At 43.8% G+C, this 85,882-nt stretch carries 66 protein-coding genes and 3 tRNA genes; 37 read left to right on the top strand and 32 right to left on the bottom strand.

All coding sequences use genetic code 11. From position 1 onward, the window contains the following. Positions 1 to 293: 293 nt before the first annotated feature. Complete coding sequence (locus tag AAEY72_RS12900) at positions 294 to 1,658, top strand: hypothetical protein (RefSeq protein ID WP_352310783.1); 1,365 nt, start codon at positions 294 to 296, stop codon at positions 1,656 to 1,658. Between the two features lie 133 nt (positions 1,659 to 1,791). Here AAEY72_RS12900 and AAEY72_RS12895 read toward each other — a convergent pair whose 3' ends face one another. Continuing rightward, on the bottom strand, positions 1,792 to 2,052 hold the full coding sequence (locus tag AAEY72_RS12895; protein ID WP_352310781.1) for a DUF1289 domain-containing protein: 261 nt from the start codon (positions 2,050 to 2,052) through the stop codon (positions 1,792 to 1,794). Between the two features lie 187 nt (positions 2,053 to 2,239). Between AAEY72_RS12895 and AAEY72_RS12890 the strand changes: the two genes are divergently transcribed. The 3 genes from AAEY72_RS12890 to AAEY72_RS12880 all read left to right on the top strand — a co-directional run bounded on the left by AAEY72_RS12890 (position 2,240) and on the right by AAEY72_RS12880 (position 5,712). Beyond that, a complete protein-coding gene (locus AAEY72_RS12890; RefSeq protein WP_352310779.1) occupies positions 2,240 to 2,872 on the top strand; it encodes a YqiA/YcfP family alpha/beta fold hydrolase in 633 nt (210 codons plus the stop codon). Positions 2,873 to 2,982: 110 nt separating this feature from the next. After that, positions 2,983 to 4,869, top strand: coding sequence for a DNA topoisomerase IV subunit B (parE, locus tag AAEY72_RS12885; protein ID WP_352310777.1), 1,887 nt, complete (start codon positions 2,983 to 2,985; stop codon positions 4,867 to 4,869). Between the two features lie 144 nt (positions 4,870 to 5,013). Further along, positions 5,014 to 5,712, top strand: coding sequence for a lysophospholipid acyltransferase family protein (locus tag AAEY72_RS12880; RefSeq protein ID WP_352310775.1), 699 nt, complete (start codon positions 5,014 to 5,016; stop codon positions 5,710 to 5,712). Between the two features lie 82 nt (positions 5,713 to 5,794). Here AAEY72_RS12880 and budC read toward each other — a convergent pair whose 3' ends face one another. Continuing rightward, positions 5,795 to 6,577 carry a meso-2,3-butanediol dehydrogenase gene (budC, locus tag AAEY72_RS12875; RefSeq protein ID WP_194620984.1) on the bottom strand — a complete coding sequence of 261 codons (783 nt, stop codon included), beginning with the start codon at positions 6,575 to 6,577 and terminating at the stop codon, positions 5,795 to 5,797. A gap of 285 nt (positions 6,578 to 6,862) precedes the next feature. Here budC and AAEY72_RS12870 point away from each other — a divergent pair, with 285 nt between their 5' ends. After that, entirely contained in the window at positions 6,863 to 8,362 is a 1,500-nt protein-coding gene (locus AAEY72_RS12870) for a hypothetical protein (RefSeq protein WP_352310773.1), read from the top strand. A gap of 256 nt (positions 8,363 to 8,618) precedes the next feature. Here AAEY72_RS12870 and AAEY72_RS12865 read toward each other — a convergent pair whose 3' ends face one another. Further along, positions 8,619 to 10,313 (bottom strand): mechanosensitive ion channel, encoded by a 1,695-nt coding sequence (locus AAEY72_RS12865; protein WP_352310771.1) that lies wholly within the window; start codon positions 10,311 to 10,313, stop codon positions 8,619 to 8,621. Between the two features lie 499 nt (positions 10,314 to 10,812). Here AAEY72_RS12865 and bamJ point away from each other — a divergent pair, with 499 nt between their 5' ends. After that, a complete protein-coding gene (gene bamJ, locus AAEY72_RS12860; RefSeq protein WP_010201297.1) occupies positions 10,813 to 11,544 on the top strand; it encodes a BamJ family beta-barrel-assembly machinery protein in 732 nt (243 codons plus the stop codon). Between the two features lie 122 nt (positions 11,545 to 11,666). Here bamJ and argA read toward each other — a convergent pair whose 3' ends face one another. Next, positions 11,667 to 12,989: an amino-acid N-acetyltransferase gene (gene argA, locus AAEY72_RS12855; protein WP_189586965.1), complete on the bottom strand. Its 1,323-nt coding sequence runs from the start codon at positions 12,987 to 12,989 to the stop codon at positions 11,667 to 11,669. A 469-nt stretch (positions 12,990 to 13,458) separates the two neighbouring features. Between argA and AAEY72_RS12850 the strand changes: the two genes are divergently transcribed. Next, positions 13,459 to 14,058, top strand: a complete 600-nt coding sequence (locus AAEY72_RS12850) for a hypothetical protein (protein WP_010201301.1) — start codon at positions 13,459 to 13,461, stop codon at positions 14,056 to 14,058. A 226-nt stretch (positions 14,059 to 14,284) separates the two neighbouring features. Here AAEY72_RS12850 and AAEY72_RS12845 read toward each other — a convergent pair whose 3' ends face one another. After that, positions 14,285 to 15,283, bottom strand: a complete 999-nt coding sequence (locus AAEY72_RS12845; RefSeq protein ID WP_352310768.1) for a patatin-like phospholipase family protein — start codon at positions 15,281 to 15,283, stop codon at positions 14,285 to 14,287. A gap of 382 nt (positions 15,284 to 15,665) precedes the next feature. On the opposite strand from AAEY72_RS12845, the gene recG reads away from it, so the two are divergent. The 6 genes from recG to AAEY72_RS12815 all read left to right on the top strand — a co-directional run bounded on the left by recG (position 15,666) and on the right by AAEY72_RS12815 (position 27,420). Beyond that, entirely contained in the window at positions 15,666 to 18,032 is a 2,367-nt protein-coding gene (gene recG / locus AAEY72_RS12840; RefSeq protein ID WP_227670026.1) for an ATP-dependent DNA helicase RecG, read from the top strand. Between the two features lie 510 nt (positions 18,033 to 18,542). Then, positions 18,543 to 19,841, top strand: a complete 1,299-nt coding sequence (locus tag AAEY72_RS12835; RefSeq protein WP_194620980.1) for an efflux RND transporter periplasmic adaptor subunit — start codon at positions 18,543 to 18,545, stop codon at positions 19,839 to 19,841. Then, complete coding sequence (locus AAEY72_RS12830) at positions 19,838 to 22,939, top strand: efflux RND transporter permease subunit (RefSeq protein ID WP_352310766.1); 3,102 nt, start codon at positions 19,838 to 19,840, stop codon at positions 22,937 to 22,939. The genes AAEY72_RS12835 and AAEY72_RS12830 overlap by 4 nt, the downstream gene beginning before the upstream one ends. A 469-nt stretch (positions 22,940 to 23,408) precedes the next feature. Next, complete coding sequence (ahr, locus tag AAEY72_RS12825) at positions 23,409 to 24,416, top strand: NADPH-dependent aldehyde reductase Ahr (protein WP_189586973.1); 1,008 nt, start codon at positions 23,409 to 23,411, stop codon at positions 24,414 to 24,416. Positions 24,417 to 24,925: 509 nt separating this feature from the next. Continuing rightward, entirely contained in the window at positions 24,926 to 26,218 is a 1,293-nt protein-coding gene (locus AAEY72_RS12820) for an ATP-binding protein (RefSeq protein ID WP_352310764.1), read from the top strand. A 209-nt stretch (positions 26,219 to 26,427) separates the two neighbouring features. After that, the gene (locus tag AAEY72_RS12815; protein WP_352310762.1) at positions 26,428 to 27,420 is read left to right on the top strand and encodes a GNAT family N-acetyltransferase; all 993 of its coding nucleotides are present in this window, start codon (positions 26,428 to 26,430) and stop codon (positions 27,418 to 27,420) included. Between the two features lie 288 nt (positions 27,421 to 27,708). On the opposite strand, the gene glmS is transcribed toward AAEY72_RS12815, so the two are convergent. The 7 genes from glmS to hisF all read right to left on the bottom strand — a co-directional run bounded on the left by glmS (position 27,709) and on the right by hisF (position 36,007). Continuing rightward, the gene (glmS, locus tag AAEY72_RS12810; protein ID WP_352310760.1) at positions 27,709 to 29,553 is read right to left on the bottom strand and encodes a glutamine--fructose-6-phosphate transaminase (isomerizing); all 1,845 of its coding nucleotides are present in this window, start codon (positions 29,551 to 29,553) and stop codon (positions 27,709 to 27,711) included. Positions 29,554 to 29,785: 232 nt separating this feature from the next. Further along, positions 29,786 to 31,162 (bottom strand): bifunctional UDP-N-acetylglucosamine diphosphorylase/glucosamine-1-phosphate N-acetyltransferase GlmU, encoded by a 1,377-nt coding sequence (gene glmU, locus AAEY72_RS12805; RefSeq protein ID WP_352310758.1) that lies wholly within the window; start codon positions 31,160 to 31,162, stop codon positions 29,786 to 29,788. A gap of 255 nt (positions 31,163 to 31,417) precedes the next feature. Further along, on the bottom strand, positions 31,418 to 31,999 hold the full coding sequence (locus AAEY72_RS12800) for a phosphatidylglycerophosphatase A family protein (RefSeq protein ID WP_352310756.1): 582 nt from the start codon (positions 31,997 to 31,999) through the stop codon (positions 31,418 to 31,420). A 3-nt stretch (positions 32,000 to 32,002) separates the two neighbouring features. Continuing rightward, positions 32,003 to 33,028: a thiamine-phosphate kinase gene (gene thiL / locus AAEY72_RS12795; protein WP_352310754.1), complete on the bottom strand. Its 1,026-nt coding sequence runs from the start codon at positions 33,026 to 33,028 to the stop codon at positions 32,003 to 32,005. Positions 33,029 to 33,030: 2 nt separating this feature from the next. Continuing rightward, the gene (nusB, locus tag AAEY72_RS12790) at positions 33,031 to 34,143 is read right to left on the bottom strand and encodes a transcription antitermination factor NusB (RefSeq protein WP_352310752.1); all 1,113 of its coding nucleotides are present in this window, start codon (positions 34,141 to 34,143) and stop codon (positions 33,031 to 33,033) included. Between the two features lie 261 nt (positions 34,144 to 34,404). Beyond that, complete coding sequence (gene ribH, locus AAEY72_RS12785; protein WP_010200525.1) at positions 34,405 to 34,926, bottom strand: 6,7-dimethyl-8-ribityllumazine synthase; 522 nt, start codon at positions 34,924 to 34,926, stop codon at positions 34,405 to 34,407. 298 nt (positions 34,927 to 35,224) lie between these two features. After that, a complete protein-coding gene (hisF, locus tag AAEY72_RS12780; protein WP_189586995.1) occupies positions 35,225 to 36,007 on the bottom strand; it encodes an imidazole glycerol phosphate synthase subunit HisF in 783 nt (260 codons plus the stop codon). A gap of 188 nt (positions 36,008 to 36,195) precedes the next feature. Between hisF and AAEY72_RS12775 the strand changes: the two genes are divergently transcribed. The 5 genes from AAEY72_RS12775 to AAEY72_RS12755 are packed head-to-tail and all read left to right on the top strand — an operon-like array spanning position 36,196 to position 40,373. Continuing rightward, a complete protein-coding gene (locus tag AAEY72_RS12775; protein ID WP_352310750.1) occupies positions 36,196 to 37,389 on the top strand; it encodes a homoserine kinase in 1,194 nt (397 codons plus the stop codon). A gap of 60 nt (positions 37,390 to 37,449) precedes the next feature. Next, complete coding sequence (locus AAEY72_RS12770; RefSeq protein WP_352310748.1) at positions 37,450 to 37,782, top strand: hypothetical protein; 333 nt, start codon at positions 37,450 to 37,452, stop codon at positions 37,780 to 37,782. Next, positions 37,783 to 38,706 carry a class II glutamine amidotransferase gene (locus tag AAEY72_RS12765; RefSeq protein ID WP_189586999.1) on the top strand — a complete coding sequence of 308 codons (924 nt, stop codon included), beginning with the start codon at positions 37,783 to 37,785 and terminating at the stop codon, positions 38,704 to 38,706. It begins immediately after the preceding gene. 8 nt (positions 38,707 to 38,714) lie between these two features. Beyond that, a complete protein-coding gene (locus AAEY72_RS12760) occupies positions 38,715 to 39,701 on the top strand; it encodes an ATP-binding protein (protein WP_352310747.1) in 987 nt (328 codons plus the stop codon). Positions 39,702 to 39,725: 24 nt separating this feature from the next. Then, the gene (locus AAEY72_RS12755) at positions 39,726 to 40,373 is read left to right on the top strand and encodes a hypothetical protein (RefSeq protein ID WP_502945378.1); all 648 of its coding nucleotides are present in this window, start codon (positions 39,726 to 39,728) and stop codon (positions 40,371 to 40,373) included. A 163-nt stretch (positions 40,374 to 40,536) separates the two neighbouring features. Here the strand turns inward: AAEY72_RS12755 and AAEY72_RS12750 are convergent, their stop codons facing one another. Then, positions 40,537 to 41,091, bottom strand: coding sequence for a YchJ family protein (locus tag AAEY72_RS12750; protein WP_352310746.1), 555 nt, complete (start codon positions 41,089 to 41,091; stop codon positions 40,537 to 40,539). 44 nt (positions 41,092 to 41,135) lie between these two features. Next, positions 41,136 to 41,852, bottom strand: coding sequence for a metal-dependent hydrolase (locus AAEY72_RS12745; RefSeq protein WP_189585836.1), 717 nt, complete (start codon positions 41,850 to 41,852; stop codon positions 41,136 to 41,138). Between the two features lie 113 nt (positions 41,853 to 41,965). Here AAEY72_RS12745 and AAEY72_RS12740 point away from each other — a divergent pair, with 113 nt between their 5' ends. Together AAEY72_RS12740 and acnA are read left to right on the top strand one after the other, a co-directional pair. Further along, positions 41,966 to 43,024 (top strand): DUF3025 domain-containing protein, encoded by a 1,059-nt coding sequence (locus tag AAEY72_RS12740; protein ID WP_352310745.1) that lies wholly within the window; start codon positions 41,966 to 41,968, stop codon positions 43,022 to 43,024. Between the two features lie 288 nt (positions 43,025 to 43,312). Next, on the top strand, positions 43,313 to 46,141 hold the full coding sequence (gene acnA / locus AAEY72_RS12735) for an aconitate hydratase AcnA (RefSeq protein ID WP_352310744.1): 2,829 nt from the start codon (positions 43,313 to 43,315) through the stop codon (positions 46,139 to 46,141). Between the two features lie 247 nt (positions 46,142 to 46,388). Here the strand turns inward: acnA and AAEY72_RS12730 are convergent, their stop codons facing one another. Beyond that, positions 46,389 to 46,847, bottom strand: coding sequence for a hypothetical protein (locus AAEY72_RS12730; RefSeq protein WP_194620959.1), 459 nt, complete (start codon positions 46,845 to 46,847; stop codon positions 46,389 to 46,391). Positions 46,848 to 46,879: 32 nt separating this feature from the next. Then, entirely contained in the window at positions 46,880 to 47,533 is a 654-nt protein-coding gene (locus AAEY72_RS12725) for a LysE family translocator (RefSeq protein WP_352310743.1), read from the bottom strand. Between the two features lie 508 nt (positions 47,534 to 48,041). Between AAEY72_RS12725 and AAEY72_RS12720 the strand changes: the two genes are divergently transcribed. Next, entirely contained in the window at positions 48,042 to 48,950 is a 909-nt protein-coding gene (locus AAEY72_RS12720) for a DMT family transporter (RefSeq protein WP_352310742.1), read from the top strand. A 211-nt stretch (positions 48,951 to 49,161) separates the two neighbouring features. Here AAEY72_RS12720 and AAEY72_RS12715 read toward each other — a convergent pair. The 4 genes from AAEY72_RS12715 to gltX form a co-directional block, all read right to left on the bottom strand. Continuing rightward, positions 49,162 to 49,237: transfer RNA gene (locus AAEY72_RS12715), tRNA-Glu, on the bottom strand. Between the two features lie 157 nt (positions 49,238 to 49,394). Then, a tRNA-Ala gene (locus tag AAEY72_RS12710) sits at positions 49,395 to 49,470 on the bottom strand. Between the two features lie 122 nt (positions 49,471 to 49,592). Next, positions 49,593 to 49,958 carry a hypothetical protein gene (locus AAEY72_RS12705; RefSeq protein ID WP_352310741.1) on the bottom strand — a complete coding sequence of 122 codons (366 nt, stop codon included), beginning with the start codon at positions 49,956 to 49,958 and terminating at the stop codon, positions 49,593 to 49,595. Between the two features lie 128 nt (positions 49,959 to 50,086). Next, positions 50,087 to 51,616, bottom strand: a complete 1,530-nt coding sequence (gene gltX, locus AAEY72_RS12700; RefSeq protein ID WP_352310740.1) for a glutamate--tRNA ligase — start codon at positions 51,614 to 51,616, stop codon at positions 50,087 to 50,089. A gap of 394 nt (positions 51,617 to 52,010) precedes the next feature. Between gltX and rsmH the strand changes: the two genes are divergently transcribed. The 7 genes from rsmH to AAEY72_RS12665 all read left to right on the top strand — a co-directional run bounded on the left by rsmH (position 52,011) and on the right by AAEY72_RS12665 (position 61,703). Continuing rightward, complete coding sequence (gene rsmH, locus AAEY72_RS12695; RefSeq protein ID WP_502945379.1) at positions 52,011 to 53,069, top strand: 16S rRNA (cytosine(1402)-N(4))-methyltransferase RsmH; 1,059 nt, start codon at positions 52,011 to 52,013, stop codon at positions 53,067 to 53,069. Positions 53,070 to 53,404: 335 nt separating this feature from the next. Next, positions 53,405 to 53,902, top strand: a complete 498-nt coding sequence (locus tag AAEY72_RS12690) for a cell division protein FtsL (protein ID WP_201589821.1) — start codon at positions 53,405 to 53,407, stop codon at positions 53,900 to 53,902. Further along, a complete protein-coding gene (locus AAEY72_RS12685) occupies positions 53,899 to 55,989 on the top strand; it encodes a peptidoglycan D,D-transpeptidase FtsI family protein (protein ID WP_352310738.1) in 2,091 nt (696 codons plus the stop codon). Before AAEY72_RS12690 ends, AAEY72_RS12685 begins: the two co-directional genes overlap by 4 nt. A gap of 70 nt (positions 55,990 to 56,059) precedes the next feature. After that, the gene (locus tag AAEY72_RS12680) at positions 56,060 to 57,799 is read left to right on the top strand and encodes a UDP-N-acetylmuramoyl-L-alanyl-D-glutamate--2,6-diaminopimelate ligase (RefSeq protein ID WP_352310737.1); all 1,740 of its coding nucleotides are present in this window, start codon (positions 56,060 to 56,062) and stop codon (positions 57,797 to 57,799) included. 188 nt (positions 57,800 to 57,987) lie between these two features. Continuing rightward, entirely contained in the window at positions 57,988 to 59,439 is a 1,452-nt protein-coding gene (locus tag AAEY72_RS12675; RefSeq protein WP_352310736.1) for a UDP-N-acetylmuramoyl-tripeptide--D-alanyl-D-alanine ligase, read from the top strand. Between the two features lie 3 nt (positions 59,440 to 59,442). After that, positions 59,443 to 60,561: a phospho-N-acetylmuramoyl-pentapeptide-transferase gene (gene mraY, locus AAEY72_RS12670; protein ID WP_010198007.1), complete on the top strand. Its 1,119-nt coding sequence runs from the start codon at positions 59,443 to 59,445 to the stop codon at positions 60,559 to 60,561. 179 nt (positions 60,562 to 60,740) lie between these two features. Continuing rightward, on the top strand, positions 60,741 to 61,703 hold the full coding sequence (locus AAEY72_RS12665; RefSeq protein WP_352310735.1) for a putative RNA methyltransferase: 963 nt from the start codon (positions 60,741 to 60,743) through the stop codon (positions 61,701 to 61,703). 30 nt (positions 61,704 to 61,733) lie between these two features. On the opposite strand, the gene cls is transcribed toward AAEY72_RS12665, so the two are convergent. Further along, a complete protein-coding gene (gene cls / locus AAEY72_RS12660; RefSeq protein ID WP_352310734.1) occupies positions 61,734 to 63,185 on the bottom strand; it encodes a cardiolipin synthase in 1,452 nt (483 codons plus the stop codon). Positions 63,186 to 63,495: 310 nt separating this feature from the next. On the opposite strand from cls, the gene AAEY72_RS12655 reads away from it, so the two are divergent. The 3 genes from AAEY72_RS12655 (at position 63,496) to AAEY72_RS12645 (ending at position 66,649) form a co-directional block, all read left to right on the top strand. Next, the gene (locus AAEY72_RS12655; protein ID WP_352310733.1) at positions 63,496 to 65,256 is read left to right on the top strand and encodes a TrkH family potassium uptake protein; all 1,761 of its coding nucleotides are present in this window, start codon (positions 63,496 to 63,498) and stop codon (positions 65,254 to 65,256) included. A gap of 51 nt (positions 65,257 to 65,307) precedes the next feature. Further along, entirely contained in the window at positions 65,308 to 66,009 is a 702-nt protein-coding gene (locus tag AAEY72_RS12650; RefSeq protein WP_189585879.1) for a potassium channel family protein, read from the top strand. A gap of 97 nt (positions 66,010 to 66,106) precedes the next feature. Next, positions 66,107 to 66,649 carry a DUF3124 domain-containing protein gene (locus AAEY72_RS12645; RefSeq protein ID WP_352310732.1) on the top strand — a complete coding sequence of 181 codons (543 nt, stop codon included), beginning with the start codon at positions 66,107 to 66,109 and terminating at the stop codon, positions 66,647 to 66,649. A 50-nt stretch (positions 66,650 to 66,699) separates the two neighbouring features. Here the strand turns inward: AAEY72_RS12645 and AAEY72_RS12640 are convergent, their stop codons facing one another. The 4 genes from AAEY72_RS12640 to AAEY72_RS12625 form a co-directional block, all read right to left on the bottom strand. Further along, on the bottom strand, positions 66,700 to 67,380 hold the full coding sequence (locus tag AAEY72_RS12640; protein ID WP_352310731.1) for a cupin domain-containing protein: 681 nt from the start codon (positions 67,378 to 67,380) through the stop codon (positions 66,700 to 66,702). Between the two features lie 73 nt (positions 67,381 to 67,453). Continuing rightward, positions 67,454 to 68,167: a hypothetical protein gene (locus AAEY72_RS12635; protein WP_352310730.1), complete on the bottom strand. Its 714-nt coding sequence runs from the start codon at positions 68,165 to 68,167 to the stop codon at positions 67,454 to 67,456. Between the two features lie 311 nt (positions 68,168 to 68,478). Next, the gene (locus tag AAEY72_RS12630; RefSeq protein ID WP_194620943.1) at positions 68,479 to 69,378 is read right to left on the bottom strand and encodes an SMP-30/gluconolactonase/LRE family protein; all 900 of its coding nucleotides are present in this window, start codon (positions 69,376 to 69,378) and stop codon (positions 68,479 to 68,481) included. Between the two features lie 71 nt (positions 69,379 to 69,449). After that, positions 69,450 to 70,613 (bottom strand): iron-containing alcohol dehydrogenase, encoded by a 1,164-nt coding sequence (locus AAEY72_RS12625; protein ID WP_352310729.1) that lies wholly within the window; start codon positions 70,611 to 70,613, stop codon positions 69,450 to 69,452. A 915-nt stretch (positions 70,614 to 71,528) separates the two neighbouring features. On the opposite strand from AAEY72_RS12625, the gene AAEY72_RS12620 reads away from it, so the two are divergent. After that, a complete protein-coding gene (locus tag AAEY72_RS12620; protein WP_352310728.1) occupies positions 71,529 to 72,899 on the top strand; it encodes an MBL fold metallo-hydrolase in 1,371 nt (456 codons plus the stop codon). Between the two features lie 557 nt (positions 72,900 to 73,456). Here the strand turns inward: AAEY72_RS12620 and AAEY72_RS12615 are convergent. Both AAEY72_RS12615 and AAEY72_RS12610 read right to left on the bottom strand, forming a co-directional pair. Continuing rightward, complete coding sequence (locus tag AAEY72_RS12615) at positions 73,457 to 73,609, bottom strand: Arm DNA-binding domain-containing protein (RefSeq protein ID WP_352310727.1); 153 nt, start codon at positions 73,607 to 73,609, stop codon at positions 73,457 to 73,459. Between the two features lie 295 nt (positions 73,610 to 73,904). Continuing rightward, positions 73,905 to 73,995: transfer RNA gene (locus AAEY72_RS12610), tRNA-Ser, on the bottom strand. 247 nt (positions 73,996 to 74,242) lie between these two features. Between AAEY72_RS12610 and AAEY72_RS12605 the strand changes: the two genes are divergently transcribed. From AAEY72_RS12605 to AAEY72_RS12595, 3 genes are all read left to right on the top strand, one after another. Next, positions 74,243 to 75,073, top strand: a complete 831-nt coding sequence (locus AAEY72_RS12605; protein WP_352310726.1) for a DNA/RNA non-specific endonuclease — start codon at positions 74,243 to 74,245, stop codon at positions 75,071 to 75,073. 128 nt (positions 75,074 to 75,201) lie between these two features. Further along, positions 75,202 to 75,465, top strand: a complete 264-nt coding sequence (locus AAEY72_RS12600; RefSeq protein WP_352310725.1) for a hypothetical protein — start codon at positions 75,202 to 75,204, stop codon at positions 75,463 to 75,465. A gap of 259 nt (positions 75,466 to 75,724) precedes the next feature. Continuing rightward, complete coding sequence (locus AAEY72_RS12595; protein WP_352310724.1) at positions 75,725 to 76,108, top strand: DUF2147 domain-containing protein; 384 nt, start codon at positions 75,725 to 75,727, stop codon at positions 76,106 to 76,108. 144 nt (positions 76,109 to 76,252) lie between these two features. On the opposite strand, the gene AAEY72_RS12590 is transcribed toward AAEY72_RS12595, so the two are convergent. The 4 genes from AAEY72_RS12590 to AAEY72_RS12575 form a co-directional block, all read right to left on the bottom strand. Then, positions 76,253 to 77,515 carry an ammonium transporter AmtB gene (locus tag AAEY72_RS12590; protein ID WP_352310723.1) on the bottom strand — a complete coding sequence of 421 codons (1,263 nt, stop codon included), beginning with the start codon at positions 77,513 to 77,515 and terminating at the stop codon, positions 76,253 to 76,255. A gap of 77 nt (positions 77,516 to 77,592) precedes the next feature. Next, positions 77,593 to 77,931, bottom strand: a complete 339-nt coding sequence (locus AAEY72_RS12585) for a P-II family nitrogen regulator (RefSeq protein ID WP_010197981.1) — start codon at positions 77,929 to 77,931, stop codon at positions 77,593 to 77,595. Positions 77,932 to 78,330: 399 nt separating this feature from the next. Further along, complete coding sequence (locus tag AAEY72_RS12580; protein ID WP_010197979.1) at positions 78,331 to 79,185, bottom strand: universal stress protein; 855 nt, start codon at positions 79,183 to 79,185, stop codon at positions 78,331 to 78,333. A gap of 162 nt (positions 79,186 to 79,347) precedes the next feature. Further along, the gene (locus AAEY72_RS12575; protein WP_189585982.1) at positions 79,348 to 80,847 is read right to left on the bottom strand and encodes a SulP family inorganic anion transporter; all 1,500 of its coding nucleotides are present in this window, start codon (positions 80,845 to 80,847) and stop codon (positions 79,348 to 79,350) included. A 657-nt stretch (positions 80,848 to 81,504) separates the two neighbouring features. Here AAEY72_RS12575 and murD point away from each other — a divergent pair. After that, positions 81,505 to 82,920 (top strand): UDP-N-acetylmuramoyl-L-alanine--D-glutamate ligase, encoded by a 1,416-nt coding sequence (murD, locus tag AAEY72_RS12570; RefSeq protein WP_352310722.1) that lies wholly within the window; start codon positions 81,505 to 81,507, stop codon positions 82,918 to 82,920. 316 nt (positions 82,921 to 83,236) lie between these two features. After that, on the top strand, positions 83,237 to 84,433 hold the full coding sequence (ftsW, locus tag AAEY72_RS12565) for a putative lipid II flippase FtsW (RefSeq protein WP_189585987.1): 1,197 nt from the start codon (positions 83,237 to 83,239) through the stop codon (positions 84,431 to 84,433). A gap of 50 nt (positions 84,434 to 84,483) precedes the next feature. Here ftsW and gluQRS read toward each other — a convergent pair whose 3' ends face one another. Further along, entirely contained in the window at positions 84,484 to 85,488 is a 1,005-nt protein-coding gene (gene gluQRS, locus AAEY72_RS12560) for a tRNA glutamyl-Q(34) synthetase GluQRS (protein WP_352310784.1), read from the bottom strand. Positions 85,489 to 85,882 lie beyond the last annotated feature (394 nt).

The following is an 85,882-nucleotide window of genomic DNA, read 5'->3' as shown; positions in this document are numbered from 1 at the left end:
ATGTGAGAGTAGGTCATCGTCAGCTCTCTATTCAAAAGCTAAACCCCCCTTTGCGAAAGCAGAGGGGGGTTTTGTTTGTCTGGGGTTTTATTACTATAAAAATTTTTAGATTAATACAATATTCATTATGCTATAGTTTTATTGAAATTGAAGAAGATGTGTCTTTATAGAAAATCAATTATGAGTATCTTTAATACTACGAGCCATGCAAATATTCCAACTAGTTTGTTAAAGTTATAATTCTTTTAAGATTCAGTCCTTCACTTAAATTATAAATCAAATGATGAGATATTATGCTATTTGAAAAACTAAAATCTTCAAGTTCACGCCTCAATATTTTATCGCAGTGCGATATTCTAGGCAGCTATGATTTCTTCACAACAATAGTTAGTTTTGAATCATTAAGTATTCAAGATTTTAGAAACATGCAAAAATATACAGATTCTTTGCGAAATACTTATTCTAAAAACTCGAACATGGAACATGGTGCTTATGAGGTGTTATCAAAAACGTTACCTTTGGTAACTCATGAATACACGCACTTTTACGATTGCTCTTCTACAGTATGGGGATCAAAATATCTAAGCATTATGTCACAAGCTTATATAGCAGATAATTTGACCTATAAGGCTACCGAGAAAGACTTTCATTATGCAAAAAAGTTTCATGATCTAATCAGATTCTCTCGTTTACCAGAGTACTATACTGATAAAACAGACGTTATGGATAATAGTCGCCCTTGGAAACATCATCAGTCTATAGGGAATAGGTTTTTAAGCTCTGGAGAAATAAGTGACCACCCAATAATATTTACATGGTTTGGAAATAGTCATGGAGAGCAACTAGTACGATCTCCCATATCTACGATTTCAATTTTAGAATGTTCTGCTATGGCGCAGGAAATCATTGCAAATCTCAGTTTAATAAACCTTTTGGAAGAGAGTCAAAGGATCGTTGAACTCAATTTGTATACTAAAAAAATTCTTGACTATGTTTACAATAAAGATATTACAGAGTATTCGGTTTGTGCTCATCTTATGTCAAACAAGTTTAATGAACCAGATATATTATTGACTTATACAGCATCTGCTTTACTTTGCCGTCTGGTATTGAATACTCCATCTAAAGTGTATATGAAAATATTTGAAGAGTGTGATTTTGAAAATATATTTGGCTCTGATCAAAATACAGATGAAATAGTAGATAAAATTAAAATGGGTCTTAAATATTTGGAACCAGGATTTTTATATTATCTCATATGTTACGCTATGCCATATGGAAAATTAGATGAATCAGATTATGGTTTTTCATTGATTTGTGCTGGTCTTCAAAAACTTGGAATAAACTATGCAGATATAGAAAGTGAGTCAAGGGAAGAGTTCTTGAAATACTCTGATATAGCTGTCAATTCAAAAATTAATAGTATTTCTATATTAGCAAAAGCTGGTCAAGAAAATTACAAACTAACTGACTGGAGTAAACCTATGATTAAATTTGATAGCTTAAGTTTACCACCCGCTCTTCTCGGAGATTCGACCGAAATAAATATATTTTCAGGAGATAATAATTCTCTTAAGGCCTTGAGCTTAGATAGTATTTATGATGAACTTATAGTAGGGCAGATTTGGGTTGAAAGATTTGTAGAGGCCTGCGCTTAAGTTTTTTAAAAAGCTACTAAGTCTATAATTTTATGTCTTAACTAAAAGAAGTGAAGTGATTGATTTTTATTAATAGGTTATTTAGCAAACTAAGTAACCTTGATTCAAGAGACATCTATCTATCTTAAACATTCTAAAACAATTCCCCAACCTCAACCACTTCCTCAAAATCAAAGCCCAATTGCTGGCCTTTAAGTAGTCGCATCTGCTCTATACGCTGCTTACGTCCTACGATCAATCTAAGCACCTCACGGCGCTGCTCGTTAGTCATGTTCAGCCATAGCTGACGCTCAGGACGACTGCGTAGGCAACCAAAGCAATAGCCTTTTTTATTGCTCGTGCACACACCAATACACGGATTGGCAATCTCGAACAGCTGAAACTGTTGATTCATGGCGGCTCCATCGCGCTTATCATTATTCCTTTAACTTGCCTCATCTTATTTTAAAACATTATTATGTCGTAAATAACGAATAATAGTGTGCCGCTTTATTGTTACTGTTTTTGGCGAGGCAATGCTATGCTTAGCTTTTATAGCATATATAAAGTCATCATAACAAAATTAATAAGTGAGATTGTACGTGAACATTATTTATATTCATGGATTGGATAGTGATGCCAACTCGACCAAAGGCATATTATTAGAAAGCTATTGCCAGCAGCATCATGCTGATATTAACGTGTATCGCCCAGACCTTAATAGCGCACCTACGCAAGTCTTTGAGCAATTAGTTAAATTGGTAACCGAACTCAATACAGAAGACAAAACTGTACTGATTGGCAGCTCGTTAGGTGGCTATTTTTCTACCTTGGTGAGCAATCATACAGGCTGTCCGGCTTTACCATTAAATCCTAGTACTCAGCCACACGTGACATTACAGCGTTTTTCTGACACCTCAGTATCAAATAAAGAAAGCAGTGACGAGTTATCTCATAGTAACGTCCTGCATACGACCGCTGGCGGTTGGGAAATAACCCCTGCGGATTTACAATGGTTTGCGGATCATCAATTGGTATCCATTAATTATCCGCATAAAATTGCTGTCTTACTCAAAGAAAATGACGAGCTACTAAATTCTGAACTATCAAAAGACTTTTATCAAACGCAGGGAGCGACGGTAACTATGCAAGCGGGTGGTGACCATAGATTTACGGATTTTGGTGAACAGCTACCGATGGTGATAGATATGCTACAGCGTTTGTTATCGACTTAAAGAGACGACATTATCTGACGTGAGCGACTGACAATTAGCGTTACCGTCGTTATTTTTGGTTATAATGGTTCAATAGAATAAATGATCTGTGAATATTAAGGGAAGCATTTGTGAGTGAATATAATGCGCAATCGTTAGAAGTTTTAGAAGGACTTGAGCCGGTACGTCGTCGGCCGGGCATGTATACGGACACCACCCGTCCGAACCACTTGGCACAAGAGGTGATTGATAACTCCGTCGATGAGGCGTTGGCTGGTTATGCTAAGACCATCAAAGTTCAATTGCATAGTGATGGCTCGCTGTCAGTTGAGGATGACGGGCGCGGTATGCCGACCGATATCCATCCTGAGTTTAAACAGTCAGGGATTGAGCTGATTTTGACCCGCTTACATGCTGGCGGTAAGTTTTCTACCTCTAATTATGAAGTTTCGGGTGGTCTGCATGGTGTCGGTATTTCGGTCGTCAATGCACTATCAACCCGCGTTGAAGTCACCGTATGGCGTGATAGTACACAGTTTGAAATGGCGTTTGAAAATGGTGCGCCAGTTACGCCTTTGACGGAAACGATCAGCTCAAACAAGCGCAAACGCGGTACGAAAGTACATTTTTGGGCGGATGGTAGCTTCTTCGATACGCCCAAGTTTAATGTTAAACAACTCAAGCATAATCTGAAAGCCAAAGCAGTGTTGGCCGCGGGTTTGACGATTGAGTTCGTCGATGATATTAATAATGAAAAAATCGTTTGGCAGTTTGCCGATGGGGTTGTTGAATATTTAAACGAACAGTTAGATGGTTTAGAGACCTTACCTGAAGCACCTTTCTACTATAATTACGATGCGAAAGCGGGCGAACGTGCAGCCATTACCTTTGCCTTGTCTTGGTTGCCAGATGGCGGTACGCCCATTCAAGAAAGCTATGTCAACCTTATCCCGACTGCTCAAGGCGGCACGCACGTTAATGGTCTGCGCACTGGTATTCTAGAAGCCTTACGCGAGTTTTGTGATATTCATAACTTATTGCCGCGCAGTGTGAAGTTGACGGCAGAAGATGTATGGGATGGGGTCAATTATATCCTGTCGCTTAAGTTTTCTGAGCCACAATTTTCAGGGCAAACCAAAGAGCGTTTATCGAGTCGAGAAGCTGCGGGTGCAGTACAAACGCTAGCAAAAGATGCCTTTAGCCTGTGGTTAAATCAGCATGCCGATATGGGTGCTCAAATTGCCGATTTAGCGATTAATAAAGCGGGACGTCGCCTAAAATCTGCCAAAAAAGTCGCGCGTAAAAAGATTACTCAAGGTCCTGCATTACCTGGTAAATTGGCTGATTGCCGTGGTGATTTGCGCGATGGCGCAGAGTTGTTTTTGGTGGAAGGAGATTCGGCGGGTGGTAGTGCCAAACAGGCACGAGATCGTCATTATCAGGCCATATTGCCACTGCGCGGTAAGATTCTAAATACATGGGAAGTATCCTCAGATACCGTGCTGTCGAGCCAAGAAATCCATGATATCGCCATCGCTATCGGTGTCGATCCGGCGTCAGACGATTTGTCCGAACTACGTTATGACAAAGTATGTATTTTAGCGGATGCGGATTCTGATGGTCTGCATATTGCCACCTTGATTTGCGCGTTATTCGTTAAGCATTTTCCAGCGTTAGTCGATGCAGGACATTTATTTGTCGCCATGCCGCCGTTATATCGTGTGGATGTCGGTAAAGACGTGCACTACGCGTTGGATGAGCCTGAGCTTGCCCATATCTTGGCCAATGTACCGGGTAATAAAAAAGCGCAAATTACGCGCTTTAAAGGGCTGGGTGAGATGAGTGCAGAGCAGCTGCGTGAGACAACCATGAATCGTGATACTCGTCGTTTGGTGCAGTTAGATATGGACAATATGGTGCTCACCAATAGCGTCATGGATATGCTGCTCGCCAAAAAACGCTCTGCTGACCGTAAGACTTGGCTTGAGGATAAAGGCAACTTGGCTGATATTTCATAAAGTATCGTAATAATGAATACTAGATAGGCTGATTGCTCACTGTAGAGTCGAGTAAGAGATAGCGCAATAAAAGCCTGTAAAAGGCAATTTAGTGGCATAAACTTAATGGTATTATGTAGCTATCTTTTATAATCTGGTGCCGTTATGACATCGAAGTTTACCCATCGCTCTAAGCTGCCAATTACTGCTAATTCTGCACGCTCTAAAATATTGCCAAAGCTTAGCAAAAAGGATTTAGGGCATTTAATTCCCAAACGGGGCGGCACAATTGCTCCAGTGATAGCCTCTTTCCTATTAAAAACCTCAGGATGGCGAATCGTTGGTGAAATTCCAGATATCTCGCAAGCGGTGGTATTGGCATTGCCGCACACGTCAAACGTTGATGGCGTCTATGCATTACCCAGCTTGTTTGCCTTAGATTTAAAAATCAGCATTATGGGCAAACATACATTATTCAAAGTCCCAGTATTGGCGCAACTATTACGTTGGATGGGTATTATTCCCATCGATCGTGGTAATAAAGGCTCTGTGCTACAAGCGAGTATTGATAAGTTTAAAACCGGTGAGCCACTGTTTTTGGGATTATCTCCAGAAGGAACGCGGGAATATACCAAAGACTGGAAGACAGGATTTTATTACCTAGCAGTGGGTGCTGGTATCCCTATTTTGCCAGTGGCGTTAGATTATAATACCAAAGAAGTGCGTTTTTTATCTGCTGTGTATCCTACTGGAGATATCGAGGCTGACTTGCCAAAAATCTATGCTCAATATAAAGGGGTGATACCAAGACATCCTGAGCGCTTATCGCAGCCACTACAGGATGTTAATAATTCAGCCGATTAGGTCTATCTTGCGAATATGAGCGTTCGAACCTCTTATGAATGGTTAGTAAAACGCTCATATTCAAATACAAAGATAGCAATGTTTAGAATTGAGGCTGACCGTTAGAAGCATTAACTCCACCATCTACCGGTAAATTAACACCGGTAATCATCGACGCATCATCACTCGCTAAAAAAGTAATCGCGGCGGCAATATCCTCTGGCGTGGCCAGACGACCAAGTGGACAACGATCTAAGAATTTATCAGTCTTGGCATCATTATTCTGAATGGCACTGGTCATGTTTGTCTTAGTCACGCTTGGATTAACCGCGTTGACTCGCACTCCATCAGGACCATGATCTAAGGCGAGGGTACGCGTTAGATTGCTAACGCCAGCTTTGGCAGCATTGTAAGCGGCCATATTCCAATCACCACCGACCCCTGATAATGAGGAGACATTGACGATATTACCTTTGGTCGCTATCAAATGTGGCATGGCTGCCTGACAGACATAAAAAGTACCGTTTAAATTCACATCAATCGCTGATTTCCAGTCTTCAGCCGTTAGCTCAGTAATTTTACCTTGGGTGGCTTTACCTGCATTGTTCACCAAAATATCAATTTTTTCAAACTGATCAATGGCTCTTTTAATCATTTCTTGCACTTGGCTCTGCACACTAATGTCGCAAGTGATGGTCATATAATTATCGGTATGAATCCACGTACGGTCTTGTGGGAATTCTTTGGCTGTTTCTGCCAACGTATCGGCAGTCCGTCCCACTAAAACGACACTAGCACCTTCCTGAGCAAAGCGAATGGCCGTCGCACGACCAATACCTGAGCCTGCTCCTGTTACGATAACTGTTTTTTCTTTAAAACGTTTCATAGTATTCAGTCCTTGTTTTTATATGCAAATAATAATAGTCACTACACAAAAAATGAATGAGCAGACCCTAACGTAATGGCTGCACTATAAATCAATGCGTCAGCTGTGCTACTTTTATGTCATCATAACAAGTCATTGCTTGGAAAGCGACTTTGTATAATTGCACTTATGTAGTTTACTTTTTCTTTATTGAATTATGCCTATCATCTTCACAAAAATGGCATGATCTTTGTAAGTTGCCGGTTAGGGTACGTTGTATTTCATTGATAATAAAAGGTTGAGACTGTGTTCAATTCGATTACTGGCACATCTGATGGGGGTTATCTGGCCAATGAGTTGGCCTGCTACCTACAGACAGATGCTTTAGACATTGCTTTACCTAACATGCAAACCATAGAGATTCGTTATGAGGCTCATTATACAGCTCGACAGTATCACTATCATTTGCCACTAGGTAAGCTTCAACTATTAGCGCTCACCTTATATCTGCCTTCTGAGACCAGCTTGGTTAATATCGAAACAGTACGTATGGCAGCGGTCAAAGCGGTGCTAGCATGGCAAAAGACTAACTGTTCTCAAGATAAAGACAACCAGGCGCTCGTCTATGACGTATTGGTCGTCGACATCCAATTCAGTGAGCACGCTAATAGTAGCAACAATAATGACAATAACAGTGACAATAATATTGAACACAATAATGACAACAATAATAATGAACATAACCGTCAGCGCAATCAGTTACCGAAGCGCTTAAAGCACGAATTTGCAGCGCGCTATTTTATGGAAAATTTGGTCGTCGACATGAGTGACCACGCACAGCGACTGCAAGTATTTAGCTGGCATGATTGGGGTTCGATAACGCTCGCATTACAGACGCCATGCGAGCTGTGGCGATTCTTAGGGTATCATCTTGACCAGCTCCAGCGCTCGGTCGCCAGCCATGTCGCGAGTTTTGAATCTGAAGACATGCTTGTCACGCAGTTTTTAAGCAGTGCGCTCTTATTTGACCATGCTATTACGATCGATAATGCCCTTATCAAATATGGTATTCAGCAAGCACCAAATTCTGCCTTGGTAGCCATGACCTTAGCTCAAGAAAATAAGAGCCAAACTGCCCAGATGTATCAACAACATAGGCAACAAGCAGCAACACTCTGGTCTCAACTTAGTACACAGATGATCGACACGGTCAGTGCAGAGTTGACAGCTCAAGCAGACACCGAGTCTCTAAAGCCACAGTTCTCTCTTTGGCAGCAGCAATTATTAGACGAATCCGCGTTTTCGCGACATGAACTGATTCGCACTTTATATAGACACCCAAAACAAGAGCTGGCGTTGCAAAAAACTGGCTATGTGGTACATCAGCATTCGTATGAAAATCTCGGTCGGCATTATGTGCTGATATTTTATGGGCAAGATTTGGCGGGGCAGAACAGTAAAGCGGCTATTCAGCCAAACTTACAGCAAATTGCGCAAGATGTCGCTACGCGTCTGCCGATGACTGAGCTACACCATGTCATCATACTTGGTATAGATTTTATCTCTGATGCCGGCGAGACTTTCATGGACATCGATCTGTGGATTCAACCCGTGAATAATATGACTCAGCGCGAGCGTCAACTTACCAAGCAAATACAACGTCTCAAACAGCAAGGTGCTGAGAAGCAAGATATTCAGCAGCCAGTGGCTAAGAAGCAAGCGGCTAAGAAGCCAAACAAGCCAGTAAATGATTTGCCTCAGATCCGTCTCAACCTTTCTATTCCAGCCCGTAAAGATAAGCTATAAATCGATACTACAGTCAGTGAAAAGTAATATCGATACATCATGCACTGCTGATATCAATTTTTCTTGCTTGCTGTGCCTGTGCAGACAGAGGCTACAAAAAATTGATATCTGCAGTATCGTAGCGTTTTCGGGGTATTTTGACTATGGATAAATTTGTCGTCGTTCAACTTAAAGAAATCATCCATAATACAAACACCCATAAAAAAAGACAGCCTAAGCTGTCTTTTTTTGTTCGAAATTATACTTTCACAAAGATTTATTTATTGGTGTCGTCGATAAGACCGCTACCAGGTAATAAATCGTTATTAGTCGTAGTTCCAGTAGTTCCAACATCAGTAGTATCTACAGGATCAGTACCAAGTTTTGTGGTATCGACCGTATCTGTACGTAAGTTGGTAGTCGAGGTAGTTGGTGCACTCGGCGTATTCTCACGAACTGAATCAGCAACTTTGTCTTGCGTTGATGAATTAGGCGTCAAAACAGACTTCGCTTTTGCTTCAGTACGCTCTTTGTCCATTTTGTCCTGCATCTTGCGTAGGAAACGTGCTGCTGCTTCTTGACCGCCAAGACCGAATGATAGAGCAAAGGCAACCGCAACGGCACCTAACGTTAGACCAAATGCTAAGTTAACGATAGAGTCAGCAATACCCATCGCTTTTAGACCCATGGCTAGTACCAAGCCCATGATTAATACACGTACGATGTTTGCTAAGAACTGTGAGCCTTGCTCAGAGCGCTCAACGACACCAGCAATGATATTGGCAAGCCAGAAACCGATGAATAGAATGATCGCGCCCAAAATGATGTTGGCACCGAACGCGATAAACATCGTGATAATAGCTGAGATAGGCTCAAAACCTAATAAATCAGCGGCTGCGATAGCAGCAAACAGCATGGCAAAAAAGATGATCGCATAACCAACAAGGTCAGAGACTCTTTTATCACCCATGGTTTCTTGTAAGCCAACTTTCGCAGGCAACTGGTTGATCTGAGTGTTTTCGATCAAGCCTTTAATAATATTAGCGACCATACGTACCACGTAGAAAGTCACTACTAGGATAGCCACTGCCATAAAGATGTTTGGCAAAGCTTCCATGATTTTGTTCAGCATATTCGTAGCAGGACGAGCAATCACTTCGATTTTTAGCGCGTTTAATGCGGCAATAATCGTTGGGATAATCACAACTAAAAATGCTAACGAACCTGCGATATTAGGTAGGCTGTTTTGCTCGTTCAAACCTGCTTTTGACGCCAACTCTTGCACGTTAAAAGTAGAAACAAGGTTGGTCACAATGCCGCGTACAACTTTAGCAATGATATAACCAACGACAAACACCACACCAGCAATTAGGATGTTAGGAATAAAGCTGAAGATTTTGTCTACCATATTAGTCAATGGGGCAAATAAACCGTCAAGCTCTAATTGACCCAATACCATGGTTAGAACAACCAATAAGATGAACCAGTAAACCATATCAGCAATCGTGCTACTCATTGGTTTTACGCCAGCTTTAGCGCTTAAACGCTCATCCATTGATGTTTTGGCCAGTGCAGCGTTGATCGCTGTGCGGGCAACAGTTGCCACAACCCAACCAATCACACCAAGAGCAATGGCACCGATCAGATTAGGAATAAACGCCAACACTTGGTTAACCATATTTGCAAACGGTGCTGAGATAGAATTCAAGTTCAACTGACTAAGCGCCCCTGAAATGGCAATGATAAAGATAAACCAAAAAACAATCTTAGAGATAATACCCTCTAGATCATAGGTTTTGCCAGTAGAAGAGTTCATGCGTTGATTAAGATTCACTTTAGACAGCACACCGCGTACCAGTGCCGCGATGCCTAGGGCTACGAGCCAGCCAATAATAAATATTAAGATAGCACCGATAATGGAGCCGATCGGCCCACCAAGATAACCATTAAAAGATGTGAATGTTGGGTTCATCTTATCCTCCTTGAATCATCATATATGAGCCGTGAAATAACAAAGGTAACCATTACAAATATTAGATAATCAGCACCTTAGTTATTGAGCAAAACCATATAGATGGTAATTATAAATAGTGTTTTTAATTTAAGTTATACAGGGACATTATAGTGACTGGAAAAGTAATACTACTATAGGAAAATATGGATCTGCGATGACCATTCGTCTCTATTACGTACTATGGCTACCGATATCCCAATATATACTAGTAAAACTGACGTCCAGTTACTTATCACCTTAACTAATTTAGCTTAGCTGATGTATTGATAGATTTAAAGACAGAAAGCTTAACCTGTTACTATATTTGTGTGATAACTTGTTATTTTTATGAGAAATGTTAACACAGACTGTACATTGGCCCGATAATTTCACCCTAAACATGGCTCCTAAAACTAAGATTTGTTATTATAGAAATATGTGACATCTCGCCACTATACTTACAATTTGAGAGTACTCTATGAAAAAAATCACTACTTTAAGCGTTAGTGCACTTGTTAGTGCTATGTTATTAGTTACTGGTTGTAGTACTAATAATGGTAATCAAGAAACCTCTAGTCAAAGCGTTTCAGTGACTGAAAAAAGCCCAGCCAATGAAAAAGTGGGTTATAGCCTGGGCTATATGATGGCAGAAGGTAATAAAGAAGCGGTCGGTGATCTCAACCTTGATACCTTTGAAAAAGGCTTTCGTGATGGTTATGAAGGCAATGATTCCGCACTGACACAAGAGCAAATGCAAGAAGTATTGATGACCTATCAAAAAGAGCAAGAAGAGAAGTTTGTCAAAGATATGGAAAGCAAAGCGACTGACAACAAAGCCGCTGGTGAAGCATTCTTAGTTGCAAATGCGAAAAAAGAAGGCGTAAAAGAGACGGCCTCTGGTCTACAATATAAAGTAATTGCTCCAGGTACTGGTAAATCACCAAAAGCGACTGACGTGGTTGAAGTAAACTACGAAGGTAAATTAATCGATGGTACGGTATTTGACAGCTCTTATGAGCGTGGTGAGCCGATTGAATTCCCACTAAATCAAGTTATCGCTGGCTGGACGGAAGGTCTACAGTTGATGAAAGAGGGCGGCAAATATGAGTTTTATATCCCATCAGACATCGCTTATGGCGAGGCAGGTAACTCAGGTATCGAGCCTAATAGCACTTTAATCTTTACCGTTGAGCTGTTAAAAGTAAAATAATTCTGAAATAAAATCTAATACTCTATCTCGTCCTAAAACAGAAAAAGCCCTCATAAATATTATGAGGGCTTTTTGTTTGGATGTGGTTTAGTTCACTATTTACTCATCAATTGAGTCACTCGTTAAAGTGTCTTTTGGAAGACTTTAGAGTTACGTCCGTTATGATACTTTTCTTGTCGCGCTTCTGGTAAGGCGCTTGCTTCAACTTCAGCAAAGCCTTGTTCGACGAACCAATGGGCAGTACGAGTCGTCAACACAAACAATTTGTGCAAACCATGGCTGCGCGCTTGCTGCTCTAAAAACGCTAGCAAGTCCGCACCTCGGCTGCCGCTACGATATTCGGGATGAACCGCGACACAAGCGACTTCTGCCGCATCTGCATCTAATGGATAAAGCGCTGCACAGCCCAGAATCATACCATCACGCTCAATCACACTATAGTGATCAATCTCTTGCTCCAAGCATTCGCGCGAACGACTGACCAAAATGCCTTGTTCTTCTAACGGTAATAACAGTTCAATAAGTCCCACGACATCGTCGATATCTGCTCGGCGAATCTCTTCATAAGGGTCGTGGCTAATGAGCGTACCAGAGCCATCACGAGTGAATAGCTCTTCTAATAATGCACCATCTTTGGCATAAGAGATAATATGGGTGCGATGAACGCCTTGACGGCAAGCATTACTGGCGCAGTTTAAAAAGTAATTAATCTCACAATTTAGATCACGGCCACGTAAGAAACGATCGACTTCATTTGGAATCATTTCGCGTAGCAAGCGATCATCGTCATTGATACCCGTTTCTTCACCTAAGAATATCAGCTTATCCGCGCCAAGTGCGACGGCAGCACTCAATGCCACATCTTCAGCGAGTAGGTTGAAAACTTCACCAGTCGCTGAATAACCCATCGAGCCTAAAATCACGATATGATCGTGGAGTAGGTTGTTTTTGATGGCCTCAACGTCGATAGAGCGCACTTCACCCGTCATTTGATAATCGACACCATTACGAATGCCATAAGGGCGGGCGGTGACAAAATTGCCTGACACGGCATCGATGCGCGAGCCGTACATGGGTGAATTGGCCAGTCCCATCGATAGCTGTGCTTCAATCTGTAAGCGAATGGCACCAACGGCTTGCAAGATAGACGGCATCGCTACACGCGGCGTCACTCGAATGTCTTCATGCAACGGCGAGGTGATATCAGTGCCTTGCAGGTTGTTTTCGATTTGCGGTCGGGCCCCATGTACCAATACCAGCTTGATGCCCAAGCTATGTAACAAGGCGAAGTCATGAATAAGCGTACTAAAATTCGGGTGATTGACCGCTTCACCGCCAAACATGATCACAAAAGTCTTACCGCGATGGGTATTAATGTAGGGGGCAGAATTACGGAACCAATGAACGTATTCGGGATTAATCTGTGGCATGGCGCTAGTAGTCATAATGGGAGCAGTAGTAGTCAGAATAAGAAAAAAGGACGTGACAAAAAATGCCAGTCGCTAAAGAATTACCATAGCAAAAAACGCCGTTGTGAGCTATCTTTTATTTCAGTAGCGTTCATCAATCTTTGTAGTAAATTGACAATATACACAACCTCAACACGTGGTTAATGTACCTACAAACGCTTTTTGCTATGCTAAGCGCTATTGCTTTATAGACAGCTAACGCAGATAATCAATAAAAATGAACGTTACTAGCATGGAGCGTATATGATGATAGCCTACTCATAATCTGAGATGTCGTCATTAAGTGTATTGCTCATATAAAGTCTCGTCTATCCAAACCGCGAGAAACTTAAAAAGTTAAAGCGATAAGTGTCAGAGTTTAAAAGGCATTGAAAATGCATTAACCAGACAGTCAGGTTTTGCCAGCTGCGTTTTACCGATATATTAACTAGGGATAATGAAAGTCATGAAAAAAAGTAACCATTTTGCCAATCCTTTTAGCGCTTTTAGCGGACACCGTCTGTTTCACGTGATCGCTGGTACGCTCGTCGGCGTCATGGCTGTGACCCAAGCCTCAGCGATGCTGCCGACCCCAGAGCAAGCAGTTGATAATTTAGCTACCATGCAGTCAAGTACCAATCAAGCAAGCACCCGTAGCGGTAATTCTAGTGTGCAAGCCGTTAATACCAAAATTACTGCCTCGTTGATCAGTGTTGATGCCAATGGTCAGGAGGTCTTGGTACCTGTTAATGCCAACACGCGCTTGCAAGCAGGCAACGTCTTAGAGTATCAAGGGTATTTTACCAATACCAATGCTGATCGAGTACGCAAAATGACGGTCACCATGAGTATCCCTGAGCAAGTAGAATTATTGCGCGCGGTCTCGCCTGACTTCCCATATGGCAGCACCGATGGTGATACTTTCGCCCGTATGCCGCTACGTGGCAAGGTGGACAATCAATTACAAGAAATCCCATTCAAATACTACAAAGCAGTACGCTGGGATATCGAAGGTGTTGGCCTCAATGACACCGTAGCAGTGAAATACCGCGCCCGCGTTAAATAGATTTGCTTATTAATTGATACAGTCTGTTTGAGCAGAATTGATTTAGCTAACGGCAAAAAGCACCACAATTTATGACTGCGGTGCTTTTTTAATGGCTGAGATTCTAATTTTGAGGTTAGCTTGTCGAGGATTTACTATATATAGTCAGTGAAAAGTAATATCGATACATCACGCACTGCTGATATCAGCAATACCGTCGCATTTTTAAGATATTTTGACTATATCGTTATAAAGTTGCATATTTACTCTGTGATTTTTCTTTAATTAATTGTTTAATCGCATTGATTTGTGGTGTGGTGGCTTGCGTGCCAGCAGCAATAAGGGCGCTACGTTGACTGGTATCTATGGAGCTGATATGACCGACATCAGGGGTAATCACAATATCAGCACGCGCGCGTTCATTGCGCATTGATGCGCTATGCTTGGTATTTGAATGAGCAGTGTTGGCGGTTAAATTGTTTTCAAGTAAGCCCCAAAAGCTACTCAATGAGGTGATAGCGGGTAAGAGATTGCTTGTTATATTCTTTTTATTCGAAGTAGGCACCGTCACATCGATGGCGATGATGATATCTGCCCCCAAATCACGAGCGCTATCGACAGGCACTAAGCTGACCACACCGCCATCGATATATTTTTTGCCGACTTTTTCAGGAATACGCGGGGCAATAAAAATATTAGGTACGCTACAAGATGCTTGAACGGCAAGCCCAGCATCTCCGGTGGTAAAGATAGCCTTTTTTAGCGTGTGCTTTTCAGCCGCGACGGCAGCGAAGTGAATGGGAAATGACTCTATAGGGCGACCACCAACTTTTGCATTAATAAAGTTTTTGAGTTTGATACCTTCTATAAATCCTTGGTTGGATAAAGTGAAGTCCGTCAATTCGCTGTCAGTGGTGGTCAATGCCAAGCGCTCAAGCTGTGCTGGCGTGTAGCCGCTAGCGTATAGACTACCAACCAAGCTGCCGATGCTCGTACCAACGACCAAGGTTGGTTTGATACCGTTTGCCTCTAGAGCCTTAATCACGCCAACATGCGCAAAACCTTTGGCACCGCCGCCGCCCAACACTAACGTAACTCTGAGTTCATCTGCTATAGGCGTTAATGGTGCCGGTGCTGGTGTCAGTGTGCTACAAGCGTTAGTGCCTAGAGCCAATACAGCAAGCACACTGATACGCAGGAGTATTAAATGATGATAAAATTGAGGCAATAGAGCAGGAGCAAACATAAAAAAGACCTTATAAAATCATCGTAAATTAGGGCGTGTTATCAATTAGCACATTTATATATTTAGTGGTCTTAAAATGGCTAAATTTTGCTAAACATCGTCAGAAATTTTGCCAAATCGACAAAGCTACTTATCGACAAAGCTACTTATCCATAAAATAGACTGGATGTATTTCTCTGCAAAGTGTCTAAACGCAGTATTACTAAATAGCTTAGCATAATCAATCATGTTGTCAGTTATAATGAGACTGATTCAGTATTTTGATAGCTGGTTGATTGCTATCACCTTTGCAGCTCGTTACTAGCAGTAGAATGCTTAGGGCGTGTCCTAATAAGACATTTTGCGCTTACGGAATTTAAAACCAATATCGTTAGGATTTTTGATGCCCATGTCGGTCAGTCACGCTTCAGCTCCTTCCTCAGCCCAGTCAACCGCTCATGGGATATCTGAGCAACCTCTATCGGCACTCGATATGCCAGTGACGGCGTTGGCAGGCGTCGGCTCCAAAGTTGCTGAGCAACTCGCGCAGTTGGGTATCGTACGAATCTTTGATTTGCTGCTGCATCTGCCACGAGATTATGAAGACCGTAGCCGACTGGTATCGATAGCAGACGTGGGGCATGGACAAGCCGCATTAATCACTGGGCGTGTGGTACACGTCGATGTCAAGCGTAGTGGCATGACGGTGATTGTAGACGATGACACCGATACGATATCATTGCGATTTTTTAAGGTCTATCGTGGTCTGGCGCAGACCATGAGTTTGGGTACACAATTGCAATTGTTTGGCGAAGTAAAAGTCAGCCGTTATGGCAAGCAGATGCACCATCCCGAATATCAAATTATCACTGATAGCAGTGCGATGACCAATACTGGGTTGCAGCCCATTTATCCCAGTGTCAAAGGCTTGCATCAGAATAAATTGCGTACTTTGATTAAGTTGGCACTACAAACGGTGCGTAGTCAGGGTCTACCGATGACGCTGTTTACCAATGAAGATTTTGCCGTCGTTGCGGATTTACCATTGGTACCTTTTGAACCACCAAAAAAATCGGTAATAGAGGCGTATGAGTCTGAAGATATTTTTTCGACGCTCGCCCGTAGTGTGCCCGACAATGCTACCAGTAATAGTGTCAATAAAGCCCAGCCCGCTATTTATGATGCAACGTATGACGCGATGAATCATAATCTCGATACGATGGCCGCTAATAATGTCTATACCCTGACGATATTTGAAGCCTTGGTACTATTGCACACTCCACCAACTTATACCGATGCTGGGCGGCAGTATCAGCTATTGACCCAACTAAGTGCTCGCACCCATGCTGCTTGTCAGCGCTTGATCATTGAAGAGTTGACCGCGCATCAACTCAGTCTATTGTATCGTCGTCAGCAATTGCATCAGCATAAAGCCCCTAAATGTGCCACTAAAAGCCCATTGGCTGATCAATTATTTGCCGCGTTGCCGTTTGATTTAACAGGCGCGCAGCAACGAGTGATGAAAGACATCACGGCCGATATGGCGACTTCTATTCCGATGCTACGACTGGTACAAGGGGACGTGGGCGCTGGCAAAACGTTGGTGGCGGCAGGTGCCGCAGGATATGCGCTTGATAGTGGCTGGCAAGTGGCTGTTATGGCACCCACAGAGATTTTAGCAGAGCAGCATTTGGTTAATTTTAAACAATGGTTTGAGCCCTTAGGTGTTGGGGTCGGTTGGCTGGCGGGTAAACAAACCGCAAAGCAGCGCCGCGAAGCGTTGGTAGCTGTGGCTGAAAACACCGTGCAAGTGGTCGTCGGCACCCATGCGTTATTTCAAGAGCAAGTACAGTTTGCTAAATTGGGCTTGGTTATTATCGATGAGCAGCACCGTTTCGGTGTCGAGCAGCGCATGGCTTTGACCAGTAAAGGCGTAGCCAATAGCACACCACATCAGCTAATAATGACGGCAACACCTATTCCGCGTACGCTAGCGATGAGTGTCTACGGCGATATGGATACCTCCATCATTGATGAGCTGCCACCGGGTCGCACGCCAATTACGACGGTGACGATTGATCGTAACCGCCGTGATGAGGTGATCGAACGTATTGCGATTAATTGTGAGGCGGGCAGGCAAGCGTATTGGGTTTGCTCGCTGGTGGAAGAGTCTAGCGTGCTGGATGCACAAGCCGCTGAAGCCACTTACGAGGACTTAAATGAGCGCTTAAATATTCGTATTGGTCTTGTCCATGGCAAGATGAAATCCGTTGATAAACAAGCCATCATGCAAGCATTCAAATCCGGAAGTCTTGATTTGTTAATTGCCACAACGGTCATCGAGGTTGGCGTCGACGTGCCGAATGCTTCGCTAATGGTTATCGAGAACGCCGAGCGTTTGGGTCTATCGCAACTACATCAGTTGCGCGGACGAGTCGGGCGTGGTTCGACCAAAAGCTTCTGCGTTCTACTATACCAAAAGCCATTGTCGGAGACGGGCACTGAACGTCTAAATGTATTGCGCGACAGCACCGATGGCTTTGTTATTGCCCAAAAAGATTTGGAACTGCGCGGGCCAGGTGAGCTGTTAGGCAAACGTCAAACGGGCAATGTTGGTTATTATTTGGCGGATTTGATTCGTGATGAGCAATTATTTGCGATTGCCCAGCGTCTCGCCAAACACTTAATTGCAGATCCTGCACGTAAAGCAGATGTCAGCCAGCTGATCCATCGCTGGATGCCAGAAGCCAGCCGTTACACCAATGCATAGCAGAGTTTTTCTCTCTGCATTCTTACCGAATAATTCGGGATGCTATTTATCCTTGTTAGTCATGCTCATTATTTGATGTCAAATTATGAATATAAAGAGCGAGCGAAATCAATGATTTATGCATCATTTTTTCTGCCATCGCTTTAGTTCATGAAAATAGCTCTTTGGTAGTTTTTATTTATTAATACTAACTCATGTGTTCGCTGATTGTCATTGATATGCATCGAGTAGTGTGGCAATTTATGAGGTTGCATCATTATCGTGTTATTTGTACCACTACTTTTCAACTGTCTGAATATTTATACAAGGATGTATTATGAAACAGACGTCTACGCCTGCTTGTGCCACTGTTATCCCATTTTCATTTAGTCAATCTGCCTTTGCTCTTTTACTACTGACCCCATCGTTAGTGGGATAGGCTCGGTATTGCCAGAGTGTGCGATCAAAAAACACATTCCAATGACCGACTATCTTAATTTTTATTATTGCCCGTATTTATAGAGACCTATCATGAGCGATCTTGAAGAAACCAATCCTAAACCATCTTCTCAATCTGAGTTGCCACCATATCGTCAACCTGACACGCTGGCTAATGCTAATAAGTCTTCGTCGAAATTGCCGCTATGGTTGTTGCCAGTATTGGGCATTGTGCTGGTCATGGGTGTTCTGCTTGGAAAATACTGGGGTGCTAGTGATAAAGCGATGAATGACGGGGCGCTAGCATCTGCCAGTACACAAAATGATGGCCCCCTTACTAGCGACGCTAGTACAGAACAATCTGTATTATCGGTAGAAACGGTGATGCCAAGCCAAGATACGATTGGCAATACGTTGAGTGCTGACGGCACCATCAATGCCAAGGATGTGGCTAATGTCAGCGCTAAAGTCAATGGTGTGGCTATTGAGCGTGTACTGGTTGAGGAAGGTGAGCGGGTCAAAGCAGGTCAAGTATTGGCGATATTTGATACTGATGCCATGGAGCAGCAAGTTTTGCAAGCAGAGGCCGATGTGGCAGAAGCTGAAGCAACGCTTGCCAATGCCAGCGCTGATGCCGCACGTGTCTTGCCATTGGTAGATATTGATGCCATTAGCAAACAAGAGGCCGATCGCTATCGTACCTCTGAGATGCGTGCTAGAGCGTCTTTGCAGGCCTCCAAAGCCCGTTTAAATAATCAGCGCTTGACGATAGACAATTCAAAGGTTGTGGCGCCTGTCAGCGGTATTATCAGTGAAAAAATGGTGGAAGTTGGGATGGTGGCTGGCGGTGAGCCACTGTTCACGATTATCAAAGGTGGTGTTTTGGAGTGGCGGGCAGATATAGATCCTAAACTTATCGGTGACATCAATGTCGGCACATCGGTGCGAGTAGGATTGCCAAATGGTGATTCAGTGATGGGACAAGTGAGCCGTATCGCACCGACGGCGGAAAATAACCGCCAGATCACTATTTATGCGAGTCTAGCGGCCAACTCAAAAGTACGCGCAGGCATGTATCAGACTGGCGAATTTCTACTAGGGAGTGCCAGCACCCAAACGATTCCTAATAGCGCCATCGTTAGCAATGACGGTTATGATTATGTGATGCTAGTGACCAGTCTTACAAACCAAGACGGTAAGTCCATGGGTCGTATCAAGCAACAACGAGTGACTTTGGGCGCGCGACTTGGTGAGAACGTAGCAGTGCTAGAGCCTCTGCCAAGCGATAGTCGTATCGTAAAACAGGGCGGTAGTTTTTTGAACGATGGCGACCTAGTGCGTATAGTTAATGGCGTGAGCCAAACGAGTACAGCAACGCAGGCACAATCATGAGCTTAAACGTCTCCGCTTACTCGATCAAAAACCCACTCGTGGCTATTCTGCTATTTGTGCTCCTAACCTTAGGGGGCATCTATGGCTTTATGAAAATGAAGGTACAGCAGTTTCCGGATATAGACTTGCCAGCGGTGGTCGTCACGGTGACCCTACCTGGGGCTGCGCCTTCGCAGCTCGAAAACGATATCGCAAAGAAAATTGAAAACAAACTGACCAGTATCGAAGGTGTGAGTCATATTCGTACCACCCTACAGACGGGTGCGGCGACCATTGCCACCGAGTTTACGTTAGAAAAAGACATTCAAGAAGCGGTCGACGATGTACGTTCGGCAGTTGGCGAAGTACGTGGTGATCTGCCAGCCGCCGCCAACGACCCAATCATTACCAAGGTATCTACCGCAGGATTTCCGGTCGTTACTTACTCTGTCGCTGCTAACAATATGAGTGTAGAGGATCTGTCATGGTTCGTAGATGACACGATCACCAAACGGCTCTCTGATATACCAGGTGTCAGTACAGTCGGTCGTATCGGCGGGCTTCAGCGTGAGATTACGGTCGCAGCTGATCCTATCACTTTGAGTGGTTTGAAGTTTTCGATTACCCAGCTGTCACAGCAAATAGCAGGTATTCAACAAGACAGCTCAGGGGGTGAAGCAGAAGTGGGTAAAACCACCCAAACCATTCGCGTTTTGGGCGCGGTCGAGCGTGCAGGCGAGCTTAATGACCTACAAGTGGCTGTCCCTACAGGCGGTACTCAAGCGCTTGGGCGTATGGCGCAAATCACTGATGGTGCGGCTGATCCCAGCTCTATCGCTAAGCTCGACGGTCAAACGGTGGTTGCATTTAATATCACTCGCTCGCGTGGTGCCAGTGAAGTTGAGGTAATGGAACTGGTCGATGACGAGCTTGCCAAGTTGACTGCCGATGTGGGCAATATCAGTATCGAAAAGGTCTACGATCGAGCGACGCCTATTGCGGAAGATTACCAAGCTTCATTACGCATGCTGATCGAAGGTGGCCTGCTTGCCGTGGTGGTGGTATTTCTGTTTTTACGCAATATTCGGGCGACCATTGTTGCCGCTGTGGCGTTGCCGCTGTCAGTAATTCCTACCTTTTTAGGCATGTACTTATTTGGCTTTAGTCTCAATATTATCTCACTACTGGCATTGTCCTTGGTCATTGGGGTACTGGTCGATGATGCAATCGTCGAGGTCGAAAACATCATCAGGCATTTAAGGATGGGCAAGACGCCTTATGAAGCGGCGATGGAAGCCGCTGATGAGATTGGTTTGGCTGTTGTCGCCACTACCTTTACCTTGATTGCTGTGTTTTTACCGACGGCCTTTATGGGTGGTATTGTTGGGCAGTTTTTCCGTCAATTCGGTTGGACGGCTGCGTTATCGATTTTTGCATCGCTTATGGTGGCGCGTCTGATCACACCTATGATGGCTGCATACATCTTACGACCCGAGAAAAAGCATGTCGAAAAGCAAAGTGCATTGATGACGTGGTATCTCAAAATTGTCTCGTGGACGCTTCATCATCGTTGGCTGACTATGGGTGCAACGTTGGTGTTGTTCGTGGCCTCGTTGGCATTAGTGAAACTACTACCGACTTCTTTTATTCCAGACAACGATATTGACCAAACCCGTGTGGCTATTGAGCTAACCCCTGATGTGTCGCTCGCAGATACGGAGCGCGTGTCAGCGCTTGCCAGTGCGCGCATTTTAGCCATGCCTGAAGTGACTAACATCTTTACGTCAGTGGGAGAAGCACAAGCATCCATGAGCTCAGAGTCTGGTGGTAGCAAAGCGGAGAATATTGCCAGTTTGGATATTGTGCTTGCACCGCGTGCAGAGCGGGGCACTAAGCAAGAAATAGAACGCAAAATCAGTAAGTTGATGACAGAAGTACCGGGGGCTCGCTTTACCGTTGGACTATCAAGTGGTGGTGAGAGTGGCTATAATTTTTCGTTAACCAGTACCAGTCCACAGCTGCTTGAGCAGACTGTTCAGCAGATCATGACTGAAATTCGAGGTTTGCCAAGCGTAGGTGCTGTGACCAGTGATCGCAGTTTGCCACGTCAAGAGCTCACCGTCACGCCTGATAGACTGGCGATGGCTGATAAAGGCGTGACCACGCAAGATATCGCTACGACTTTACGTGTCGCGACTGTCGGCGACTACGAACAGCGCTTATCCAAGCTCAATCTGGATACGCGTCAGATTCCTATTGTGGTGCGTCTGCCAGATGTTGCCAAACAAAATGTCAGTCAGTTAGAGGGCTTATACGTACCAAACTCACTACCAGCAGGTCAAGGGGTGCGTGTGGGCGAAGTCGCTGCGTTAGATTTTGGCACAGGTCCTGCTCAGATAAGTAGGTTGGATCGAGAGCGCGCTATTAGCATTACGGTGCAGCCGGCAGATGGCGAGCTAGGCGATTTGGTACAAGCGGTCAAGTCAGTGCCGACCATGCAACAATTGCCGCCTTCGATTACCATCATCGATCAAGGCCAAGCCGAAAATATGGCAGATCTCTTTAGTGGCTTTATCATTGCGATGTCAGTGGGTGTGGTTTGTATATTAGGCGTGCTTATCTTACTATTTGGTCGTTTGTTGCAGCCATTTACCATTTTGATGGCATTGCCTCTATCGATAGGCGGTGCGTTCGTCGGCTTGGTTATTACCAACAGTAGCCTGTCGATGCCCTCGATGATTGGTTTTATTATGCTCATGGGCATTGCGACCAAAAACTCGATTCTGTTGGTTGATTATGCCTTGATTGCCCAGCGCCGCGGGCTGGCACGTTTTGAGGCGATTATTGATGCCTGTCATAAGCGCGCACGTCCTATCATCATGACCACCATTGCAATGGGGGCGGGCATGTTGCCATTGGTATTTGGTTGGGGTGATGCTGACCCTACTTTTAGGCGACCGATGGCAGCAGCGGTATTGGGCGGTCTAGTGACTTCAACGCTGTTGAGTTTGGTGGTCATCCCAGTCGTCTATACGTTGATGGATGATCTGTCAGGATGGTTTGCTAAATGGCTTGTGCCAAGTGGCAAAGAGCCGACAACGACGGACAGTAAAATATGATTTAACGTCTTTATTTGATCGTATACATGACCTAGCATTAGCAGTAATAATGCTAGGTCTAACACAGACAAGCCCATACTTATTGATTAAGTATGGGCTTGTTGTCATTTTATAAGCACATAAGCACATAAGCACATAAGCACGAAGGATATAATTGCCCTGCTAGTTACTATCGCAAAGCCATGCATGTCATTATGAATCCAATGTCTCTCTCGACAATCATGCTGAACATTCAGATTACAGCGGCAAAGCGATAGTGTTGGTGATTCGTCGCCTTTCAAGTACGAGGCTTTGTATTATGATAGTCTTACAACTATTGACTTGGATGGTATAAATTAACCAATCTTTGGTCAGGCCAGTTCAACTTATCGACAACCCTTTTTGAATGGGAAAAATTTGAATCGTTAGAAACGACTGGCTCATTTGTTATGAGCGCTCCTCCATAAATACTATTAAATAAGGAATAATGATGATTAATGCATACGCAGCAAAAGAGAAAGGCGGCGAGTTTGTCCCTTATCAATATGATCCTGGCACCTTGGGCGATCACGAAGTAGAAATCGAAGTGCATAGCTGCGGTGTCTGCCACAGTGATCTTTCTATGTGGCAAAACGAATGGGGTATGACCGAATATCCGTTTGTCGGTGGGCATGAAGTTGCAGGTAAAGTCCTTGCAAAAGGCAAGCACGTAAAGCATCTTGAGCTTGGCGATAAAGTCGGTCTTGGCTGGCATAAAGGCTACTGCAACATTTGTGACCTATGTATCGGCGGTGACCATAACCTCTGTGCTAAGCAGGAAGGAACCATCATTGGTAACCATGGCGGCTTTGCAGATAAAGTACGCGCAAAAGATACCAGCGTTATCAAAATTCCTGAAGGGCTTGATTTCAACGCGGTAGGGCCACTGCTGTGTGGTGGTGTCACGGTATTTAACCCGCTAATGCAATACGATATCAAACCAACCTCTAGAGTAGCGGTTATCGGTATCGGTGGTCTGGGTCATCTTGCGCTTCAGTTTGCTAATGCGTGGGGCTGTGAAGTGACAGCATTTACCAGCGAATCAAAGATGGAAGAAGCAAAAGAATTGGGTGCTCATCACTCTTTAAACTCAAGAGATGAGAACGAAATCAAAAAAGCAGCAGGCTCTTTTGATTTAATCATATCAACAGTGAACGTTGATATGAATTGGGATGTCGTTATTAAGACGTTGAGACCAAAAGGTAAACTGCATTTTGTTGGTCTATTAGAAGCGCCGTTAGAGATAGTGGCTGCGCCAATGATCATGGCTCAAAACAGCCTATCAGGCTCACCAGTCGGATCACCGTCGACCCTGCGAAAAATGCTGGATTTTGCCGCTAGACATAATATTCAGCCAGTGACTGAAACCTATAAAATGTCTGAGATAAATGAAGCATTTGAGAGACTAGAGAGTGGTAACGCTCGCTATCGAGTGGTATTAGAAAGAGATCAAAAGTAACTAGAACCAACTAGGGCGTGTCATCATTTAGATTGTGAGGCTTAAAATGAGGAAAATTGCAGCCAAACAAGGAAGAAATTTCCGTAAATATGAACATATTGACAAGATTACTGACGATGTTTGGCAAAATTTAGCCATTTTAAGACCACTAAATGTATTAATGTACTAATTGATGAGATGCCCTAGATGTAATCATAGTAGCGATACTCTATTTTATTAATAGGGTATCGCTACTTTTTTTTATGTATGATTTAAATTTACGATGCAATCAAGGAGACTTTCCTAAAAATTGTGTAACTGCTTATAAGTCACTAACTGGAAAATAAACAATGACTACTCAGTATGACATTAAACTACTGGTTCCCTTGAGGTATAGTCAAAAAACTCTGAAAGTTAATAATAAGATTGTACGTCATCAATAAGCAATTCTTTGCTAGATTCACGTGCTTCAATTTTAAGGAATATCAAAAATCTTAATCTATAAAATTGTCTCAAACAAGCATCTGCGTATGGCACTGCTGTTTTTGCTGATTCAGCAAATTATTGTAGCGTCATCAACGTACTTTATTGCTCGCCTTGCACAAAGTCTGACTCAAGACACTATTTCAATTTTGTATATGGTGCTATTTGCCGTCTCTTTAGTAGCGGTTTATGTGCCTGCATATTTTTGTGTCACCAATACGGAGCGTGCTAAGTACGACGCTCATAAACTGTACAACGACACTTTTCACACTGTTTTCTTAGGCAAGACACATTTGTTATCTAGCGACGAGTTACAGAGTACGGCAACGACAACACTCGCTCAAGAAAGCAACTACACTCTTGAGGCAGTCATTGATAGTGTTTTTGATATTTCAGCGTTGGTACTCAATGTCTTATTTAACGTGTTGGTCATTGCTTGGTTTTTGGATGGCACCTTATTGCTTGGTTATGCAGTAGGTATTATTTTTGCTTCTGCGTTTGTGCATTATAGACGACATGCTTTAAAAACGGCTGCCAAAATAGATCAGCAATCACGGTTGAATTTAACCGCTAAACTTTTTGACAGCTGGGATAATGTCGTTATTTTCAATAAGCATAATTTCAAGATTTATAACAATATTGTTCAAAAAAGCTTTGCGACAGCCAAGAATAATAGCGTTAAATCTACATCGATTCAGCACATCAATTCAAGCTTAGGTATGATCATATTGATGCTGCCTGTCTTTGTGGTTACTGCTTTTATTTTTAATAAAAATTGGCACGATGCTGCGACGATGGCGGTACTAATTGCTACGCTGCCAAGACAAATTCAGCTATTGCAAATGTGCTATGCATTGGTTGGATACCATACTAGTATTGGTGTTATCAAAACGATGCTAGATGGTATTTTAGATGTCTTACGACCTACCGCCGTCAATTTAGATACCTACATTCAGGCAGACCAAATACGTGTGAAGCAAACAGGAGAAGTTTTTGATTCAACACAGTTGCCCAAGCAAGGTAGGGTAACGCTGATTGGTAATAATGGTGTTGGTAAATCTTGTATGTTGCTTAAGCTAAAAGACCACTACCAAGAGCAGGCTTACTACTTACCCGCCAAGCACAATTTGTATTTCAATTACAAAACAGACAAAGCCCATGAGGGTTCAACAGGACAACAACTCATCAAACAAATTCAAGAAATTAGAGAGGACGACCAAAGTACAATTGTCATGCTTGATGAATGGGATGCACATTTGGATAAAGAAAATACTCAAATCATAGATCAGTATCTTGATGAGCTTGCCCAAACAAGGCTTGTAGTGGATGTTAGACATTGATTTAGAAAGTTCTTAATCTGCTCAGTAAGTACACTGTGAAGTACACCGCCGTTATCTCAATAACTCAAACTATTGATACCATTAACCTATAGCTTAAGATTCAAGCCCTCACTAGGGAACCGAACCAGTGAAAGCACCTGATTGGATTAAGCTATGCTGTCAAAAATCATATCTATACTCTATATATTTTTTTATAAATCAGGCCGAACATGACAAAAATAACTGAATCGTTAATACAAGCAAAAGCTGTTCAAGCATCGCCACTATTGAAAAGAATATATACTAAAACAGATCTGTATAAGCAATGTGCTTATGAGCTTCAAGAAGATATAGAAAGACTGGAAAGTGATCACTTAGCATTATTATTCGCCAAATACGCGTCCATTACTGGTCGGTATCCATCAGAATATAAAACCCGTTTAATTAACTGCGACAATGGCAATATTGCATTATGTGGTATTCGCTTTCGTGGTATGGATATCTCCCAACCATTTGTCACTGTGACGACTACGCTAAAACCACTCAGTATAAATAGCATCAATGTATTGGTAGATAATATTTCAAAGATATTTGAGGCCTTTAAGCCCCAATATGTTCAATTCTATATTCCAAGCTATTTAGATATTGAGCCTGCAAACTTTCCCTCAGCCCATTGGGACAATCGTATACTAGCAAATTCCTTAGACACGCTAACTAAAAACGCCGCACAAGATATAGCCTGTCCTTCTCATACCAAATGTGAGCTATTATCTGCGAGCTCTCTTACATTTTATGAGCAATATGAAATGGCATATAACAAGTTGCTTGATGACTTCCCCCAACATGCTCTGATGATGGAATTAAAGCCCATAGAGGATATGAGAACTTGGGTGGCTCAGCGCTTTGTTCATTTATTATATGTTAACGATGAATTAGCAGGTGTGATAATAGTAGAGCCTGATAATAACTTAGGAATGACTGGCTTTTATATTATTGAAAATATTATATTTTCTGAATATAGAGGACAGGGTTTAGGGAAATGGATGCAACTAGCTTTGATATATCAGTTGGTCAATGATCAAAGTAGACAATCAAGAAGACAGAAAACTGATATGTTGTTTGGAACGATCCATTTTGATAATACCTCAGCTTTTCAATGTGCAAAAAGCGTCGGGCGTGATGATATTGGGGGGTATTTGTGGGTGGCAGCAGGTATCAAGTAGGATAATGACAGGCTTTTTTTATATTTAACGGTTCTTATGTCCAAAGGTTCGGTGAGAACGTCCTGTTGAAGATATGTCAGAGATTTTTATCCAAGGTTTGTAATCGGCAAGCTCACTTTGACCTCTGCCTTCTCTAAGCCACTTCTGTTGTTTTTTTGAGCGCATAAAAAACCCCTGCTATTGAATCGAAAATAGCAGGGGTAAATATCTAAGCAAGAGGATGATACTTTATTACTCAGTATGATAAATGATTACTCAATGACAATTTTTACTATCTAAACGTAAAAATTATTCAACCGTAACACTTTTTGCAAGATTACGCGGCTGATCGACGTCGGTTCCGCGCATGACTGCCACATGATACGACAGCAGCTGTACTGGCACGCTATAAACGATAGGGGCAAGCGTCTCGCAAACATCGGGTACATATACTACATGCAAACGATCTTCTGCGACCATTTGACTGGCTTCACTGGCGAATACGAATAGCTCACCGTGACGCGCATGAACTTCTTGCATATTGGCTTTAAGCTTATCGAACATACTGTCTTTGGGTGCAAGCACCACGATAGGCATATCCTTATCAACCAAAGCTAATGGACCATGTTTAAGCTCACCAGCGGCATAACCTTCCGCATGAATATAAGAGATTTCTTTGAGTTTTAACGCGCCTTCCAAGGCGATTGGGAATTGAAGACCACGACCTAGGAACAGGCAGCTTTTCTTATCTTCAAAGCTTTCACTCATGGTTTTGATAGGCGCATCTAGGTTTAAGCTGGCATGCAGCTGACCAGGTAGCTGTTGTAACTCACCGAGCAATGTGCTCAATCGCTCGCCAGTCATACGTTGCTGAACCACACCAACCTTTAATACCAATAGCATTAATGCCACCAACTGCGTGGTAAAGGCTTTAGTAGACGCCACACCAATCTCAGGTCCCGCGAGGGTCGGTAAGAAAATATCGGTTTCACGTACTAACGATGAGGTCGGTACATTACATAAGGCTAAGCTAACTAGCCCTGCTGGGGTTTGTTTTTGGGTATCACGTAGCGCTGATAAGGTATCAGCCGTCTCACCAGATTGAGAAATACAAATGACCAGTGTGTTGTCGACGACGACAGGGTTACGATAACGGAACTCACTGGCTACTTCGACTGAGCAGGGCACCCGTATCAGACTTTCAAACCAGTATTTGGCTACCATGCCCGCATGATAACTGGTACCACAAGCGAGGATTTGCACATGGCGAATATCTGCTAGTAGCACTTCATGACGCTGCAAAAAGTCGTCGCGTAATTTAGAGGTTTCACTATTATTTATGGCCATCTCGATAGTACGTGCTACTGCGTCCGGCTGCTCATAAATTTCTTTGAGCATATAATGCTTAAACTCACCTTTATCCGCATTATGTTGGGCGGCATCAATCTCATGTATCTGGCGTTGCACTTCAACACCATCTGCATAGACCTTAATGCTATTGCGAGTCAGCTTTGCAATGTCACCTTCTTCTAGATACATAAAGCGGTTGGTAACGGGTAATAGCGCCAACTGATCGGAGGCGATAAAGTTTTCACCGATACCCAGACCAATGACGAGAGGTGAGCCTAAACGTACGGTAATGAGCTCATCTGGGCAATCGATATGCACAATACCAAGCGCAAATGCACCATGGAGTAATGGAATAACCGCACGAACCGCTTCTAATAAATCAGGCGTGTTTTTATAAATATCATGAATTAGATGCGCAACGACTTCGGTATCAGTTTGCGAGGTGAATTCATAGCCCTTAGCCATTAATTCTTCTTTTAGCTCGGCATAGTTCTCAACGATACCGTTATGCACCACGGCAATCTTGCCTGATACGTGCGGATGGGCGTTACGTTGTGCAGGTTCGCCATGCGTGGCCCAGCGTGTATGCGCAATACCAATATGACCATCAAAAGCGTCTGGATTAACCGCGACAGCATCGACCAATGCTTGTACTTTGCCGACTTGGCGCTCGCGGTGTAGCTCACCATCACGAATGACTGTCAAACCAGCTGAGTCATAGCCGCGATATTCTAAACGTTTAAGACCTTCAAGCAAGATATTGGCGATATTACGCTCAGCGACTGCCCCAACTATTCCGCACATAAGTATTCCTTAAGTTTCAATGTTTCGATGCTTCAATGCTTTATATTGTGATAATTTCGCATGGCGAATTTATACTGTCTCAAAGTAGCTTTATTTAGCCCCTGCCAGTTCCACATTTGAATGTTCAACAGACCCTAACCATTCAAAATTATTAAGCAGTACCACAAAGATTGCCGCACTGCTTAGTTTTGCTCAAGCCTGACTGTGATTGACCTAGATACCGACGAGTCCGTTATTTTTTGATTGGACGCTGAAAGTCATTTTTTTGCACTTGACGCGCGCGACCAAAGGCTAATGCTTTACTATCAACATTTTTAGTAATCACAGAGCCTGCCGCAACCGTTGCGGTATCTCCAATGGTGACTGGCGCAACTAGGCTGGCGTTAGAGCCGATAAAGGCATTGTCTTCGATGATAGTCTGTGATTTATTGACACCATCATAATTACAGGTAATGACACCAGCGCCGATATTGACGCCTGTACCGACAGTTGCATCACCGATATAGCTCAAATGATTCACTTTACTGCCTTGACCGATGGTCGATTTCTTAATTTCTACAAAATTACCGACCTTACTGTTATCAGACAATACGGTCTCAGGACGCAAATGGGCAAAAGGTCCTACATCAACACCTGCACCAACCTCGGCGCGATCAATCACACAATACGGTTTGATATGACAGGCGTTACCAATTTGGGCATTTTTGATGACACAGCCTGCTTCGATATAAACGTTATCACCCAAAGTACAGTCGCCTTCGAACACCACACCGACATCGACGAATACGTCTTGACCGGCTGTCAAGGTGCCACGAATATCAACGCGGCTCGGATCAGCAAACTGTACACCAGCTTCTTGCAAATCGGCAACCAGCTTACCCTGCCATGTGCGCTCTAAGCTGGCAAGCTGTTGACGGTTATTGACGCCTTCAATCTCAAACGTATGCTCAGGCTCAATCGCGGCAATCGTAATACCATCAGCGACGGCCATCTTAACGATATCAGTTAGATAATACTCTTGTTGTGCATTATCGTTAGAGAGCTTTGGCAGATATTTATGCAATAGGGCATTGTCGACGCAATAAATACCGCTATTAATCTCTTGGATGCTTTGCTCATCGGTGCTGGCGTCTTTTTGCTCGACGATGGCTTCGATATTGCCTGCTTGGTCACGCTTGATGCGACCCAATCCAAACGGATTGTCGACAGTAAGTGTCAGCATCGACATACCGTCAGTATTAGCCACCTTTAATGCCGCTAGCGTCTGGCAGCTTACCAATGGCACATCACCATATAGAATGAGGCTTTGCCCTGATTTTGGCAAATCGGACAAGGTCACTTTAACGGCATGTCCTGTCCCTAACTGTTCAGTCTGGGCAACCCACGTGATTGAGGATTGGGTGTATTGGTTAGCAATTTCTGATTTTACTTGCTCGCCACCAAAACCATGAACGATGATAGTTGCGTCAACAGTCAGCTGGTGACAGGTATCTAATACGTGACTTAATAAAGACTTACCGGCCAGTGTCTGTAGCACTTTTGGCTTGGCCGATTGCATGCGCGTGCCTTTACCAGCAGCTAGGATAATTACAGAAAGAGGAGAGGTCATAGTAGCTCGTTAAATGTAACAAAATATAATTTATGATTATAGCGCAAACGCCACTGCAAAAAAACGCAATGCCGTGCAAGCTTTGTAACTTAAGGTTATACAAAGGGTTATATAGTCAGTCATACAAAAAAGCCGAATCGCGTATCTGCTTATGTAATCGGTTCAATATAATTTAGATACAAAGAAGGCGAGTGAAAGTACTAAAAATAGTGGGCTAAGCGAGCCTGACACCGTATTTGATCTATAAAGTATTGACTACAACAGCATACCGAGCATGACAATCATCCATACCGCTGCCGCCATTACGCCAGCAATAATATCATCAAGCATAATACCGAGACCACCGGCGACTTTTTTGTCTGCCCAACCGATCGGTGGTGGCTTAATAATGTCAAAAAAGCGAAAAAGTACAAAAGCGATGATAATCGCAATGATAGATAAATTTTGTGAAATGTCTTGCCAAAAACTGGCAGTAGACACCCCCATGTAAGAAAACGGTAGTAAAGTAATCCAAATGCCTGCCCATTCATCCCAAACAATATGCGGATCGTCATGACCTTGCATGAGCTCTGAGGTACGACCACATATCCAAATACCAATGAGGCAGGACAAGATGGTAATAATCAAAAATGGCACAAAGCCTAAGCTCATTAGAGGTATGGCGACGATTAAGCCACCAACTGACCCCCAAGTGCCGGGAGCACGGCGAGGCAAGCCACTACCTAAACCGATACCGAGCCAATAAACCACACGATCAAGCAGGCTAGCATTTACGGGCAATGGAGGGCAGTCATTGGCTTTGCTAATGTCAGGCTTAGATAGGTCGTGATCAGTCATGGATTAGCCTGTGAAGTGTTGGTAGCCGGTAAGGGTGGGCCATGTAGAAAACGGCGCGGGGTGAGTCGGTGTGACTGGCGTTCCTTGATAAAATAACTCAGGACGTAAAGCGGTCGATGTGTCTGTGTCTTTATGATTTGTCATCGCAGTCACCTCACCGATACAGGTGACTAGCGTGTTGCCTGTAGGTGGTTCAATATGCGCAGGCAAAGTAAAAGCCAACTCATAATCATCGCCACCCGCCAGCTGACACAATAAGCGCTCATACAAATCTACGCTTGCCAATGGTTTGCTAGTAGGTAGCTGCTCCAGATTAAGCCGCATACTAACGCTGCTTTGTTGGCAGATATGGCCAAGATCTTGATAAAGACCATCAGAGATATCTATCATCGCGGTTGCACCAATTTTTGCCAGTGCTGCCCCTAAGGCAATACGTGGAGTCGGCATATGCAAACGATGGGCAAGCTCTACGCCTTGAGCACTGTCAGGATGTTGCAGGGCATAGCTGGCATCGCCGAGTGACCCTGATACGTAGACTTTATCACCAACTTGCGCACCTGAGCGGTAGACAGCTGGCGTGTCTGCGGCAAGTAATCCTTGCGCGCTGACGCTGAGTACTAAGCGCTCGCTGCGTGTAGTGTCACCGCCAATAAGGGTAACCTTGAATAAGTGACAGGCATGAAACAAGCCTTTGGCAAATTCAGTCAGCCATTGCTCGTTCGCTAAACGTTCAGGCAATGCTAATGCTAGCAGAATACTATGCGGTGTTGCGCCCATAGCGGCAATATCTGAGACATTAACCGCCACGGCTTTATAACCAATCGCAAACGCCAATTCGTCAATGTGTTGCCAGTCGGCATGAAAGTGACGACCCTGAACCAGCGTATCAATACAGCTGACCAAGCGCGAGCCTGCAGGCAATGCTATGACAGCTGCATCATCGCCGATACCCTTTTCGATACCGATTAATGGTGCATGTGCCGCTTGCATCTGTGAAAATATGCGCTCGATCAGCTCAAATTCATTCATGGTTAGTCTTGGCTTTTCGTATCAGTATCGTCTGTTGCAGTAACATCTGACACATTAGTATCTGATGTGGTCTCTTCTGAGTCAACATTGAGAATATTAGAGTCCGTTAGACCAGTATCCGCTGTGGTATTTTCTTCGTTGCTGTCGTCATTGATAGCATCAGCAGCTACATTTTCTTCAATAGGCTGTTCATCAACGACGACATCTTTTTCAACAATGCTTTCTTCTACAATATTCTCTTCTACAATGGGTTCTACTGCAGTAACTGTCTCAACACTGTCGTTTTCAACCGTGTTTTCGGCAGCATCTTTCTTACTCGCCTTAAAGTCACTAATATTTGCACTGGCTTTACTAACGCTACTACGTTTGACGGTAGCATTATTGGCGCTGATACGTGGTTTGTTTGAAGCAGTGAGTGTTTCTTCCATAGCATGGGTATCGGCACTGTTATCTGTATCAGCTTCTACTACCGGTTTAGCGGCCGCTTTTTGTGAGGTGCGTAGATTGGCTTTACTATCTGCTTCTACTTCAGTAGCGCGCAGCTCAACTGCCATTTTATCAAGGACGGCATTAATCAGTTTATGGGCGTCAGTGGCACCAAAGTGATTATTAAGCTTCATCGCTTCGTCAAGCACGACTTTATAAGGGATTTCTAAACGGTTTTGCAGCTCGTAAGAACCAATCAAAAGAATAGCGTGTTCAACGGTATCGAGTTTATCAATTTCACGATCGAGATACTGACTAATAAGCGCATCTAGCGCCTCAATCTGCTCAGGAATATCACGCATCATTTCATGATAATAGCCGATATGTACGGTATGCATGGCATTGGTCGCGCGTGTACGAGCAGCGATATCATGCGGTGCATTGGCCTTCCAGCCAAGCTTACCGTCTACATCAAAGCGACGATCAGTGACGAGCCATTCGTATAGACCTTGCATCGCAAAGCGGCGCGCCTTACGGATAGCGGTGTGACTGGTCTTGTAAGAAGACTCACTCATATCGAAGGTTTGATCACCCGCACTGCTGCTCGCAATACGCGTGGCTTCAGCTTGACTATCATTGGTTTGGGCGGTTTTCGCAGCGTTAATAGCGCGCTTGAGTTGGTCAGTCATAGAGGGTCTATACCTAGTTTTAAGATAAGAAGTTTTAAAATAAAATGTTAAATAGTAGTCGGCTGGCAAATTTACCAGACAGTTTTAGATACTGCTGTTGAACATTTAAATGACATACTTAGGGCTATCGCAGTAACCATAGCCCTAACAGATTTAATCAACAATAATACTTATCAATAACAATGCTACTTATCAATAAAGAATGGTGCTGAATCGCGACTCAAAAACATTCAAATGCTAATGAATGAGCAACGCATTCAATTAAGCGTCATCACTATCGTCATCGATGTCTAGCTGTGATAGTACCGCAATCATCTCTAGCACGACCATAGCTGCTTCAGAGCCTTTGTTACCAGCTTTCGTGCCAGAACGCTCAATCGCTTGCTCGATGCTGTCGGTCGTCAATACACCGTTGGCAACAGGAATATTATAATCAATCGCAACGCTGCTTAGGCCTTTGGCTGATTCACTCGCCACAAAGTCGAAATGCGGCGTGCTACCACGGATAATCGCGCCTAACGCAATGATGGCATCAAAACGGTCTGATTCAGCAGCGCGCTGAGCAACCAATGGCAATTCGAAAGCACCAGGAACGCGAATAACGGTAATGTTGCTACCCAAAACACCATGACGAAGTAGGGCGTCGATAGCACCATCTACCAATGATTCAACGACAAAACCGTTAAAACGACCAACCACGATACCAATACGGGCATCTTCATTCTGATGTAAGTTACCATCAATATGAGTCACGTCATTGCGTTGCTGTTGTAAATTCGACATAAAAATATCCTTCGCCTAATGGGCTTTTAATTAAAATGTAGGAGTAGCTAAATATAATGATAGATTCAAATAATACCAAACCCAAAAAGTACGATTAGCTGTGTCAAACTTGTTTAGTCTACAATGTGTAGTACTTACACTCGTTTTCCTTGCTACTCTAATTTTTGTGAATGGTATAACTTATTTGATTGGTTATCACGTAAACGAATTGACCGTTAAATGAACGAAAACCAAATGATAATAAGCAGTTAGCGCTATGATAACATTTTTTCTAATTTATTTGCATTTTACAAACGTATTACAGGCGCATCTGTATCCCTTGCGCTGCCATATATTCTTTGGCTTCCTGCACGGTGTACTCACCGAAGTGAAAAATGCTGGCGGCAAGCACCGCATCGACGCCGCCCTCTAACACGCCTTCTGCTAAATGCTGTAGGTTGCCGACGCCACCTGAGGCAATAACAGGTACGTTAACGCGGCTGGTAATTTGTTGCATCAAGGCCAAATCATAGCCTTTTTTGGTGCCATCACCGTCCATCGAGGTGACTAGTAATTCGCCAGCGCCAAGCTCAGCCATTTTACTTGCCCAAGCAACCGCATCAATGCCCGTTGGCTTGCGACCACCATGGGTGAAAATCTCCCAACGCGGCAGGATGATGCCATCAACTTCAATATCCGCGACACGTTTGGCATCGATAGCGACAACGATACATTGATTACCGAATTTTTGCGCCGCTTCACCGACGAATTCAGGCGTAAATACGGCAGCTGAGTTGATCGCGACTTTATCCGCGCCAGCATTGAGCAAGTTGCGGATATCAGCGATTTTACGCACACCGCCACCGACGGTTAATGGCACAAATACCGTTTCTGCCATACGCTCAACCGTATGATAAGTGGTATCGCGCTCGTCGTTGGTGGCAGTAATGTCCAAAAAAGTAATCTCATCTGCGCCTTGTTCGTTGTAGCGTTTGGCGACTTCAACAGGATCGCCTGCGTCTTTGATATCGACAAATTGCACACCTTTGACCACACGGCCATTATCAACGTCCAAGCAAGGAATGATACGCTTTGCTAACATAGGGTCTTTCACCTTATAATCAATTCTCTCAATGCGCTAGTCTAGCAAAATCACCGCCATATCAGGCAGATTTTCGCAAGATTATTACGCTTTTCGCTATCGTTTGCTCAGGCGCGTTACAATTGTCGCCATTGCTGTTTAAATCTATCCTATTTAACTTTTTATTTAATTGCCAAAAGTGAGATGTCATGTCCGTCTATACCCAGTTAACCAATGATCAGTTTGCCGCCTTTTGTCAACGCTTTGGCGTCTCGTTCGCGCGCGCCATTCCGATTACCCAAGGTATCAAAAACTCTAACTGGTTTATTCAGACAACTGATGATGTAGATGGTGCGCACTCTTATGTATTTACCTTATTCGAAGAGCGTCCACCAGAAGACATCGAAAAAATGGCGGTCATTTTAAATCAATTAGACGGTAAGTTGCCGGTCGCTGCGCCATTGGCATTGATTGATGATGAAGGATTAGACAGTGGTAAAAATAGTGGTGATAAACGCTATGTTATCCATTATGACGATAAAGCCATTACCCTAGTGCCGTGCTTATCGGGCGCGCATCCACAGCAAACCACGCAAGCGATGTGTCATGAAATCGGTGCCGCCTTAGCGATGCTGCACGAGACCTTGCAAGCGTTGCAACCTGCGGAAGAATACGGCGTACCTTTGTATCCATGGTCAGAAGTTCGTGACCGTGAAATGCAGTTTATGCCCAGTGACGAAGCTAAGCTCATGAGTGATATTTGGCAATCTTATACAGATTTGCCGCTTGCCACTTTGCCAAAAGGCTTGTGTCATTTAGACATGTTTGCTGATAATACCTTATGGAACTTATCGTTAAATAATAGCCAAAAAGGTGAAGAGCGCTTAACGGGGCTGTTAGACTTTACCGAAGTCAGCGTCGAGCATTATGTGATGGATATTGCCATTACGATTAATGATTTTTGCACTACGTGGGGTGATGCCGAGCAAGGCGAGTCAGTGAATTTTGACCGCAATAAAATGGCGGCATTTTTACAAGGCTATGAGTCAAAACGTCCACTTGGCAACGATGAAAAACGTGCGTTATCGGTTATGCTGGCAAAAGCGGCCGTTATTTTTTGGCTGTTACGTTTGAATGTTATCCATTACAACCGTACCGAAGGGCGTACGGGCGATAACATCATGGTTAAAAACCCTGACTTGATGAAACGCCTTGCTGCTTATCATTGGGCTCATGTAGAAAAACCGCAAAATAATACAGTATTTGTGCTTTGGGGGAATAAAGTAGACAATCAAGTAGTCGGTGTCTTTAGCAACATCACGCAAGCCGAGCAAGCACGTGAAAAATTGAGCAATAGCAGTGAGTTTGCAATCAAAGAATATACGCTAGATCAATTATCGTAAACATTGCCTACGCATTTATTCTAGTACCAATTTTAGTACCGAAACCTTAGAGGCGACCCCATGACCGATCAAGTTGATAACTGGCACAAACTGGCACGCTACGACACCAATATGCAAGGCGAGCTGCATGCCAATCTGCTGCGCAACAATGGCATTACCGTGTCCTTGCAACCGCTAAGTGCCATTCCCGGGATGAATTCTGGTGTCGTACTGTGGGTAGAAAACACGGATTTGGCACAAGCTCAACGTATCTTGGGTGGTGTTGAAAGCGACGACAATACGGGAGCGGATTTGTTGGCTAGCATGAGTGATATAGAACTTGGTATTGTGTCAGGTAGTCCGGTCAATCATGACGCAGCAGACAATCACTATAATAAAGGCGGTAACGCATAAATGTGTCAACTCCTAGGAATGAACTGTAATACCCCGACGGATATTGGTTTTAGCTTTGCTGGCTTTCGCAAGCGCGGCGGCATGACGGACAGTCATGAAGACGGCTTTGGCATTGCGTTTTTTGAGCGTAGCGAGTGTGCCAATGATGACAGCTCTAAGCGTGATGAGTCGGCAAATGCCTCAACGGGACTGCGCTTGTTCCATGACAACCGACCAAGCCATTTGTCACCAGTCGCTGATTTGGTCAATAACTATCCAATCAAAGCCATGAATGTCATTGCGCACATTCGTAAAGCGACTCAAGGGCAAAATTGCTTGGCGAATACTCATCCATTCGTCCGTGAAGTCTGGGGTGAGCAGTGGGTATTTGCGCATAATGGACAGATGAATAGTGAATTTATCAAACGCTGTCAGCGCTTGCAAGACAACGGTAACGCCTCACATTGCCAGCCAGTAGGCAATACTGACTCTGAAATGGCATTTTGCTATTTAGTTAATCGCCTAAAAAGTAGCTTTAAGTCGCGTCCCGATGATCAAACGCTGTTTAATTTTTTGACTACTCAATGTCGTTATTTATCCGCCAACGGTCTATTTAATTGTCTAATATCGAATGGTCGATGGCAATTGGCTTATGCCGGTAGCTTATTGTTTTATCTCACGCGCCAAGCACCTTTTGGGGAAGCCAAACTGTCAGATGATGACTTGGCAATTAACTTTGGTGATGTGACGACGGATCAGGATAAAGTCACTATTTTAGTGACCGTTCCACTCACTGAAAATGAAAAATGGCAACAGCTGGCGGTCAATGAATGTCTCATCTTCCAAGACGGCGAGATTCTGTTTAAAGACAGCCCAAGCCAGCGTAAGTTTTTGACGATTGAGGAAGGTATTGCGGTGGCACGAGCGGTTGGAGCGAGTGTTTAGGGGATGATATGAACCATGATGAGCTTTTAGAGTTACTCGATACTCTTATTGAATGTTGGGAAAATGAAGTTGTCGAATTTAAGCGCGGTAAAAAAGAGTTCTCTTTATCTGATATCGGGAAGTATTTCTCAGCTATATCTAACGAAGCTAATTTGCGAGGGCAAAGTTTTGGCTGGCTAGTATTTGGTATTGATGATAAAACCCGACAAGTCATTGGCACAGACTACAAGGCTAAGAGTTCTGAACGTATCCAAGCAGTGAGTCAGCAGATTTCTCAAGATACGCAACCAACAATCACCTTTAGAAATATTTTTGAATTGCAACATCCTAAAGGGGGTGTTGTTATGTTTCAAATTCCAGCAGCACCTAAAGGTTCGCCAATATCTTACAACGGGCATTACTACGCTAGAGCTGGTGAAAGTTTAGTAGCACTAGGATTGGACAAGTTAAATGAGATTAATCAACAAGAAAAATGGATAGATTGGTCGGCACAAATAGTATCAGAAGCGACTATAAATGACCTAGATCCGAATGCATTAAATAAAGCAAAGCAAGGTTTTGCTAGAAAAATGGATCAAAGGCTAGAAAGCCAAGCAGTGCTTGAGCTAGATGATTTAGATTTTCTAAACAGAGCTAGATTAACTGAAAATGGCAAAATTACTAGATCTACGCTTTTACTTCTTGGCAAACCAGAGTCAGCTAGATTTCTTTCACCTCACCCTGCGGCTATGGTATGGAGCTTAGAAGCGGAAGAAAGAGCTTACGAACACTTCTATCCACCTTTTTTATTAACATCAACACAGCTATACCAGAAGATACGTAATTTCCAAATACGAATTTTACCTGATGATGAGCTCATTCCTGTTGAAATCGATAAATATAATCAACGTGTCGTTTTAGAAGCTTTGCATAACTGTATAGCCCATCAGGACTACACTAAAAACTCTAGAATTATCGTGTCTGAAAAAATAGATCGTTTAATTTTTGAAAGTTAAGGAAGCTTTTTCGAAGGTAAACCTGTGGATTATGTAACAGAAGAGAGAAGACCAAAAAAGTATCGTAATTATAAGCTTGCCCAAGCTATGGTTCAATTGAATATGATTGACACAATGGGTTATGGAATCCATGAAATGTACGAGAAACAGGCGAAGCGCTATCTGCCGTTACCTGATTACGATTTGACAATGCCTCAGGCTGTTAAGTTAATTATATACGGTGATGTTGTAGACCCTGCATATAGCAAGTTATTAATTAAAAATACAGATTTATCAATAATGGAAATTATAGCTTTAGATAGAGTTCAAAAGGGTCAAAATATTTCTAAAAGTATGGCTAAGGAGTTACAACGGAAGAACCTTATAGAAGGACGAAGACCTAACTACTATGTATCATCATCAGTGGCAGAAGCCACTAATAAAAAAGCTAAATACATACGTAATAGGATTCAAGATGATACTTTTTATATGCAACTTATTTTAGACTATATAGACAAATACGAATGTGCTACAAGGCCTGATATCGATAGCTTGCTAATACCAACACTTAGTGAAGTTCTCGATGAAAAACAGAAAGTCACTAAAATAGGTCATTTATTGACGAAACTTAGAAAAACAGAAAAAATAGAAAACGTTGGAGTGGGTCGGTACTCTAAGTGGGTTATGAAGTGAGAGAAGCATTTTAATTGAGAGAGGTTTGAGAGAGAAAAAGCCTAAATGAGAGAGAGAAAGAGCGATAATTTTTTAAGGTATTGATATATATGGTTTTTATAAAATGAATAATTATAACTAAGCTAGTAATTTGAGAGAGAAACATTAAAAAATGAGAGAGAAACTAAACCAAATAAACACCACAACACCTCTTAAACTTCTCTCCAGAACCGCAAATACACGGCTGCTTTTGGCTGACAGTCATCTCGACCGTCGGGTCTAAAAAATACCAACGCTCATCATTATTGATTTTGTCTGTCACCTTCACAAAGGCAGACAACTCATGATGTGCTTGCAAATCCTCATTTGTCTTGAAATAAGCCTTAAACTCAACCTGCGCATGGCGTTTACCAAGTTTTGGTGTATGCGCTACGATTTCTAATCCTGCCCAATCTGTTTCTTTTGCCCAAGACTCAATCGCCTGAACATCTAGCAATTTTTGCTGCGCAGGCACTGTGGTCTTGACGATATATTCTGGCTTGACCAATACAAAGGCGCTATAACGCGACCGCATGAGACGCTCAGCAGAGTCCGCTTTTACGCCATCTGTCTTATCAGCTTCTTCGCTCAATAAACTGTCATGATAAGGCTGACAGCAATCTTTATAAAGTAGCGGTGAGCTTATAACGTTTGATGATGGGTTAACTTGGCAAGGGCAGGTTTGTAGGGAAATCGACATCATTTACTCGAGTTGTTATTCATTTTTTAACAGTTTTATAAATTTTAATTCAGCCAGTTTTTTATCAATTCTGGCCATAGACCGATTTTAAGTTTCGCCCAAGGTGCTGGGTCACGTAGTTGCTGCCAAAATTCATCGAAAGGTGGCGCAAAGTAGATCAAGAGCGCAAGGATGACATACAGCAGCAGATACCACCATTTATCTTTATGCTGGTAAAACTTCATCGCCGTACCCGATGAGCGCTTCATTTTCATATTTGATAAATTAACGCTATATAGCTCATCTAATGCCAAATGTACCATTGCGCCACTGAATAAAAACAAACCGTAAAACCAGCTGGCCGTCAGTGGAAGTTGTAGCACGCTGTAGCTTAGGTAGGTTAGCCCCAGACCCAGTATCGCCATATAGGGTACAGAATGCATGACGCCGCGATGTACGGTCATGGTGGTAAAGATATGAAAAACCACGTAACGCATAAAACCGTAGCCAGCTAGCCATAATGCTATTAGCGCCAATAAGCTCAGATCACTACGCCAATGCATCACCAGACCAAAGGCAAAGATAAACGAGGTAATATTAAAACCCAGCTTAATCGGTGTCGAATTATCAGAATCCAAATCAGGCAGCAGCCCACCGATGGTACCGAGCGCTACACACATCAAAAACCCTGAATCATCAATCAATCCCGCTTTGTAAACCGTCAAACTCAGCGTACCACTGGCCATGAATGCGACATTTAGGTGGGTATTAAAATTTGCCATAAAGATTTGCCATAAAATATCGCTAAAAAGGGTGCTTAAAGCTGCCTATCTCGCAGCAAAAAAGCGCTCTATGATACCATAGACAAGCCCTACGTCTAATAGAGATACACCCCATGACCTTCATTGATTTATCCATCACACTCCATTCTGATGTACCTATTAAAAGCCTGTCTACACACGACGGTAGTCTTGATAAAAGCTTTGCTGAAATCGATTGGCAAGCGCCGTGGTTGGCTCATTTACACCAATTGGATTATATCAGTAACGCCATCGCTCAGCTCAGTGGGGCAAATGCTGAATGCTTTGACAATGCTGAAGGCTCTCATAAAGCTGAGGGCTCTAATGAAGCTGAGGGCTCTAATGAAGCTAAACCAAAGAGTCGGCCTGACGTGATTGCTAAGGTTTTAAACGAAGCGTTAAACCAGCAAAGTGAGCATTTGCAAAGCCAATTACCTACCACCAATCCTACCCAAGATAATCAGGCGCATACGCTAAACTTTGTCTCACAGCATGCATTGCCAGAAGGCGAAGCGTACGAAAGCTTTATCGCCACGACGGGGAATATCCCGACGCGTGACAACTTGCATGATTTATTCAACGGTAGTATTTGGCTGACCTTTCCAAAAACCAAAGCACTGCTCAATTATTATCATATGGCGGAGATTGCCCATCAGGGAATTGGCGCTAGCCGAGGACGCGTCCGCGATACCATCACCGTATTCGATGAAAATGGGGCGGTGCTAGTGACGTCTGAGCCGTTTATTGGCGAGGCGCTGATTGATTTTAATTGGCAAGCAAGTTTAGTAGAGTCACGTAATAGCTGGGACAATCCACAGCAACTGAATAGTCAGTCTCAGGCTGCGGTTTATGTTTTTGGTCATGCACTGCTGGAGCAATTAATACGACCGCGCAAACCTTTGTGTGCGCACAGTATCGTTATTAATGTGTCGCAGGATTTTTTTAGTTTATCGTTGTCTGCACGCATGGTCTATTTGGACAGCAAAATTGCTCAATATATGGATAAGTTATTGTCACAAGATAACGTCACACCGCGTCAGCTTGCCCCTTTACCTGTTTTAGGCGTGCCACATTTTTGGGCAGAAAATGCAGATATTGGCTTTTATGACGACCCTTATGTGTTCCGTCATGGTCGCCGCAAAAGCAAAAAGTGAAAAATCATTGAACACCTTATTTATAAACCGCTAAGCTGCTGTTGCGTTTACGATTGTGCCACGATTTGACTACGTCTAGGCGTTAACAAAGCGCTCCAGATTTGTTATGGTAAAGGAGAGTCGTTATGAACGACGCAAGGTCTAATGATTTTTCTTCGAAATTCCAACTATGAAAATACAAAATTCATTTAAGCCTTTTTCAAACGAACACCTTTATAGCAAATCCATCTAGCCACCAGTTATAACAATAAATTCATAACAATCTACCCAGTAGATAAGGAAGCTACCATGAGTGATATCTTTGACGTAAAAGACACCCTGTCGGTCGATGGCAAGGAACATGCCTATTACAGTCTGCCTGAGCTGACCAAAACCTATAGCAATATCAGTAAGCTGCCATATTGCATGAAAGTCGTATTAGAGAATCTACTGCGTAACGAAGACGACGGTCAATCTGTCGGTAAGAACCACATCGAAGCGGTTGCCAATTGGGACGCAGGTGCTGAAGCTTCAAAAGAAATTGCCTTTATGCCTGCTCGCGTCGTCTTGCAGGATTTCACTGGTGTGCCATCGGTAGTCGATTTGGCAGCCATGCGTGATGCGGTGGTTGAGCTGGGCGGTAAAGCCGAGCAAATTAACCCGTTTATCCCTAGTGAATTGGTCGTCGATCACTCCGTGCAAGTCGATGCTTATGGTCGCGAAGATGCGCTAGATTTGAACGAAAAGATCGAATTTAAGCGTAATAATGAGCGCTATGAGTTCTTGCATTGGGGTCGTAACGCCTTTGAAAACTTCGTTGTCGTACCACCAGCGACCGGTATCGTCCATCAGGTCAACCTTGAGTATTTAGCTCGTGTGGTGATGGCTGCTGACGTAGATGGAGAATTAACCGCTTATCCTGATACGGTGTTCGGTACTGACAGTCATACTACGATGATTAATGGTATCGGTGTCCTTGGTTGGGGTGTGGGCGGTATCGAAGCAGAAGCTGCCATGCTTGGTCAACCATCATCGATGCTGATTCCACAAGTCGTTGGTTTTGAGATGGCGGGTAAATTAACCGAGGGCGTCACCGCAACCGATTTGGTATTGCGTGTGGTTGAAATGCTGCGTGCTCATGGCGTGGTTGGCAAGTTTGTCGAATTCTACGGTGAAGGCCTACACAGTATGCCGCTCGCCGATCGTGCGACGATTGCCAATATGTCGCCAGAATATGGTGCGACTTGTGGTATTTTCCCAATTGACCAAATGGCGATTGACTATCTGCGCTTATCAGGTCGTGACGAAGCTCAAATTGAGTTGGTCGAAAAATATGCCAAAGCACAAGGTATGTGGCACGATGCCGACACCCCAGCAGCGACCTATTCAAGCAACTTGCATTTAGACTTGTCCTCAGTACAGCCTGCGCTTGCTGGTCCTAACTTGCCACAACAGCGTATCAACTTATCTGATATGCATGAAAAATTTGGCGAAACCTTAGAAAAAATGACCAAAGACCGCAAATCGGAAGTCGAAGGTAAAGTACGTTTCGACCAAGAAGGTGGTGAGCAAGAGCAAGCTGAACACTTAGCCGCACAGCCAAAAATCGATGATGATCAAGACGATGGCTATCAGCCTGCCAATGGGGTTTTCTCCACGGTAAAAATTGATGACCGTGATCATAAGTTGCGTGATGGCTCAGTCGTTATCGCAGCGATCACCTCTTGTACCAACACCTCAAACCCTGCGGTGATGATTGGTGCTGGGTTGGTTGCCAAAAAAGCCGCTGCCAAAGGTCTCAAAGCTAAGCCTTGGGTGAAAACCTCGTTGGCACCTGGTTCTAAAGTCGTCACTGATTACCTAGAAAAAACCAAGCTAATGGATGAGCTAGAAAAAACAGGCTTTTACTTAGTCGGTTATGGTTGTACTACTTGTATCGGTAACTCAGGCCCGCTTCTCGAATCTATCGAGAAAGGTATTGAAGAAAATGACTTGGTCGCTGCGGCTGTACTGTCTGGTAACCGTAACTTTGAAGGTCGTATCCACTCGCATGTGAAAGCAAGCTACTTGGCGTCACCGCCATTGGTCGTCGCTTATGCACTCGCTGGTACGGTCGATATCGATATGACTACCCATCCGCTAGGTCAGGATCAAGATGGCAATGATGTGTTCCTAAAAGACATCTGGCCAACATCAGAAGAGATCAATGAGCTGATTGCCAACAATATCGACGCTGAAATGTTCCGCAAAAACTATGGCGAAGTGTTTGACGGTAGTGCTGCTTGGAACGCCATTAGCTCAGCCGATAGCCAGCTGTATCCATGGGATGAAGGCTCGACGTATATTAAAAATCCACCATTCTTTGATGGTATGACCATGGAGCCAGACGGTATCCGTGATATCGAAGGCGCACGCATCTTAGGTCTGTTCGGTGATTCAATCACGACCGATCACATCTCGCCCGCTGGTAATATCGATCCAGACTCGCCTGCAGGCAAATACTTGCAAGAGCGCGGCGTCATGCAAGCCGACTTCAACAGCTATGGCTCACGCCGTGGTAATGATGCGGTCATGACCCGTGGTACTTTCGCTAACATCCGTATTAAAAACACTATGATGGGCGGTAAAGAAGGCGGCTATACCTATTACTTCAAAGGCGACAGCGCCACGCTACAAGACGGTGAAGAAATGGCCGTTTATGATGCGGCGATGAAGTATAAAGAAGACAAGCGTCCGTTAGTCGTCCTTGGCGGCGCAGAGTATGGTTCTGGCTCTAGCCGTGATTGGGCAGCCAAAGGTACTATTTTGCTCGGCGTAAAAGCGGTACTGACCAGCTCGTTTGAGCGTATTCACCGCTCAAACCTAGTCGGCATGGGCGTGTTGCCATTGACCTTTAAAGAAGGTGAAAACGCTGAGACTTACAAGCTCGATGGTTCAGAAGTGATCAGCATTAGTGGTCTCGATAATGGTGAAAGCAAAACCGCCAAAGTCACCGCTACTCGTGCTGATGGATCAGCAGAAACCTTCGAGGTAAACGTCGGTCTACAAACGCCAAAAGAGCGCGAATACGTGCGTCATGGCGGCGTGTTGCACTATGTACTACGTCAATTGGCGGCTGAGAATAAAGACGCTGCTTAATGACTGATTAGAGTTAGAACGAGAAAAGCCCAATCCCACTAAAATAGGGGATTGGGCTTTTTTATTGGGTGAGGAAAAAGGAAACTATAGTCAAAATATTCCAAAAACGCTACGATACTGCTGATATCAGTTTTTTGTAGCCTCTGTCTGCAAAGGCACAGCAAGCAAGAAAAATTGATATCAGCAGTGCGTGATGTATCGATATTACTTTTTACTGACTGTAGTATCTGGTAACTATTCCATTGAATCATTTGAAGTTCTCATTCCAGCTCTCCTTAAATACTTTATTTAAGAACGTTTCTTTATCGAGGCTACCGTCATTGTTCAAGCAAGTCTTATCGACAAAAAGATAATTCGTCCAGTTAATATCAGGAGACAGTTCATTGATTTCATTTACTATGTCAACTTCGCCAATGTCAGAAAAGTCTCTAGTAATCAGTCTTTGAGCCAGCTCTAAAATGCGACTCTTTGTTCTATACTCATAAGAATTTGGATACTCAGAAATTTTATCCAAAAATCCCTCGTAATTTATACTTAAATCTTCGTTTACATATTCCTCACTCCAGAATATATAATCACTCCAAAATGGATCGGGTGATAATTTATTTACTTCAAGATTTATTTCTATTTGCCTTGCTTCTGAGCATGTGGCGTTAAGTAACTCTTCAAGTAATAAAGTGATTTTCTGCTTAGTGTCATCGTTCATTATTATTTCCCTCATCATTTATTCCCATTGCTTCAACCTTTCTCAGTCAACAGCCTAATTCCCAGTCCTATAAACACCACACCACTGATTCTATTTAACATCGTTTCAATAGAGGGGTTTTCCCGCAGGCGTGTACTAAATCGTGCAGCTAATAAGGCCAAACACAAGCACCAAACAAAACCAGTTACAGCAAAAGTCAGTCCTAACATCAAAAATGATAGCATGCCATAAGCATAGCTGGAGTCAATAAACTGCGGGAAAAATGCCAAGAAGAACAAGGCCACTTTTGGATTAAACACATTGGTTAATACGCCTTGCTTATAGATTTTCCAGCCGTCGACATCCTTTTGGCTAGTAACGTGCTGATCGTTGGACAAACTATTTGTTATTGAGTTCGAGCTTTTGCTCGTTAGCATCTTAAAGCCTAAATAGCACAAGTAACTGGCACCAATATATTTGACGAGCATAAATGCTGTAGGAGAGTTGGCGAGTAATACTGATAACCCAAGCGACGCCAATAACGTGTGTACCAAAATACCTGAGGTGATGCCCAACACAGAATAAAACCCTGCTGTTTGCCCTTGCGCCATACTACGGGTGATGATGTACATGCTATCGGTGCCGGGTGTTAGGTTTAACAGAATAGCCGCCAAAATAAATCCCAAATAATTTTCAATACCGAACATCGTAATCACCTCCCTTTGATAGTTCTAGACATCCCTATGCTATAGTCAATCCTCTATAAATTGGATACGGTGTCAAGCTTGCTTAGTCTACTACTTGTAGTACTTTCACTCGCCTTCCTTGTATCCAAACTATACTGAACCGACTATATAGAGTGTTTATATATTTTATAAGTTTTTTATAGGATAGATAGTAGTGAGCTTAAGTTGAATTAGCAAAAACACCGCTCCTCCATCAGATACTATTATGTCCAATATCCGCAAAATCAACCTCGTTCAAACTAATCTTATTCAAACCAAGTTATCTCAATCATTACAAACCCGCGCTACATTCAAATTTTCGTCTTGCCAAAACTCAAGAAGTCTTGCCTATTTCTTGATAGCTATCCTGCAAAAACACATAAAAACAGCATCTCTAAAGCCATTAAAACGTTATGATCACAATATTTTTTATGACTTAACCAACCCATTTAACACTGCTAAATAAATAGCCAGCCAAATTGAGTACACCATGACCAGACGCGACCTTATTACCTTTTTTGCACTTTCCTTTATGTGGTCGCTCTCATTTATATTTTATCGGGTGGGTGTCCCTGAGTTTGGCTCGTTGGCATTTGCTAGCTTACGCGTGGTATTTGCTGGCTTAACCATGCTTATTTTTGTGTTAATCAGCGCAAAAAATCGCAAAGGTATTAAAGAAAGCTACAAAATGCTGACCGTCGTTGGTTTGTTCTCCGCTGCGATTCCCTTTGTGCTATTTTCCTTTTCAGCACAGACAGTGAACGCTGGGGTATTGGCGGTACTTAATGCTTCTGTGCCAATGATGAGCGGCTTTATTGCCAGCACGTTTTTTAAAGAAAGACTGACTAAGCGGCAAACGCTAGGGTTGGTGATTGGCCTTGTTGGGGTGGTTATTTTGATGAGTGAGAACTTGTTTGGTGCGCAAGGGCAGGGCTTGGGAACGGATTTAGGCTCAGCGTTGTTACCGATGGGTTATGCGCTATTTGCCTGTGTTGGCTATGCGATAGGGGCAAACATTACTAGGAACTATCTGTACGACATCTCACCGATTGCTATTACGGCAGGCTCACTAATCATCGCAAGCGTGGTGATGATGCCAATTGCTGTATATAAATTTCCTTATGGCGCAAGCATTAGCCTGCAAGCTTGGGTATCGGTGATTTGTATTGGGGTGTTTTCGACCGCCATTGCGCTTATCTTTATGAACCAGTTGATCAAAAATATTGGCCCCATGCGTGCAACCAGTATTACGCTGGTTATTCCTATTTTTGCGATATTTTTTGGTTATGTCTTGCTTGGTGAAGCATTGGACATCGGCGCTATCATTGGCTCAGTCGTGATTTTGTTTGGCACTTATCTATCATTAAACTTATCGTTAAAAGGCTTGGTCAAGTCGTAAACGATTTTATCGGACAGGCTAGAAGTTTGTCCGATAAAGTCTTAAGCGGTGATTGAGCGTTGAAGTGAGTTGCAGTAAGCTATTATAAAAATAACAGACATAAAAAATCCCAGTCACCGTATGATGACTGGGATTTTTCATTGTTCGCTTATTAGTCTAACCTGATGCTTAAAGTTGCTAAGCAAAAGTGCTAACAAGTGACGCCGTATAGTGGCGTCCCCAGGGGGATTCGAACCCCCGTTACCGCCGTGAAAGGGCGGTGTCCTAGGCCTCTAGACGATGGGGACGCATAGAGTGTTATAACCATTGGTTACAACGGTACTTCACAATATCAGAGCGCTTATCTATTAATAATAGAGAAAGCCTTGCCTAGGTGCTGATATCGTCCTACTAGCGAGTATTTATTCTAAAGTGTCAGTAAACTGAGCTTTGTCTTAAATAGTATGGTGGAGCTAAACGGAGTCGAACCGTTGACCCCTTGCATGCCATGCAAGTGCTCTACCAACTGAGCTATAGCCCCTCGCTAAGAGTGTGCGTATTTTAGGTAACAGCAGCCTTCTTGTCAACTACTATTTTAAAAATAATGCATAAATATGCGAAAAAACGTGGTTAAAGCGATTTTAGCTGCTTAACAAGCCCAAATTAGCGTGGATTTTGCTTGAGAGCGATCTCTTTGATGGCTTTATCGGTAAAGAATTCTTCTTCGGTGCCATCTGAAAAAATAATTGCACTGCATTCTGTGGGGATATATTGTCCACCTTTTTGTTGTACTGTGCTGATTCCTTTAAAGCCAACGATGTCAGATTTTTTTAATCGATCGACATTATGATTGGTATAACCACAGTAAGTGGTGTATATCCACTTTAAGTCATCAAAGTCCTGACCCTTTGTCAGGGTAAGTTTTGCATCATAAAGCTCTTTTACGATGGCATCATAGTATTTCTGCGCTTCTTTTAGCGTGTTAAAGACATAATCTTTACTTTCTATCGTGACAGTTTTGGTGGCCATGTTTATTTCCAATTAAGAGTTTTGATAGTATCAGTGTAGTAATACTGACTAAGAATGAGAAAGGGTCAGAACTGGCCTGACCCTTTCAAATCCAAAAATTTCAGCTAATTTATTACTCAGTAGCTAAGCTATTCAGCAGCCAAAAAGTCTGGCAACTCTGCTGCTTGTTTCTCTAGTTTTTTGAGTTTCTTTTTACCCAAACCGCCAAGCACGTCAACTGCATGGCGCAAGCGTGTCAGGGTCATGTCAGCACCGATAATCGCCATAGAGTTCATGACTGGCGTCGATGAGGTGCTACCAGCGATAGCGATAAAGAACGGTGCCATAAAGTCACGCATTTTAATATCAAGATGTGCGGCCAGGCCTTTTAGCGTGGCGTAGATGTTTTCTTCTGACCAAGTAGGTAAGACTTCTAGCTGCCATAATGACAGCTGTAGCATATCCATGATTTGCTCAGGTGTGAGCGATTTATGGGTAAAGCTCTCAACGTTGATATCAGGCAAGTTTTGAAAATAGAAGCCACTCCAATTGACCGCGTCAGACAGCAATTCGATACGTGGTTGAATCGCCGCTGCGATAGCGGTTAGCTTGTCACTGTTGCTCGCCCATTCAAGGATTTTATTTTTGAGTTCTTCTGGCGTTAATGCACGTAGCCATTCAGCATTGAGCCAGTTGAGTTTTTCGATATCAAAGATAGGGCCGCCAAGCGACACACGTTGAATGTCAAAGCTGGCAATCATTTCTTCTAAGGTAAACTGCTCCGCTTCGTCAGGCATTGAGTAGCCCATACGACCGAGGTAGTTTAGCAACGCTTCAGGGAGCACACCCGCATCACGATAGTAGGTGATAGAGGTTGGATTTTTACGCTTAGACAGTTTTGATTTGTCTGGGTTACGCAGTAATGGCATGTGGCAAAGGACTGGCATCTCCCAACCAAAATACTCATAGAGCAACTGATGCTTAGGCGCAGAATTCAACCATTCCTCACCACGCATCACATGACTGATATCCATCAAATGGTCGTCGACGACGTTGGCTAGATGATATGTTGGCATGCCGTCTGTTTTTAGCAGCACTTGCATATCGACCTGCGTCCAAGGAATCTCAACGGTGCCGCGTAGCATGTCTTGCACTTGACAGACGCCTTCGGTAGGCACGCGCATACGAATCACGTGCGGTTGATCTAATGCAACAAGCCCAGCAACTTTATCAGAAGGCAAATGGGCACAGCGACCGTCATAACGTGGCGTCTCGCCATTGGCCATTTGCTCTGCACGCATGGTATCTAGCTCTTCGCTGGTACAAAAACAACGAAATGCATGATCTTTATCTATTAGCATCTCAGCGTGTTTGGTATAGATATCGCTACGCTCGCTCTGACGATAAGGGGCGTGTGGGCCGCCAATATCTGGGCCTTCTGCCCAATCAAGTCCCACCCAACGTAAGGCGTCCAAAATCATTTGCTCTGATTGCTCAGTTGAACGTGTCTGATCGGTGTCTTCAATACGTAAAATAAATTCGCCGCCATGGGCTTTAGCAAAAGCCAAATTGAATAGCGCAATATAAGCAGTACCTACGTGAGGAAAGCCAGTTGGTGAGGGTGCGATGCGAGTGCGCACAGGGCGTGTGCTGCTAGTAGAAGTCGATGTTTGCGTCATAGGAATCTCAGAATGTTGTTGTCAATAAAATAAGGCAGTGAAAGAGAGTAAGGACAAATATGAATCAAAAGTTTGAAAAAATACGGATGAAACAATAGCCGTCGATGTTGAAAAATAGCGTAAAATATAGCGCTAGTATAACAGAGAGATGTGATATTTTTAATGAAAAGCCCTTCTAGCGCTTGACTACCAGCGTATCCTTGCGATAATAATGTTAGACAAGGCATAACTTGTTTATTTTCATCCGATTTTTTACTATTACTGGCCATTATGGTCGTCATCTACTGAGTTGTTTGTGTCATTATCAAAATCTAAATCTAAGCTAACGCCAAATGTTAACGCCAGTCCTTCTGTTGCTACTGATAGCCCTGAGTCAGCGCTTAGCCCATCTGCTATGGAAGACATTTCTGTTCAAGACCCTAATCAAGGCGATAAGGTGTCAGATGAATTAAGTTTCGTTCACGATGCTGTTTTACTGCAAGAAGCCGTCGCCGCTGTGCTTGGTGTTAATGCACTGCCCAAGCAAACAGGCAGTGACGAACAAAGCAGTGACCGTCAAAATAGCTTGCAAATGAGTGGCATCTACGTCGACGCAACCTTTGGTCGCGGTGGTCATAGCAGGCTACTATTGAGTCAACTTGCTGATGATGCAACATTGATCGTCTTTGATAAAGACCCGACCGCCATTGCCGTTGCTCGCGAATTGGCAACTACCGACAGTCGCGTAAAAGTGGTTCATGACAGCTTTGCGACATTGACGGACAGTTTGGCAGCCATGGGCATCATGCAAGTTGATGGGTTGATGGCGGATTTGGGTATTTCTTCACCGCAAATTGATGATGGTAGCCGTGGCTTTAGCTTTATGCGCGATGGCGCGGTGGACATGCGTATGGATACCAGTCGTGGCCAATCGGTCGCTGAGTGGTTAGAAAAAGTTGACGATGAAACCTTGGCCAATGTGCTTTATGAGTTTGGTGAAGAGCGTCACAGTCGCCGTATCGCCCGTGCGATTAAGCAGATGGAAAGTTACAAGTCCACGCTTGAGCTGGCAGAAGTGATAAAAGTGGCGCATCCAAATTGGCAGCGCGGCAAGCATCCAGCGACGCAAAGTTTTCAGGCCATGCGTATTTTTATTAACAATGAGCTGGGCGATGTCGATGACTTTTTAGAACAAAGTATTCCTATATTAAAGTCAGGCGGTCAGTTGGCAGTCATCAGCTTTCATTCGTTAGAAGATCGCCGCATTAAGCAGTTTTTACAGCGTCATAGCAAAGGGCAATATCCAGAAGACGAAAATCTGCCAATGCCGCCAAATCGTCCACGGTATTTTAGCAAGCCCAAACGTGTTGGCCCTAGTAAAGCTGAGGTCAGTCATAATCCGCGCTCGCGCAGTGCATGGTTGCGATTAGCGACGCGTACGGATACTGATTATCAGCAAACGCTAAAGCAATGAAACCTGTCGATGGCATACCCTAGTATTCTGGTGAGTGAATGTGACTAAATGTCTTAATATTTACGCAACTGTTAAAAAGCTGTAAATATTATCTGCTAGGCTCAGCAGTTACTTTTTTGTTTATATATGAGCTAATTTGGCGATGACGATTAGTTCTTAGCATAGATGACAGTTGGTTTTAGAATAAACGTCAATCATGGCAGGTTTTTATGGCTATCATTGCACAGCATGTTTGGTTGTATTTTTCTTGATGGTACTGAGCAGGGATGAGATTGTCATTACCTGTAGACAGTTGCTGCTCTTTTATATTTGAAGTTTACTTTTTTGAGATCGTCATGGCAATATCTGACAAACCAGCAAACCGTCGCGCCGCTACAGCCAATACCACTGACGTTGGCGAGCTATTCGTGCGCCGCTTTAATGTGGTCAGTATTTATGTCGCCGTGTTATTGCTATTGGCAGCGGCTATCGTCTGGAGCGGTATCAAAACCGCTGAGGAAGTGCAGCAATATCATCAGGATTATAGAACCTTGCAAGACATGAAAAAACAAGAACGTAAGCTGAAAATTGAACACCAGCGCCTCTTAATTGAACAGCAAACCTTTAGTGCGACCCCGCAAATAGCCAGTCGTGCTGTTGCTGAGCTTGGCATGTTTTCACCAGCCCTCACAGATAAGCTCATCATTCAGCCGGGTGCTGCCGTTGCATTGGCACCAGCCCAGCCGTCTAGCGCAGAGATGATTAGAGTCAATGATTCAGACGTAATCGAAACGGATGCTCCTACGACCGATGCTCCTGTGACCGACGCCAACCTTGCGGAGGCAGGACAATGAGTGATAAAAAGCCAAATACCAATCGCGGTAAAACAACCGCAAAAAATACCAGTAAAAAACCTGCCAGCGGTAAAGTGACCAAGCCTTTGCGTCCTGCTAGTGCGGCCAAATCAGGACAAACTGACAGCAAGTCCTCAGACAATCGCAAAGCCAAACTCTTTGGTCGCCTCAAAAAAAATGATGATCAAGGCGCGTATACCAGTGTCAAAAACCGTAAAAAAATGGTGTTTAATAGGGCCACTGGTGCATCATCTCGTGGCGGCTTTGAGTACGATAAAAACCGATTCCGTACTGTTTGGGGCATGGCGCTTGTCGTACTGGCGCTACTGATAGGACGTGCCTATTATATCCAAGTGGCCAACGCGCAATTTTATCAAGATAAAGGTAACGAGCTCATCACCAGCGTACGGACGCAAAAGTCCTACCGCGGTATGATTACCGATCGTAACAATCTACCATTAGCTGTTAGTGCACCGCTTGCGACCGTCTCCTTTAGCCCGCATGATTATTCACGCGAATACTACGAGCTCAAACGTATCAAAATCACCAATCCTAATAGTCCACAGCTACAAGCACGCATGCAAAAGCGACTGGATAATATGGATCTGACTCGACTGGCAGCGGCAGCAAATATTCCGGTCAGTGAATTAAAAAAGGTCACCGCTGTCGACGATAGTATTGATGTGACCGATGAGGCGGCGGTAAAAGCAGCACTACCGTCGGGCGCAGGCTCGCATTATTTGCCACTACTGAATAAAGTGACGCCTGAGATAGCTCAAGGCGTCAGCTCGCTTGACTTCCCTGGTGTGTACGAAAAAAACTTCTTTCAGCGTTATTATCCGCAGCCCCAACCGAACTCGCAGCTGTTGGGTTTTATGGGGCAAAATGCCAACGATCCTGAAGGTGGCTATGAGGGACGCGCTGGTATCGAGCGCCAATTTGAAAAAGATCTGGCGGGTGATGATGGTAAGGTGTTGGTACTTAAAGACGCCAAACAAAACAGCCTAAAAGAAATCAAACAGGTTGAGCCAGAAATACCTGGCAAAGACGTGGCGTTGACGATTGATTCACGTTTACAGTATTTGCTCTATAAAGAGCTAGAGAAAGTAGGGCGCTTGCAACAAGCCCGCTGGTCAACTGGCATGGTCGTTGATGTGCAGACTGGTGAAGTATTGGCATTGTCGACATGGCCATCATTTAACTCAAATAATCTAAATGAGATGACTGGTGAAAACCAGCGTAACCGTGCGCTCCTTGATGTATTTGAACCGGGTTCAGTCATGAAGCCATTTACCGTTGCTGCCGCGCTAGATTCGGGCAAATACACATCGACTACTCTAATTGATACCAATCCGGGTTCAATTCGTGTGCGTGGTTATACCATTCGTGACCATAATAATTTGGGCACCATCAATCTTGCCACACTCCTACAAAAATCAAGTAACGTGGCCTCGACCAAGATTGCCTTATCTTTACCCGCTGATGCTATTACCAATATGCAAAAGCAATTTGGCTTTGGTTCAAAGACACCGTTAAAGTTCCCAGCGGAAGGCAGTGGGCTTGTGGTTACACCGGAAGAAAAAGAAACCTCACGTCGTGCAACGATCAGTTATGGTTATGGTATGGAGGCGACTGTAGCGCAGGTGGCACAGGCTTATTCGGCATTGGCAGCAGGCGGGGTCATGCATCCTTTAACCTTGGTTAAGAGTGACAAAGTGCAGCCAAGCAAACGCATCATGGCGCACGAACAAGCCATGTCGATTGTACAGATGTTAGAGAGCGTTACCGAAGAAGGTGGTACCGCCAAAGCAGCGGCGATTGATGGTTACAGAGTAGCGGGTAAAACTGGTACGTCGCGTCGTATCAACCCAAAAGGCGGTTATTATACTGACCAATATCGCAACGTCTTTGCTGGCATGGCGCCAGCATCAAACCCAAGACTGGTCGGTGTCATCTTAGTAGAAGACCCTCGAGGGCTTCATTATGCTGGTCTGACCGCAGCACCCGTATTCCATAACGTCATGAAAGAAGCACTACGCCTCTATAATGTGCCATTAGATAAGCCCTTAAAAACCGAAGCCCAATAGGCATGGATATGGATTTTTGAGTATCCAGCTACTAATGATTTGATTTGTTTTAACTGTTTAGGATTTGCCAATGACTATGCTCACTTCATCGCCAACCAGTGCTACGGTTAACTTGCAACAGCTTATGGATGCTAGCAACCGTAATGACCATCGCCTAGCGCAGGAATTATCGGCGATGATAGCAGCATCAGCTCAAGCGCTGGCCACTCAAACATCAACAAATCAGGCAGCTGCTGCTCAACTAAATACAGTTGCCAACGTACCGTTTCAGCGGTTTCGTTTGGACAGCCGTCAGGTAGCGCCAAACGACGTGTTTGTACTACTAAAGAGCCATACACCAAACTGCCAAAAAAGTCGTGATTACCTTTATCAAGCCGCTAAAAATGCGGCTTTTATCCTATCAGAAATCGATCCGATTGCTTTGCTTGCCACGACTAATGTGCCACCACATGCCAATATTGCTCTAAGCACGGGTGACTCACAATCTGTAGCGCAGCAGCAATTAGACTCCTTGCCTTGCCCTGTTTTATACGTGCCCAACATCCGTAATTTTTTAGGCGATTTAATCCAATCTCATTTGCAGTATCAGCAGCCAGTGACACTACCAGCAGTGGTGGCGGTGACAGGTACCAATGGCAAAACCACCATCAGTCAATTGGTGGCGCAATTAACCCAGTTGACTGGCATGAGTAGTGCCGTCATGGGTACAGCGGGTAACGGTAGATTGGGTGCCTTGGTGCAAGCCAGCCATACCACTGGCGATGCGCTAGCCGTCCAGCAGTTCTTATATCAAATGGGGTCAGAGAACGCCGAGCTATTAGCATTGGAAGCCAGCTCACATGGTTTAGATCAGCAACGTTTGCAGGGTATGCCTGTGTCGGTGGCGATTTATACCAACCTAAGCCGCGATCATTTGGATTATCATGCTGATATGGCAGAGTACGCAGCGGCTAAAGCCAGATTGTTTGATAAAGCCCATTTTCCGGATTTGACCCACGCTATTATCAATATCGATGATGAGCATGCGCAGGTTATGTTGGATACTGCCCATGCCAGCGAATTGACGGTTTGGACCTATAGTTTGGATGCTTCAAAAACGGCTACTTTTATCGCTGCTAAAATCAAGCCCAGCTTACAAGGTGTCGAGATTAGCCTACATACAGATTTTGGCGATGGGAAAATTAATAATTTAGATATCGTCAGTCCATTACTTGGACGTTTTAACGTGGCGAATTTGCTTGCTGCTATGGCAGCAGCGGTGGCGATTGGTGCTAAGTCAAATGTAGGTATTGAGCGCATTGCGACTGCTGTTGCACAGTTACAAGGTGCTGTTGGCCGTATGCAACGTGTGCCCTCTAATGATGGCTGCTTTATCGTTGATTATGCGCATACGCCTGACGCCTTAAGTCAGGTATTAGCCAGCCTAAAAACCCATTGCAAAGGTCAGTTATGGGCAGTGTTTGGCTGCGGTGGCGACCGTGATGCAGGCAAGCGCCCATTGATGGCGCAAGCAGGGCTGGCAGGTGCGGATCAAGTGATTTTAACGGCAGATAACCCACGCACCGAAGACCCACAAGTGATCTTGCAAGACATGCAAGCAGGCATGAGTGCGGAGCAATATCAGCGTACCCATATCGAACCAGCACGGCAAACAGCGATTGAATATGCCGTCAATCAAGCGGCTGCCGATGATATTGTGGTCATCGCTGGCAAGGGTCATGAGACTTATCAAGAAATCAATAACGTTCGTTATGATTTTGACGACAGCGTTATTTTACAACATGCCCTAGAGCACGCTGGGCGCGTATAAAAAAGTGCTGTCTAAATGTTTAGCATCAATAATTTTTAGCACCACTAATTTTTTTAATAATATTTATAAGTCTTAACATGTAGGGTCTGTTGAACATTCAAATGTGGCACTGGCAGTCCTAATATTTGAATGTTCAACAGACCCTAGTTATAAGAAATACGTAATCATCATATAAGGTAATCACTACTATGACAGCCGACAACGATAACACCATACAGTCGCAAGGGCTGTATGTCTGGCAAGCAGATAACTTGCTAGCAGCCACCACCGCTATTGATGGTCATTGGCAGTTAGATGCAGGACAGTTAAAAGAAGGGCAAGCAGAGGTGAGTAACGGCATTACTAGCAACCGTATTGCCACTGACACGCGCACGATAAAAACTGGTGATATATTTTTAGCCTTAACCGGTGACAATTTTGATGGTCACGATTATATCAATATGGCTGCCTCACAGGGCGCAGTTGCCGCTATCGTCTCACGGCCTATCTCTACCAATATTCCGCAGTTAGTTGTCAAGGATACTCGCTTAGCGCTAGGGCAATTAGCCGCCTATCGTCGTCAGCAGCATCAAGATTTGACCGTGATTGCCATTACCGGCTCCAGCGGTAAGACCACTTGTAAAGAGATGCTTGGAAGTATCTTCGGCAGATTAGCACCAACGCTCATCACTCGTGGCAATCTCAATAACGACTTGGGTGTACCGATGATGCTGCTCGAATTATCCGATCACCATCGCTATGCCATCTTAGAGTTGGGTGCCAATCATATTGGTGAAATTGCTTATACTACTGAAATTGTCCGTCCGGACGTGGCTTGTATTTTGAACATCGGTACCGCCCATCTGGGTGAATTTGGTAGCCGCGAAGGGATTTGCCAGACCAAAGCAGAGATTTATCATACTTTGAATGACGCGCAATTTGCGATCGTTCCCGATAAAGATGATTTTACCAATCAATTACGCCGCATTGCTGAAAAGCATACCTCACATGTCATCGGCTTTGGTAATACCGATGTCAGCGCCAGTCACTTAGATGTCGAGCCTGAACGCAGTGAATTTAAGCTGCATATTGGCAACCAAGTCCATGATATTAGCTTGCCACTAGCAGGTGAGCATAATGTCAATAATGCGTTGGCGGCGGCGGCTTGTGCTCATGCCCTGAATATCGACGTGAATGACATTGTGATCGGGCTTGAGAATGCACGTCCCGCTAAAGGGCGCTTGAACAGTCAGCTCCTCGGTATGCATCGCCTGATTGATGATACTTACAATGCCAACCCACATTCGGTACGCGCGGCTGCCAAAGTATTGGCGGCGCAAACCGGTACACAGGTGATGGTGTTAGGAGATATCGGTGAGCTTGGCGATGCTGCGGTGAGCGAACACCAAAGCTTGGGTCGTACCATCGCAACCACGGGTATCAATGTACTGCTGTGTGTTGGCGAGTACGCGCCTTACACCGTGGCTGGGGCACAAGAGATTTCTGAGATTAGCGCGCATGCGTTCGCTGATAAAGATAGTTTACTGCAGTATTTACAGTCTTACTTGCAAGCGCAACAAGCTCAGCCTTGTACGGTGTTGTTCAAAGGCTCTCGTTCCATGCAGATGGAAACACTTATTCATGCGCTAGTAGAGGAGTAGGCGGTGTTAGTTTGGTTGTTTGGCTGGCTTGGCCAGTATTACTCACCGTTTTCTGCGGTTTCTTCGTTGACGCTACGAGCGCTACTTGCAGTGGTTACGGCACTCGCCTTTAGTATGTTCTTTGGCGGACCGGTTATTCGGCATTTGCGATCACTAAAGTACGGTCAGGCCATTCGTAATGATGGCCCGCAGTCGCATTTGGCTAAGACTGGTACGCCGACCATGGGCGGGGTGTTGATTTTGAGCGCCATCGGGGTGTCGACTTTACTTTGGGCACGCCTCAACAATCCTTATGTCTGGATTTTGCTGATTGTGATGATTATCTTTGGCGCGGTCGGTTGGGCGGATGATTGGCTCAAAATTAAATATAAAAATCCCAAAGGTTTGATTGCTCGCAAAAAATACTTTTGGCTGTCTATGGGGGCGTTATTCGTCGGTATCTCGTTGTATTATATCGCCACGTTGCAACCGGATATGGCTACCACCCGCGAGATGCAAGATTTATTGATACCCATTTTTAAAGACTGGATGATTCCGTTCTCAGCCGTGCCTTTCGGCATTGGTTTTATTATCTTTACTTACTTTGTGATTAACGGTTCTTCCAATGCTGTCAACTTGACCGATGGCTTAGATGGCTTGGCAATTTTGCCCGTCGTTTTAGTCGCGGCTGGTTTGGGCGCGATGGCCTACGTCTCGGGTGACGTACGCTTTGCCGATTATTTGCATGTGCCTTATATTGCTTATAACTCTGAAGTAATTATTGTCTGTGGCTCGATGATCGGTGCCGGCCTTGGCTTCTTGTGGTTTAACGCGCATCCCGCGCAAGTCTTTATGGGTGATGTGGGCGCGCTTGCCCTCGGTGCGATGCTCGGTACGATTGCCGTCATGACCCGTCAAGAGATCGCTTTTGCCATTATGGGTGGTTTATTCGTCGCCGAGGCGCTATCGGTTATGCTGCAAGTCGGCTCCTATAAACTGCGCAAAAAACGCGTCTTTCGTATGGCACCGCTACATCATCACTTTGAAGAAATTGGCTGGAAAGAAACGCAAGTGGTTGCCAGATTTTGGATTATCGCCATTTTACTGGTCATACTTGGTTTGATGACGTTGAAACTGCGCTAAGCCGCATTAAAATAGTATTAAACTAGGTGCTGTAGTAAATAAGTATTTATGTGATTAAAAAAGCCATCTCAGCAATAACTGAGGTGGCTTTTTGTTTTCTTAAATTCTGTATGGCTTCTTTTATTCATCAACCCACGCAATTTTTGTTAAAATGCTAGCCATATTGCTATGACCTAGAGATGCTTGTGTCCTTATTTGTTTGTCCCCTTTGCCAGTCACCTCTGCAACCAGCCGCCGATACGTGGCGCTGCGATGGCAGTTTAAACCCTAAGCAAACTGCGCATCCGTTTGATGTGGCGCGTCAAGGCTATGTCAATCTGCTGCCCGTACAGCAAAAAAAATCCAAAACACCGGGTGATAGCCAGCAATCTATCGAAGCGCGAAAGCGGTTTTTGGTAGCTGGGCATTATGCGCCGTTACAAAGATTGGTTTGTCAGAAAATGGGGCAGTTATTAGGGCAAAATGCAAGCATCTCTGCGCCAACAGCTAAGCCTGATAAAAGCCCAGTCAACTGGTTAGATATTGGTTGCGGGGAAGGCTATTACACGCAGGCGATGGCACAGATGGGCTCAGATATTGTCACTACCTTGATAGCGGCTGATATCAGCAAGCCCGCGTTGGTTGAGTTGGCTAAAGTGAGCAAAGCCGCCAGTCAGCTGTGGTATCAACAACATAAAGACAAGGCTGAAAAGACGACGGTGATTTACCCATTGGTCACCAGTGCGGCAAATTTGCCTCTGCGTGCTCATAGCGTCACGGGTATCAGCAGTATTTTTAGCCCTATTTTGCCTGAGGCTTTTGCCAAGGTATTGACTGATAAGGGCTACCTAATTATTGCCAAGCCTGATGTCGGACATTTAGCAACGATGCGTGATGCATTATTTGATAGCGTGCGCGAGCATGATTCTGATAAGTTTTTGCAGGAGTTGGCACCATACTTTACGTTGATAGAGACGCATCGAGTCAGTACCGAGATGACATTGTCAGCGACTGACTTAGCTGACTTGCTAACCATGACCCCGTATGCTTACCGCGCCCGTAGCGAAAAAAGACAGACATTACTGGCAGCGGTTGAACAACAAGCATTTAGCACGGAAGCAAAATTTGTGGTGTATATTTTGCAAAAAAGCGTTGATCAATAACGAAGACACGCCCTAGCATCCAGCCGTTATTTATAAAATAGGTCCCATCGTCGCGACAATATTGTTCCAAATTCTGTATGGCAATGACCAGTCTGCAACTTGTTGACGGCTGACTTCTTCTGAATCAGCGATATACTGATACTGGCGTTCAATAATATCGGCGGTTAATGCGGTATCGCTAAAGACGATATTGTTTTCGTAATTCAAATCAAAGCTACGCAAATCTAAATTGGTCGATCCAATTAAGCTGATCTGGCCATCGACGGTCAAGGTCTTAGCATGTAGCAATCCTGGTTTGTACTCATAGATTTTTACCCCCGCTTCTAGCAATTGCCAATAATAACTGCGGCTGGTCGCGGCGACCACCAACGAGTCGTTGTGTTTGGGAAAGATCATCGTGACCTCTACGCCGCGATAGGCGGTGGCGCATAACACATTGATTAGGGAATAATCTGGGACAAAGTAAGGGGTTGAGATGGTCAGGGTTTTCTGTGCTTGGCTAATGAGCACCCCCAAAAATTGCGGTGTTGCGCCTGAGCGTTGGGTAGGGCCATCAGCAAAGACTTGTGCGGCAAAGCCTGTAGAAGTTGGCGAGCCTAGTCGCTCGGTAGGGTAATAAAAGCTCTCAATCGCTGTGTCAGGGTTTTCTATTAGCCAATCACTGGCAAAAAGCATTTGGTTCTGTGCCACGACAGGTCCTTCGACGCGCAGCATAATATCGACCCACGGCGCAAAATTTGGCTTCACGCGAAACTCAGGGTCCGCGCAGTTTTGACTACCAGAGTAACCAATGCTGCCATCGATCACGGTAATCTTGCGGTGATTACGCAGATCAATACGGCTAAATAACATCACCTTTATAATATTATTAATCGGTAGTGCCACGCTGACTTGCACGCCAGCATTTTTCATTTGTTGCCATATCTTTGAGCTCACCATTTTCCGTGAGCCCATGCCATCCACCATCGCTCGACAAGTGACACCGCGACGTGCTGCACGCATCAAGGCTTGGGCAATATCGATACCTGTGCCATCAATCAGCCAAATATAATACAGCACATGAATATGATCGGTTGCTGCATCAAAATCCGCAATCATTCGTTTGTGCGTTTCAGCCGCATCGGCCATGAGTTCCGCATGATTGCCCACCGTGGTATGAAAGCCTGTGACGTTCGCAGAGTAAGCAAACGCCGCTTGATACTCGGTTTTTATGGCGTGTGTTAAAGCCTCGTCGCTACCAAGCACTTCAGGGTTCTGCGTATGGAGCTTATCGATAATTTGCTCATGCTTGCGGCTGAAGTCACTGCCTAAATGTACCTCACCAAACATCCAGTAAACCACGACGCCGATATAAGGCAAGATAAACAGGACGACCATCCATGCCAGCCTAGCCGATGAAGTCAAATCATGGCGGGAAAGTATCCTTAAGGATATCAGCACTAGTAATATGAAATGAATGGTCAATAAAATATCCAGTACCATAGCGCCGTCCTTAGTTATTGTCTTTATGCAGGGTGCTGCAATCGTTATTTATTACTCCGTACTTTACCATGGCATCTCGTTTAGACCGTAGCCAACTTGTCATCAGATTGTCATCAATAGCGTTGATGACAACAGCCTTTATTGGGATGAGTTAAGGAGCTGTCTAGTGTAAAAACAACGCTGTTCTTTGTTCATCATAGCTTTCAACAGTCAACTCATAACTGGTTACAGATTTCTTAAAATCAGTCTTAGTGAATAGTCAAAAAAAGGAGTATAAGTATCGTGGTTATTCCTTTCATGGACTAAGGCTATGCACGCTGCCATTCGCTATCGATTACTTAATAATTTTACTGTTTTTATTAGCATCATTGGAGTAGCCGTGGCTCTCCTCGATAGTGGTTTTACGCTACCGAATTGGATACAGCATGTTTTTCATATTTTGTATTTGGTCATTATCTTCTTAGGGTTTGTCGTCACAACAGGGCGCTATATCTATAGCAAAAAACCGCTAACGATTAATAAAGTGGCCGTTTTTGACTTATTGACCAGTATCGCTATTGTCATCTTACTCGTGGCGCATTTCACGGATTTAATACGCTCAGGCTTGGCTGTTTCCGTTGACGGTTTTGTCGCGATTAAGATTGCGGTGCTGGTCACATTCATTCGTGAAATCTCTGATCACGATTTCAATCTTGATCGTACTTTTTTAAACCCAGCCCAATTCTTTATTCTAAGCTTTTTGTCGGTGGTGCTGGTTGGCGCTTTGCTATTAATGATGCCCAACGCGACCACCCAGCCTTTGTCTTTTATCGATGCGTTATTTACCGCCACCAGTGCGGTATGTGTTACTGGGCTTATTGTGGTGGACACCGCGACCTATTACACAACCTTTGGTCAAGTCATTATCATGGGCTTGATTCAAATCGGCGGTCTCGGAATTTTGACCTTTGTGACGTATTTTAGCTATTTCTTCAAGGGTGGTGTCAGCTATGAGACTCAGTTAAGTATCAGTGAGATGTCCTATATGCGCGGGACGGGTGATGTAGTGGCGACCCTCAAATCTATCTTATATGTGACCTTTGCTGTTGAGTCATTGGCGGCTGCATTCATTTACGCCAGTATTTATGATTTACCTGGTATGGACTTATCTGAGCGCTTGTTTTTTTCCGTATTCCATGCGATTTCTGCTTTTTGTAATGCTGGATTTTCTACCTTTAGTGCAGGCTTGTATGATGATGCACTGCGCTTCAATTATCCTTTACAGTTGATTATTGGCATTACCTTTATTTTTGGCGGTATGGGCTTTGTGATCGTGGTCAATGTACTGCGGTATTTGCGTTACCGTGCCCAGCGCCTGATATATCGTCGTAATCAGCGCTATGCATATCTACCATGGTTACTCAATATTAACAGCCGTATTACCCTCATTACGACAGGTGCTTTGCTGCTAGTGGGGCTCATTGGGGTCATGCTGTTTGAATATAATGGTGTACTGGCTGACCATGATAGTTTTTATGGCAAGTTAGTGACGGGAGTCTTCACTGCTGCCACTCCGCGAACGGCTGGATTTAATAGTATTGATATGGGCGACCTAGCATTTCCGACGATTATGTTGACGATTTTTTTGATGTGGATTGGGGCGTCACCGAACTCGACGGGCGGTGGTATCAAAACCAGTACCTTTGCCATCGCACTATTAAATACCTTGAGTTTGGCGCGTGGACAGACCAGAGTTGAAGTATTCAAACGAGAAATCGCTGAGATATCGATTCGTCGTGCGTTCTCTATCATGTGGCTGTCGTTATTGGTCATTGGCATGGGCGTGACACTTATCAGCTACGATCAGCCCGAGCTGGACTTAATTAAAGTGATTTTTGAGTGCTTTTCTGCTTATAGCACTGTGGGCTTGAGTTTGAATTTGACGACCGAACTGTCAGATTTTAGCAAGATAGTGATTTCGGTGATTATGTTCGTTGGTCGAGTGGGTATGCTGACGCTCTTTATTGCTTTATTCAAAAACATGCGCGAGCGTAACTACCGCTATCCCACGGAAGAGATTACTATTAACTAAGATTTTGTTAACACAAGCGTGGCACTATTATTAAGGCATCAAAAGGATAATATGAAATATATCATCGTAGGGTTAGGCAACTTTGGCTCGTCGCTGGGTATGGCGCTGACCAGTCAAGGTCACGAAGTGATTGCTATTGACAGTAACATGCAAAAAGTTGAGGCCTATAAAGAGGTCATCTCGCATACGGTCTGTATGGATGCCACCGATGAGTATACCGTCACCGGTTTACCTATTATCGATACCGATATCGTCGTGGTCGCAATCGGCGAAGATCAAGGCGCGAACGTCATGGCAACGGCGCTATTTAAGACCTTAAAAGCGCGGCGCTTGATTAGCCGCAGTATCAACCCATTGCACCAAAAAGTGCTGCAAGCCATCGGCGTGGACGATCTTATTCTGCCTGAAAAAGAAGCCGCCGACCGCTGGGCCAAACGGCTGTCACTGCGCTACTTTGTAGATTCGTTTGAGCTTACCGATCATTTTAGTATCGTTGAGCTTAGTATTCCAAATACATTGATTGGAAAGACCGTTGACGACTTACAGCTCAAGCAAAAATTTAATATTCGATTGCTTAGTACCATGCGCTATGAGTATTATGAAGACAGCTTTGGACGTACGCAACGTAAGCCGAGTATCGAAGGTTTAGCTGAGCCTGAGCAAGTGCTACAGGACAAAGATGTTCTGATAATCTATGGCGCGAACAAGCATATTAATCAGTTTTTACGTAGCGTTGGGGTAAAAATCCAGTAGCAGGCTAAATCTAAATAAAGGATGTATTGTCTGAACACCAACGACGACATACCTATTATTTAAATAGCAACGCTATGACATTATAAAAGGGAAAGTTATGAATAAGTATCACATATCCGTCCTACTGATTGCCATGACGGCACTGCTGTCAGGCTGTGATCAATCGTCTCAAGACCCGAACGTTATGCTGTCAGAAGGGCAGAAAGACCCCATCAAACAGCTGGAAATTACCTCAAAAATTGATCGTAGCAAATTTGGCTATCAGCAAACCTTTTATGTGCCGATTTACTCTGACATTTATACCGATAGAGACAATCGTAAAGTCTTACTGTCCGCGACTTTGAGCGTTCGTAATACCACCCTAAAGAAATCATTGTATATCAATAAAATCGATTACTACGATACGCATGGGACTTTTTTAAAATCGTATCTGAATAAACCTATTGAGCTACCGGCCATGGGCACGCTCAATTATATTGTCGAAAAAGAAGAGGACAAAGGTGGCTCTGGCGCTAACTTCATCATTGAGGTCGAAGGCATTGATGATACCGTCACCCCAGTTATTGAGGCGGTGATGATAGGCAACTTTAGTAATAAAGCCTTTGCCTTTACGACGCAAGGTACGCCAGTAATACATTAGGGTCTGTTGAACATTCAAATGTGGTACTGGCAGTGGCTATTTTTTAGGTTTTATTCATTCATTTCTAAACCAATGACGCGAGTGAGATGTCCAGTTTTCAGATACACCGTAGCACCCTCTGGCCCTGCTTTGGCTTGCGGCTGTTCACCGATAGGGAAGCGTATCCACCCACCTCGTTTATAGACTTGGTCATCATCTATCAGTTCACCTGCTAATACCAGTAGCTCTGCACCACCATCTATTGGAGTATCAAACAGCAACTCGTCTGCATTTATACGCTGCAAGCTCACTTGCTCATTACTATCTAAAAACAGAGGGCAAACGTCGCGGTTGTCTTGACGTTGCCAGTTGGCACTATCTTGGGTATCAATCGCCACAGGATTGGACTCATCAGATGACATTTGACGTAGTTTAACAAAAATAACTGCACCTTCCTCACTACAAGGTCTATGACCTGAAGCCGGTGGATTGCGCAAGTACCAGCCTACCGGATAGTGTGTGTCATCAGCAGAAAAAGTCCCTGACAATACCAAAATCTCTTCGCCACCCGGATGCAAGTGATGCGGGAAGTAAGAGCTCGGTGCATAACGAACCAAACTGGTCGCGCGTGCCTTCTCTTCTCCTACGCGGTCAAGCATCACACGCTCCACACCATTTTGTGGCGATTTTACCCATTGATGGTCTTCAGGAGTCAGCGCGGCACGACGTGAAAAATCTGCATTGATAAGCATAAAGGTACTCCAAAGAACGTACTAAAAGTATAGACTGAAAGTCTTACTATTAAAGGTTTTAAAATTCACATAACTATTGACTGATAAACGTTACAGCCTCAGTACTACCGTTTTTACTAGGCTGACTGATAGTGATTTTGCTCGCTAAGACATCGCCTTGAGCATTGATTTTATAACATTCTGATGAAGTGCCATTAGGATCAAAATTGAGGAGTAGGTTCTCTGAGGTCTCTATACATAGCCAAGCGCGGTTATTGCTCTCCCTCGTTAGCGACCAGCTTTGTTTATAAGTACCAGTTTGTTTGCGCATACTGCTGTCGCTGTAGACGTTTTCGGTGATCAAGGCACTGGAATCGCCAACTGAAGCCATCTTGGGGATGACGGTCGTTTGGTTCGATAGCGAGTATCTACCGCTATTATCCGTGAAGCCATGGAACATCAAGGGATTGGTCGTAAAATAGTTGGTTGCGATAGATTGATTGGTGATTTGATCGTAGCGTTTATTGATGGTAGTTATCTCAGCAGCTTTAACTGATTTATTGTTGAAAGCAACTGTACCTTTGGGTGTCACCTTAATATCGGCGACGATGTTTCGCTTGTCCACTACGGCATGTAGTTGTTCGCTGCGCTCTTTGGTATAGACATTGAGTAGGGCGGTCTCAACAGGGTATTGAGTGATGGTATTTCCATTACTGCTACCATTATCAGTGCTGCCCATCGGTGCATTGATCGTCACACAAGCGCTTAAGCTGAGTCCTGCTACTACTACCACCGCTAAATTTTTCATAAGGCCATCCTTCCCATTATTTTAATTTTCTGAGTTGCTAATACCTACTATAATCGAATTTTACGCCACTCGCGTCTGACATTCGTTAATAGCTATTTTTAGCCCGTTTAGATATGATCAATTGAATTGAGGACATGCCCTAGATAAAGAGGCTAAAAAGAATAAGAAGCAGGATAGGGGTCAAGAATAAAATAGCTTGCAGGCATGAAGCGACGATTAAACGGTTGTAAGCTGTCTAATCGTTGAATTGGCATTATTCCATACTGTGGAATAATGCAGATTATTTTGGGTTTATTTCTAAAAAACTTGAACTAAGGTGTACCTGCATGACCTACTTTGACTTGTGTGGACAGCATACGACCTTTGGTTTCAGCTTTACGTGATGCTTCATCCCAATCAGGTGCCGCACACATAAATAGTGTTTTACCATCTTGTCCGCCGAGGGCAACCGCAAAGATACCATCAGGTGCCGTATCGATAGTTTCTAAAATCTCACCACCTTCTGCTATACGGACGGCACGCTGATTCAACGTATCCGCAATCCAAACCGCACCTTCGGCATCTAGCGCGAGACCATCAGGTAATATACTGGCATTTTCTATACGCAAACCAAGGTTTGGTTCATTACCCAACTCTCCAAAATTAGCAAAGTCGCGCTTTTCACCGAGGCTACCATCTTCGTTGATATCAAACTGCGTAATTTTATTGCCAAACAGCTCGTTAACGATCAAGGTCTTTTGATCTGCAGAGATAACCATACCATTTGGAAATGCCAATCCTTCAGCGACAATCTGTGAGCTTCCATCAGGCTTAACCAAAACAAGCCCCGTATTTTCATGGTCAGCACCACCCATCAAGTCAAAGCCAAAGTTACCGATGTAAGCATTACCATTGGCTGAAACCACCATGTCATTGGCATGACCACCGCAATGCTCCCAAATATCGGCATGAACGACCAAGTTACCGTCATTTTCTAGTCGTAATAATTTGCGGTCTTTCATCGATACAACCAGCATACGTCCATCAGGCAGCCACCCTAAACCAGAGGGTTGCTGCTCAACATTAGCAATTTCTTCTGCCACTCCCTCATCGTTGACACGATAAATGCTTTGAGTATAAAAATCAACAAACCATAGAGCATCGTTATACCAGCGAGGGCCTTCTAAGTAATGAAAGCCATCAACGACAACGTCTAATTTATATTCTGACATAATTGTTTCCCTTAAATAGTGGTTATCTTCCTTGATAAATAAAACTGTTTTGAATAGCAATGGTTTCTGTTTTAGAGTATCTCCTTATATATCGTTGTCACCTCATCTAAAGTCATGTCTTTGGGGTTGGTTGCAATCAGTCGGGCATAGGTATTTATTACTATGTCTGCCAATGCGGGGATGTCTTGATCTGTTATATCCAATTCGCTTAAGCGATACTTGAGACCACTATTTTCTAAAAACATCTTTAGTTGATTAATAAATAAAGTCGCTGCGTCTAAGTCTGCCATGCCAGATGTCTGAGTAGGCATGACAGCATGAGCCAGCTCAGCATAAAGCGGGGCGGCTTCTGATAAGTTAAATGTGAAAACACCACACATAACGAGTGCATTGGCATGTCCATGAGGAATATGAAAATTGATACTCAGCGGATACGAGAGTCCATGTACTGCTGCTACTGATGAGTTAACAAAGGCAATACCAGCCAAAGTAGAGCCTAATAACATTTCGGCACGAGCGTCGATATCATCGCCTTGAGCCAATACTTTCTCAAAGTTATTCCAGAGCATCTGCAATCCTTTAACAGCCAATGCATCTGAAATAGGATTTTTCTTAGTACGACTCGTATACGCTTCAACGCAGTGAACCATGGCATCCAAAGCGGTTGCAGCCGTGATGTGACGAGGTAGTTTCAGTGTGAGTGTGGCATCTAAAATGGCGACATCAGGTAGGATTTTAGGCGTATAAATGGCTTTCTTGCTGCCATCTTTTGCTGTGATGACAGAGACAAAGGTAGACTCTGCACCCGTACCAGCAGTCGTTGGTATCGCAAATAAAGGCAGCTTATTAAAGCCACTGACATCTTTGTCTAAAATGTCATTTACTGACTCAAAGTCATTTGGAAGCAAGGCGACGATTTTGGCAGTATCAATAGAGCTGCCACCGCCTAGACCAATAACCAGATCACAGTTATGGTCTCTGGCAATTTTCATAGCGTCATTGACGACGTCAACGGGTGGGTCAGCGATGACAGCATCGAAGACCACCACTTGAATGCCAGCTTCTTGTAATGATTGCTGTGCGATATCGACATAGCCCAGCTGAGTGATTCCAGCATCGGTAACAATAATAGCCGACGTCGCACGGTATTGTTGAGCTAACGCGCCTAGCTTTTTGCGCATACTGTCAGCTTCGCTGATGATATGACCATTGCTATAAAACTCAATCCCTGTCATTTTTTCTTCCTTGTGTAGAGATACATCTAGATATGAATCAGCACTAATCGTAAGATATATATTCAATCCACTATAAAAGCGTTACAGCGTTAAGCTCGCTTGAGGTATTAAATATACATCTACACTCGGTTGCCTTGTACCACTTTTAAATTGAACCGACTATAGTTAATCCTCTATAAATTGGATACGGTGTCAAGCTTGCTTAGTCTACTACTTGTAGTACTTTCACTCGCCTTCCTTGTATCCAAATTATACTGAACCGACTATAGCTTACGTAATTCAGTATACGCAACTTCTTTAGTTATAGGCTGTCTAGTATGCGTGCATATCAAGAGTTTATCGCGCTTGCATAACTGATTCAATAGACCCTAACTATCTACTTAGCGATAAATAGTATATATAATTCAAAAAAATATCAGGACGTATTGGGTTTGATTATTATCGTCAGGCTGCAGTTGAACGAGGAAAATTTAACTATTTTTAACCGGTCAATACAATTGAGCGCGCGTCCTAACAATACGTTTTAGATAATTACGTCAACGTATAAAAATGATGAAAAAATCTTAGTTTTTTTGAGTAAACGCTTGAGCTTTACTTATATGATCTACGTTCCTCTTTAGGCGCATCTCCATTGGAACAGTTTTTGTCCTTATTAGCTTTATACAACGTAGCAAACGAATAAGTAACCAGCAATATCGACTGCTTCTTGATCACTAAGTGAGTTACCTTGAACAAACGGCATTTTGTCTTTGATCAAATCAATTAAGTTAATATATGTTATTGTATATTGATGAGCGTTGAAATAGTATGGTATTTTAAACGAATTCACATAGCTCTTTGATAATTAGCTAATTAATATCATTTCGCTATTAAAGGTAGCCGCTTAGTTTAAATTATTATAATAAGGATAAAATTATGCTTTTAGAAAAGATTAAAACACCTGGGCTTTCACACCTATCTTACTTAGTGGGTTCTGGTGGACAGGCTGCGGTGATTGACCCACGGCGTGACTGTGCGATATATGTGGAAAAGGCACGCGCAGCGGGGCTTCAGATCACTCATATTTTTGAGACACACCGCAATGAGGACTTGGTTTCTGGCGCACCAATTTTGGCAGAAATGACAGGAGCTATTGTATTACATGGTCCCTATCCAGAGCGACCGATTGTCTATGCTAAGACAGCGCGTGCTGGTGATTGCTTCACTATCGGTCAGCTCGAAATTCGCGTACTAGAAACGCCCGGCCATACTGATGATCACCTTGCTTATGCGCTGTTTGATACAGCCTATCCAGATAAGGCGGTTGGCGTTTTTACTGGTGATGCTCTATTTGTGGGAGATGTTGGTCGTACTGATTTTTATCCTGATCGACCCAAAGAAGTTGCAGGCCTGCTTTTCGATTCATTACAAGATATTCTAGCGCTAGGTGATCAAGCTATTATTTATCCTGCCCACGGTGCTGGATCAGTCTGCGGTTCGGGAATGGCAGAACGTGAGTTTTCTACCGTCGGCCACGAAAGATTGAACAATCCGCGTTTACAAATTACAGATCGCGATGACTTTATTGATTTTAAAGTGAGTGAAAACCATTACCAACCACCTTATTTCCGGCTGATGGAGCGCCTCAATATGGAAGGTGGTGAAGCCCCACCAATTGTCATGCGGCCACGTAATCTTTCGCTTGATCAACTTAATAGTTGTGGTGCTGATCATCTTATCGACATTCGTGAGCCAATGGCCTATGCTTCAGGTCACTTACATGGGTCTATGAGTCTACCGGTAAATATGCTCCCTGCTTTTGCTGGATGGTTTATTAAAGAAGGGCAAAGTTTGGCATTGATTGCCTCTGATGAAGAGCAGCTTGCTACTGCGATGGAGCATCTGGTACGTATTGCTTTTGACAATATTGTAGGTGGTTATGTGGGCGTTGTTCCTGCTGCTGCCAAAGGTGAGCAAATGCAACAAACCCTTATGATCGATACACATGAAGTAGAAAATCGTCTTAATAATGCTCAGAATTGGACATTGCTTGATGTACGCGATATCGATGAGAGGAATACCAGTGCGATTGAAGAGTCACAGCATATTTATGTCGGGCATCTTAATGAACGTTGGCGTGAGCTTGATCAGAGCCACCACTATACATTGATGTGTGCCAGCGGTGCCCGAGCGACGATAGCGGCAGGATGGCTTGCCAGTCGTGGTTTTGAGCACCTTGATATATATCTAGGTTCAATGGGGGCATGGCAAGCTGCGCATGATGAATCTAATGGTGAGATTGTTTAAGACAATAGAAGTTACTTTTGCCAACGAACTCTATTTATATAGATCACCGCTGAAGATGTGTTAATCAAATTTGCTAAAAATAGCGCCCACTGTAGGCGCTATTTTTTGTTTCATTTTTCATCATTCTAAGCTCTATAGTACGACAAAAAGAATATACCAAAAATTTCATGCCTAATCGACTTTGATCGTGACCATGATAGCTTTCAATGTCTTGTAAGAGCTTGGGTAACTCATTAAGCTCAACGTGTTTCATGTGCTTAGTTTTCGCTTTCGGATATAGCTCTTTTAACCCTTTAGTAGGGTTTACCTCGATTAGGCGCTCTCTCTCTTAGCTCTTCTAAGAATATTGCCAACGAGATCAATAGTGCGTCTGGTTACTTCTCGTGGTGGTAAACGTTCAATGTTAGTCCTGCTTTCAATCTGATCAGCCATAAATTTGCAATCTTCGAATGTCACAGCTTTTAAGGCTATACGTATAAAGCTTGGTAGCACGTCTTTATGCATACGATTGTAGTCTTGTTAGTAGGTGCGAGGCTTTACGTTGCGCTCAGGCTCATCTAACCATTAAAGCGATAAGCACTTACCCATGCTCGAGTGCCTGAGCTACGTACCAGTAACTGCAAACCTTGTTGATCGCTATATTTATCTGGACAAGAAGGGGTGCATTTATCAGTGGGTTTGAGCTTACGGATCTTACTATCACTTAACATGTTGGTCTATTCCCTATACCTACGAGCTATATGCTTAAAGCGTTAAGAGGGTTATGTTGGTCTACAGCGTGTAAACCTAGATCTAATGTTGGTCTAATTACGATGTATATGAATGATAGACCAACGAATAGACCAACACAAGCGACGGGATAGTTGGGTCACGTTGGGTTGAATTGGGAAAACAGCAGACATAAAAAAAACGCTAGACGCGTTATTTACAAAGGTTTTAAGAAATATATGGGAGAGGGTAGGACAAGATAGGAAAACTAGGAGGGTTTCTTAAAATTGATAAGATTGGCGGTGAAGGAGGGATTCGAACCCTCGATACGCTATTAACGCATACACACTTTCCAGGCGTGCGGTTTCAGCCACTCACCCACTTCACCGTTTTTGATATAGTAGACAGTTTTGATTGATTAAAATAAAAAATAATCAGTTGTCCGTATATTTGAGACCGCCTAGTATAGCGGATAGCATTTAAAATGTCACGGCTTACGCCTTATCTTTCTTTATTCACAGGCGCCTGCTACGATAGCGTATACGTAATGATAAGCATAGATGGTTGAAAGTTGAATGATAAGTGTCGGCAGGATCAAATACAGTGTCAAAAACAGCATCATAATGACTGTGATGATGGTAGTAAGCATAACCTCGGCGCATGCTGATGACTTCACCCAGTGTAGCCAGTCCTTTTATGGCAGTATCTATCCTGAATTTACCAATCCTAAGCTCAGTAACAAGACACAAGCGCTATGTATGGATGGTTTTGCCGTGATGTATTCAGGAGTATCACGCACGCCGCTGTGGTCGGCAGAGTATTTAGATCGCAAGCGTTTACAGCAAGCCAAAGAAATTGATCGTGAAGACAGTTTTCATGAAGAAAGCCGACTACCCACATCCGCACGTGCCTCATTGTCTGACTATTCAGGCTCAGGCTATGATCGCGGGCACTTAGCGCCCAATGCTGATATGGCGAATCGCAGTCAACAATATGATAGTTTTAGCTTGGCCAATATCGCTCCGCAATCGCCACGTAATAATCGCTATATTTGGCGCAATATCGAGTCAGCCACTCGTTACTTAACCCAGCAATATGGAGAAGTTTATACCATTACAGGGGTAGCGTTTACTGGCAAAAAAACCAAGCAATTGGCTGATCGAGTGCTTGTTCCTAGTCATTTCTTTAAAGCAGTTTATATTCCTGCGATTAATCAAGCAGGGGTCTATTACGCACCAAATGATGAATCAGAGCGTATAGAAATTATCAGTGTCGATGAATTGGCGACCGAAATTGGCATCGATGTATTACCCGTACTGGATGCCAAGACTAAAGCGCAAGCGTTCGAGCTACCACTAAAGGCTGGCGAGAGTTCGGATTTGCCTGAGGCGACTGTTGGAGAACCTACTTGGATGCTTTTTGTCTGGGCGATTCTTGACTGGCTGATCACCCAGTTGCAGGCATAATGTTTCTACTATTAGCCTATTTAGTCGCTTTTATTCAGATTGAGGACACACTCTAGTGTCTGTATGTGACAGAAAGTACGAAATATTGAAAAATCACGTAAGATGCTGTTAATAGAAAGGAGACTCAAATGATTGACCCATTTGCCAATAATCATCAAAGTATGCAAATTGGTGAGCTCGTGATTGAAAACCAGCAAGATAAAATTATCATATATGGTGATATTAATTTGACCTTTGATGCCACTGGGCATCAGCAAGCACAACAGTTACATGAGTTAACAAGTAAAATTTTACAAGCCTTTGAAAACAACAGTAAGTACAATAATAATGATGACAAGTCAAAAGAAAAAGATGACCAGCTGGATAAAAATATCGACAATCCCTTCTTGTAACTGTTTGATATAGTTCTGATTTTATAGAAATAATAAACTATAAAAAAATTACTAGGCAAAAGCTTAAAATTGCTTATAATGGGTCAAGACATCGCTTATGTCGTTTAGAATTTTAATGAACAGCTTATTTATTGTTGCGTTAACCCACTACTAACTAGTAGGAAATCGCACAGCTGGGAATGAAGTTTTAGCGAAGGATAAGCCTAGGAGAGTAGAAACATAACGTTTCGAATAATCATTGTATGAAGGGAGTCAGTCTATGAAATTTTTTACAAAAACCACTTTAGCAGTTGCAGGTATCAGTTTAGCAAGCATGGCATTTGCCGCTGATCCTTTAGCCAATACCACTTGGCAGACTTATGATGAAGGTAAGCCAAAAGGCACAGTAAAAATCACTGAATCAAATGGTGTTTTGACAGGTACGCTGATTTCTACTAATTCAGCCAAAGGTAAGAAACACGTTGGCACGACTATCATCAAAGGTCTTAAAGCTGATGGTGGTGGTAAATATAGTGGTGGTACGATTACTGATCCTGAGAAAGGTAAAGATTATCGTATGACGGCACAACTAAGTGGTAGTACATTGAAGCTAAAAGGTTATATCGGTCCATTCTCACGCAGTCAAGAGTGGAAAAAGAAATAATCTAATTTTAAAGAAACTAGATTATTAGATACTTTATAGAAAGCAATTTATATAGTACAAATTATACAGTATAAAAAATCCCGCATTACCGAAAGGTAGTGCGGGATTTCTTTGTACTGCAGTATTTTTCTAGACGCTCACCGATTATCTTACGAATTCTGGGTAAGCTTCCATACCGCATTCAGCGATATCACCACCTTCATATTCATCTTCTTCAGAGATACGTAGACCCATCACCACTTTAATGATTGACCAAACGATTAGACTGGCAACAAATACCCATATAAAGATGGTCGCTGCGCCTGCAATTTGACCTACGAACGATGCTGCTGGATTGGTAATAGGAACAATCAGTAGACCGAAGAGACCAATTACACCATGTACCGAGATAGCACCTACTGGGTCATCGATTTTTATTTTATCTAAAGCGAGAATGGATAAAACAACGATAACACCTGCTATCAGACCAAACAGTGTGGCCTGCAGCGCAGAAGGAGTAGAAGGTTCTGCGGTAATCGCAACCAAACCTGCTAGCGCACCATTTAGGAGCATGGTTAAATCAGCCTTACCAAAGATAAGGCGCGCTACTAACAATGCACCAATAGCACCACCTGCTGCAGCGGCATTGGTATTCAAAAATACCATCGCGACAGAGTTGGCACTGGCGATATCACCGAGCTTGAGGACAGAACCACCGTTAAAGCCGAACCAACCCATCCACAATATGAGAGTACCAAGTGCTGCTAATGGCAGATTGGCACCAGGAATGGCACGTATTTCACCATTAGAACCATATTTACCTTTACGAGCACCTAACAATAATACCCCTGCTAATGCAGCAGCAGCACCTGCCATATGGACGATACCGGAACCAGCAAAATCAGAAAAGCCTAAGTCACCTAAGTTAAATAAGCCAAAGACGTCTTTGCCACCCCAAGTCCAGCTGCCTTCGACAGGATAGATAACACCAGTCATGACTACCGCGAAGAGGAGAAAAGCCCACAGCTTCATACGCTCAGCGACAGCGCCTGAGACGATTGACATACAGGTTGCGACGAATACCACTTGGAAGAAAAAGTCAGAAGCTGCAGAATAAACAGAATCACCACCAAAGCCATTTTCAGCTGAGGCTGCTAAAGCATCTGCTACCAAAGCCTCACCGCCTGCAATACCGCTTAAGAATAGATTGCCATCATACATAATGGCATAGCCGCAGATCATGTACATGGTACAAGCAGTAGCAAATAGCGCGATATTTTTTGTTAAGATTTCGACGGTGTTTTTTGAGCGTACCAGCCCTGCTTCTAACATGGTGAAGCCCGCTGCCATCCACATGACTAGCGCCCCACACATTAAAAAGTAAAACGTATCAAGTGCGTACTGGAGCTCAAAGATTTGATTTTGCATGTTAATTCCCCCTTGAATATATGCAATATAGATATCGGTATGTCCTATAAATCTGTGTTTATAGGTAAGTCTACGCGTTAGATAGCGTCAGGACCTGTCTCGCCCGTACGAATACGAATGACTTGCTCAAGAGCCGTCACAAATATTTTACCGTCACCGATTTTTCCAGTGCTAGCGATGCGAGTGATGGCTTCGATAGCAGGTTCAACCATCTCATCGATAACGGCCACTTCAACTTTTACTTTAGGTAAAAAGTCCACCACGTATTCTGCGCCGCGGTAGAGCTCCGTGTGACCTTTTTGGCGACCGAAACCTTTGACTTCAGTGACGGTAACACCTTTGACACCGATGTCAGAAAGCGCTTCACGTACATCATCGAGCTTAAACGGTTTTAAGATCGCAGTGATTAGCTTCATAAAAAATTCCTTATATGTGTGATGTCGCAGGTTGATATAGACATTGTGCTTCATCGTATGACTGCCATTCTTAACGTAAGTCATTCAAGAACTGTGCCAAACCTAATCAAGGGGGTAGCTAGGATTGAGCCAATTGGTTCAAAAATGCTTATGGTATTGACAAAAAATACGGCTTATAGGGGCACGATAATCGTCATTGTTGTCCATACAAGCAGAGTAGATCAACCTTTAACGTTGGAGTATCGAAAACTTTATTATAACCAACTTTTAAAGCGCTTGGGGAGGCTATCACTTTATTTCATGTGATGATTTGATAAAAGTGTATAGCAAATGAGTACTGAGTAAAAGTAGACAGGAGGGGCAGAGCACAATACTCTGCCCGCAAATTAAACGTTGGCGTTATACTTTAGGGAAGAGTAGGTATGGGGTTTTGGTGCTGCCTAGTAGCTTTTTGGTGTCGCTGCCTTTGAGCAATTCATGCAAACGAGACTGACCAAAAGCGCCTGTTATCAGCAGACCAATATTGTGCTCGTTTTGATAGTAGGTTAAGGCTGCTGTCACATCACGGCAGTCTAACAATGCCTTTTTGGATTTTATGCCAGCTTGCTTGAGACGGGCATAAGCTTCACGTAATGCGTCGCAGTTTTCCGAGTTGTCTTTACCGACCATAACAATATGAATGGTTAGGGCGCGAACAAGCGGCGTTTTGCATAGCCAATTAAGCAGTTTATGAGAAGTTGCACAGTTGTCAAAAGCAAATAAAGCAGTTGTAGGGGTCAAAAATGGTGCATGAGTCACCAAAATGGGGCAGTGGCTTAAACGAATAAGCTGACTCAACGTTGCTTTGCAGGTCACATGATGACCGATAACAATCAATTGCGCCTTATTGTCGACATAATCGATACTTTGATTAAGATGTTCATGACGATGCAGCGTATACGTCTTTAATTTTTGGCGCTGCTGCTCGCAATAAGTTGTGGCTTGATGAAGTAACAGTTTGCCTTGCGCTTTTAGTTCACAATTACTCAAATGTTCTTTGGTAGTAAATTGATCCAATAAAGCACTTTCGTCATCGATATTGAGGCAACCAGAATAATTGACCGCTGCTTTTTGTTGCAAGCTTGGTACTGAATGCAACAGACCGATAGGGGCTTGTAAACGAGGTGCTGCCCACATGCTCGCCTCTAGCACGGCTTGTACGTGATCAGGGCAGTCTAAGCAGGCAATTACGCTATCTGGCTTTAAATTACTCATAAGGCCACCACATCATCTAATAATTAAAATACCGTCAAGCAGGTCAACTCATCTGCGATGACACTAAAGCTTGAACTGGTATACCAATATAATGGTTTGTCTACAAACCATGAATTAACGTCCGTTCGATAACGCAGGCATAGTGCTTGGTCATCTAACCATTTAATCCAACAAGCCAATGTCTCGGCGATCATGGATAGAGAAACGGTCAATCAACGTACGGCTTGCACTGTTGAGTCCTACCACTTTGACATCAATCCCTTCACGTTGCAAGCGCATGACCAGCTTGTCCAAGGTATCTACGGCACTGACGTCCCAAAAATGCGCTTGGCTGACATCGATATGAATGCTATCCAAAGCTTCTTTGGTATCAAAACTATGCAAGAACTGCGTCGTTGAGGCAAAGAACACTTGGCCTTGGACGTAGTAATAGCGCGTGTTACTACTGTCGTCATACTCGCTAAATATCGTTAAGAATTGCCCGATTTTATTAGCAAACGCTAGCGCAGACAGCAAAACACCAACACCTACGCCATATGCTAGATTATGCGTAAAGATAGTGGTCAAAACGGTCGCTAGCATGACGATGTTAAATGACATCGGATGGGTCTTGAACTCGCGAATAGATTGCCAATTAAAAGTACCAATGGAGACCATAATCATCACAGCCACTAGTGCTGCCATCGGTATCAGACTGACCCATTCACTCAAAAACACCACCATAATGAGCAGTACCACACCTGCCATCAAGGTAGACAGACGTGTACGTCCGCCTGATTTGACGTTGATCATTGACTGGCCAATCATCGCACAACCTGCCATACCACCAAAGAATCCTGATACCACGTTGGCAATACCTTGACCACGACACTCGCGGTTTTTATCGCTCGGCGTATCAGTTAGTTCATCCACAATCGTCGCTGTCATCATAGATTCTAATAAACCAACGATGGCCAGCGCGATAGAATAAGGCGCAATGATTAAGAGCGTCGTTAAATTTAATGGAATATCTGGCAGCAAAAATACGGGTAGAGAATCGGGCAAATCACCCATGCTACCGACGTTACGAATATCGAGATTCATATACATCGCTACCGCGGTCAAGCCAACGATACAAATCAGCGGTGAAGGAATCACCCGACCAATTTTAGGAATAAGCGGAAACAGATAAATAATCGCCAAGCCCGCCGCGGTCATGATATAAACGGTCATCCCGACCTTCTCAGTCATAGGGTTAAGCTCAGGTAATTGAGCCATAAATATTAAAATCGCTAGCGCATTCACAAAGCCAATGACCACCGAGCGCGAGACAAAACGCATCAGATTGCCAAGCTTAAGAATACCCATGACGACCTGAATCGCCCCGCACAGTAAGGTAGCAGCCAGCAAATACTGCAAGCCATGATCAGCCACCAAGTCTACCATCACTAGCGCCATCGCTCCTGTCGCTGCCGAAATCATACCCGGCCGACCGCCGACGAAACTAATCACGACGGCGATGCAGAATGATGCATACAAACCAACTTTTGGATCGACGCCCGCGATAATAGAAAAAGCAATGGCTTCTGGAATCAAGGCCAGTGCAACCACCACCCCTGATAAAACGTCACCGCGAACATTGGAAAACCAGTCGTCACGTAAGCTATCAAAAAAAGATGTCATAAGTAAACTGCATAGAGTTAAAGGCAAAAAAAGTAATCATTACTCAGTGTTAAAATGATCGCGTTATTACAGGTCGTTATAATCAGTGCTACTAAACGTACTTTTATTATACTGTTGCTTCATTACCAATCGATAATTAGCTAGCAGCACGCCCATCAATTTATTGACTGGTATCGCTAATACGCTCACCAATAGTCAATATGATGACAGTGCCTAAAATATAAGGCCTAAAATATAGTGTATTAAAATACAGTGTCTAAAATAAAGTATAAGAACCGCCATGACGTACCGCGGTAGAAGGAGATAAATAATCTATCAGACAAAAGCGCATAAGTAGATCGAAGCCAGTGTCTGCCATCTCATTACCTCAATAGGAATCGTTGCGGAAGCAGCGTGACAATAGCGCGGTAAATGTGACAACATGCTAAACTAAAATACTTAGGTGAAATATCTAGCCCAAATATCTGTTTAGGCCGATATTATAGCATTAGCTACTCAATATAAAAACAGCCGCATAATAGCACAAAGTCATAAAAAACCAGTACCGAAATCTGAACGATACCGTTATCATGCTCTTCATCTTAACAATATCATTCAGACGGTCTAAACCACGTATATGCTTGATGCCATTTTGTTCGTCCAATAGAAGGAAGAGATATGACCACCCTCACCGCAACAGAAACCTTACTTCATAAGGGCAGTGGTCTACAAGTCGTGGTCGGTTTGGGACAGTCAGGGCTTTCAGTAGCGAACTATCTTACCAAGCAAGGCTACCATGTGGCTGTCACTGACAGTCAGCCGACGCCTGCCTTAGCAGATCAACTACCAGCAGCCGTTGATATTCGCCAATTTGGAGCGATAGATGCAGAATTATTGCAACAAGCGGCACGGATCATTATCAGCCCAGGTATTTCTCTAGATACCGACGTGGTTGCCGCCGCCCGTCGCGCCAACATTCCTGTGGTCAGTGATATTCAGCTGTTCTGCGAAGCCTGCACCGTACCGATCGTTGCTATTACTGGCTCCAATGCCAAAAGCACGGTGACGACTTTGGTTGGACAGATGGCGGCGGATGCCGGTATCAATGTGGGCGTCGGTGGTAATATTGGCGTGCCAGCCCTTAATCTACTTGCCAATCCTGATATGCAATTGGCCGTACTTGAGCTATCAAGCTTCCAGTTAGAGACCGTGACCAATTTAGGTGCGCAAGTAGCAACTGTCCTTAATATGTCACCCGATCATTTAGATCGCCATGGTGATATGCTGGGCTATCATCAAGCCAAGCACCGTATCTTTCAAGGTGCCAAATCGGTGGTGATCAATCGTGAAGATGCGCTGACTCGACCATTGGTGGCGGATAATTTGCCACGGCTGAGCACAGGTATCCATGCTCCTGATAAAGGTCACTATGGTCTCATCACTGATCCAGAAGGACAGATCTATCTTGCGCGCGGGACCGAGCGGTTACTATCAGCGGACAAACTACAGATTAAAGGGCGTCACAATTTGCTCAATGCGCAAGCGGCTTTGGCACTAGGTGAGCTTGCTGGCTTACCACTAGATAGCATGCTAAATACCTTGCAGCAATTCACAGGTCTCGAGCATCGCTGCCAGTATGTCGCCACTGCGGCAGGCCTTGATTATTTTAATGATTCAAAAGGCACCAATATTGGCTCGACCATGGCGGCTATCGAAGGATTAGGCGCGGTCTATGCGCCAAAAGACGGTAAGCTGTTGTTAATCTTAGGCGGACAGGGTAAAGGTCAACAATTCGGTGAATTGACGCCTTTTATCAATAAATACGTCAGCCAAGTACTGTTTATTGGTGAGGATGCTAAGCAGATTGAACAGCATCTACGTGCAACGAAATTAAGTGATGAAGTGGCGCTGCATCAATGCCAAACGTTAGAAAGTGCATTTGCCACCATTCAACAAGTCACTATAAGCAGCTTGTCACAAGTGCAAGCCGTGTTATTATCGCCAGCCTGTGCCAGCTTTGATCAATTTAGTGGTTATGCGGCTCGTGGTGAGCATTTTAGCCAGCTGGTCAGCCAGCTTGCGACAGATATTTAAATAGCATTAGCTAAATATTGGGCAATTACACAGCAATACAAACACAGCAGTGTGTAGCCAATCGCATTTTGTGGATAAATGATTGTTTTGCTTATAGATTACTGCTACTGTCAATAATCAGTCAGGCATTTTGCTGACTTTATTATTAGAACAGTGATAATGGATACAATAATCCTAGGATAGCTGCCAAATCAGGCGTTATTCTTCTAGTATTGACGGGCTATTATGGTCCGTGTGGTACGATCTACTTTATATTTTTTATACGGTGGCGTTGCATAAACGCCGTGTTTTTTCGTTTGTTAGTGTATATAAAATTATGGCGCTCTCTTCTCTTTTTCGTTCGTCTCCCCAATCGCAGCAAGCCTCTGGCTCAGATGGCATTCTTTCTATGCCGTCAGCGCGTGCAATTTTATTAGCGAGTGTCGGCTGTATGCTGGTGCTCAGTCTACTGATGGTCGCTTCTGCTTCTATTCCCTTCGCGCTCAGTCGCGGCATGACGGAGCTGTATTTTTTTAGAAATCAGCTCCTCTATATGGGAATTGGACTAATTGCTGCCGCTTTTCCTTATTACTTAGTATCCTTACGAACCTTATATAAAACAGAGACCCAGTTTCTCCTGTTAGCCATTACGGGGGGCTTGTTGGTTTTAACTTTGTTTGGCACGCCAATTAATGGCTCTAAGCGCTGGTTAAATCTAGGGTTCTTGAACTTTCAGGTAGCAGAATTGGCCAAACTGGTCATGATTGTATTCGTGTCTGATTTTGTCGTGCGTCGATCTTTTGAGGTTCGTAATGGCTGGGATGGCTTTTTACGGATATTTTTAGTGGTCGGCATGATCACGCTATTATTATTATTACAGCCAGATTTTGGCTCTTTGGTGGTCATTGTTGGCACAGTCTTCGCGATATTTTATATCGCTGGCGCACCTTACAAGCAGTTCTTGGCATTGGGCGGCTTGGTGGCTGGATTGGCAGTACTGGCAGTGACCTTGGTACAGTATCGCTTGGTACGTGTGATGTCGTTTTTGGATCCTTTTGACGATGTGCAAGACACCGATTATCAGCTGGCACGCAGTTTGATTGCCTTTGGTCGTGGTCAGTTCACCGGCGTCGGTTATGGTGAAAGCGTACAAAAACTGTCACATTTACCTGAAGCGCATACGGATTTTTTATTAGCCATTACGGGTGAAGAGCTGGGTTTTGTGGGGGTCGCAGTGGTATTACTGCTCGAGGCGCTCATCATTGGTAGTGCCATGCGTATCAGTTATAACGCGCTCAAGCGTCGCCAGATGCGTATGAGCTATACCGCTTTTGGTATCGGTGTGGTCTTTATCGCGCAAACGATTATCAATGCGGCGATGAATATGGGTGCCATTCCGACTAAAGGTTTGACCATGCCATTCTTTAGTTACGGTGGCTCATCGATGCTCATCAGCTTAGTGATGGTTGCCTTGCTGCTAAAGATTTATAAAGAAAGCCCTGAGATTGAAAAAAGCCAGTGCCGTTATTATTAGCAGGTGTTAATCTGTAGAAAAGCGTCGCCAGCAGCGGCGCTTTTTGTTTTTTAATAATAGGGCAGATTAAGAGCGCTCTTGCCTTTTAGCGGGGTATTATCCCATTGTGCAATTGCTTGCGCTAACATACGGGTTGGCGTATCTCTATCGACCGCTGGTTGCTGTAATAGCTGCAAAGCGTCGGCGATAAGCTTACTTGGATCGCGAGTATCAATCGGTTGCGCAAGGTTCTGCTTGGAGAGCTTTTGCCCATCAGGATTGCATATCAAGGGCAGATGATACCAGTGATCGATAGCTGGTAAGTTAGCCGCCTGCATGATACTAATCTGAGCAGTGGTCATGGGTAAAATGTCCAAGCCACGCATAATATGAGTGATTTGTTGTAGCCCATCATCGAGGCTGGCGGCTAAGATATAATTGATCATGCCGTCTTGGCGTCGAACCACCATATCCCCTAAGGTTTGTTGTGGATTATCCCACTGCAACCCTTGAATACCATCGCTAAACCCGATTCTATGGTCTGGCAGTTGTATGCGCAGCTTGTGTTGTTGACGATCGAGATTGGCATTGAGGCAGCAGCGCGGGTAGCGTTGTCTATTGGGCAGCAGTTGCTTAATATCCGTAGCATTCAAACCTGCTGGTAAAGGCTCTAAAGTTTGAGTCGTCGAGGATGTCTGTGCTTGCTGAGACCAGTAGCGCTCTAAGTCCTTACGTGAGCACTGACAACCATAAGTCAGTGGCAGCAGGGCTGACGACAAATAGTCATTATAGATATCAATACGCTCAGACTGATAAATGACATCGCCGTCCCACTGTAGCCCGAGCACTTCTAAATCTATAAGAATCTGCTCAGTGAATTGTCTGTCACAGCGTTCCGTGTCGGTATCTTCGATACGCAGCAGCCATTTGCCACCGAGCGACTTGATATGGCAAAAGCTGGCAAGCGCAGTGGTCAAGGAGCCAAGATGCAGCTCACCTGTGGGTGAAGGCGCAAAGCGACCGATAGGAGGTGATAATGGCTGCTGATGGAGAATAGGAGTATGGGCAGTTTGCAAAGTAGGGGTTATCAAAGTAATGACTATCAATGTAGGAGGATATAGCTAGAATAAAGAAGAACGGAGTAAAAAGATATTTATTAAATACGCTTGTTTTGTTAGGGCGTGTCTTCATTTTAAAAATGAGGATAAAAATGAGATAAATTGCCATCAAACAAGAAAAATAGCGCAGTCAGTGAAAAGTAATATCAATACATCACGCACTGTTGATATCAATTTTTCTTGCTTGCTGTGTCTGTGCAGACAGAGGCTACAAAAAATTTATATCAGTCATGCTGTCTCTTTTTTATATTGAACTGACTATAGTACAAGATCTAGGTGTAATGGACATTATTCATGCTGGCGTAGGGTCTAACGCTATATACTGTCTATATTTCCAAGGAATCAACGCCAT

The organism is Psychrobacter sp. W2-37-MNA-CIBAN-0211, from assembly GCF_040309405.1.
GTDB classification, from domain to species: domain Bacteria; phylum Pseudomonadota; class Gammaproteobacteria; order Pseudomonadales; family Moraxellaceae; genus Psychrobacter; species Psychrobacter glaciei.
This window is presented reverse-complemented; position numbering and strand designations above follow the sequence as displayed.

Bases quoted from the DNA above. Each gene is read 5' to 3' on its own strand.
- AAEY72_RS12800 (WP_352310756.1), bottom strand. From the start codon at position 31,999: ATGACTGATCACGACCTATCTAAGCCTGACATTAGCAAAGCCAATGAC.
- AAEY72_RS12630 (WP_194620943.1), bottom strand. From the start codon at position 69,378: ATGTCAGAATATAAATTAGACGTTGTCGTTGATGGCTTTCATTACTTA.
- glmU (WP_352310758.1), bottom strand. From the start codon at position 31,162: ATGACCTCTCCTCTTTCTGTAATTATCCTAGCTGCTGGTAAAGGCACG.
- AAEY72_RS12600 (WP_352310725.1), top strand. From the start codon at position 75,202: ATGATTGACCCATTTGCCAATAATCATCAAAGTATGCAAATTGGTGAG.
- AAEY72_RS12705 (WP_352310741.1), bottom strand. From the start codon at position 49,958: ATGGCCACCAAAACTGTCACGATAGAAAGTAAAGATTATGTCTTTAAC.
- ftsW (WP_189585987.1), top strand. From the start codon at position 83,237: ATGGCGCTCTCTTCTCTTTTTCGTTCGTCTCCCCAATCGCAGCAAGCC.
- AAEY72_RS12605 (WP_352310726.1), top strand. From the start codon at position 74,243: ATGGTAGTAAGCATAACCTCGGCGCATGCTGATGACTTCACCCAGTGT.
- AAEY72_RS12730 (WP_194620959.1), bottom strand. From the start codon at position 46,847: ATGAACGATGACACTAAGCAGAAAATCACTTTATTACTTGAAGAGTTA.
- AAEY72_RS12845 (WP_352310768.1), bottom strand. From the start codon at position 15,283: ATGTTTGCTCCTGCTCTATTGCCTCAATTTTATCATCATTTAATACTC.
- AAEY72_RS12745 (WP_189585836.1), bottom strand. From the start codon at position 41,852: ATGGCAAATTTTAATACCCACCTAAATGTCGCATTCATGGCCAGTGGT.
- AAEY72_RS12675 (WP_352310736.1), top strand. From the start codon at position 57,988: ATGACAGCCGACAACGATAACACCATACAGTCGCAAGGGCTGTATGTC.
- AAEY72_RS12650 (WP_189585879.1), top strand. From the start codon at position 65,308: ATGAAATATATCATCGTAGGGTTAGGCAACTTTGGCTCGTCGCTGGGT.
- budC (WP_194620984.1), bottom strand. From the start codon at position 6,577: ATGAAACGTTTTAAAGAAAAAACAGTTATCGTAACAGGAGCAGGCTCA.
- rsmH (WP_502945379.1), top strand. From the start codon at position 52,011: ATGGAAGACATTTCTGTTCAAGACCCTAATCAAGGCGATAAGGTGTCA.
- AAEY72_RS12765 (WP_189586999.1), top strand. From the start codon at position 37,783: ATGTGTCAACTCCTAGGAATGAACTGTAATACCCCGACGGATATTGGT.
- ribH (WP_010200525.1), bottom strand. From the start codon at position 34,926: ATGTCGAATTTACAACAGCAACGCAATGACGTGACTCATATTGATGGT.
- AAEY72_RS12615 (WP_352310727.1), bottom strand. From the start codon at position 73,609: ATGTTAAGTGATAGTAAGATCCGTAAGCTCAAACCCACTGATAAATGC.
- AAEY72_RS12635 (WP_352310730.1), bottom strand. From the start codon at position 68,167: ATGAAAAATTTAGCGGTGGTAGTAGTAGCAGGACTCAGCTTAAGCGCT.
- AAEY72_RS12835 (WP_194620980.1), top strand. From the start codon at position 18,543: ATGAGCGATCTTGAAGAAACCAATCCTAAACCATCTTCTCAATCTGAG.
- hisF (WP_189586995.1), bottom strand. From the start codon at position 36,007: ATGTTAGCAAAGCGTATCATTCCTTGCTTGGACGTTGATAATGGCCGT.
- AAEY72_RS12895 (WP_352310781.1), bottom strand. From the start codon at position 2,052: ATGAATCAACAGTTTCAGCTGTTCGAGATTGCCAATCCGTGTATTGGT.
- nusB (WP_352310752.1), bottom strand. From the start codon at position 34,143: ATGACTGACCAACTCAAGCGCGCTATTAACGCTGCGAAAACCGCCCAA.
- AAEY72_RS12690 (WP_201589821.1), top strand. From the start codon at position 53,405: ATGGCAATATCTGACAAACCAGCAAACCGTCGCGCCGCTACAGCCAAT.
- AAEY72_RS12820 (WP_352310764.1), top strand. From the start codon at position 24,926: ATGGCACTGCTGTTTTTGCTGATTCAGCAAATTATTGTAGCGTCATCA.
- recG (WP_227670026.1), top strand. From the start codon at position 15,666: ATGCCCATGTCGGTCAGTCACGCTTCAGCTCCTTCCTCAGCCCAGTCA.
- AAEY72_RS12590 (WP_352310723.1), bottom strand. From the start codon at position 77,515: ATGCAAAATCAAATCTTTGAGCTCCAGTACGCACTTGATACGTTTTAC.
- AAEY72_RS12725 (WP_352310743.1), bottom strand. From the start codon at position 47,533: ATGTTCGGTATTGAAAATTATTTGGGATTTATTTTGGCGGCTATTCTG.
- AAEY72_RS12620 (WP_352310728.1), top strand. From the start codon at position 71,529: ATGCTTTTAGAAAAGATTAAAACACCTGGGCTTTCACACCTATCTTAC.
- AAEY72_RS12775 (WP_352310750.1), top strand. From the start codon at position 36,196: ATGTCCGTCTATACCCAGTTAACCAATGATCAGTTTGCCGCCTTTTGT.
- AAEY72_RS12595 (WP_352310724.1), top strand. From the start codon at position 75,725: ATGAAATTTTTTACAAAAACCACTTTAGCAGTTGCAGGTATCAGTTTA.
- AAEY72_RS12880 (WP_352310775.1), top strand. From the start codon at position 5,014: ATGACATCGAAGTTTACCCATCGCTCTAAGCTGCCAATTACTGCTAAT.
- cls (WP_352310734.1), bottom strand. From the start codon at position 63,185: ATGGTACTGGATATTTTATTGACCATTCATTTCATATTACTAGTGCTG.
- AAEY72_RS12580 (WP_010197979.1), bottom strand. From the start codon at position 79,185: ATGAGTAATTTAAAGCCAGATAGCGTAATTGCCTGCTTAGACTGCCCT.
- glmS (WP_352310760.1), bottom strand. From the start codon at position 29,553: ATGTGCGGAATAGTTGGGGCAGTCGCTGAGCGTAATATCGCCAATATC.
- AAEY72_RS12665 (WP_352310735.1), top strand. From the start codon at position 60,741: ATGCTTGTGTCCTTATTTGTTTGTCCCCTTTGCCAGTCACCTCTGCAA.
- AAEY72_RS12750 (WP_352310746.1), bottom strand. From the start codon at position 41,091: ATGTCGATTTCCCTACAAACCTGCCCTTGCCAAGTTAACCCATCATCA.
- AAEY72_RS12685 (WP_352310738.1), top strand. From the start codon at position 53,899: ATGAGTGATAAAAAGCCAAATACCAATCGCGGTAAAACAACCGCAAAA.
- AAEY72_RS12585 (WP_010197981.1), bottom strand. From the start codon at position 77,931: ATGAAGCTAATCACTGCGATCTTAAAACCGTTTAAGCTCGATGATGTA.
- AAEY72_RS12655 (WP_352310733.1), top strand. From the start codon at position 63,496: ATGCACGCTGCCATTCGCTATCGATTACTTAATAATTTTACTGTTTTT.
- AAEY72_RS12865 (WP_352310771.1), bottom strand. From the start codon at position 10,313: ATGAACCCAACATTCACATCTTTTAATGGTTATCTTGGTGGGCCGATC.
- AAEY72_RS12830 (WP_352310766.1), top strand. From the start codon at position 19,838: ATGAGCTTAAACGTCTCCGCTTACTCGATCAAAAACCCACTCGTGGCT.
- argA (WP_189586965.1), bottom strand. From the start codon at position 12,989: ATGACTACTAGCGCCATGCCACAGATTAATCCCGAATACGTTCATTGG.
- ahr (WP_189586973.1), top strand. From the start codon at position 23,409: ATGATTAATGCATACGCAGCAAAAGAGAAAGGCGGCGAGTTTGTCCCT.
- acnA (WP_352310744.1), top strand. From the start codon at position 43,313: ATGAGTGATATCTTTGACGTAAAAGACACCCTGTCGGTCGATGGCAAG.
- bamJ (WP_010201297.1), top strand. From the start codon at position 10,813: ATGAAAAAAATCACTACTTTAAGCGTTAGTGCACTTGTTAGTGCTATG.
- thiL (WP_352310754.1), bottom strand. From the start codon at position 33,028: ATGAATGAATTTGAGCTGATCGAGCGCATATTTTCACAGATGCAAGCG.
- AAEY72_RS12680 (WP_352310737.1), top strand. From the start codon at position 56,060: ATGACTATGCTCACTTCATCGCCAACCAGTGCTACGGTTAACTTGCAA.
- AAEY72_RS12625 (WP_352310729.1), bottom strand. From the start codon at position 70,613: ATGACAGGGATTGAGTTTTATAGCAATGGTCATATCATCAGCGAAGCT.
- AAEY72_RS12815 (WP_352310762.1), top strand. From the start codon at position 26,428: ATGACAAAAATAACTGAATCGTTAATACAAGCAAAAGCTGTTCAAGCA.
- AAEY72_RS12770 (WP_352310748.1), top strand. From the start codon at position 37,450: ATGACCGATCAAGTTGATAACTGGCACAAACTGGCACGCTACGACACC.
- murD (WP_352310722.1), top strand. From the start codon at position 81,505: ATGACCACCCTCACCGCAACAGAAACCTTACTTCATAAGGGCAGTGGT.
- AAEY72_RS12760 (WP_352310747.1), top strand. From the start codon at position 38,715: ATGAACCATGATGAGCTTTTAGAGTTACTCGATACTCTTATTGAATGT.
- AAEY72_RS12900 (WP_352310783.1), top strand. From the start codon at position 294: ATGCTATTTGAAAAACTAAAATCTTCAAGTTCACGCCTCAATATTTTA.
- AAEY72_RS12575 (WP_189585982.1), bottom strand. From the start codon at position 80,847: ATGACATCTTTTTTTGATAGCTTACGTGACGACTGGTTTTCCAATGTT.
- AAEY72_RS12720 (WP_352310742.1), top strand. From the start codon at position 48,042: ATGACCAGACGCGACCTTATTACCTTTTTTGCACTTTCCTTTATGTGG.
- AAEY72_RS12850 (WP_010201301.1), top strand. From the start codon at position 13,459: ATGAAAAAAAGTAACCATTTTGCCAATCCTTTTAGCGCTTTTAGCGGA.
- AAEY72_RS12640 (WP_352310731.1), bottom strand. From the start codon at position 67,380: ATGCTTATCAATGCAGATTTTTCACGTCGTGCCGCGCTGACTCCTGAA.
- gltX (WP_352310740.1), bottom strand. From the start codon at position 51,616: ATGACGCAAACATCGACTTCTACTAGCAGCACACGCCCTGTGCGCACT.
- AAEY72_RS12645 (WP_352310732.1), top strand. From the start codon at position 66,107: ATGAATAAGTATCACATATCCGTCCTACTGATTGCCATGACGGCACTG.
- AAEY72_RS12740 (WP_352310745.1), top strand. From the start codon at position 41,966: ATGACCTTCATTGATTTATCCATCACACTCCATTCTGATGTACCTATT.